We start from the raw sequence: 115,343 nt of genomic DNA, 5'->3' as shown, positions 1-115,343 counted from the left end.
GAGCCTCGTTGAGGACCAGGTCATACTTCTCCTGCTTCTCGATACCGACCTTCTTGCCGCCTGCGAAGATCTCGTGACGGCCGTGCTCCTCGTACCACTTGGTGAGGGTGGCGGTCATATGCATCTTCTCGATGATGTTCCTCCAGCCCACGCCGGTGTTGTATGCGCAGAAGCTGATCTCGCCTTCCTGCGTGGCGTAGGGGATGATGCACTGCTCGGTGCGGCGGAAGTCGTAGTTGAACAGGTCCTGGAACCACATGCCGGCGATGAAGAGGAAGTTCCAACGGTCAGCGCGGCGCTTCTCGATATCGGCCATGGTGCGGTCGCCAGTCACCTTGCCGTAGTTGCGGCCGGTGGCGCCGAAGCACTTGTCGAACTTCTGCAGCAGGTCGACGATCTTGAAGTGCGTAGGAGCGTTCGAGGGGTTGTAGTTGCGAAGAAGTGCAAGCGACACACCGACGATGGAGAGGAACTTGCCGCGGGCGGCGTCGTTGATGCGGGCGACGTCCTTGGCCAGCTGCACAGCGTCGAGGAACGCGGTGACGGGAACGGCTTCCTTGGTCTCCTTGTCGATCATCAGAGCCATGCCGATACCGCAGTTCGGGTGGCAGCCGCAGGAGAGCTGGCCCCAGTCGTGATCCGGTCCGTGAACCAGGTCGGCCCAGTCGGAGAAGGTGGACATGAAGGAGATCGGGAACCAGTCGCGGGTGCTCTCGCCAAGACCGGTCTGGTTGCGGACGTCGTGGGCGAGGTGCGACAGGGTATAACGCTGCGCCATGCGGCGCTCGTCCGAAACCTCTTCGTCACGGCCCGTGAAGCTGACTGGCTGGAACGAAAGGAAGTTGATCTTCTTCGGGTTGTCGAGAGCGAACTCGATGATGCGGCCAACCTGCTCGTTGTTGATGCCGTTGATGATGCAGGTTACGGGAACGATGTCCACGCCGGCTGCGTGCAGGTTATGGATGGCCTGGAGCTTCACGTCGAACGAGTTGCCGACCTTGCGGTGCGAGTTGGCAGCGTTGCCGATGCCGTCGAACTGGAGGTAAGCGTAGCGAAGGCCGGCTTCAGCTGCAGCCTTGGCGAACTCCTTGGACTTCGCGAACTCGATACCGTTGGTCGCGGCCTGCACAGAGTTGTAACCAACCTTGCGGGCATAGGCGACGGCGTCGAGGAAGTAGGGGCTCAACGTGGGCTCACCACCCGAGAACTGGACCGACATCTGACGACGCGGCTTGATGGTGATCGCGTTGTCGAGCATGGTCTTGATCTCGTCCCAAGTGAGCTCGTGCACGAAGCCAACCTGGTTGGCGTCCATAAAGCAGGGGTCGCACATCATGTTGCAGCGGTTGGTCAGGTCGATGGTCAGAACCGAGCCGCGGCCGTGCGTGACGGTCGAGGTGCCGTGGTTGTGGAGCTTTTCGTCATTGTGGGCGCGGATGTCGCGGCCGGGGAAGACGTCCTCGAGGTGCTTCATCATCGGCGGGTCGATGGACATGACGTCCTCGAAGTGGCCGTGGATGGGGCAGTCCTTAACCATAAGGATCTGGCCGTCGCGCTCGATGATCTGGGCCTTGATCTCGCCGACCTTCTCGTTCAGAAGGATCTCGTGAGGCAGCTTGCCGTCAACGATCTGCTGGCGGATCTCAGGGACGCACCTGGGGCAGAGGGAGTCGGTGGTGCGGGGCCAGCCTAGCGGGGGCTTTTCTTTCTGGTAGGACTTCAGGAGGGGCTTGTCGCTCCATTTGGGGGTGAAGCTTGCGTTGGGCGAGATCGAGTTCAGTTTGTCGAACACGGCCCAAGCTGCCTTTGCTCCATACGTGAGGGCCTTCTCGGCCAACTTCGCGGACTTTGCCATATGCGTTTCTTTTCTCCTGATAATTCCTAAAAATCTGGTGACGCCTGAACAGCTACTCATGAAGCTTATCCGGCTAAGGTGCTTGTCGGAAGTGAGCACCCTGATTCAACCTCTCTTGATCCTCCACCTATAAGTGGAAGAAGAACAAGGGACTTGAACCTCGTTAAGACTACTCAGGCGAGGGGGTGGATCGAAGCCTATGGAATCGAACGGCGAGATTCTGCATTGAATGGTGTGGAAAACGGGATGAGCGGAAAGACGGGAAAGGGTGCAAAATTTGGTTCCGCCCGGACTCCGCCGTCACATCGAGCCACTTCCTGTAAGGGCAATATTGTTAAAAATCTGCTGGACGAAGATGATGCGGACGTGAACACGCTTCGCGACGTCGGGTAGAAATTCATTCACCAGGTTGTTGACGGGATCGAGAGCCAGGCCGGTCAAGACACGTTTTGCGGTGGAGGGGCCATCGGTCTCGAGGCCGGGAACGTAGAGGTTGCTGAGCTCGCCTATGATCGGGTATGCGGCAAGGACGCCATAGTTCGGGATGGTCTTGCCTTCGTCGCTCCGGGAGATATAGCTGCGGCTAATGGAGTAGAGGATGCGCTTTTTAAATGGCTTGTTCGGCATCCGGTAGTAGCGCGGGTCCTGATGCATGAGAGCCGGGACGGCGAAGGTACCAAAGAACTCGGCGGTGGCGTTCTGCAGCACGCTGATTCCGGCGAGTTCTCCAAAGCCCTTTAGCCCCGGTCCGTAAGCCGTGTGCGGATCGAGGGCGATACTGATGGCGGAGATTCCGACGATCGTGCCGAGGCTGGCGGGGTCCGTGGTGAAGTGAGCTGCGAGGTAGCCCTTCTGTTTCCAATTGAGGGGAACCGGTATGTTTGTGCCCAGAAAGCGCTGGTAGGGATAGACCAGTTCGCTGCAGCGGGGGCGGGGCTGATCGACCTTGTTGGGGTCTAAATAGATCGGCCCGATGGAGCGAAGGAAGGTGCAAGGTTCCTGCGCCTTTCCCTGGGCGCGCAGAGATCGCTCTCCCGCAGAGACGACATCCTCCTGCTGGGCCTGAACCGCACTGGGGGCGTCGGGAAGATCGTCGGAAGTGGTCGTCGCGAGCAATGAGTTTTGATCGACATCAGACAAAGACGGCCCTTTTGAGGACGAGGAAGGCTCCAGGAGACCAGGCGACTCGACAGGGGAGGGAGCGGTCGTTTGAGCTACGACCGTCCCCACAGAAAGTAAAACTCCTAAAATTACACCCCTGTACATTTTCACCAGACTCATCCCTGCCTGAGCGGTCAAACCCCGGATGCGGGAGGATTATTCTTGCTTGCTAAGGTGGAGCTTTTGGATGACGTCACCACCGAACTCGCTAACGAGATAACCAAGGGCCGAACCACCGAGCGATGTAGCCCAGGTTCGAGCGAACTGGGCGCCGTTCACGTTGCGATCAGGATAATAGACCTGCGTTAGCGCGGCAGCACCGCCCGTTCCCAGAATGAAAGCATAGTTGGGAATAGTCCTTCCGCTATCGGTTTTTCCGATGACAGGGCGGGTTCCCGCGTAGATAGCGCGATTGATTAGCCCGTAGCTGTGGCCGCGCTGGTAGTACCGTGGATCCTGGTGGAACGCGGTGGCCAGGATGGAGTCGCTGAAGATCTCCTTGCTGCCATTCAGGGCGGCAGCAGCTCCAAGACGCTGGGCAAAGGCCTCGCCATTGACTCCATAGTTGGGACTGCCGTTGATAAGGTGCGACCAGCCGGCAGAGAGTGGCCAACCAAGCATGGCATAAGGGGTAACAGTTTCGCGCAGACCCAGAAGTACCTTGTCGCGAGCCTTCTGAGGAAGCGCCTGTTGGCCTGCAGTGATGAATTTGACGCGTGGAAGGGGTGTCCGCTGATTTCCGGCGCTTGCCTGTCCGCCAAATCCGGGCAGCCCCGGAATCTCCGAAGTCTCCGGATTGTCTGCCGAACTGCTGAAACCGCTCGCGGCAAAGAGCAGGGCTCCTGGTGAGTCGGGAAGGGAAGTGTCTGCTTCCGTTATTGACGGCTCTGCAGAACGAGCTAGTGCGGAGTGCGCCGCGAGCATGGGCGAGAGAAAGACAAGCAGCAGGGGAAGAAGATGGGATGAAACCAATGGGCGGGAAGCAGATGGTATCAAAAAGTAACCTCGTAAAAAGACTTCCGGTCTCGCATCTCGGAAAAAGCAGCGAACACCTGGCCAGACGCTCTCTTGAATGGCGTCCCTTCTTGAAAAGACGCATGTCTGCAGTGGCACGTTGTATAAGCCGCTGCCGTTTATGCGCGGTCCTTGGACGACGTTACCACCTCGACACCGCATAGGGAATAGAGAGTCGAAGCGATTGACCCACGGATTTCCTCATTTTGATAATGAATAGTGGAGAAGTGTGCTTATGGCGAATGAGAATCCGAAGCGTCCATGGGAGGAGCGTCTGCACGAAGCTGGCGCTCGTATGGAAGAGGATATGCGTGACTTTGTTCGCTATTTCAACGACGAGGTCGTTCCCGATCTGCGGAAGAATGGGTCGGACGCCCTGCGAGCCGCCGCTCGCGAGTTGAACCGGATGGCGCAGCGGATGGATGAACGCGCCGGGCGCACGCCGCCCTCGGGCACTGGGGGCGCGCCTAAACCGTGACTCGCGCCCGTCTCGCGTTCGCCGTACTGATGCCGGCGCTGACGCTGGCAGTGACGGGCTGCCATAAAAAGCCTGTGCGAGCGCACCAGCAGCCGCCACCCCCTTCCACAGGCTCCAGTACAGGAACATATGCCGGGAGGGATACTCGATCCCCAAAGCAGGGAAATCCCTCTGCGGGAACCGTGCAGCCGTTACCTCCAGTTCCTCCGGATGTTCATGGCAAGCCGGCTTTAGTTGAAACCGGAGTGGCAAGCTGGTACGGACCACCTTATGCCGGTCGCAAGGGAGCGGACGGCAAGGTCTACGATCAGAACGCGATGACCGCAGCGCATCGGACACTTCCCATGGGTTCAATCGTGCGCGTCACCAATCTCACAACGAACCAGGCAGCAGTCGTAAAGATTACAGATCGCGGTCCTTTCGTACGCGGTCGCATCATCGATCTTTCCCTGGCAGCGGCCAAGGCGACGGGACTCTATCGTATGGGAGTAGCGAAGGTGCGTGTCGAGGCCTGGACGCCGGGACCAAGCAGGGATCCGAACGCGATTCCCGGAGGTCGTTGGTGTGTTCAGGTTGGAGCGTTCGAGCGCGAGAAGGATGCGGTAAAACTGAAGAACGACCTGATGCGGCGGTATACGACCGCAAAGGTGATCGAATTTCCCGGGCCGACCGGCCATTGGGTCCGGATCAATCCCGCCCGCCCGGACAAGGCTCACGCTGACGAAGTCGCCGAGAGCATTCATGCATCCGGCGGAGCTGAGCCTTACCTGATTCGGACCGACTGAGCCGTTAACGAAGAACGCGCTTTCCGGTGCGTCGCTCGAGCTCCTTGCGGAACTGCTCCGAGCCGCTGTGGTTCCAGGTATGGGTAATGGCGACGCGGTTATCGCCCAGTACACGCGTCATGCGTCCCGCGCCGATAATCTGGGCGTTCATCACTTCGTCGTAGCGCATGGACTTTTCTCCACGCAGCCAAAAGCGCTGCACCAGGCCGGTCGGCGTAAACACGATAGTTCCCGGCAGCTGGTAGACCACAAGCACGATTAGCGCGAGAAACATCAAAGGCAGCCAGAACGGAATGTGCAGGTGATTCTTCCACAGCGGCCATACCAGCAGCGCAAAGTAGATCGGGAGCACGAGGCCCCTGCTCCACAAGACTAGTGGCTTTAAGGGGAAGGCCAGACCTTCTGCGGTCTCCTTTGGCGAGCCCTTGGACAGACGGCCTGCATAGATGAGGGCGAACAGCGCGGCCAGCGTCAGAAGCTGCAGGGTTTTTGGATCAAACGACATCGGTTCACTTCCTTGTAGATTCAAGGTTACTTCGTCGTCGGCGGAGGGGGATAGTAAGGAAGCTTCTGCTGCTCTTCGGCAGCGCGTTTCACCACAATGTCGCCGAACAGCAGGCTGGGCACGATGGTTGTCTGGGGCAACGTACCCAACGAGTCGTTGACGAAAGGATCGTCGCCTACGGCTCGAATCTCTGAACGAAGGCTGCGGTTATCCAGCTCGTCGAAGGTCGCGCCGCGAACCAATTGACGGCTGCCGTCGGGGTGAACGAGATACAGCAGGCGCGGAGCTTCGCCACCCATGGTTTCGACGGCATAGACGTCCTTCTTCTGCTCCCTGGCCATGGTGAGCAGCTGCTTGTTCAAATCGGCTGCAGGGACGGGATGGCTCGACTTGAAGATCATTACGCCGCTGCGCGAATGCGCCGGAGCTCCCGGAGCTGCGCGGCCGTGACCGTTGGACGAAGGGAAGTCCTTGATGGGTTCGCGGCTGATGAGGTAGTTGTCGAGCTTGCCGTTGGTGACGATATCGACCGCCTGAGCCGGAACACCTTCATCGTCGACCTGGTAGGCGCCCAGCACGGAACGGCCCTGGAACTTGGACTCGAGCGGGTTGTCGGTGACGCTCATGAACTCCGGCAGAACTCGCGCTTTGTAGCTGGACGCGTACACGCCACGAGTCCGTGCGCTGGTGCCGAGTTCGGGACGATCTGCTTCAACATTGCCGACGAAGAGCTGGTTCATTACGTCGGAGGCTGCGTCGCCAGAAAAGAGAACCGGGCCGTGGTAGTCCTCGGAGTCAACGATAGGAGCTTTGCTGAGGGCTTCAAGGCTCTTGAGGTCATCGATGACCCGTGTTCGGAAGGAAGGCCAGCTCTCAAGCTCATTGGCCGTGACGGCGACGGACCCATTGTCGCGCGCCAGACGCATGCCATCCGGCGCCTGACCGCCTACGCTGATGGCATTGTTATATCCGCTGAGGCCGTAACGCAGGACCGTACCCTCGGTATTGACGAGATAGCGGTTGAGCGTCATCGCACGGATATTCGCAGTTGAATATTGCACCTGGTCGGCAAAGGAACGGACTTCAGGCGCAGTTGCGTAAAGGCCGCTGGCGTCGACGATGCGCTTTTCCCATAGCTTGCGATCGATCTCGAGCTTGCGAAGAGGTTCGATGTGGACGACGGGTTTTTCCGGGGCGAGATCCTTTTCTGTACGCGTTGACTGGAACTGCTGCAGAGCCGCAAGCTTAGCGGAGTAGGCGCGAAGAGCGTTCTTGTAGGCCTCGTCGGTTGCGGTCCAGAGCGCGTAACGCAGCGCGTCAGGGTCGTTATCTTCTGGAGCGAGCTGTACGGACCCGTCTCCGCGGCCAGTGCTCGAGTCGAGCCCGTAATCGCCCACACGCACGGTGACACGCACAACGCGCTGGCCGCCCTCTTCTTCACGGGTCAACGCTCCGTAATTCGCGACTGCTTCGAAGCTTGAGAAATCGTCGAGCCGATACTCGATGAAGTAGGGACGTTGCATGCCAGGAAGCACAAGCTGTGCTTTTTCGCGATCGAGCTCGGCTTGCATCGCCTTGAGCATGGGGTCATCCGTCTGAGACGGCGTCTGGGCTGCGCAGAAACTGGACGTGAATGTCATGGCCAGAAACGCGACTGAGTAGAGAGACGTAATCGTCATTCTTCTAAATGAAGTCTTCATCGTTTACCCTCCTTTCCGGTGTCCGTGATTGGGGGAGGGGGAAGGATCGGTGGGCGTGCCGTGCCCTGGGCCTGCCTTTGGGTTTCAATCTCGCTGACCAGCATGGCTGGAGCCACGGCACTGACTGGAATGCTGCCTGACTCGGCGCCGCAGATTCCGTTGAAGATATCCTGCTTGTTCCCGGTGGCGACAATGCGATTGAGCGCGGCCTGGGGGGTTCCCACGATCGAAACGCCGCGGACAAGTTCATCAGGGCGGCCATCGACGAAGACGCGATAGACTACCAGAGGAATCACCTGAAAGGCCTGCGGAGAACGGCGCGTGGTGACGGCGAAGCCCGAGGAGATGTCTTCGAAGTAGAGGCCATAAGGCTTGCCCTGGCGTTTCGCTTCGTCGATCAACATCTGGCGAAGCTCCTTGTCGCTGACCGTCTTGGTGGAGCTGACGATGAGGTTGCCCTGCCGTCCCGTGGGCATGCGTCCCACTTCGGCGCGACCATGGCCGTTGGAGTTGGCGAAACTCGCGATGGGAAGCCGAGACATCAGAAAGGTCTCGAGCACGCCATCCTTGATCAGGTCGACGCGGCGTGCGGGCTGGCCTTCGTCGTCATAGTTATAGTGACCACTCAGAGAGGTTCCATCAAAGTTCTTGAGTGTAGGGTCGTCGGTAACGCTGATAAAGCTCGGCAGGATTTGCTTCCCCAACAGTTTGGTGAAGGTCTGTCCTTCATTGTCGCCGCGCTGGCGCTGCCCTTCCAGCCTGTGGCCCAATACTTCGTGAAAGAAGACTGCGGAGGCGCGGCCGCTAAGAATTGCCGGACCGTTGTAGGGCTCGGTAACAGGTGCTGTGCGTAGCGCGACGAGATTCTTTGCCATGGCCGTCGTCTTCTCGACGAGGGTCTTCTGGTCAGGAAGGTGGGCGAGCGAATCGGCCTCGAAGGTCTCGGCGCGAAACAGGTCCATGCCGTCGGCAGCGCGAGTGCGCGCAACGATGACGAGCCGGGCAACCTGATTAGGGGTTGCAACCCTGGTGCCTTCCGAGGAGACGAAGTACGAGGTTTCGCTGGTCGCCTGCACCGCGACGTTATCGAAGAAGATCTCCGGGTAGTCGCGGAACACTCCGGAGAGGTTGCGGAGGCGTTTCTCCCACGCTGAGTTGTCAATCGAGAGGGGAGCGGAGGCTGGAAGCACTGCGGTTGCCGGCTTTTCGGTGGAGAAGTCGGCGGAATTGTCTTCTTCCTTCGCGCGTACCTGCTGTTCGGTCTGCACTTTCAGGTAGCTATCGAGTGCTCTGGCATAGCCGCGATTGGTCGCGAACCAGAGGCTGCGTTCGATGGCGTTGCGATCGTCGGTAAGGGGCAAGGGAATCATGGTGAGTGCGCTGGCGCGATGATCCCCATGGGTGCTGTCCTGCTCGGGAGTTCCGATGCGAAGTTGAACGTCGGCGGTGCGGCGGCGACTTTCCCGCGAGAGCGCGATAGCCCCGAACTGTGCCGCCATGTTGAAGCTCTCGGAGTCGCTGACGGCATAGCTGGCGAAGTAGGGTTTAGGCTGCTTCGCTGCATCTGCGCCCGAGCCGCCAAGAGAGCTCATGGCGCGATGAAGCTCTGAGGTCATGGAATCCAGCAGAAGAGTGTTCGCCTGCTTCGACGCAGCAGCATCGGCTGCATGGAGCGAAGGCGCGAAGAGAACCAGAGAGAGAGCGGCCAGGCCGCTGGGAAACGCTGCTTGCAATTTCATCATCGGGACGGACTCGTTTTTGATCATCGGGAAAACCGACTGAAGCCGAGTGTATCGGAAGTTCATAGGCTAGCGTTTGGCTGCCGAGGGGGGACAGGGTTTCGGAAAGTGGATTCCCCGATTCTCAATGCCGGGGCGATCCCGGCAATATTCAATACGATCCACCCGAGCAGGTGGTCGCGTTTCGACGAAGTCTGCACCCGGAGCCTGACGTATCCCCCGCGAGATGCAACGAGGACATGGAATAAACCAGGACGTGCTATGCTGACAGCCAGATTTCGGAGTTGCAAAAAGATCGTTGGGGGCAGCGTTATGGCCAGCGTTATGCGGCGATTTGTATCCGAGTACGCAGCACTTGGGCGTGTTCTTGAACCCTCGGATATGTTTGCGCTGGGAATTGCAACAGTCGCGAATGCACCGACAATTCTGCGAACCAAAAAGCTTACAGATCTGGATGCTGCGATGCGGCGTAATATGACCGTCAAATTTGACGGTTCCTGTATCGCCCTTCCTATCAAAGATATCGACAAGCTACTGGAAGGGAGGGGAGATAATCCAACCTTCGGGAACGTGCGCGAGATCTATGCCCGAAACTGTTATTTGGACCGCCTTAAGATAGAGCGCCCTGTTCGTGCAGTGCTGGATGGCGGGGCGAATCGCGGGATGTTCTCCATTCTGGCGCTCACCCATCTGGGGGCTGAGATCGCGGTTGGAGTCGAGCCGATTCCGAACTATCTGCCGGTATTCAATCTTCTTCTGAATGCGAATGGGGTTGCACAGGAACGTGCGCCGCGATATCAACGCTTTCTTGTAAATCCGTCGACCGAGAGAACAGATCCGGATAAAAACATCTCGATCCAGACGATTCTGCGGGAGCAAAAGGTCGATCGCTTTCAGCTGGTTAAGATCGACATTGAGGGATTTGAGAAGGCGCTCTTCAGTGAGCCGGATTGGCTGGCCCGCGTCGATACGATCTGCATGGAGCTCCATCCACACTTCGTTGGCGACCTCTCCGTCGTGCCGGAGACGCTAAAGCAGTATGGTTTTGAATATCGGCTGATGAATCAGGAAGGTGAGCCAACCGATATCCGCGACGCGATGTTTCTCCAGGCCTCCTGCACGGGTGCGCTCGCCTAACGATCGGATATTGCTGTATCTGATTGCAGGAATAGCCGCGACCATGCAAACTGGCTCAGTTCAGGAGCAGTGACGCTGTATGCACCTTCGGGTACCCTTCTTGTCGTTGATTTTGTTTTGCGTTGCTGTTCTGGCGATTACTCCTGTTTTTGCGCAATCGCGCGACCAGCCCGAATCCCAGCAGACTCAGGCCCAGGGGTCTTCTAGCGCACAACGCCCGGCTTATTCGTTGCCCCCGGAGAAACTGGAGCGTGCGATCGCCTACTCGCGCATCCGCGTGATCCTGGGCTTCATGGAAAGCGGCTGGGGCATTCTGCAGCTTCTCCTCCTGCTGGCGCTGGGCGTTGTCGCAAAAATGCGGAATGTTGCTGTGAATCTGAGCAGGAACCGCTGGTTTCAAGGCTTCGCCTTTACCTTCCTTCTACTGGCTGTGACGACGTTGCTCGATCTCCCGCTTGATCTCTACGGACAGCATGCCGCGCGGCTGTACGGTCAGTCGGTGCAGGGCTGGGGAAGCTGGGCCTGGGATGCGGCGAAAGGCTTCCTGCTGACCTTCGTCTTTGGGGGCCTGTTGGTGATGCTGCTCTTCTGGGTGATCCGCAAGTCACCAGGCCGCTGGTGGTTCTGGTTTTGGATTCCGGCGATGATTGCCGTACTGATTGCGGTTTTCGTCGCGCCCGTGCTCATCGATCCCCTATTCAACAAATTCGAGCCGCTGGGGAAAACCAATCCCTCTCTGGTCGACAGATTGGAACAGGTTGTCGCGCGTGGGGGAATCGTGATTCCCCCGAACCGTATGTTTCTGATGAAGGCGAGCGAGAAGGTCGCGACATTGAACGCCTACGTCACCGGATATGGAGCTTCGAAGCGGGTTGTGGTCTGGGACAACTCGATTACAAGGGCCACTCCCGATGAGATCAGCTTCATCTTTGGCCACGAGATGGGGCATTATGTCCTGAACCACATTCCGGCAACGCTACTCTTTCTAGGGGTGCTTCTGCTGATCGAGTTTTATGTCGGTTACCGCGGTGTGCGCTGGATGATTGCCCGCTATGGGATGAGATGGAAGATACCTTCGCAGAACGACTGGGGTGCGCTTGTCGTGTTGTTGCTGGTGCTCTCCGTGCTGTCGTTTCTCAGCGAGCCTGTCGTGAACGGCTACAGCCGAATGCACGAACATGATGCCGATGTTTATGGGCAGGAAGCCATTCACGGGATCGTCGCAAATCCGCAGGAAGTTGCACAGCAGTCATTTCAACTGCTTGGGGAGATGTCGCTTACAGACCCTAATCCCAACCCTTTTGCGGAGTTCTGGACGTTTAGTCACCCCTCGGTGGCTAGTCGTGCCGCCTTCGCCGCGAAGTACAACCCCTGGATTGCAGGCCAGCATCCGAAATATTTCGATAAGTAAAATAAAGGCTGTTGATGTCATCCAAATAGAAACCAGAGATGAATGATGAATACAGACTGCTTATTCTGCAAGATTCTCGCCGGGGTAATTCCTGCGAACCGCGTCTATGAGGACGAGTTCTGCATCGCGTTTCCCGACATCAATCCCCAGGCTCCGACTCATCTGCTAGTTATTCCCAAAGAACACATCTCATCGCAGTCAAAGGTGGTGGCTGAACACAAGCCGCTCCTCGGACATCTGATGATGGCTGCTGCCGATCTGGCGCGAACCAGTAAGCTCGATAAAGGGTACCGCGTGGTGATCAATACCGGCGATGAGGGAGGGCAGACCGTGCATCATCTTCATCTGCATCTACTGGGCGGACGCCATATGGGCTGGCCTCCGGGCTAAACAACCGCACCTGTTTCGGAGATACCGCAAACCAGTATCCGCAAAAATGAAAGACGCCCAGGAGTGGCAGAAGAAGGCTTCTTCTCGGTCGCTCCTGAGCGTCTTGTATGAGGATGGATAGCGCGTTCGCGCTTACTGGTTATAGTTGTTTTCGTCCTCTTCGATCGTGCCATAGCGGCGCAGCAGATTCGGAAGATTCTGTGAGAAGGCTGCGCGCGGCATCACAGTGTCGCAACCGGCTTCTGTCGCCTTGGCCTTTAGATCGCCCTGTAGATGCGAGAGGAAACCGATGATCGAAGTTCCTCGCTTGAGCTTCGCCTTCAGCTTGGGAATGAGGGTCAGGGGTTTTGCGTTTGTATTATTCAGGTCGAAGACGATCAGGCCGGGACGATCCTCTTCGCTGCTGGTCGTAAGCTGCGCGAAGACTTCTTTGTCATTCTTGACGAAGGCGACCTTCACGCCAAGTTTGCGTGAGGTCTCCTGGATCTTGGCGAGGAAGAACAGGTCCTCGATGAAGAAGAAGATCTTCGTCGGTGCGTCTTCGGGGATGGGGATAGCTCTTCCCTGGGAATAGTCGATCGGTTGGGAGTCGCCGACATAGGAGCGACCATTGCCGTTCGAACGCCGGAAGTTTCCCGTCTCGATGGTCGAAGGCGGCGCATCGGCGAAGTTCCCATTCACCTCACGGTAGCTGTGATCCATGGGGCCTACAAAGCTGCGCGGGCCGCGCTGCTGTTTTCCACCCTTCCGCTTGAAATTATTGCCAGGCTGATGGGTATCTCGATAGGCACCGCCGTTGCTGTTGAAGTCGGCGCCATTGCCCGCATTCTGTGAGGGTCGCTGCCGATCGCGATCGCGAAACTTCTTCTTCCAGCGCTTGGCGCCGCCAGGGCTCTGCTGCTGGCCTCCATTCTGGAATGGCTGGCTCGAAGGTTGCTGGGGCTGCGCCGAAGCCTGCACTGCCGGAATCTGGCCACCCTGTTCCCCTGGAGCCTGCACGGCGTCCATCTTGGTCTTGCGCTTGCGTCGTCTGCGCCGGCTGCTCTTGGACTGCCCCATGCCGTGGGCAATCTGCCCGGTATACTGCGGATCCCCATCCTGAACGGATGGCGCCGTGGAACCCTGGTGCGACTGCACCTCGGGTACATTCTGCTCTGAAGTCATGCTTCCACTTCCTGTTGCGCCTTTTAGGTGCAATTAGCGATTCACTCCCACGACCACGGAGCTTTCCAGCTTCGTCCATAGAACGAAGTAAGAACCAAACCCGTATTGAAGCGTCGGAGGAAACGGTCTCAATTTGTAACTCAAAAACGGACGTCTATAAATGCCGCTACTTGCCGCCGGCCAGCAAACTCGCCAACTCAGACGGAACGGAACGCCCGATTCGGCCGTTCCTTTCACCCTTTCATCCTTGAAGCATTGCCCGGCAGTGCCGATGCATTGGTCGAATGCCTCCAAATTACTTCAGAACTGCTTCGTCGGTACACAGGTTCGGAACCCACGGCCAGTTCACTGAGGCAGACACAGAGTACGCGCAAAACCTCATGCTTTGCAAGCACCCTCTGCGGATACACGGTTATTTTATACCGGAAGGCGCTTCAGCGTCCATTTCCCGAGGTGGGGAGGGAAAGCGAAGAAGCCGCCTCCAGGAAGCGGCTTCTTTTCAGATGGCCAGTCACTGGCCTCCAGGAAAGGGACTCCTTTATAGAGAGTCCAGCCGTTTGGTCGCCGGCCCTATCAGCTTGGGATAGGGCATCTGTCTCGAACCATGGCTGTGTATGCGGCCTCAGCTCCTGAAAGGAACAGGATGCGAACACGGAATTGTTCATTGCAATTGCGATTCCAAAAGAAAAATCCATATTTCATTGTGGTTTTCCTTTACTTCACGGGAAATGGCGTCCCAAAAACAGTGAATTTCTCCGCCGCGCTCCAAATTTCTGGATTCCAAGATTTATCTGGTGTTTCGTTTGACCGGCCAGAAGGGCGGTCCTATAATCGACCTGTTCTGGCAGCCCTCTCGCTCCCGCCGGCACTGTACGCCGGATGGTCGAGGTACCAGGTGGTGCCGCGCATAGCGCGCATCATCGAGCGGATGCAGTGCCATTGGTCCGGAAGGTCGCGATTCTGCCCCTACGGCCGGATGATTTCTTGAGGGTCCCCGAAGGAGTATCAAACACCGCATGAATCGTAACGTTGCTTTTGCCTCCGCCCTTGCTGCGGTCTTTACGGCTGCCTCCAGCCCGGCGCAGGTTCCCGGTACCCCAGCTCCTGCGGCCTCCGCGCCTGCAGCAGCTGCAGCTCCGGCTCCGCCCCAGGCTATTCCGGCAAAGATCGCAATTATCGAGTATGAGCAGGTCGCCGCCGCGACAAATGAAGGCCAGCGCAGCCTGCAGGAACTCCAGGCGAAGTATCAGCCGAGGAAGACTCAGCTCGATGCCCTCGCCGCTGAGATCGACACTCTGCAGAAGCAGCTTCAGGCTGCTCCCGCCACCATGTCTGAGGACGAGCGCGCGACCCGTGCGCGTGCCATTGACGTGAAGCAGAAGCAGTATCAACGCGATGGCGAAGATGCCACCAACGCCTACAACGCGGACGTGCAGGAGGCGATCGGTAAGGTCGCGCAGAAGCTCGGTCCTGTCGTGATGAAGTATGTGCAACAGAATGGCTATACCATGCTGTTGGATAACAACGGACAGCAGCAGGGGGGCTTGACCCTGATGTGGGCACCCGGTACCGATATCTCCAAGGAAGTTGTAGATGCGTACAACGCGACATCCGGAGTAGCTGCGCCCGCTCCCTCCGCGCCATCCGCGACCCGCCCTCAACCGGCGGCTCCCGCAACCAGGCCGCGGACGTCCAAGTAGCCATACCCTCATTCTTTGCAGGATCCCGCGAAGTCAGTCTCCTCGCAAACAAACAGTCGGACCATTTTTGAACGAAATCGAAGGAGCATTAAACACCGCATGAATCGCAACCTCGTTCTCGTCTCCGCCCTCAGTGCGGGACTTTTGACCTCCGCTGCAATGGCGCAGACGGCTGCACCTACCGCACCGGCCCCCAGCTCTCCCAATGCGGCTGCTCCTTCTGTATCGCGCACGCCCCCAGCTCCTCCGCAGGCTATTCCTGCAAAGATTGCGCTGATCGCATTCGAGCAGGCAGTATTCGCCACCAACGAGGGCCAGAAGGCTGTCCAGGACGTGCAGAAGAAGTATGAGCCCAAGAAGGCCCAAATCGACACGTTGGGCAAGGAAGTCGATTCGCTCAAGAAGCAGCTCCAGTCTGCTCCAGCTACCCTCAGCGATCAGGAACGCGCGACCCGCCTGAAGAACATCGACACGAAGGAAAAAGAGCTCAACCGCGACGCCGAAGACGCCAATAATGCCTACCAGGCCGATCTGCAGGAAGCGTATGGCAAAGTGGCTCGCAAGGTCTCCGCGACCGTACAGAACTACGTCGCCCAGAATGGCTACACCTTGCTGTTGGATGTGAGCAATCAACAGAACAGCAATGTAATGTGGGCCAGCCAGAATCCGAACATCGACGTCACGATGGCGGTCGTTGAAGCTTACAACACAGCTTCGGGTGTAGCGGCCCCGCCCCCATCAGCGCCTTCCGCCGGGGCTCCCGGTGCGCCCGCAACCCGTCCCCGTACGGCACCTACGACTCCGCGTCCCTCAACGACCAGGTAAAATAACCTAGATTCCGCGTTACCCGGGAGACCCGATTCGGGTCTCCCGTAACTTTTAAAAGCGTCCTTCCTCAAATTGATGTGTTTCTGTGGAAAAGCTGTGCATTCTCTAAAGGCGAGATAGTCGTGAGATACCAGTTTCCAAGAACATAGGCAGGGGCCACTTTAGGGGAATAAAATTCCGCAACTTCTGTGTCTAGGATCACTTACACCGGAACCTGCAAAGTGCAACAGAACCGGGGCAGTGACATAAGTCGCAAAAAGAACGGGATCAGTAGTTTCCACAGACGAAAGTTACTAGATTGTTACTGATGCTTGAGCGCTACGAATAAAAAGCGGCGATGTATGGAATATTTTGCATGATTCCATCAATCTTCCCCCACTTTGAGAACCGCTAAAAATGCTTCCTGCGGAATATCCACTTTGCCGATTCGCTTCATGCGTTTCTTGCCTTCTTTCTGCTTATCGAGCAGCTTGCGCTTGCGGCTGATATCCCCGCCATAGCATTTGGCGATGACGTTTTTACGAATGGCGGTGACGGTGGAGCGGGCGATAATCTTGGAGCCGATGGCGGCCTGGATGGCGACCTCAAACATCTGGCGCGGAATGAGTTCGCGCATCTTTTCCACGAGTACCTTGCCGCGGTCATAGGCGGAGTCGCGGTGGACGATGAGCGAGAGCGCGTCGACCGGGTCTCCGCCTATGAGAATGTCCATTTTGACCATGGGAGAGGTCCAGGTTCCTGCCAAGTGGTAGTCCAGCGAGGCGTAGCCGCGGCTGACGGTTTTGAGGCGGTCGTAGAAATCGAGCACAATCTCGTTGAGGGGAAGCTCGTAAGTGAGCATGACGCGGGTCTCGGAGACGTACTCGAAGTTCTGTTGACGGCCGCGTTTGTCTTCGACGAGTTTGAGGATTCCGCCAACATACTCTTCGTTGGTGAGAATCTTGGCGGTGATGACGGGCTCTTCAATCTGCTCGATCTCGGACGGGTCTGGCCAGCGGGAGGGATTGTCGACCTCGACGACGGAGCCGTCGGTAAGGGTGATTTTGTAACGCACGCCAGGGGCAGTGGTGATGAGGTCGAGGTCGTATTCGCGCTCGAGCCGTTCCTGAATAATTTCGAGATGGAGCAGGCCGAGGAAGCCGCAGCGGAAGCCGAAGCCGAGAGCGACGGAGGACTCGGGTTCAAAGGAGAAGCTGGCGTCGTTGAGGCGGAGTTTTTCGAGGGCGTCGCGGAGCAGAGCGTGCTCGTGCGAATCGACGGTGTAGAGACCGGCGAAGACCATGCTCTTGATGTCTTCGAAACCGGGGAGAGCCTCCGCGCAGGGGTGGTCGAACTCGGTGATCGTGTCACCGACCTTGGTGTCGGCAACGTTTTTAATCGTGGCAACGAAGAAGCCGACTTCTCCGGCGGACAACTCTTCGAGGGGAACGGGCTTCGGCGTCATGACGCCCATGGAGTCGACGTCGAAGGTCTTTCCGTTGGACATGACCTTGATCTTCATGTCCTTCCGCAGCTTGCCGTTGATGATGCGAGCGAGAACGATGACGCCTCTGTAGGGATCGAACCAGCTATCGAAGATGAGGGCCTGGAGCCGGGCTTCGGGATCTCCCTGCGGAGGAGGGAGCAGAGTCACGACGGCCTCGAGGATGTCGGCAACGTTGAGGCCGGTTTTGGCGGAGACAGCGATGGCGTCGGAAGCTGGTAAGCCGACGGATTTTTCGATCATCTGCTTGGTGCGCTCGATATCGGCGGAGGGCAGATCGATCTTGTTGATGATGGGAATAATTTCGAGGCCACCGGCGATAGCGAGGTAGGCGTTGGCGAGAGTCTGAGCCTCGACACCCTGTGACGCATCCACAACCAGAAGCGCGCCTTCGCAGGAGGCCAGCGAACGCGAAACCTCATAGCTGAAATCTACGTGGCCAGGCGTGTCGATCAGATTCAATTGATAGGTTTCGCCATCCTTCGCCTTGTACATCATGCGGACGGTGTGAGCCTTGATGGTGATGCCGCGTTCGCGCTCCAGGTCCATCGCGTCCAGCACCTGCGCATGCATCTCGCGCGAGGTGAGCGAGCCGGTCAGTTCAAGCAGCCGGTCCGACAGGGTGGATTTGCCATGGTCGATGTGAGCGATGATCGCGAAATTTCGGATGTGACTGGGATCCATACGGTGGGTCGCAACGCCTCAATCTATCGATGATATCAGCGTGTCGGGCCGTCGCGATGCGAGCGCTGGAGCGCAAATGCAAAGTCTGCTCGGGTTTCCTGCTCCGCGACGTCATACAATGAGCAGGAACGATGCATCGGTTGAAGAGAAACAATCTGACAGGGCGATGTGCGCTGATGGTGGCGTGTATGCCATTGCTTCTGCTCGCTGGATGTCCACAGGACAATGCGAGCCAGGCGGCGGGCGCGCCGGGCAAGGTTCCCGCTCAGGCGACGGCTCCTGCCGTGACGGGAGCCCCGGCGGCCAGTGGAACTCAACCCACGCCGAACACGACGGCGCAGACCGTGGAAGATTCCGCCAAGGCATACAAAGCACAGCAGCTCATCGCACGCGTGGAGCAGACCTATCACAGCGGAGTGAACAACTACCGCGCCGGCCATCTTGAAGCTGCGCGGGCCGACTTCGATTCCGCAGTCGACCAAATGCTGACCAGCGGGTTGGACCTGAAGGGCGATCCACAGCTGAACGACGAGTTTGAACATCTGCTGGATGCAGTCAACTCGCTGGAGATCGCCGCGCTCAAGCAAGGCAACGGCTTCTCGCCCGCAATCGAAGCGGCTCCTCTGGACGCGGCCAACGAGGTAACCTTTCCCGCCAACGCCGCACTGACCGCACAGCTTTCGGCAGAGCTCAAGACCACCCAGTCCGATTTTCCTCTTGTGGTGAATGACTACGTCGCCGGTTTCATCAGTTATTTTGCGAATTCACCAGCTGGCCATGCTCATCTCCTGCGCTCTTTGGAGCGTGCGGGCAAGTACAAGGACAGGATCTCGCAGATCCTGCGTGAAGAAGGGGTTCCACAGGATCTCATCTATCTTGCTGTTGCGGAGTCAGGCTTTCAGCCGCAGGCGCTCAATGCGCGCTCAGGAGCCGGAGGCATGTGGCAGTTCATGCCGTTTGCCGGAGCCTATGGCCTCGCGCGCAATGGATGGGTCGACGAGCGTTTCGATCCGGAGAAGTCTTCGCGTGCCTACGCGCGCTATATCAAGTCGCTCTACAACCAGTTTGGAGATTGGTACCTGGCGATGGCAGCCTACGACTGGGGTCCGGGCTACGTGCAACGTGCCGTAATGAAGACAGGCTATGCGGACTTCTGGGAGTTGTATCGCCGAGGCGTGTTGCCTGGGGAGACGAAGAACTACGTTCCCGGCATCATCGCGGCCATCATTATGGCGAAGAATCCTTCCCAATATGGGCTGGACAAACTGGTTCCAGAGTCGCCTGTTATCTCCGACACGGCGACTGTCGATTACGCGATCGATCTTCATCTGGTGGCCGATCTCACCGATGCGTCGCTGCAGGAGATCGTCGCATTGAATCCGAGCCTGCTGCGTATGAGCACTCCTCAGGAGATGCCCTTCGATCTGCATATTCCCCCCGGAACGCTCGATGCGTTTCAGGCTCGCGTGAAGGAGATTCCCGTGGATAAGCGATCAAGCTGGCGCTTCCATGTCGTAAAGGCAAACGAATCGCTGGACACGATTGCAACGCTCCTGCATGCCCGTGCAACCGACATCGCCGAGACGAATAGCCTTGCGAAAGGAGAGAGCCTAGACGAGGGCGATGAGCTGGTCGTGCCCGTGACGGTGGCGGCAACCACGCACGCGCAGCACTACAAACTTCGAAGTGGCGACACGCTCATTACCGTTGCCGATCGTTTTGGTGTCTCGGTGGAAGCTCTCCGTCGTTGGAACCATCTCTCTTCGAACGTAGTCAAGACCGGCCGTACTTTGACGGTGGCTGAACCGGTAAAGCTGGCTCCTCATACGAGGGTGCGTGGTAAGAGTTCACGCAGCAAAACCGCACATCATTCCACTTCCACCTCTTCACAAAAATCGACTCATGCCTCCTCGAAGACATCGAATGCGAAGCCGAAATCTTCTTCCAAATCGAAATCGAAAGCTGCACGATAAGCTTCCCTGCGAAAAAGAGTGCTTGCCATTGCTGGCGCTGAGAGGCATCCTGTTGCTAGAATCACGTGCCAGGATCAAAGGCGGGATTAGGTTTGCATTGAACGGGATGAAGAGATTTAAGACAGTGCATGCGATTGAAGTAGAGAAGTCAAAGCAGCCAGGGGATAAGCGATCATGATGTTTGAAGACGAGACGATCAAGTTCCACGCAGCGGCCGCGGACGATAACGATTTTGAAGATGACGATGATCTCGGCCGCCAGTTCCTCGAAGATGAAGAAGAAGAAGAAGTGCTCATCTCCTCCGATGACGATGACGATGACACTCTCGACCGGGAAGAGAGCAACGAGATTTTTGGCAGGGAAGAGACCGAGGGGGACGACCGTGCTGAGGATGCCAAGATCTTTGCCCCGGCCCCGACCAGCTCGCAGCCTTATACGCCGGCTACGCGAGAGTCGGTGGTTCCTTATAGCGAACCGGTCGCACCAGCGGTGAAGCGAACCCCCGCGAAGAAAGCGTCCGCGAAAAAGGCACCTGCGAAGAAGGTTGCACCTGCGAAAAAGGCCACGGCGAAGAAGGTCGCAGCCAAGAAAGCTCCCCTGAAGAAGGCATCGAAAAAGATTGTCGCTAAGAAGAGTTCAGCGAAGAAGGTGGCTGCTAAAAAGGCAGTCAAAAAAGGCGTGAAAACGTCCGTTCCTTCGAAAACGAGATCTGCCGCGAAGAAAGCCGGGACTCAGCGCGGCGGCAAGGTCGCCTCAAAAAAGGCGGCCCGTAACACGGTTCCGGCAAGAAGTAAAAAATCTATGAAGAGAGGTACTAATAACTTGGCAACGAAGAAAGCAGCAAAAAAGGCAACGAAGAAGGCAGTGAAGAAGGCTCCTGCAAAGAAGGCAGCCAAGAAGGCTCCTGCAAAGAAGGCAGCCAAGAAGACCACTGCAAAGAAGGCAGCTAAGAAGACCGCTGCAAAGAAGACAGCTGCAAAGAAGTAAACACGATCTACTAAGGCAAGCAAAAAGGCCCGGTCTGCTCCACGTGAGCGCCCGGGCCTTTTTGCGTCTACAGGAATCCTGCTACTTCTTGTTCGCTGCGATCTCCGCCAGTACCTCTTCGCTGTGCTTCTGTACGTCTACCTTCGGCCACACCTTGACGACCTTGCCCGCTGGCGAGATCAGGAAAGTCTGGCGGCTGGCAAACTTCATATCGCCATGGGCCATCACGGGAACGCCATAGGCATCGACGACCTTATGGTCAGGATCGGCGAGCAGCTTGAAGCTGAAGGTATCCTTTGCGCACCATGCCTTATGGCCTTCGACCGTGTCGAGGCTTACGCCCAGCACGACTGCATTTGCGGCATCGTACTTCGCCATATCGCGCTGAAAGTTATGTGCTTCGATTGTGCAACCCGTCGTCTGGTCCTTTGGGTAGAAATACAGCACAACCCACTTTCCCTTGTAATCCGTCAGGCTTACCGGCTTGTCTTCCTGCGACGGCAGGGTGAAATTCGGAGCGGCCGAGCCCGCCTGTACCTCATCTGCGGCAGCATGAGCCTTCATCCCAAACCCGCACGCTGCAACAACACCAAGAACCACTGCGATCCACATTCCTTTGCGCATCATCGCTCCCCTTTTGTAAAGCATTCTTTAAAGACGGATTTTGACCCGGTAAGACGCGCGTGGGCACCCGCGCATCGCAATTTTACGCCGTAGAGACAATTCAACGCGCGTAACGGGGTGCTGGATCATTTTTTCGTGCGGTACATCCGGTCATTCTGAGCGTAGGTGGGAGATCGCCTTGAACGAAGTCGAAAGGGGAATCCCTCAATCTCCCGATTCATCCTATTCGGCTACGATAGCGATCCCGGCTCCATCGGCTGCAGTGACGATCGCGGCGGGATCGAACATCAGCGTCCTCCCAGCCTCCAGAGCCAGGCAGGTCGCGCCGGCTTGCTGCATGGTGCGTATTGTCGGAACTCCGACCACCGGAACGTCGAAGCGCATGTCCTGGTTAGGTTTGGCTACCTTTACAACCGTCAGCGAGCGCCGCAGCGTCGAATCCACACGGCCATTTTCACGAACTGCGTCTTCGGCATCGAGTGTACGGAAGAGCGCGCCTGCGCGCTCAATCGTGGCGTCGGTTCCTTCCATGGCCTCGACAGCTACGCAGGCCTGCGCGGCCACCACAACTGTCTGGCCCAGATCGTAGCTCGCTATCGCACGTGCCACAGTGCGGCCATAGGCGATATCCTTCTGCTCCTGCTCATCGGGAGCGCGGCGGGTGAGCACGCCGGGTTTGGCAAGCAGAGGCTCAAGAAACTGCGTTGACGAGATCAGCTCGATGCCTTCGTCGCCAAGTACCTTGGCTACGGCGCCAAGCAACACATCCGTGGATCGCGTGCGCAGGTTCAGCAGCAACTTCGCAAGGCGCCAATCCGGTCGGATGCTCGAGAAGATCTGCTTATGCTTCACCTGCCCTGCCATGACGGCTCGGCTGACGCCCTCGGCGTGGAAGGTCTCGATCAGCCGCGACAGCTCGCCCAGCGACATCCAGTGCACACGAACACTGGGATCGGCTGCTGCTCGCATATTGATCGCCGGATCGGTCTCCTCCTTGATAGCAGCGACGACGACCACCAGGCCGTGTGCGCGGGCTGCGTCGAGAAGGAGGAAAGGGAAGTGCCCATTGCCTGCGATCAGACCGAGCTTAGAGGGAGTCGTCATTGCTGTCGCATCACCGTATGCCAGAGAGTGGAGTCCTACTTGATCACGCCGCGCTGGCTCTTCGCGATGAAGTCGGCGAGATAGGCGACCTTATCTCCGAACTCACCTAGGGCGATCTTCTCGCGGATGGCTGCGACTGCCTCAGTCGTGTTGAGCTTCGAGGCCTGCAACAGCTTGTAGGCGGCGCGGAGCTGCTTGATCTCTTCGGGCGTGAAGCCCTTGCGCTCAAGACCGATCCGGTTGATCCCGTACGCGTGATTGTTGCGCTCGATGCTGGTCAGGGAGTAGGGAAGCACGTCCTGCGTGATGGTCGTGCCTCCGCCGATATACGCATGCGTGCCGATGGTGCAAAACTGGTGTACGGGATTCAGCGCTCCTACGACAGCATGGTCCTCCACCGTAACGTGTCCTGCAAGCGTGGCGCCATTGGCCAGGATGCAGCCATCGCCGATCACCGAGTCGTGTCCGATATGGGTGTAGGCCATGATCAGGCAGCCCGAACCAACGCGCGTCAAGCCACCGCCGCCTGTGGTGCCGCGCGAGATCGTCACATATTCGCGGAAGTCGTTCTTGTCGCCGATCACCAGCTGCGTCGGCTCGCCTTTGTACTTCAGGTCCTGCGGCGCAATCCCCAAGCATGCAAAGGAAAACACGCGGTTGTCCGAGCCCATCGTCAGGTGCCCATCCAACACTACGTGGGAGACCAGCTCGCATCGCTCCCCCAGCACAACGCTTTCGCCGACGGTGCAGAAGGGGCCGATCGTGCAGCTGTCGGGAATCTCCGCTCCTTTCGCGATGATCGCTGTGGGGTGGATGCTCACTCGGGCTTCGCCTCGGCTTTTTGGGCGGCTCGGGGAACCAGCGCGCACATCACCGTGGCCTCGCAGACCACCTTGCCTTCCACGGTTGCTATGCCCTGCATTCTCACTGCCGTTGAGCGCCAGTTCAGCACCTTCACCTCGATGCGAACCTGATCTCCCGGAACTACAGGCTTGCGGAACTTTGCCGAGTCGATTCCGGTGAAGACCATCAGCTTATTTCCGCGGTCGGGAATTTCCGTCAGCAGGAGAGCCCCACCAGCTTGCGCGATCGCTTCGACCATCAGGACGCCCGGCATGATGGGATAGTCTGGGAAATGTCCTTGGAACTGTGGCTCATTGAGAGATACGTTCTTGATCGCGACAATGCGCTTCCTGGGTTCGATCTCGATTACGCGGTCGATCAGAAGAAAGGGATAGCGATGGGGCAGGATGGACATGATCTGGAGAATGTCCATGGTCTGGTTTGCCGCCGGCATCTCGGTCGCCGAGGGCGGAACTGCTGGTTTTTCAGTCGATTCACTCATGGCAGACCTGAGTATAAACCGCTGGGGCGAAGAGCTTCCCCAGGGTAACCCCTAAAATGTCGAAAGCTGATTACTTCTTCTTCAGCAGGTTATCGGGGTTGAACAGATCCGGAGAGAGCGCCTGGTCGTAGGCCACCTTGGTCAGGAAGCGTTGGTTGACCATATCGCCGTTGTGGTAGCGAGTGATGTTGTAGGGCGTGGGAAGGCCTTGCACAGTGTGGTAGTCGTCGTAGGTCTCGGCCTCTTCGTCGAAGTCCTTGAAGGTCTCATTCCTCCACTTGAAGGTTCGGCGCAGCGGAAGGTGGGTGGTGGCGTCGAGCTCGATGGTAACGGCGTCATTATTAGCACTCAGCACGGTCACTTTATCCGCCATGCGGCGCTCGACCATGGTTGAACGTTCAGCGATGACCATCACGCCCGGGGCTTTCATCCAGTCTCGTACTACGCTTTCAACGGAATGGTTCTGGCGCCGATAGTAGTCCGCAACCTGATCTTTGGGTAGGGTCGTCCGGCCTTTGTAGGTCACTTCATAGCCATTGCCGTCCTTCCAGATCTGAACAACGTCGATCTTCTTGCCGGGCAGAATCATGCTTTTATCGCTCAGGAAACCGATGCGCTCAGCTTCGCCCTCGGGAGCGGCCCGAAACCGTCGCCAACCCGTGTACTCGATGACGCTACCGTTCGGAGCGTTGTGAAAGAACGCGGCCGTGCGCCCCGAGACCAGCATATCTTTCCGGTTGAACCATGCTTCGCCTCCCAGCGCCTCAACCATCTGATCCAGCAGCTTCTTTCCCAGCTGCTCCTGGGTCATGCCTGAGTGGCCAGTGGGGTCCGCGCTCGGAATAGCGCTCGCCTGTGCCAACATCGGCACGCTCATCGTCACCATCAATTCAATTCCAAGAAACAAGGCAAGGAAGAACTTCATCCACGCTCCAGTCAACCAGCAAGTACGGCACCGCCGTTAACATTGAATATCTCACCCGAGACAAACCCCGCCAAAGGCGTGCAAAGAAACAGGATTGGTCCGGCGATCTCTTCAACCCGCGCCGGGCGTCCTAGCGGAATCGTCGCCAGCACCTTCTTGGACGTCTCCGGATGCGCGAGGGCAGCGGCAGACATTTCGGTATCGACCCATCCCGGCGCCACGCAGTTGCAGTAGATGCCGTCGCCTGCCAGCTCGCTGGAGAGACTTTTTGTCATGCTGACCAGCGCGCCTTTGCTCGCCGCATAATCGGCATGGAAGGCCTCTCCGCGCTGAGCCGCTGTCGAAGCGACCAGTACGATGTGGCCGCGAACACCCATCTGCGGCTCCTGCTTCTGCATCTGGGCTACAGCCCCACGCACCAGCCCGAAGGTGCTGTCGAGGTTGATTCCGAGGGTTGAGCGCCACTGCTCATCGGTCATGGAGCCGATCGGAGCGTCATGGGGTGGCCAGACGCCATGGTTTACCACCAGGCAATCCAACCTGCCGAATGCCTCGATCGCGGCGCGTACCAGGGCTGTGCCGTCCGAGGGGGTTTCCAGCTCCTGTTTCCGGCTTCGGCAAAACTCCGGTCCGCCCCAAGCAGTTTCCAGCTCCTGTGCCTGCGCTTCCGCCGTCCGGAAGTTGAAGAAAACCCTCGCTCCGGCCTGGCGAAACATTCGCACCGACGCTGCTCCAATCCCGCGTGAACCTCCTGTGATCAGCGCGGTCTTACCCGTGAGCGAGAGCGGAACGCCCTTTTCCATTACATTTTCCATACGCTGACGCTAACCAATCCACTATGATGGTGCAACTTCAACGGAGCGCCGCACGCAGTCCAGTTCACCCTCAAGGAGAATTGCTCGTGAAGATCGCCGTTCTCATCGCCCGCATCCTTCTCGGTCTCGTGTTCACCATCTTCGGAGTGAACACCTTCCTCCACTTCATCCCCATGACGCCCCCACCGGGAGATCCAGGCGTCTTCTTCGGACTCCTTTTCAAATACGGCTGGTTCGTATTTATCGGAATCCTTTACATCGTTGCAGGCGTGCTTCTCCTGATCGGTCGTTACGTGGGAGTCGCGCTCACCATCCTGGGCCCGATCATCGTGGTCATCCTGCTCTTTCACATCACGATGAACCCACAAGGCATCGGGCCCCCACTTTTTCTCGCGCTTTTGGAAATCTTTCTTATCTACGCGCACTGGCACCACTTCGGCCCGGTTCTGAATGGGAATCACAACCATAACAACCAGAATCCCCGCTGAAATGTGCGGTGTTGGCTTATGAGATTTCAGCGCTTTTTGGTTGCGGGCGTCTTTTTGCGTTCTGCGATCAGCTGTCTTTGTTCGCTCTTTGGCATCGCGAGCACATTGCGAACGCGTTTCGGTAGCTTCTCGGTCACGACTGCATGCGCGGCCGCCAATTCACTCTTCCATTCGGCTGTCCGGAAAGCGTCCCATCGTTCCAACGCCACCCAGTACGCTCTCGCGAGGTAGGGAGCGGGGAGAACGCCTTCGAGCTCCAGTAGCTCTGCATAGCGTTCCGGTCCGGCGCAATACGAGATCACGGCCCGGCCATCTCCATCCAGGTTGATGAGGGCAAACATCTTTCCGCCGATTGCCTTGTCGCCCACCCAGAAGACCAGATTCGCGCCCCATTGCATCGTCTCGACCACGTGGGGCATCTGCAGCAGCATTTTACGGATCTGTTCGGCGTCCATGCGTCAGAGTATAGAGCCGGGGCCGGGAGTCAGGCGGCCTTCGGATTAGGTTTACCCTGCTTCTCGAGCCTGGAGGCTGCCGCAGTCTTCTGAGTCGCCCTCCGCGTTGTCTTACTGTGCGGGCCGGGTTCGGGTTTGCAGCTTCCCTTCGTCCCGGGACGCTTCCCGGGTGTGGGCTCAAATCCCGGCCAGCAGCGGTTGCTCTCTTTCGCGTTAGCCCGTTTTGCACTCTTCTTTGCGCTGGTTCGTTTCGCTGTGCGTTTCTTTGCAGTAGCCATCCTTATGAGAAGTCGTTCGTGGCCGTGAGGAGGCCTATCCCCGGCAGGTTTTATCGAAATCGAAGACGGATCGGGCCGCGGACCTGTGCGGGATCGATCAACTTGTTCTTCTGGGTCATGACGATTCTTCCGGCCTTCGCCAATCTCCGCGCAGCCTCCCGGGATGGCTCCATCAGGGCTTCCCAATCGCGCCGTGTCGCAGTTCCGCCGACCAGCTTCGCGGCCTCTGAAGGGCAGATCGATTTCCCCTCTCCGCGCTCGCGCAACAGCTCAAGAATGGCCGCTTCAAGCTCTTCGGCTTTGTCGTCCTCTGCATAACCGCTGCATTGCGGACTGCAATACTTCGCGATATCCCAGTCCTTGGCGCGCTTTTCGGTCCACGAGAAGGCCCGCCTGCAGGTCTTGCAGATCTTGTCCTTCGGGGGTGTCGGGCGTTCGGGTTTACGTCTTCGATCCGGCATTGTGTCGGGGAGAGCCGCTCTTTAGCCCTCGGCTTCTTTATTCTTTGCTCCCCGGTCTCTTTATACTGAAAAACGACCATGTCGACATTTCCATCCGTAGAAGACCAGCTCGACCTCATCACCAAAGGTGCGGCAGAGATCATTCCCGTTGAGGCACTCAAAGAGCGCATCCAGCAATCCATCGCGTCCGGCAAGCCTATGCGCATCAAGGCCGGCTTTGATCCGACGGCTCCAGACCTCCACCTCGGCCACACCGTGCTGATCCGCAAGCTTCGCCACTTCCAGCAGTTGGGCCACACGGTCATCTTTCTTATCGGGGACTCGACCGCTCTCATCGGTGATCCCACCGGCCGCAACGTCACGCGCAAGCCCCTGACGCCTGAGCAGATCGCCGCCAACGCTGAGACGTACAAGGAGCAGGTCTTCAAAATTCTCGATCCCGAGAAGACCGAGATCCGCTACAACTCCGAGTGGTTGGACAAGCTCAGCTACTACGACATGGTCAAGCTGATGGCGCAGTTCACGGTCTCGCAGATGCTCGAGCGCGAGGACTTCCACAAGCGTTTCCAGTCCGAGCAGCCCATCTCCCTCCATGAGATCATCTACCCCATTGCCCAGGGCTACGACTCGGTCGCCCTCCACAACGACGTCGAGCTCGGGGGGACCGACCAGAAGTTCAACCTCATGCGTGGCCGCGACCTGCAGCGGCATTTCTCTCAGCCACAGCAGATCATCCTGATGACCCCGATCCTCGAGGGACTGGACGGCGTGCAAAAGATGTCGAAGTCGCTGAACAACGCCATCGGCATCCACGAGCTCCCGTTCGAGATGTATGGCAAGCTGATGTCGATCTCCGATGACCTGATGTGGAAGTACTGGACGCTGCTGACCGACCTGCGAGGCTCCGAGATTGCCGCCATGCAGGAGGAGGTCGCTGCCGGTACGCTGCATCCCATGCAGGCCAAGAAGAACCTGGCGCATGCCATCACACGCGACTTCCACTCCCAGGGTGAGGCCGATGCCGCCGCCGAGAACTGGGCCACGCAATTCCAACAGCGTGCCGTCAGCGAGGACGTTCCCGTGGTTCAGGTCGCCCGCGATGCGGAAGGACTTGTCGCTGCGGAGAGCAACGCTCTGCGCGTTCCAAAGTTACTACAGTTGACCGGCCTTGCCGCGTCCGCCGGGGAGGCGACACGCAAGCTCAGCGAAAATGCGGTCAGCATCAACGGCGCAAAGTACATCGATCGAACCATTCCGATGGATGAGCTTGGCCCGAGTCCGGTGCTCCGTCTAGGGAAACGGGCTGTTCGCGTGCAGTGGGCGTAGAGGCTCTTTGATCGGTATCTCCAAGGCTGTTATGGAGGTAGCGAGAGATTGAGGAGTTAAATTTGAAACTCCCTTCGTTCTCGCGCGTCAAAACCTCAACCTATGAATGCCCCCTGGAAGGCAGAGCACATCCCAAACCTGTCAGGTCGGCGTTTCCTGATTACTGGCGCCAATAGCGGTATCGGCTATAGCGCCGCTTTGAAGCTGGCCCGCAAGGATGCCGAACTGATTCTCGCCTGCCGTGACCTCAGCAAGGGACAGGCCGCAGTGGCGCGTCTTAGGGAAGAGGCGCCCGGTGCGCGGGTAGAAGTAGCTTCGCTCGATCTTGCCTCGCTGGCCTCGGTCCGCGACTTCGCGGAAAAAGAACTGGCACGTCAACGCCCGCTGCACGTTCTCATTAACAATGCAGGCGTGATGGCGGTTCCACGCCGTACCTTGACCTCCGATGGATTCGAGATGCAGTTCGGAACCAATGTGCTGGGCCACTTTGCTCTGACCGGTTTGCTATGGCCCGCGCTCGAACAGGCTGCCGCAGGGGCGACCGAGCCTGCTCGCGTCGTGACGATCGCCTCGATCGCTCATAAGCGGACCCATCTGGAACTGGAAGACCTGCAGTCCGCTAGAGCTTACTCTCCGATGCGCGCCTATCAACAGTCCAAGCTGGCGAACCTGATGCTCGCGCTGGAGCTCAGCCGTCGCGTGCGCGCAAAAGGATCTCATGTGCTGAGCATTGCAGCGCATCCCGGCGTCGCCTCGACGGCGCTCTTCCGCACTGACGAGCGTTCGGGGGTGGCCAAAATGCTTCGTACTGCGATTGGGCACGGCATCAGCATCTTCCTTAACGATGAGGCGGAGGGCGCTCTCCCCACCCTCTATGCTGCGACCTCACCGGATGCGGAAAACGGCGGGTACTACGGCCCTCAGCAGATCGGAGAGATGAAAGGCGAGGTCGTCGGCCCCGCGAAGATAGCGCCGCATGCGCGCGACGAAGCGCTGGCGGCGAAGCTATGGGAGAGATGCAGCGATCTGACCGGAGTCGACTTTGCCTGACGCTTCATGTGTGGGCAAACCGACTCCTCCCTCGTTTTATCGAGTGGCCGTCGACAAACACCCTCGCACATCGGCGTCGCTCAGGGAAGGCGGTGGCGTTACCGTTCCCCACTTTGAGGGCGAAGATCCCATCGTCAACACGAGAGTAGCGCCGTCTTTAATCTGCGCATGACGAAACCAGCTCGTCGGCAGATCCTGTCCATTGAGTGTGGCGGACTGGACATAGCGATTCAGCCCTGATGGATCGAAGCCCTTCGCCACAATACGCAGATGCTTCCCATTGCCTAGGCTCAGAGAGGCGTCCGGCACGGAAGGCGAGCTGATGAGATACACATCCTGGCCGGCAACCGGGAAGATACCTATGGTCTGGAACAGGAGCCAGCTGGACATCGCGCCCGAATCATCGTTGCCCGGGATGCCAGCACGCGTGTCGGTGAAGGCCTTTTCCAGCAGCAGGTGCGCGATGTCGGCACTCTTGTCCGGGCGTCCGCTGTAGTTATAGAGCACCGGCATCAGAAATCCCGGTTCGTTGGATACATCGAAGTGCCCGCGGAAAAAGATGAAATCCATCCGAGCATTAAACTGCTTCACTCCGCCTGCCATCTCGATCAGGCGGCGCATGTCCTGTGGCGCATAGAGGGAGTACGTCCAGATATCGCCCTCGTACATGAAGTCCGGCCATGTGCCCCGGACAACCAGGTACGGGTCGGCCCAGGTGCCATCAGGATTGCGTGGCCGCAGGAAACCCTTGAAGCCGAGCCTCGTCATGTTCGGGTCCCAGAGATGCTCGAAGTTGTGCGTGCGTGCCAGGGCGCGAGCTGCCTCCTTCGTCTGCCCCAGGCCGCAGGCGACCTCCGCAATCGCAAAGTCGTCGTAGGCGTACTCCACGGTGCGTGAGCCTGCGCGTTCGTCAGCGGTCGTGATGTACCCCAGCTTGTTGTAGTCCTTAAGTCCGCCGCGGCCTTCCTTCTGCGCGTTCTGCGGAGGCACCTCGGCGTCATGCAGCATCGCCTGGAAAGCTGTGGCGTAGTCGATGCCGGTTAGCCCCTTCACATAGGCATCGGCTACGACCACGTTCGCATTGGAACCGCCCTGTGTGCGGCCATTGTCGTTGCCGCTGCGAGCGTCGGGCATATAGCCGGTGTGGCGGTAAATATCGACCAGCGAGCGGATGATATCGCGCTGGCGATCCGGCGAAATGAGCGTGAGCAGGGGACTGGAGCTGCGGAACGTGTCCCAGATTGCGTAGTAGTCGTCGTAATACGGCTCGGTGGACGACCAGCCCGGGTTCTCGCCCGTACGATCAACCGGCATCATCATCACGTGGTACATCGCCGTGTAGAGCTTTCGCCGCTGCGCGTCTGTTTCGCCGACCAACTGCAGCTTGCCCAGCTCCTTATTCCACTGCGCCGTGTTCGCGCGATGAACCGCATCGAAGCTCCATCCAGGAATCTCCGTCTGGATGTTCTGCCGGGCCTGGTCGGCACTGATGAAGGAGATGCCGACCTTCGCCTGTACGGTTTGATGAGCATGCGCGTGGAAGTCAAACGTGACGCCGATCGGCTTGTCTTCTGTGACGATAGCGTCACGATCCGCGGTCAGAGCCGGTCCCGTCCAGATCTGGACCTTCGTCGCGGGTGTGTCCAGCAGCATGTCATAGAACACGCGGTACTCCCCGCCCTTGTTCCATCCACCGCGAAAGCGTGCCACGCCCTGCACCTCGCGATCGGAGAGCACATGGACCTCTGCGCCCAGGAAGTTCTGCGACTCCGATCCTGGGCCAAGCCCCAGCGCCGCCGCCACGTTTACGGTCAGGTGCGCATCGGCATTGTTCATGAAGGTATAGCGGTGGAATCCGACACGACGGCTGCTCGTCAGCTCTGCACGCACGTTGTAGCGCGTCAGCGTTGCCGCATAGTAGCCAACCTGAGCAACCTCATCCGTGCGCGGGGACTTGATGTCGCCGATATCCAATGGACCCGTCACCGGAGCTACAAGGACGTTGCCGTACTTGCCTTGCGCACCGCTCAGATGCAGATGCGAGAAGCCGAGGATCACTCCGTTGCTCCAATATCCGAAGCCGGAACGGCGCCCGTCGAAGGTCTCTATGTCCGGACCCACCTTCAGCATGCCGAACGGCACTGTCGAGCCCACGAAGGTGTTGCCGCCCCAATCCACGCCAATGAAAGGATCTACGTTGCGCGTGAAGTCCGTTCCGGTGGGCTTGCCTCCGGCTGGCTTCTGTGCGGCCGAAGATCCTGATGTACCCATCGCGAGTGCAAGCAGCATGGGAAACGTACGAAGAATGGCACGATGTCGATAGGTCATGGATTAGTTGCCTTTTTTGGATACTGGCGGTGCCCTCCGGATGTGGAGCGTGCCAGGCTAGTCTTTATCTTTTTCCTTCACGTCGCTTGCATCGATGAGCGGGCGAAAGCGATGAACAGGAGCCGGTACCGGTGCGTCCGCGCCTTTGATGGAGCGCCAGAGAACGCGATTCAGCGCATGCATCGGCGCGCGGTCTACATCGGAGAAATCCATCCTACTGCTTTCTTCCGCTCCGTAGGACTTCGCATTGTTCTTTACATTCACGTCGATTTGCGGCTCGATGGCTTTGAAGGGAGTGATCAGGGGCTGTGTATCAAAGCTCGCGTAGAGCGGCATTGCTGCCGCGTCATACTGACTCATAGGTGGCAGACCAAGCAACAGCTCAATGCTGCGTACAAAGGAACTTGTCGAATAGAGTGTGCTGTCCACGACACCCCGCTTTACATAGGGACTTAGCACCAGTCCTACGGTGCGCCGCGCATCGACGTGATCGGGGCCGTCCTGTGCATCGTCTTCAATGATGAAGATCGCGGTATTCGGCCAGTAGTGGCTATGCGTTACCGCGTCTACCAGCTGCCCGATGGCGAAGTCGTTGTTTGCTACCATCGCCTGGGGAGTATATGCGCCCGGCGCGGTGCCCTTGGTATGGTCCTCCGGCATGCTCATAATGACGAAGTTTGGAAAGCGCTTGCTGGGATCGGGATTGTCGTAGTTCTTTTCATACTCATGGAACTCGCGCAGGAAGACCGTGACGTTGGCGGTATCGCGCTGTCTCGATCCCAGGTAATCGGAGGCTACGTGTCCTACCAGGCCGCCCGAGCCGGGAGCCGCGTCCATCGTGGTGCCCGTGCTGGCGCGCGCTGCATATTCGCCATAGGAGCGATAGGTGAGACCCTTCCGCGCAGCCAGATCCCACAGGTGCCCTGCGGAGGGCACATACGCCCGCGCGCGCGCAGCATCGCTACGGCCGGCATAGGTTGGCGGCCAGTAGCGCTCGTTGAAGTCCGTCGCGTACGCCGAGTCTGACCACGAGTGACCGTCGACGGAGACCTCGCCGTCGCAATACAGGTTGTCCAGCACGACATATTGCCGCGCCAGCGCATGTTGATTCGGCGTAATCTTCTCGCCAAAGATCGTCAGCTCCGGATCGCCATTGGCGCCCTTCAGATCGCCGAACTCCTGATCGTAGGTGCGGTTCTCTTTGATGATGTAAATCACGTGCTGAATGGGCGTGGGCACGCCAACGCCCTGCGGCAGAATCGTAGGTGCATGCGGCGGCCGCGCTTCGGAGAGAAGGCTGTCGTTGTACGGTGTGTTCTCCACGACCTGGTGTGTCCAGCGTGGCAGCTCCTTTTGCAGCTGCATCAGCGGAAGCACTTCAATACTGCTCTTCTGTACCGTCTTTACGGTCTCGTCGCCATTGAAGTTGGAAGCTAGCGGACTTCCCGGCCCCTTGCGATCCGGATGTCCCTCTTCACCCTTGCTGTTGCCGATGTAGAGCGTATTGCCGTGATCGGCAAGCGTCATCGCAGAAGGGTACCAACCGGTAGGGATGAAGCCGCGAACGCTGCTGTGTTCACGGTTCGAGATCCGAATCACGGCGATGGAGTTATTGTCGGCATTTGCAGCAAACAGGAGCTGCCGCCGCTCATCGATCAGCAATGAGTCCGGCGTGGAACCCTCGGGAGCCAGCGGAGTTAGTGTCGTGGAAAGTCGCTCCAGCAACTGCAACGACCTGGTATCGATGACATGGATGGTGTTGTCGTTCGAACATGCCACGAAGAGTCGGCCATCCTTGGCCAGTTTCATGTCATTCGGATTCATTCCGACATGCAGCGTGCGGACGACCTTATTGGTCGCCGTGTCGATGACACTGACCGATTCACTGGACCAGTTGGAGACGAAAAGACGCTTGCTGTCCGGCGTCAGCACGGTCTCATAGGGGTTGATCTCGACCGGAATGCGGGTGACGATCGCGTGCGTTTTCAGGTCAAAGACCACCACATTGCTGGGTCCAAGCCCCGTACCTCGGTTTGCCGCATACAGCAGATGCTTGCCCGGTAGAACGGCGACGCCTGACCACCAGACCTGCCGCGGGTCGATCGTCTCAACATATTCATTGACCGGTTTATCGCTCAGTCGCCCATTGTCGTAGTGAAATTCATAGATGGGGGCAGCGCTCTGGGCAATTCTCTTGGCTCCGGTGGCATTCCCGCCGGAGACGAAGAGGCTGTGCCCATCCGGGGACCAGGTCATGCCCAGCCAGGTAGTCTTCAGTTCAATGTGCTGGATCTCACGCTGCGATTTGGTATCGAGCACTACGATGCCATGCGGCTGATAGCCGGAGTGGCTCGCCACAACAATACGGCCGTCGGGCGAGGTCACCATCTTAAGCGTCATGTCTTCCAGAGTGTCGATAGGCTTTCCTGCAGGCGTAATACGCCATCCATTCGGCAGGTCGAATCCGCTGGGGATTGCGTGCGGTCGTTCTTTCGTTGCTTCGCCCATCGTTCGCGGCTGCTTTGACTTGACGCCATTTTCCTGTGCTAATGCTCCGAGACAGGTCAAAGCGAGAAGCGATGCGCAAAGGGTTCGTACGATAGGCAGAGACATTTGTTCGTGCTTTCAGAAGCTCGGGTGAGATTTTGCGCTTTAGGTTTTTATGCTGTGTTCAGTCTCAGGAGCCAGAGGCGGACAGAAAGCTTCTGCCCGCCTCTGCAGGGTGCGAGGAATATTTAGAAGGTGTAGCGAAGGCTGGCCTGCATCGAGCGCTGGCCGGTCTTGCTGGTCACTCGTCCGAAAGTCGATTTCGCTAAGTTGGAGGGATTGTAGTCAGCGGGGTTCACGTCCGGAGGCGACAGGTTCGGGTGGTTCGGAAAGTCGAAGGCTTCGAAGCGGAAGGTGAAGTACTGATTCTCGAAAGTATTGAAGCGCTTCTGCAAGCCGGCGTTGAAGTTCATCACGCCAGGAGCGCGAAGGATGTTGCGGTTGTGCTGTGTAGTGAAGGTGTTAGGGGCGGGCGCCGTGAACGCCGCAGGATTGAACCAGAAGTTCTGATCGGATCCTGTCGAGAACTTTCCTTGGGCTCCCAGGCTGGCACCATCGGCGACGGAGTAAAATTGCGCACCGCCACCGGTTCCGACACCAGCGATATCCGATCCCGTCGTAACCGAGAGGGGAGTACCGGTCTGGAAGTTATAGATCTGCGAGAGCTGCCATCCGCCGAGGACTTCATTTGCCAGACGGCTGTTGCTGTGGAATGGAATCTCGGCGATGGCATTCATCGTGAGAGCCTGGCGGATGTCATAGTCCGCAGGACCGCACAGGTACTTCGTATCGTAGAAGTTGGGAAGGAAGTTCTTCTGGAACGACCCGCAGTCATCTGCGTGAGCGAAGGTGTAGGCAACACCGAAGCTCAGGCCCCTCTGGAAGCGATGGTTGACGTCGATCTGCAGACCGTTATATGCAGAGCCAGAGCCCTGAGAGACGATGGTGATTGGACCATAGCCAGCATAAGGACGGTATGAGTTGATGTTGAGTCCGGCATTCTTCGCTGCTGCTGTCGAGCCCGTCGGAGCCTGGTTCATATTCGCCTGAAATTGGCCGTGAATTCCGCGACGACCTACATAAGCCACGCCAACTACGGTGTTGAAGGGAAGCTCACGCTCAACCGAGAGGTTCCAGACATAGGCCTCAGGTTGCGGTGAGCTGCGATCCACGCGTCCGGAGATCGTCGGGAACGACCCTTGCGAGCTGCCGCCGGGGTTGTCGACGCTTCCACCGCTGATACCAGCGTAGGACTGTAGAGGTGGCGCGCCTCCTTCGAATACGCCGTCGGAGACACCCTGGCGGCTCATGTAGCGGCCGAAACCAGAACGCAGAACGGTCTTTGAATTGATGGCATACGACAGTCCCAGGCGCGGCTGGAAGCTCGTGTAATGAACGTCGATGTAGCCACGCGGCAAGTTGTGGAAGAGATGGTCGGCCGTGGCGGTATTTGCCAGAGGAACGTGTGCCTTGGCGCTATCGGTAAAGCCGTTGCCGAACAGAACCGTTCCGTTCAGAGGATCGCCGGAACCGGGGATTGGGTTGCCGTTGTTGTCGAGCTTTACAGCATTGGCTGGATTGTAGAAGGCCGGATCGAAGGTACCGATGTTATTCCAAAGACTGTAGAAAGGACGGATGATCGAGTAGCGTAGGCCGTAATCCAGATGCAGCTTGGAAGAGACTTTCCATGAATCCTGCGCAAAGAAGTCGAACATATTTGCGCGATAAGGAGTCTCGGCACGCGCACCGACCTCAGCATAGCTCTGGAAGACTCCCAGCGCGGCATCAGCCACATCGAGTCCCGTACCGGCTGGATTCAGCTTGGAAAACTCGAATTTTCCGTTCTGGTTGTTTGTCTGTCCGGGCACGGTGTTCTGGCCGGAGATCTGGTCGTCGTCGTTGTACTGGGCGCGCTCATACAACACGCCGGCGCGCAGGGTATGGTTGCCGAAGATGTGGGTAAAGGTGTCGGCATAGTCGAAGACAGCTCCCTGAGAGTGCGAGGGATAGGCGCTGCCGTCCATTGTGGTTACGGGGCTGTCGTCGAACTGAACGGTTGGGATTTTATTAGGAAGGTCCTTGCCGTCGGGGAAGAGGAAGGGATAGTTGATGCCATAGCGAGTGCGGTCATAGAGGCCGCTGCTCGTGTCGATGAAGAGGCGGTCTGCGTTGTGCGCCACGGTGACCATCACTTCGTTCATGGTGTTAGGGCTGAAGGTACGGACCCAGTCGAGCGAAGACGTTTGGGCAGGGCGATTGAAGATACGCGGCACGACACTATAGGCTGCGGAGAACGGATTGTCCTCGTAGTAGTAGAAGTGGGTCAGACGGAAGCGGATGTAATCCTTGTCTGTCGGGATGATGTCGAGGTTTCCGGTATCGATCTGTTGGTTCTGCGGATGCTTGGCGACCTGCAGCAGGTTTTGCGTTCCAACCAGAAAGCCCGGAGTCGGGGTGGGGAAGGATGTCAACAGGCCGACTCCGTTGGCGCTCAGACGATCTTTCGGAATAATGTTCCCTGGGAAGCACGCCGGTCCGCCGCTCTGCGGATCGCATGTACCCGCTGCCTTAGGATCGCGGATATGCGTAGCGATGGAAGAGAAGTCACCGTCGCGGAAGGCGGGATTCGGCACCGTAGCGGGCTTGGTATCCGTTGCAGGGTAGTGAACGAATGCTTCCGAGTAGAGGAAGAAGACCTTGCCCTTGGGCAGTACGTGTGGGACGTACAGCGGACCGTTTACGCTGAAGCCGAACTGGTTATAGGTGAAGGGAGCCACGTAGTTCGACTTCACGCTCCTGGGCACTGTCGGGTCGTTGTTATTCGTGGCATGGTTGCGAACCCAGGTATTGGCATTGAGAAGGGGGTTCTGCATGTACTCATAGAGCGAACCGTGGAACTTATTGGTACCCGCCTTGGTAATAATGCGAACCTGTCCACCGATCGAACGGCCATATTCGGCTGGGTAGTTTGTTGCCAGGACCTGGACCTCCTGCACATTTTCGAGGTCCACCACGCCGGTGGAGTCGCCGTTGGCGCGGACGCGCACGGCTACGGCTCCGTCATAGGTCACCAGGTTGTCGCGCTCGCGCGCGCCGTTGATGTTCAGTCCGCCGAGGCCTGTGCTGAACTGAAAACTCGAGACGTTACCGGTGGTGCTGGTGACACCGGCTTTCAGCAGAGCCAGCGAAATGGGATTGCGTCCGCTGAGAGGGAGCATCTCCGCCTGCTTGCTGGTAATCACGCGGCCAAGGACGGTGCTGTCCGTCTGGATGCTGGTCTCCTGTGCGTCTACTTGAACGGTCTCGGTGACGCTTCCCGAGTGCAGCTGGAGATTCGCCGTTGTGGACACCGCCGGATCCAGGATGTTCCCTTTGCTGGTCAACAGCTGGAAGGTCGGAGCCTGTACCACGATGGTGTAGCGCCCGGGTGACAGGCTGGGAATCGTGTAGTATCCCGAATCGTTCGTTACCGCCTTGTGTCCCGCTCCGGTCGCCTCGTCGGTTACGGTCACGGAGGCGCCGTGCACCAGCGCTCCAGATTGGTCGGTAATCGTTCCTGAGACGCCGGAAAGATCGGACTGCGCGAACATGGGCAAAGCGAAGCATGCGAGTGCGCATGCCATGAGCACCGCGATAGGTCGCCGGAGCTTCCGCTGCGAAGAGACAAGGGTGTGCCAGAACTTGATCACTGCATTGACCTCAAAGGGAGAAAATTTTGCTCACGAGCCGGCGCAACGCCTGCCTGAAACGGTCCTACAACTCAGCTCATGGATTGCCTTGATCATCCCGAAGCGAGCGCGGCGTCACAAGGGGTTTGGCCCCCGGGAACGAGGCCCGGCCACGGCTGCGGAGATGCAAGCAAAGAACTTATCGCATCGTGTTCACGGAATATTCATTGACGGGCAGCACTCCGTACCCGTGTAAATCCACGGGGTGCAAACCATCTGCACCCCGTGGATTTGCACGCATCTCCCGCCAGTCACGCCGGCCCTGTTCACAGCACATTCATGAAATGCACCTAGCTTAATAGTTGAGACGATCATCGATGATGCAAACCCCGGAGCCGCCATCAGAGATCCCGGATGAACCTGCAATGCAGTTGCTGCTCGACACGGGCAAAGTAAAGATCGACTCGCACCCCGACGACCCTCGATGGCAGCTTGCATGGCGCATTGCCACCAGCGGTACCCTTGGTAGGTCCCGCCTGCTGGCGAGATTTCTGCTCTTCACCGTCGACCGGCATATTCGTGGCCGCACCGACGAGATTACAGAGCAGCAGATCGGCATCCTGATCTTCGACAGGGCCGAAGGCTATGACTCAAACGAAGACAATATTGTTCGCAGCTATGCCCGGAAGCTCCGCCGCCGAATCGACGATTATTACGCGAGCGAAGGCAAGGATGAGGCGATGTACCTTGAGATCCCGCGGGGAGGATATGCTCCGGCTTTCACCTCCCGGGACTTCGCCGGAGATGCTCCTGCTACGGGCGATGCTCTGTTTAGCGGAACGCACGACGCTGGGCAGGATCATGATTCGCCTGTTCCGCAGGACAGTTCGCAACCCGATCTGGAACCCCGTTCGGCAACGCAAAGTCTACTCGTGTCACGCCGGTTTCTCCGGCGGCACGGTGTTTTCCTCGCCCTGTGTATCAGCGTACTGGCTACGCTTTCATTGATTGCGATCCGGTTCCCGCGCCTCCTCAGACCAGATGCTGGGTTCTCGGCAGACGCCGCATCCAAAGGCCTTTGGCGGCAGATTTTTATGGCAAACCGCGATACCTTTGTCGTGCCGTCCGATGACGGCCTGGTCATCATGCAGCGGCTCACGGAGCGGCCAGTGCCGCTCGCAAGCTATATCAACGGCAGCTATCGCAACAGCAACAGCCAGGGTAACCAGAGCGATGCGGAGATCCTGAAACTTGGATCCCGGCGCTACACCAGTATCGTGGACCTTGACTTCGCCGTACATCTCGCGCAAATCAGTGGAGTCGATCCAACGCGCTTGATCGTCCGCTACGCGCGGGACCTGCGCATGGACGATCTTCGGACAGGAAATGCTGTGTTAATTGGATCCATTGAATCCAACCCATGGATTCAGATCTTTGAACCGCAGATGAACTTCCATCAGAGAGTCAGCACAAATCCAGAGATTCCCTCTGGTTATCTCAATCCACATCCCCGGCCGGGCGAAAGCGACATCTACCGCGCGCCCGGGAAGGGCCACACCTACGGTCTGATCGCTTACCTGCCTAATCTCTCATCCACGGGCCATATCCTCATCGTAGGGGGCCTCAATACTGCGGGCACGCAGGCCGCCACCAACTTCCTGCTTACTCCCTCTCTGATGGAGCCGACCTTGCGGCGTGCCGGAGGTGCCCACGGCCAGATCCGATCCTTCGAGCTCCTGGTCAGCGCCAGCGACTTTTCATCCAATGCATCCGCACCGCAAATCATTGCGGAACGCATCGACGGGCACTGAGTATAGCCTCTGCTCCGAAGTGAGATTCCCCACGCCGCGGATGCTTACGGTTTCGCGGCAACAGCGTCCTTGAAATCGCCAGTAGAATTATTTTGTGAGGGTTCGCAACCGCGGCCTAAACGTAGGAGTTTATATGCTCAGCTTACGCAATGTTTTGGCACAGGCTCAAAAAGATGGCGTGGCGGTCGGCCATTTCAATATCTCCGATTTCGTGACCTTGAAAGCGGTCTTTGCATCCGCGCAGGAGTTGAAGGTTCCCGTCGTCGTCGGTGCATCCGAAGGCGAGCGCAAATTTCTCGGAGTGCGCCAGATCGCAGCCCAGGTGCTAAGCCTGCGCGAAGAATTCGATTTTCCAATCTTCCTGAATGCGGACCACACACACTCCCTCGAGGGCGCGATCGAAGCGGCTAAAGCTGGCTTCGACTCCATCGTCTTCGACCTCTCCGCTCTGCCGTTTGAAGAGAACGTGCGTCAGACCAAAGCAGCGGTCGAGGCCCTGAAAGCAATCAATCCCGCCATCCTGATCGAGGGAGAGATTGGCGATATCGGGACTGGTTCGGAGATTCATGACGTGGCTCCCGACCTGTCGAAGGGGTTGACCTCTCCTGAAGAGGCAAAACAGTATGTTGACGCCACGGGAATCGACATACTGGCCCCGGCGGTGGGCAATATGCATGGAATGCTTCATAGCATGGTGCAGGGCAAGACCAAGAAGCGACTGGACCTCGCAAGAATTGCACAAATCAAGAGTGCTACGAATGTTCTGATTACCTTGCATGGCGGATCGGGAACAGACGATGAGGACTTTCGAAAGGCGATCGTCGCGGGAATCAACATCGTCCACATCAACACCGAATTACGAGTTGCGTGGAGGCGGGGCCTGGAGGAAGGCCTGGCGAAACAGCCCCAGGAGGTCGTCCCTTACAAGATTTTGCCTGCCGCCGTCGAAGCTGTGAAGCAGGTGGCCACTTCACGTTTGAAACTCTTCAACAACTTGTAGCCGTAGGTGCTTTTTGTCTGGACGGAGCATGTGGGCAGAAGTGCACTGCCACCTTGAAAGCTGATTCGCAGTATTATTACCGCCATGATTGACAGTCTTCCGAGGATGTTTGAATTAAGGCAGAACTACCCGTCTTCATCGCGTCTGGAATTTAACTCTCTTCTAAGAGAGCAGTTCACCAAGGCCGGCATTCTTTCGAAAATTACCCCAGGAATGCGGATTGCCGTGGGAGTAGGGAGCCGCGGGATTACAAATCTTGCGGAGATCACGAAACCTGTGCTCGCCCTTTTGAAAGAAGCGGGGGCGGAGCCATTCATCATCCCCGCGATGGGAAGCCATGGTGGAGGAACTCCAGAGGGCCAGCAGGCGGTCCTTGCGGAATATGGCATCACGCCCGCTGCAATGGGTGTTCCCTTCGAGGCGGGAATGGAGGTCCGTGAAATCGGCAAGACTCCGGATGGCCTGCCCGTGGTCTTCAGCGCAGCTGCGTTGCAGTCCGATGGAATTGTCGTGATCAATCGTGTGAAGCCTCATACGGATTTTTACGGGGCCCTTGGAAGTGGTCTGCAGAAGATGCTGACCATAGGTTTCGGCAAACATGTGGGGGCTGCGAATGCTCATAGTGCTGCGAGCCGGTTCGGGCACGAGACAGTCATACGCGAGACAGCCAAGGTCATTCTGGATTTGGTGCCGGTTCTATGTGGCGTGGCCATTCTGGAAGATCAGCATCATCAAACGGCGGATATATGTGTGGTCAAAGCCTCGGACATCGTCAAACAGGAAGACCAGCTGCTGGAGAGAGCACGGTCACTGATGCCGGTGTTGCCGTTCGACGAAATCGATCTGCTGATTGTGGATCAAATAGGAAAAGAGATCAGCGGCACGGGCATGGACACCAATGTGATCGGTCGAGGCGTCTTCGGCTATATCTCATCTCTTCAACCAGCGAATTCAACCAGACCGCACATTGGCCGCATCTTCGTTCGCGGCCTTACGACTGCTACCAATGGCAATGGCATAGGGATTGGCCTGGCCGACTTTACGACCACTCGCGCGGTGAAGTCCCTTAATCTGCAGTATGTCTATACAAATGCTCTTACCTCGCTCGGGCTGCCCACCGCAAAGATTCCCATGTATTTTGAAACGGATTGTGAGGTGCTTGAGAAAGCAATCCACTCCCTTGGGCCTCTTTCTCTGGAGAAACTGCGCATGGTTCGAATTACAGACACGCTGAGCCTCGACCGAATTCTCGTCTCGGAGTCGTTCGCGGAAGTGGCGCAGCGCAGGCCAGATCTCACAATCGCAGGGTCCCCCCAGAAGATCGAGTTCGATAACATGGGCAACCTCCTGCCGTTTTGATCGGCATACCGCTACCATCGGCGCAACGGTGAACTGTGTGAATTCCAGGATCGCAGGTGGCGACGCTGCCCGGCTCCTGTGCTGCCCCAAAGCTTTCTATGGAATGTTCCGTAGATCCGATATTATTTGGGGCAAGATTATCTTTTTAAACGTTTAGGAAAAGTGCGGAATGAAGAAGAAATCCCCCACAATGCGAGATGTCGCTCGTTTAGCCGAGGTCTCCATTGCCACGGTTTCCGCGGTCGTGAACGAGACCTCCGTTGTTAGTCCAAAGCGCGCGGAACGGGTCAAAAAGGCGATGGAAGCCCTTGATTACCATGCCGATCAGATAGCGCGAAGCCTGAAAACAGGACGAACCCAGACCGTAGGGATCATTCTGCCGGATGTCACGAATCCGTTTTATCCGGAGGTCATCATTGGCGCCGAAGAAGTGGCCCGCGCAAGCCAGTATTCGGTTATTTTGTGCAATACGAATGAGGATCCGGCGCAGGAACAACAGCAGCTCAACACGCTGTTCAGCCATCGCGTCGATGGCGTCTTGATCGCCTGCTCTGATCCTGCCATCTCGTTTGACAGGCTGATGCGCCGCCGTTTTCCGATCGTATGCTTCGACCGGATTCCCTTTGGCTTTCGCGGTGACACCGTATCCACGGATAACTTCCAGGGCGCCTACGAGGCGACAAGCTTCCTCATCCAACTTGGCCATAAGCGGATTGCGATGCTGGCCGGCCGGACTGAGCTTTCAACCCATCTCGCTCGCCTGGAAGGTCACCGCAAAGCCATGCTCGCAGCTCGTCTGCCCGTACTGGATGAGCAGTTCTTTACAGGGGGGATGCAGGCGGGGGCAGGCTATGACTTTGGACGCCATCTCTTCGATCTGCCCGATCCCCCGACCGCGGTGTTCTGCACCAATAACAAGCTGCTTCTCGGCTTTGTGACGGCAATGCGCGAGGCCGGCGTCCCCTGCCCGAAGGCCATCAGTGTCGTCGGATACGACGATTTCGCATGGACGGAAAACTTCTACCCCCGCCTCACCGTGGTGGCGCAACCGGCGCGCGAGTTGGGCCGGCAAGCGATGAAGCTGCTTCTCGAGAGAATCCAGGGCAGCATGGATGCGCCTCCCTGCAACATCACACTCAAGCCGGAACTTCGAATCAGAGAATCTGCAGCTTCGCTCTGAAGCCAATTGCATCCTCCTGCTGGAGTCTGAGAATTTCTTTAATTTCGAAACGTTTCATTTTTATTGACACAGAAGAATTCGTTCTTGTAGATTGGCCAGCTGTCAGTGAACCGCATGGCCTTTCTAAGCCCTAATATGCTTCCGGAGGACGTGTGGAGGTGGAAAAACAAAACGATTAGTTTTTAGAAGGTGATCTATGCGCTATTGCTCTCGAGGCACAACCGCAGCAATCTTTTTCTTTCTCTTCTTTCACATGCCCGTCCTCTCCCACGCCCAGGCAACCGCAGTCGATCAGATCTCGGGAACTGTGTTGGACTCCACGGGTGCGGCAATTCCGGGCGCCCAAATCAAGGCGCTTCAGACGGATACGGGATTCACACGGTCGGCGGTAAGCGGTTCAGACGGAGGATATATCCTTAGCAGCCTTCCGATCGGCCCATACGAGATCGAGGTGAGCTCCCCCGGCTTCAAGACCTACAAGCAGACAGGCGTAGTCCTTCAGGTCAACACCAATCCCTCGCTGAACCTGGTGTTGGAGGCCGGTCTCGTAACGCAACAGATTGAAGTTCAGGCTAACGTCCAGATGGCGGAGACGCAGACAACGGGCATCTCCCAGGTGATCGACCAAAGGCGCGTCGTCGACCTTCCACTCAATGGCCGACAAGCGACGCAGCTCGTGCTTCTGTCCGGTGCCGCCGTTACGGCTCCCCCAAGCGATCTGGCCAGCACGAAAAACTATCCCTCTTCGACAACGATTGCTATCGCCGGCGGACAGGCAAATGGCACCTATTACCTGCTGGATGGAGGCGATCACAATGATGCCTTCGGCTCCATCAATCTTCCTCTTCCGTTTCCCGATCTACTGCACGAGTTCAGTGTTCAAACCAACGCCATACCGGCCAGCTATGGTGGCAGGGCAGGCGGTGTGGTCAATATCGTGACGAACTCTGGCTCCAATGCATTTCATGGCAGTGTCTTCGAGTTTCTAAGGAATGGCGCCGTGAATGCGAAGAACTACTTTGCGAGCACCGTGGATCAGCTGAAACGCAATCAGTTTGGCGGCACGATCGGTGGTCCAATCCTGCGGGACAAGCTCTTCTTCTTCGGCGGCTATCAGGGAACCATCACGCACACGGCGCCACCAACGTCTACCTCGTTTGTGCCGACCGCGCAGATCCTTCAGGGTGATTTCAGCACGCTGACCTCTTCGGCGTGCGGAGCACCGCAGAATTTACGTGATCCACTCACCGGACAGCCTTTTCCCAGTAAGCAGATTCCTGTATCGCGATTCAGCCCGCAGGCGCTGAACGTTTTGAAACTGATTCCAACCAGTACAGATCCTTGCGGCAAGCTGCTCTACAGCATCCCAAATAACTCAAGCGAGAATCAGTATCTCGGAAGAGTAGACGCGACGTTGTCTCAGCGGCATTCGATCTTCGGGCGCTACTACTACGCCGGCTACTCCAACCCTGGGGTCTATGACAACAATTTGTTGCTTACGACCCGTACGGGAGTAGTCGACAGCGTTCAATCTTTGACGCTGGGCGATTCGTACATCCTGAGTGCGACGGCGATCAATGCAGTTCACTTCACCTGGACACGGGAGCGGATCGATCGCGGCCCAGCTCCCAATCTTCCTTCCGCCACCGATTTTGGACTCAATGTCGCGCCGTCTGCCGGCAACTCTCCGCAGATCAGCATAAGCAGCTACTTCAGCAGCTCCTGCGGAACCTGCTCGCTCGCGCAGATCTACTCCGGGAGCAAGCAGATCGCAGACGATGTCAATCTGACGATGGGCCGTCATCAGCTAGCCATCGGAGGCGAGTGGATCGGGCGTTACGTTGACTACAAAACGACGACGCAGGAAAACATCGCATACAACTTCAACGGGCAAATTACTGGGAATGCCCTGGCAGACTTCATGCTTGGCGCGCCGAACTCGGTGATTCAGGGAAATCCAACCCTGCTGAACTACGATCAGAATTATTTCGCGCTTTACGCCTCTGACAAGATCCGTTTCGGACCCAGATTGAGCGTCAATGCAGGCCTGCGATGGGAGCCTTATCTTCCGGAGATCGAAACACAAAAGCGTGCAACGCACTTTGATATGGCTGCGTTTGTTGCTGGCAGCAAAAGTCAGGTCTACGATAACGCTCCCGCCGGCCTTACCTTTCCCGGCGACCCAGGATTTCCTCGCGCTGGCACCAATGGCCGATGGGCAAATCTTGGTCCTCGCGTTGGCCTGGTATGGGATGTGGATGGAAACGCGGGAACAGTCGTACGCGCCGGTTATGGCGTGCTCTACGATCTTCCGGCGATGCAGTACTTCGATCGTTTCGGTTTTGGCCCCCCGTGGGCAAGCGCGCTTACCTTGAATAATCCAGGCGGCGGCTTCGCGAATCCATATCGTGACTATTCTGGAGGCAATCCATTTCCGCTTCCATCGCCCCCGCCTAAAAATGCTTTGTTTGTTTCGGCAGGGCAGTACATCAATCTTCCTCTCCACCTGAAGCCGACTTACTTTCAGCAGTGGAACCTGAGCATCCAGCAGCAGTTTGGCCCCAACTGGCTCTTCTCATTGAACTACATTGGGAATAAGGGGACGCACCTGTGGCTCAGCTATCAACTGGACCCTGGCGTCTACGTTCCGGGACAGTGTGGAAGCTCTGCATGCTCGACCGTGGCAAACACAAACAGCCGCCGCGTTCTCACACGAATGAACCCGCAGGCAGGATCGGCCTTCAGTTCTATTATTCAGGCGGACGACGGTGCTACTTCGTCCTACAACGGCATGCTCGCAACCTTGAATCGCCGCTTGCAGCACAACGTCAGCTTGCTTCTTAATTACACATGGTCACGCTGCATCAACCAGGGCGATATTACCTCTGAATTAACGAATACCTACCAGAATCCCTACAATCGCGCAGGCGATCTCGGCAATTGCAATACGGACGTGCGGCAGATCTTGAATGCGTCTCTGGTGGCGGGAACCCCACACAATACGCGAAACATCGGATGGCGTCTTCTCTCGGATTGGGAGTTGTCCACCATCTTCAGCGCTCGCTCAGGTCTCTGGTTCAGTCCAGTCACAGGCACGGATGCATCCCTGACCGGTGTGGGTGCGGACAGACCCAACCAGATCGGAGATCCACAGAATGTCCATTCCACTCTGAATAAGTGGTTCAATACCGGCGCCTACAGTATTAACGCACCCGGGACCTACGGAAACGCAGGCCGCAGTTCACTTCAGGGGCCGGGGCGTTACAGCGTCGACCTCGCTCTCTTTCGCAACTTCCCCTTTGAATTCGCGCAGAAGTCTCAGTACATCGGATTCCGCATCGAGGCTTTCAACGCGACGAATCATCCAACCTTCGCCAATCCCAATGCGACATTCACATCTGCGAATTTCGGAAGAATCCTTACGGCGAACGATCCACGAATCATGCAGGTGGCATTGAAATATGTCTTTTGAAAAATATTTTTGAGCTCGCAGATGTATTTTTCTTCGACACAAGGGAATGAGAAACCAAAGATGAAAACTTCGTGGAGTTTGCTGATGCCGGATCGGTCCTTGGGCTCGGTCATTCGTTGGTCGTCGCTATGCATTGCAATATTTTCTGCCGGGCTAGCCGGAGTAGCCCAGAATCCGCCTCCAATCCCCATAGGCCTGGATGCTTATCGGTCCTGGGATCGATGGCCGGAACAACGGATTGGAATGCGCACCTATATGCGCAGCACCTATGAGCGGCGCGGTGCAAATGAAGGAGCTGATGCCTCCCACTTTCTTTACCAGGAATCGGACAACTTTAACGTGACGCTTGACCTTGAAGGCCCCGGCCTTCTCGTTTTCAGCCGCTATAACCACTGGCATGGAAGCCCATGGCATTACATCGTCGATGGTAAGGACCACGTGATCCAGGAGAGCAGCACAGCAGATCCGCTGCATCCTGCGCCTGATTCCACCTTCATACCCAGCGCTCCATTTCCTTCGCCCTTGAATGAAACATGGGCAACAACCAAAGGCGCCGATCTTATCTGGACCCCCATTCCCTTTGAGCGCAGTTTCCGCATGGCCTATACAAGAACCCGCTATGGAACCGGGTATTACATCTATAACCGATTTGTTCCCGGGATCCCTCTTTCCCATCCGCTGAAGAGCTGGGATGAGAGCATGGTGCCCGATCGGGATGTGCTCGATCTTTTGTCGCGAGCCGGAAGTGATATCGCGCCCGATGCCGGTGCAAAAAAAGCTGAAGGAAAGATGGACATTCCCGCAAGCGGCGGGGTCACGGTGACGAATCTGAAAGGGAAGGCCGCACTTCGCGCCCTAAAGTTTTCGATCCCGCGCGACCAGGCAGATGCTTTCACAAACGTTCATCTGCGTATTACATGGGATGGAAGGAGCCAGCCTTCCGTGGATGCCCCGATTGCTCTCTTTTATGGCGCGGGTACACTCTACAACCGCGATAATCGTGAGTTCCTGGTGAAAGCTTTGCCGGTCAATATACGGTTTGCCGACGACAGGATCTATTTCGCATGCTACTTTCCAATGCCGTTCTTCAAGTCGGCTCAAGTTGAGCTCGTCGGAGGCGGCGAGCCAGTGAAGGATGTCCGGTGGGACCTCCGTTCTATGCCGCTGACCGAACCAGCAAGCCAGCTCACTTACTTCCACGCCACTTACAAGGATTTCCCGCAGCCGGTGCGAGGGGAAGATCTCGACCTGCTTGATACTCGCAAGGCAGAAGGGAACGAGGTTTGGTCCGGGAATTTTGTCGGGACGTCGTTCATCTTTTCGCACAACGCCGAGCTTCGCACACTTGAGGGCGACCCTCGCTTCTTCTTCGACGACAGTCTAACGCCTCAGGCTCAGGGCACGGGAACAGAAGAGTGGGGTGGCGGCGGTGACTACTGGGGAGGATTGAACATGACCCTCGCTCTCGCGGGACACCCGGTTGGAGCGAAGAACCTTAGGAGTGCTGTCAACGAGAAAGATAAGATCGAGTCTGCATATCGCTTTCTGCTCGCCGATCTGATGCCGTTTGGAAAAAACGCGGTGATTCGTCTTGAGCATGGCGGCACAAACGAATACGCAGAACACTACGAGACGATTGCATACTGGTACGGAGCACCTTCCTCCACGCTGGAGGAAACAGACCAGCTGCAGATCGGCGATGCCGCAGCCGAGAAGTCGCACGGATACTCCTCGCCAGAAGCCTCCGAACCCTATACCCTGACCTCTCGTTACGAATGGGGTGTCGATACGCTGGACGGCAAAGAGATCTATCCCGCAACGACGGATCGTGGACGCACAACCAAGGGAACCTCCGAGTTCAAACTCCGCCTGCGCGCCGACAATCTTGGCGTCCTTCTTCGCCGTAAGCTGGACTACTCCTTCGCCGATCAGCGTGCTGAGGTCTTCATCGCAGATGAAAAGAAGTCCGACTGGAAACCTGCTGGAGTATGGTATCTGGCGGGATCCAATACAGTCGTCTATTCCAATCCGCGTGAAGAGCTGGGCGCCACGGCGCACATCGTAGAGACCTCCAACCGGCGTTTTCGTGATGACGAATTTCTCATGCCTCGCGAACTCACGCAGGGTCGAAAGTCCATCTGGGTCAGGGTGAAGTTCACGCCTGTGGATAGACCGCTCTTTCCTGGATATCCTCTCGGCGATCGAGCCTGGAGCGAAATGAAATACACGGCCTACTGTTTTGTGACACCCAAGCCAAAGAAATGAATACCTGGAGAAGCAAAAAGCCTCTTGCGCAACTCCCATGATTAGAAGTTGAGGTCAGGAGATTCTGGTGAAACTTTACCGAACCACAGAAGGAGTTTTCGTCGAAGAGGCAGGAAGCACGGAGACATCATTCGAATCGAGATTGCAGGGATCGGGGTGTTGGAAAATGTAGTCGATCCGTAAGAAATACGAGAAGCCTAAGTTGTTAACGAGCTAAAAGTACCAATTATTCAATTGCTTTAATACTGGAGTTTGAGAGTCTTCCATGCGAACTTTTTCATCGGATCATGTCACCTTAGTTACGGGAGCAGGCACAGGGATTGGTGCTGCTGTAGCCAAAACCCTCGCCGAACGGGGGTCATACGTCGCTGTGCACTACCGTGCGAGCGAAGCTGAAGCCAATAAGGTCGTCGAACAAATTGTCGGACTTGGCGGTCGAGCCTTTGCTGTCCAGGCCGATCTCGCTAGAGCGGATGCAGCACAGAGCCTGATCGACTCGGTACTCAGCCGCACGAATCACATTGATGTTCTGGTGAACAATGCCGGGTCGATGCTCAGCAGGCGCAAACTTCTCGAGATTACAGACGACTTCTGGAATGAGGTGATGGAGACAAACCTGGGAAGCGTTCTCCGAATCAGTCGCGCTATCGCTCCTTCCATGATCGAACGCCGCTCTGGGGCAATCATCAATGTTGCTTCCGTGGCTGCTCGCAATGGAGGAAGTGTGGGAATCATTCCCTACGCATCCGCGAAGGCTGCCGTGCTGTGCATGACCAAAGGGCTGGCAAAAGAGCTTATCCAGTATGGAATCCGAGTCAACGCCGTCAATCCGGGAGTCATCGATACCCCGTTTCACGAACGGTTTACGTCGCCGGAACAGATGAAGACTCTGGTCGCAAACATTCCGCAGGGACGAGCCGGAAGGCCGAGCGAGATTGCTTCGGTGATTGCCTTCCTCGCCAGCGAAGATGCTTCTCATGTCATCGGCGAAACGATCGAAGTAAACGGCGGCATATGGATGGATTAGTCGCCAATCTCTAACGCTCCACTAAGATCGCTCCCGGGAAACATCATTTCTCAGGTGCGATGCTGAACTCTTCGCAGGCATTATGATTCGAATTCGTAATCTTCGATGGTGGATTGCAGGTTTTCTTGCTTGCGCGACAGCGTTGAGTTATCTCGACCGGCAGAGTTTTCCCGTGGCCGTGACGGAGATACAGAAGAGCATTCCGCTCTCCGACCAACAGTACTCCGAACTGCAGATGCTGTTTCTCTTCACCTATGCGGTGATGTATGCCGGGGGAGGAAAAGCGGCGGACTGGCTGGGAACCCGTCTCGGCTATTCCGTGATGATTCTTTGGTGGTCCATCGCAACCATCCTCAGCGGCCTGGTAGGTACAGTATTCGGTTTGGGAGTGGCTCGCTTTCTCCTCGGATTGGGAGAAGGCGGTGGCTTTCCCTGTTCGGCGAAGGCCATCTCGGAGTGGTTTCGACCCGAGGAGCGGTCGCTTGCATTCGGAATTTTTAACACCGGCTCAAGTATCGGTGCTGTCATCGCGCCTCCCCTCATCGCACTCATTGCTGTCACCCTAGATTGGCGATGGGTTTTCTTTCTTACGGGAGCCTTGGGGATCGCATGGGCAGCGGCGTGGTGGTGGTTCTACGATCTGCCGAGCCAACATCGATTCATCACTGTAGAGGAGAAGAAGTACCTGGAAGGAACTGACCTGGTCGCCGGGAATAGCCGAAACACGGCAACGCAGAGGATGTCGTGGATTAAGCTCTTCCACTTTCCGCAGGTCTGGGCCCTGATCTCAGCTAAGTTTCTTACCGACTCGACATGGTTCTTCTTTATCTTTTGGCTGCCTAAATATCTTGCGGACGTGCGACACCTCAACATCAAGCAGATCGGATACTACGCTTGGATTCCCTATGTCTTCGCAGGCATAGGAAGCTCCATCGGCGGTTTCTTGAGCAGCTATTTAATCCGCCGTCACGTTAAGATTGGCATCTCCCGTAAGGCTTGCCTCTGCCTGAGTGCGGCGATCATGCCTGTCTCCCTCCTGATCACCAGGGCGCCGCTGCCATGGGCGATTGCCTTCTTCAGCATGGCGCTGTTCGGACACCAGTTCTGGTCGACCATCCTTCAGACCCTGCCGACCGACCTCTTTCCATCCTGGGTCATAGGTTCAGTGGCGGGCCTGATGGGAGCCGTAGGCTCAGTCGGAGCCATGCTCTTTAATCTCGTAGTCGGCCATATCCTGACTCGATATCACACCTATTCCCCAACGTTCCTCATAGCCGGGCTTGTCTATCCATTCGCATTGCTTCTTATCTTCCTGCTCATCCCAAAAGTAGAGCCGATAATCAGCCCACAGCTTGACCCTTATTCCGTTTGATCTTTAAAGTGGGCAACCTGCTGTACTGTCCATATCATTTTGGCGAGCAATATTAGAGATGAATATCGGAGGTCGTTGTTCCATGAAGTCAGTCAAGATGCTTGCGCTATCCGTCGTTCTCGCGTCCTGCTTTACGAGAGGTCAGGGCATTGAGGGATTTCCTGATCCCACCGTGCAGCAGACCTACACGATGCATCGGTCTTCAAGCCGGGAAGCCACTGGAGCCAACGCGGATTACCGTACCGTTACGCCTGGCCAGACGCTGACGCTTCTTGATGTTGATGGCCCGGGAAGGATCTCGCATATATGGTTCACCTTGAACTCACCGGAGAGCTACCATCTCAAGCGCATCGTCCTGCGAATGTACTGGGACGGAGAGAGCACGCCCAGCGTAGAGACCCCCATCGGCGACTTCTTCGGTCTGGGTACGGGAGACTATTATCTCTGGTCTTCGCCTGTTCTATCGGTTGGAAACGATCGCTCCCTCAACAGCTATTTTCAAATGCCGTATGCAAAACATGCGCGCATTACCGTGACGAACGAAGGAAAGCAGCCGCTCAGCAATCTGTACTGGAATATCGATTATCGGCAGGATACGAAGCCGCTTCCCCCTGGAACTTTATATTTCCACGCGCAGTACCGGCAGGCGCAGCCGAATCATGGCTGGACCTCGGACTGGTACAGCAATGGTGATCCTCAGGTGAACTACCGCCGTAATTTAGATGGTAAGGACAACTACATCTGGCTTGAGGCGAAAGGCCATGGCCAGTTCATCGGCGTAACCATGTCGGTACTGCAGAATCAGGATGGATGGTGGGGCGAGGGGAATGACAGGTTTGAAGTGGACGAAGGCGCGGTTCCCACCATCGTCGGCACCGGATCGGAAGACTACTTCCTCGGTGCGTGGGATTTCGGATCTTCCCAGACCTTCCCGCTGCATGGCTCGCCGGTAGTGGGACATGAACTTGCCGGATCGCGGTCCAGTGTCTATCGTTTCCATCTCGATTCGCCCATCCCGTTTACAAAGTCCATGAAGGCAAGTATTGAGCACGGTCATGCCAATGCACGCTCGGATAACTTCTACTCCGTTGCGTACTGGTATCAATCGGAGCCTCATATGCCGTTCTCTCCTCTTCCGGAGATGAGTGAACGCATTCCCGCACTCCAGGCTGTGGGCGGACCTGGAAATGCAAAGCAGCCTCAGCAGCCGGATAACCCTCAGCCACGCTAAGCGCAGTCGGGGTTCGCTCAAGAGCTCTGCCGATGGGAATTGGAGCAGCAACGCGGAATTTGTTTTTGATGTCACGGGTCGTCAGCTTGCGCCTTGCAGCCGCGGCTTCTGCACCGGTTCTCATCCCGCAGCGCCCGCGTTTTGCGGGAACTCGGGAAGTTCGAGGGCGGTGCGGACGTCAGAATTGCGAAGTTTCCCGAAACCCCGTCCAAGAAGTTCGCATTCGTTCAGGCAGACGGTGTTGATCCCCTACGTTTAGCACCGCTCCTAAAGTAAGATTTGTTCCACCTAGATCTCTGTTGATCACTGAAACGTAGAGGTTCATCTTGAGGCGTACCCATCAGTTACTAGCACTCTTGTTGCTCTATCCCTTGCAGGGTGTAGCGCAAAGTAACGCTCCATCTGCAGACCAATCGGTTCCGGTTGCAACGGATCCTCCCACGGCAAAGTCGCCCGAAGAAGTGGACAGCCTGCTAGGGGCAGCGTATCGCACAAACATGCTGTCATCGTCTTCCGGCCCTTACCATTTCGTGGCGTCATTTCAGACCTTCAATCCTGACGGGATCTCGGAAGGAGACGGCACAATCGAGCGTTGGGTCTCTTCTGATGGCCACTCAAAGACCATCACCCGTTTTGGTGGACATACGATGACGGTCTTCAAGGACCAAGGCAAAAGCCTTTACACCGATGACGGGTACGTCGGGTCCATCATGTCCTATTACGCAGGAGTGTTTCTCGACTACCCAGCTATGCCATGGTTCGGCAGAAACCTGAAAAATCTACAGGTCAGTTCAATTCCCCTCCCGGGGGAGTTGCTGGATTGCGGCTCAGTTCAGGATTGGATTGAGCCACCAGGATACCCCGCGATGCCGATGGATAGATTTTGTATTTCACGTGCCACGGGAAACCTGGCTCTGCGGCAAATGGAACGCTTCAGCATACGGTACCAGGACTACGCTCCCTTTCTCAAACAGTCGATTGCTCGAAGGATTACTGCCTCCAAAGGCACACATGTTCGTTGCCGAATTAAGATTGACCAACTCGATGAAGTGATTCTTGATGAGGCGGAGATGACCGCGCCCTCTAATGCGTCACACACTTCTCCGGCGCCTAATATCTGGGCCACCAAACCCAGCGAGACAACACCCAAGGCAACCGGTGAAATTCCCGTACCAAACAACCTCAAGACGTCGCACGCTAAGGGTTTGGTGGAGATTTTCGTCCTTATCTCCCGCACGGGATCAGTCATCGACGTGGAGCCCTTCTTCTCGTCCTCACCCGACCTGGATGATATGGCTACGCAAATGGTAAAGGCCCGGAGCTACAAACCCATCCTGCGAGATGGTCAACCTCTCCAAGTGATTACACTCGTCCGTTTACCGCTACGATTCTGATCAATTCTTCACAGAGACGCCGCTGTGCCCCTCAGAAAGAGCGTGAATAAATTTCGAAGATTTTGAAGCGCAAAAAATCAATTCCTCAAAACCCCGTTTTCTGGGAGGATCTCAACGTCATGAAGCTGCTTATCGTATGCGTTTGGGGTTTTTACACTTGCAGGGATTAGACCCGCAGCCAATACATACTCCAGCCTCACGACGCTGCTGAGTTTTCGCATAGGCAGATGAGGTGTTTTTAGTGAACAGCTTCCAATGGTCAAAGCTTCTGCGAGGCGCAACATCTTGTTTGGTTGCGCTGGATACCGTGAGGAGCTTTAGAGATGAGACGGTTGCATCACGTATCTTTGCTGGAAGAAGGGGCGCTCCCTGCTCGTCAGTCAGCCCCATTCTGTTCACCTCGATCTCGCGAAGATACGCTGCCAGTTCTTTGTCGCTTGCCTTACGGGCCAACAGATCACAAATCGAACCGATATAGCCGTCGCACTCATCTGCCGCTTCAGGGGTATCACTTACGCCTATCGGGTCTCATTGGGACATGAGGATGTGCGGAACGGCATTTCGTACGCGTGACAGCTCATCTTCGCTCACACCAATCATTCTCTCAATGTGGATCAGGTCCCGCAAAGTCAGATTTTCGGCAAGTTCGGGCAAACTTCAGCCAATGGCGAGGCAAAACAAGACTCGCGACCAAAGCTCAGAAAAAAACAGCCACCCGCTACAGTATTCGCTACAGAGCATTTTCGAGGGGATGCGCGAACGCGCTAAGTGAATGAATCAATGGTCGGGGCGGAGGGATTCGAACCCCCGACCCTCTGCTCCCAAAGCAGATGCGCTACCAGACTGCGCTACGCCCCGACTGTCTCTTAGTTTATCGTATCGTTGCTTCAAAAGCCGCGATCAAAACCATTTTGGAAAATGAACCTCGACCCCGAACAGGCTGTGCATCAGCCCATTTGCCATCCAGGCCAGCAACAGCATCGGCAACAGCATCAGGCCCATCAAGCCTGTACACAGCGCGATGAGAAAGATCCAGCTCTGGATCGTATGTTTCCGCGGTTGATAAAGACTTCCCGTCAGCAGAGCATAGTTACGGCGATTGGCCCGCCATGCAATATCGAAAGCATCTCCAAAGAAAGGAATCGTGCCGACAAGAACCTCGATCACTACATTTGCCGCCATCCGGGTAAGAATCACATAGGGAACGCCGCGAATCCAGGCTGCCACGATGATGATGCACGATGCTATGCCGCCCAGAATATCGCCGATGCCCGGAATTAGGCCCACGATGCCGTCCAGTCCAAAACGAATCGAAGTTCCCGGAATCTTGATGAAGTCGTCCAGCACATGCGACAGGATGTCGAGATTTTCGTCGTCGAAGACGCCACCGCCCTTGCGTGTGCGCGGAGAAAGAATCTCGGGCTGGGAGGGAGGCTGCATGGAAGCTCTTCCCGCCGGAGAAGAATTCCCCGGCGTCTGCATCTGAATGCTACAATTGAAAGCGGTACGGCGGCTATAGTTCAGTGGCAGAACGCCGCTCTGTGGCAGCGGATGTCGTGGGTTCGAAACCCACTAGCCGCCCCAAATCTTCCCCTTGAATCTGGGTGGTTTTGAGGGTATCACCGTATCGCATCTTCCTATACGCCGTGGCCCGACCTCCACAAGCCCCGCCGCCCTCGAGTGAAACCGCCATGGCTGCGGCTGCCGCGCGCATCTTTGCCGGAACCTCCGGTTGGGCCTATCCCACTTGGAAGCCTGCGTTTTATCCGGATCGCACTCCTGCGAAACGCTTTCTTGAGTTCTATTCCAGGCAGCTCAGCTCCGTAGAGGTCAACTACACCTTTCGCGCCTTTCCTACTGTTGCCACACTCGAAGGCTGGCTGGCCTCTACGCCTGACTTTTTCCGCTTCAGCTTCAAGGCTCCCCAACGAATCACCCACATCAAGCGCCTCGCGAACTGCGAGTCTGATGTCGCCTACTTCGTCTCCGTCCTGGAAGTCGTACGGCAGGCGGGCAAGCTCGGTCTTCTCCTCTTCCAGCTTCCCCCAAACCTCAAGGCCGATCCCGAACGACTCAGCAGCTTCCTCGCTGCCCCAGCCCTCAACGGCCCTGGAGCTCCCTCCATCGCCTTTGAGTTTCGTCACGAATCCTGGTTCACCGACGAAATCTACGCGATTCTCCGCTCTCATAACGCAGCGCTCTGCATCGCCGAAAGCGACGATCTCGCGACTCCCGAAGTCCATACCGCGTCGGCATTCACCAGCTTCCGCCTTCGCCGGACCGGCGCCTACACCCCCGAAGAGCTCGCAGCCTTCGTCGAACGCTTCGCCGCGCTCTCGGCCGATCGCGATGTTTACATCTACTTCAAGCATGAGGACGAGCCCACCGGTGCTCTGAATGCAGTTGCCTTCCTCGAAGGCATCGCCTCCCGAAAGGCTCGGCTCTAGTGGCGACGGCGATCGAATCCGTCGCACAGCACGTCGCGCACGCAGCCGAGTTCTCCCCGCGCCGCTTCCTGGCGAACGGCCACCTGCAAACCATCGTCGGAAACTTCCTGCGCCGTGTCGACTCTCTGCCTCCCGCTGAGTCAGTCCTCGTCGAAGTTGCTCCAGCACTCGACAACCAGATTGCCAGTCGAGTCCGCTGCGATTGTCACTGGCAGCCCGTTGAGGTTCGTGCCTCGCGGCCTACCGCCATCATCGTGCACGGCCTTGAAGGCTCTTCCAACTCGCAATACGTTATCGGCAATGCGAACAAACTGTGGCGGGTGGGCGCAAACATCATCCGGATGAACATGCGCAACTGTGGGGGGACCGAGGCGCTCAGCTCGACGCTCTACCATTCAGGGCTCTCCGGCGATGTGGGCGCCGTCATGCGGCACTTCACCCATCTCTACGGCTTGAGCTCGATCTCCCTCATCGGCTACTCCATGGGAGGCAATCTCGTCCTCAAGCTCGCAGGCGATCTTGGCAGCTCGGCTCCGCGCACGCTGCGTTCGGTCATAGGCATCTCCCCCGCCATCGACCTCGGCCCCTCCGCCGATTCACTCCACGAACCACAAAACCGCATCTACGAGATGAAGTTTCTTCGCGCCCTTCTCGCACGCTACCGTCGCAAGGTCGCGCTCTTTCCCCGCGCCTACGACCCCGCCAGGGCCGACAATATCCGCTCCATCCGCGCCTTCGACGAGCGCATCACAGCCTTCTACTCCGGCTTCACCGGCGCCGACGACTACTACTACCGCGCCGCCAGCGCGCGTGTGCTCGATCGCATCGCCGTGCCTGCACTCCTCCTCAACTCCGCCGACGATCCCTTCATTCGTCTACTGCCCGACACACGAGAGAAGATCGCCGCAAATCTCAACATCACTTTTGTGGAAAGTTCGCACGGTGGCCACTGCGCCTTCCTCGCCTCCCCAGATCCATCCACCCGCTATGACGGTTATTGGGCCGAGCACACGCTGATGCGTTTTCTGCTGGAACATGCCTGATCTGCTCCGTACTGCCCTAAGATAGAAAGATGCTCTCTGAGTGGTCCGTCGAATGCGGCGTCGACGATCCGGTCCTCGTAGTTCCCTGGACCGATCCTGACGATCCTTCGCGTCATTTCATCGACCTTCGTGAGAATCCATACGATCTCGACTGGCTCGAAGAAGCAGCACAGCATCCTCCGCTTCTGCACGCCCTGCGCGCTCTCAACGCAAACCGATCCCCCGTCTTCACCGCCAAATGCGATGTCTGGCGCCTCGCGGCCGGCGAGCTTGAACCCCTGCGCCACGAGTTAGATCTCATCCCCGAAGACGCACCCGTGGGGATTGCCAGCTACATCGATCTCCTCTGGCGCGAGCGCTCCGTCTTCGTCTCCTTCCATCAGCACGAGCAGCTTTTGCACCGCATCACCCGCCTCGCCACTCCGCTCGAACACCCTTACGCAGCCCTCGAGTGCACATTACGTCCCGCTCTCATCGACCTCGCCGGTCCCCAGGAAGGTTTCACCGTTAGCCTCTACCTCAAGGGGCTTGGTCATGATGAGCAGGCCGCCGACGAGCACTGGGGAGCCGCGCTCGCCGATGTCTCCGCTCTTCTGCGCGGACGCGCCTTCGGCGCAGGCTCGCCCGGTTATCTCACCGGTCAGAATCGTTCCAACTCCCTTTGATCCTCCTCCGCGTTAGGCGAGGCGCTCTCGGGTCATTGCTCTTGTTGATCTTCTTTTGACAATTGAGTTTGTTACTTTCTCCAACCTGCACCACTCCCAAGGATGCGCGTTTCGATCGCTGTCGAAGTGTTAGGCCGACAGCAGAGAACTCGCCAATCTCCCCAAGGAGCACAATATGCATCGCCTCACTCGTCCTCTGTTCTTCTCCATGGCAGCCCTGGGAATCAGTGCGTTCTCCCTCGCTGCACAATCGGCTGACCTCTCCGCGCTCTCGCGGCAGGGCAATGGCCGCGGAGCCGTCTTCGTCATGACCAACGACGCGAAGAAGAACGAAGTCATCGCCTTCGATCGCGCGGCCAACGGCTATCTCACAGAGGCGGGCCACTACGACACAGAAGGACGCGGCAGCGGCGGCGTCACCGATCCTCTTGAGTCTCAGGGCTCTCTCACCCTCAGCCAGGACCACTCCATTCTCTTTGTCGCGAATGCAGGCAGCGGAAATATCTCCCTGTTCAGCGTTCGCCGTTCGAATCTTTTGTTCCTTGGCAAGGTCGCGTCCGGCGGCAGCCAGCCTGTGGCGACAGCCCAATTCCAGAACCTCGTCTATGTTCTCAACTCCGGTGGCGCAGGCAGCGTTGTAGGGTTTCACCTCGAGTTCGGCGGACAGATGCGTCCACTTAAAAACGCCACCTCTTTCCTTACCGGAAACACCACCGCAGGAGCTTCTCTGGCATTTAGCCCGGATGGCCAGTTCCTTCTCGTCACCGAGAGGCTTGCCAATACCATCGATGTCTTCCGGGTTAAGCCGGATGGCACCCTCGCACCGATCGTCGTCAATCCAAATCCTGCCCCCGGAACCTTCTCTGTCGCCTTTGCTCCAAATGGCAAAGCGATCGTCTCGGAGACGGGCGCCCCCGACGCATCCAATGGCTCTGCGATCTCCTCGTACACCGTCGGACAGAACGGCAAACTCACCGCCGTGAGCCAAAGTGTTGCCGCCCTCGCCGCGGGAAATTGCTGGAATGCCATTACGCCTGACGGAAAATATGTCTACACCTCAAACTCCGGCAGCGACTCCATCTCAGGATTTGCAATCGCAAAAGATGGCACGCTCACACCCGTTGGATCGACGATCGTAGGCAACAATCCCTCGGGAAGCCACAACGTCGATATCACGGTCAGCGCCGATGGCCAGTACGTCTACACCATCAACTCCGACTCCGGAAACATCGGCATGTTTCGCATCGAGCAGAACGGCAGCCTCACCAATCTAGGACAGGCCGGCGAGCTCGCAAAGATGACCGGTTTCAACGGAATAGCCGCACTCTAAAACTTCATCCCGACAGACGCCCATCCATCTGCTGCGAATCTTCGCCGCGCATGGATGGGCGCGTTTTCTTCATCAAGGAGCATGCAAGAGGTTTGCCCGCGCCGTTTACAATAAGGATGAAGCGGATTTCTCCTTAAGACAGGCTTCACGCGTGCGGGCGAGTAGCTCAATCGGATAGAGCACGAGCCTTCTAAGCTCGGGGTTGCAGGTTCGATCCCTGCCTCGCTCACCATACCTCACGCGCTGAAGAACTTACGAGAAACTTACAGTGGTTTCCTCCGCATTCTGACCGAAACTGGCGCGCCGATACCTCGAAACATCTCGCCGAACAAGAGCCAAAAATACTCGAAAAGAAACCTTACGACGTCAGGGATACGGGGAGTAAGATGTCGCCGGTAGCGAGCAAGCGGGCCAAAAGCGGTTTTGCTTTCTCACCTCATTCTGCAGACACTCCCCAAGACTGAGGTCTACCTGCCCGATGCGCGCCGCGCAAGTCTGGAGTGGACCATGTTTCCATGCGAAGAACTTCGCATTCTCGGTCATCGTCTTCTCGAAGTTTCGCGGGGGCAGAATGTTCCGGCTAAATTCAATATCGACGAAAGAGAACTGAGTCGCGTTCAGAACCGAATTACGGAACACAGACTCAACTGTCCGATATGCGCCGAGTTCAATAAGCGGCAAGAGCTGCTCCAGCAGAGGAATGAGAACTGATTTTTCTTGTGTGATGAAGTGCCCATCGCAAGGGGAGTCTTCTAAGCTCGGGGTTGCAGGTTCGATCCCTGCCTCGCCTACCACACACCTTTCCAGGATCATTCCTATCATCCACCCAGCCTCACGAGATCGACGAGACACTGAAGCTTGCGAGAGATAACCCTTACGCTTTAGAGCAGTTTCGAGGAGGGGGATAGGACTTACCCCCCTCTGTATGTTGGATCGGCAAAATCGTTTACAACCAGGCCACTGTAAGCGTCTGGCCGCTGATTAATCGCACATCCCTCATTTAATTGGATCTGTTACGCGAACAGTTCCCCCGGTAATGGGCCCCCCGATCTCCGTCCCGGTGCATGAGGTTGCACCATTAAGACTCAGGAAGGAGCTGACGTAGTAATCTCCTGCGGCAGGAGGGACCCAAACAAACCCAATGGTATTCATCGGGTACGAACCTATAAATGCACCCTGTGTATTCGGGGTTGGAGACGCATAAAAGCTCATGACGGCTCTATTGGCGTCAGAACCCGAGCATCCGACACCACTGCCCACGAGAGCCATACTTTGACCTGTAACCAGGAACGTACTTCCCTGTGGAGAGGTCGTCACAAAACCATTCTGTGTAAGAGCCTGCCCGAAGGATGTTGGCACATAGCAGAAAGCAATCGCTAGCATGCATAGCGAAATTTTCCTAATGACGGAGAGAATCACGGTCGAACTCCTTTGATTGAAATTGCTTCGATTGGGAAATCAGTTCGCAACACAAAATCAGAAGGGCAATCGGCCTAAAATCCAGTTAAATCTATGTATATCAATAGTTATGAAGGATGGATGAGTCTGGCAAAGACTATACCAGATAGACATTTCTCCGTGTCAACGGAAGAAGGAAAGTAATTTGAGATCTGACCTAAATACGAAATTTCTCAAATCACCTTGCTTGGCGCATGACTCTTTCATACCGTCTGCAACATGGCAGGCGGAGTCCTTCGCAAAATACCAATGAGGCTCTGAATGGGACAACGAATCGGGATCAGCCTGCAAGACCCTCAGGCCTCCAACAGCTCATCTTCCCGCGTCGGATGGCAGTGATCCTCATCCGGCGAACGCCGCCCCAACGCATGGCGCAGCGCCGCCAGCCCGATCAGGCCTACTGCCAGTCCGCAGACACCGTTCCAGTGCCAGTAGGCCCACGCCTTCGTCGCAAGTGCCGAACCGGCTGCGGCACCTGTGAAGTACATCGTCATATACACCGTGTTCAGGCGGCTACGAGCGGAAGGCACCAGGCCGAAGATTCGTGTCTGGTTGGCCACCTGGCACATCTGCGCCCCCACATCCAGCACGATCACGCCAAACGCCAGCGCGATCATGTGCACGATCGTCGAGACGTGCGCCAGCTCCTGTGCCCACAACACGACATACGAGAAAGCCAGCAGTGCCATTCCTACTGCAATTACCCACCGCGACCCGTGTCTGTCCGCAAGCCTTCCGGCGAAAGGAGCGACCAAAGCTCCCGCGGCTCCCACCAGCCCAAAGGTGCCCGCGACTCCCGCACCCAGGTGATAATGGCTCTCCAGAAGAAAAACCAGCGTCGTCCAGAAGCAGCTGAAGGACGCAAACACCAGAGCCCCCACCTCACCCGATTCTCGAAGCAGCGGCTGCGTGCGATACAACGTCCACAGCGAGCGCATAGCCTCGCCGTAACCAAGCTCCTGCTTCGCCGGAAGCTTCGGCATCACCCGCCACAGCAGCGGAACGAAAGCGGCATTCACCACAGCGGCCACCACGAACACCGAGCGCCAGCCGGCGAGATGGCTCACCCATCCGGCAAAGGTTCGCGCCAGTAGAATTCCCAGCAGCAGCCCGGTCATCACCGTTCCAATCGCGCGTCCGCGCTGCTCATGGCTCACAAGGTCCGGCGCAATCGGAAGAACGACATGCGTCACAGAGGCCAGAATCCCGATCGCAATCGATCCCACCAGCAGCCACGCCAGCGTTGGAGCTGCCGCCACCACCACCAGCCCTACCGCTACCGCCGCGTACATCTTCATCATCAGGCTGCGCCGTTCCAGCACATCTCCCATCGGAACAAAGCACAGCAGACCTATCGCATAGCCAACCTGGGTCGCTACGGCGACAAACCCCATCGTCCCAGCCCCGGTTCCGTAGGTGCGGCCCATCTCCTCCAGCAGCGGCTGGTTGTAGTACATGGTCGAGACCCCAACCGCGCAGGCCACCCCCAGGAAGGGAAGCGGAGTTCGCGGCGTCGGGTTCAGTTTCTTCGTCATCTCAAAAAGACCTGAATAACCAGTCTAAAACTTTTCGACCGACCACTGCCGAACTCGGTCGAATACCGCCTATAGGCGGCCGGATCCAGAACCTGTTCAACAACTCAAAAACCTCGTCATCTAACTCAAAAATAACGTCATCTCCGCCTCACACCACGTCATCTCGACCGGAGGCGCGCAGCTTCATCGCCCGTCGGAGTGGAGAGATCCCTGTATTCGCATTTGTTCCTGCTGTTGCCTGTCTTCTCTCATTTCGAATCCATAGGCTTTCAGGAAGTTTTTAGACAGATTCTTTGAGCCTGAACAGGCATTCGCGCAAAGCGCGAACCCTCGGCCCTTCACCACCGGTTCACACGATTTCCCCGTTCCCACGGAAATGTTTAAACTTCTACTCTTCGAGGTGTCTCTCATGGCTCAGTCCCAAGCCGCCGTCGTCCCCTCCACTCATCCGGCGGCACTCACTCAACTCGGCCAGGACGAGCGCCTCTTTCGCGACACCGTCCGAAAGTTCTCCGCCGCAGAGATCGCTCCTCTCGTCCGCTCCATGGACGAGTCCCAGCAGATGGAAGCGAAACTCCTGCGCCAGCTCTTCCAGCTCGGCCTCATGGGCATCGAGATCCCCGAGCAGTATGGAGGCTCCGCCGGCACCTTCTTCGAAGCCATCCTCGCCGTCGAGGAGATCTCCGCCGTCGATCCCGCCGTCGGCGTCCTCGTCGATGTGCAGAACACGCTCTGCATCAACGCTCTTGTCCGCTGGGCCACCGAAGACCAGAAGCAGCGTTACCTTACCCGTCTCGCCACCGACACCATCGGAGCCTATGCTCTCAGCGAGGCATCCTCCGGCTCCGACGCCTTCGCGCTCGAAACCCGCGCCGCACGCCAGGGCGACAACTACGTGCTCAACGGGCAGAAGCTTTGGATCACCAATGCGAAGGAAGCAGGCCTGTTCATCGTCTTCGCCACCATCGACCGCGCCGCTGGCTACAAAGGCATCACTGCCTTCCTCGTCGAAAAGGACACGCCCGGCTTCACCCTCGGCAAAAAAGAAGACAAGCTAGGCATCCGGGCCTCCAGCACCTGCGAGCTCGTCTTCAGAGACTGTGTGATTCCCGCCTCGCAGGTTCTCGGCGAGCCCGGCAAGGGCTACAAGATCGCCATCGAAACTCTCAACGAAGGGCGCATCGGCATTGGAGGCCAGATGCTCGGTCTAGCCCAGGGAGCATGGCAGCATGCCGCCCGCTGGGCCAAAGAACGCAAGCAGTTCGGCAAGCCCATCGTCGAGTTTCAGGCCATGCAGTTTCAACTGGCCGAGATGGCCACCGACATCGAGGCCGCGCGCCTGCTCGTCTATAACGCCGCCCGCCTGAAGGATGCCGGCCACGAGTTCCTGAAGGAGGCAGCCATGGCCAAGTACTTCGCCTCCCAGGTCGCCGAACGTGTGGCCTCGCTCGCGGTCGAAGTCTACGGCGGCTCCGGCTTCGTCAAGGACTATCCGGTTGAAAAGCTCTACCGCGACGCCAAGATCGGCAAAATCTACGAAGGAACCTCCTTCATGCAGCTAGCGACCATCGCCAAACTGACCCTGTAACTCCAAGAGTTTGCAGACACCCAGCTCCAGGTACAACCCAAAAAAGCGCGTCCTCTCGACCGAAGGTGTGTACAAACCCAAACACCACGTCATCTCGACCGGAGACGCGCGGCTTTATCGCGCGTCGGAGTGGAGAGATCCCTGTATTTAGCTTTTGCTCTTGCCGTTGTCTGTTTTCGCAGAATCAAAGAAGTCGCCAAGCCAAAAAACATGTCAAGCCCCGAAATCGCTCAAGTACCACAAACCAAAAGACATATACCTGCCGATTTACCCTGCTCGATCCACTATCCTTAAATCAGCGGAATCAACCGAAACGGAGTTACCGCAGGGACGGCTATAAAGCAGGAGGTCCGGACCTAAGTCAAATGAATGGAAGACTTTGCGCAAAAAGTACGGGGAGGGGTCAGCCCGCCCGAACCAGCCGTCCCCGTCGGCTGACAATGGAGAGCTTCTCGGACTTCAGGATCTTTCGAGCCTGATCGCGGGCATGGCTCGCCCAGGGGCCCACTGGATCCAGCCGGACATAAGTGAGCCAATGACGCAGGGCGCGGCGCTTCTGGCCCTGCCGCTCATAGGCAAGCGCCAGGTTGTAGTGCGCATCGGCATATTGCGGAACCAATGCGACCGCCTTCTGGTAAGCGACCGTAGCTTCGTCCAGAAGCTGCATCTCATCCAGCACGTTGCCTAGGTCGAAGAACGCCAGCGCATACTCCGGGTCGGCAATGGTAGCGCGGCGATAGAGGCCCTCGGCCTGCTCGAACTGGCGCATGTTGTACAAGATCGTTCCCAGGTTGATCAGTGCCGGGGCGTGGGTGGGCTGGACTGCAAGGATCGCCTCGTAGATCTCGGTGGCCTGGTGAATCGTGGCTGTGCTTTCTTCCAGCTGGACTGCGCGCAGGAACATCTCCTGCAACTCGGCGGCCCTCAAGGCCGGATTGCGCGATCGCAGCTCGCTGCCGGTCACAACCCCGAGCCTTGATCCCACAAAGGCATCGAAGTCGAAGGCAAGCTGATGGGTCAGCGGATCCACCAGCGTCCCATCCACGCGAAAGGCCAGCCGCGATCCGCGACGAACCGCTGTGCTTTCGAGCAGGGGATTCCGCATCCCCGCTACGTGCTGCATCGCATCGACCGAGGCGCGGATGCTGCGAGCCGAGATGCGCGTCTTGGGCTTCGCGGCATGCGCCTGCAGATCGCGCAATGCGCGAAACTGACTGAGATCTTCGAAGGAATATTGCTCTCTGGGGGAGATCAATCCCGCCCGCTCCCACGACATCATCTGCCGTGTGTTCAGGTGCAGGATCCGAAGGACATCTTGACGACTATATCGGGTCACGATCAGTGGTCTCTGGTGGGCAACCGTCTTGCTAAGCCAAGGCTTCTAGTTGGAGTATGCTTTGAAACCCTGCGCCCAGCAAGCGTTTTGAGCTCCATCATGTTAAATTTCCGTGGATAACGTGTACCAAATCGGATTCGCGGCGATCCGCTGTCAGACAGCACGGGCCATGTTGAGGTGGCGGAGAGCGGAATCGCTGGATACGAAAAAATATCCGGAGAGAGGATTTATTGCGTCGCTGCCGCCCGCGCTGCCGCGCGCGCATCGCGGACCAGGTCCGGCAGGCCTACCCCGCGATAGCCGTTGCCAAGGAGCCAGAGCTCTTTGAGCGCGCGAACCCGTTCTTCAAGCTCGGCCATACGCTCCAGGTGTCCGACTCCATATTGGGGAAGGGAGAGCGGCCAACGGCGTACGACCACGACGCGCGGCTCCGGTAAAGGCCCCAGAACTCTTGCTAGCTCCATCCTGGCCACAGTTGCAATCTCGTCGTTGCCGCAACGCAGAACACGCTCCGCCGAGCGCGCGCCGAAGAAGGCGCGCAGCAGGCGGCCCCCGGGAGGAACACGCTCTTTGAACTTCTGGTCCATGAAGGTGCAGGCGAGAAGGAGGCTGTTGGAATCCGGCGGAACCAGAAAGCCGAATCCCGGCGGTACGGGAGCCTCGACGGCGTCGTCGAAGCCGAATCCCACGACCACGGCAGAGCTGGCGTCCATCCGCATGAGTTCGGCGGCCTGCGGATCGAGAGGAGTTAAAAGAGCGCGTGCAATGTGAAGCGGGGTCGCGATCATGACCGCATCGAACCTCTCCCGGCCTGCGGTAGTGGTCACCAGCCAGTCCGCGTCCTCGCGTTTCACGGCGGTGGTCTCCACGCCCAGGTGAATCCACTCCTGGGGAATCGCGGCCACCATCCGGTCGATCATCGTTCCCAGACCGCTCCGCAGGGTCGTGAAGATGGGGGTCTTTCTCGCCGCGGACGTTTCACGCGCCTTGAGTCCGGCGATCAGGCTGCCATGCTCGCGCTCCATCGCGACAAAGGGAGCCATGACGGCCCGAACGCTCAGCTGCGTGACGTCGCCGCCGAAGACTCCACTGAGCAGGGGCGCCCCGATCTTTTCGAGGACTTCCTTGCCAAAGTGGCGACCTACAAACTCGGCGACACTCTCATCATGCGCAGGCGCGGCATGCTTCAGCTCCTCGGCTCGCGCCGGCTCCTGGTGGAACGCCTGCTTGGCCTCGGCGCTGAAGAGATCCGAGGCATTCAGAGCGTCGAGGTCTGCGGGAACCATCATGCGCATCCCGCTGGGCATCGCTTTGAGAACGCCGTCGATCAGGACGTAGGTCCGGCGCTCGTCGTCGTTGGAATAGATCAAATCGTCGCCTAAGCCCAGCTCCACCGCGAGCTCTCGCGCCCACGGCTTCTCGCTGATCCAGCCGTCCGGGCCGCCCTCGATGACGAAGCCGCCCTCGCGCACCGTCTCGACGATGCCGCCGAGCCGAGGGGATGCCTCATAGAGACTCACATGGGGAGACTCATCCTTTGAGAGCTTCGCCAGCTCATAGGCTGCGGTCAGGCCGGCTATTCCGCCGCCGAGGATCGCGATGCGGCGAGGCTGGCTCATCCACCGACCTTCGCCGCAATTATGCTGTTCGTCTCAACCTGATCTTCCATATTTACGATCTGGACCAGAGCTTCGGTCAGAGTAGGAGAATCGTTGAGGCTTTCGGCTCTCCACAGCTTCAGGCCCAGGCTGGTGGCTGTCTCTTTAAAGGCGATGTCGATGTCGTAGAGAACTTCGACGTGATCGCAGACAAAGCCGATGGGCTGCATCACGACCCCGGTGTGCCCCTCTTCTTTAAGTGCTCTGAGGGTGTCTTCGACTGTGGGGCCGATCCATGGCCCTCCGCTGACTCCCTGGCTCTGAAAGGCGAAATACCAGTCATGTTCGGTCAGTCCTGCTTTCGCAAGCCGCCCGGCAACAAGCGCTGCGGTCCGCTTCGCCTCCACCGGATAGGGATCGGGAGAATCCTGCATGGGCGTGCCGGGCCTTGCCCCTGCGATGGAGGCTTCGCCGGTCATGATCGTGCGGCAGGGAACGCTGTGCGCTGTAAACAGAACGGGTATCTGCCTGCCGAGTTCTACACAGGCCTGCGACCAGACGGGCTCAAGCTTCTCGGCGAAGGCCTGCACGAGCAGAGGATTCTCCGCCCATCCCGCGACGAACTCCACCTCGATTCCTGTGGCAGCGGCCATCAGGGCGCGGCGATAGAGGCCGACGCTCGTCCGCGAATTCTGGGGAGCAAGGCAGATGGCACGGATCTTGGTCACGCCGTCGGACCGCATCTGTTCCACGACATCGGCGATGTAAGGCGACCAGTTCCGCATCGCGATATACACGCGAGTCCCGTCGAGGGCATGCTCCAAAGCGTGGCCCTGCGCGAGGGTCCATTTCGTCAGGGGCGGCGGCTCATCGCCAGGAGTCTCCTTGAGGCCGATCTGCGCGTAACGATGCTTCAGCTCCTCTACGACCTCATCGGGTAAAGCGCGTCCGCCAGTTACCTTGCTGAGGTACTCGGCCATCTCTCCCAATACGTTGGGAGTTCCGTGGGCGAGCAGCAGTACGGCATGGCTCATCGTGCCCCGAACTCCTTCACCCACGCCACGGTCTGGATCACGTTGTCTACCGGAGTTCCCGGCACGATGCCGTGCCCAAGATTGAAGATATGGCCGGGCCGTCCGGCTGCAGCGTCGAGAACCTCGCGTACACGGGAGCGCAATACGTCCTGTGGAGCGAAGAGCGCAATGGGATCGAGGTTGCCCTGCACGGCGCATCCTTCGCCCAACGCCTGCCATCCCTCCGCAAGCGGAATTCGCCAGTCGAGGCCGATGACATCGGCTCCGGTCTCGCGCATCGTGGGCAGCAGCGAAGCGGTGTCGACTCCGAAGTAGATGACCGGTACGCCTAAAGCCTGAACACGCCGCACAAGTTCGGTGGTGGGGGCACGGCAGTACTCGCGATAGTCGGTCACTCCCAGCGCGCCGGCCCAGCTGTCGAAGATCTGGATGACATCGGCTCCGGCCTCGACCTGCTGCGCGGCGTAGGCGACGAGCACCTCGACCAGCTTTTCCATCAGTAGCGGCCACGCAACGCGATCGCCATACATCATGCGCTTCGTCTCGATGTAATTGCGCGACGATCCGCCTTCGATCATGTAGCTGGCCAGCGTGAACGGAGCTCCGCAGAACCCGATGATGCCCAGCTGGTCGCCGTCAGGGCGAGGGGAGGAGAAGTGTCGTGCGACCCGCTCGATGGCCTCGGCGACATAGCCCAGTTCTTCCACTCGATCGGTACGGAGTGCACGAACCTGCTCGAGCGTTCGCACGGGAGTGTGGACGACCGGGCCTTCGCCTGCGAGGAACTCGAAATCAACGCCCATCGGCGTGAAGGGAAGCAGGAGATCGGCAAAGATAATGGCCGCGTCCACGCCTAATCTTTCAGCGGCTGTAATGGTGACCTCGGCGGCGATCTCTGGAGTTCTGCAGATCTCCAGCAGCGAGTGGTGCTTACGGACGGCCATGTACTCCGGCATATACCGGCCAGCCTGTCGCAACAGCCATACCGGCGTGCGATCAACCGGCTGTCGTAGGCATGCTCTTACAAATCGGCTGGTTCCTTGCGCTTGAGGCGTTTCCACGGTGGCCGCGCTCTTTTCCTTCAATGATGCATCACTCAACGCCTGGTCTCCTTAGATTGAGCGTAGCACTGGCCGGGAAGAGGCTTCCAGCGAGCGATGTGATTGTGCGCGATCTATGCGCTCTTCATCGAGAGCAAGATGCGACCTGGCTTCGGAGACGAGCTCTCAAAAATGGAGATTCAGAGCGGCTAAACTGTTACGCGGGGAGCAGAAGACTTTTGTCTTCAGTCCTCTAGCCGGAAGCTGCACTCTTCGATCACCGGGTTGATAAGAACTTCGCGGGCGATCCGGTCGACCTCGGCTTCGGCTTCGGCGCGTTCCAATCCGTCATCGAGCGTCAGCACAAAATACTTTCCCTGCCGAACATCGGCCACTCCGCGATACTGCATCCGGCGCAGCGCATCCGAGACTGTCTGCCCCTGGGCATCCAGCACGGTTCGTTTCAACGTGACATAGACATGAGCCTTCATCTTGTTTGATTATAGACATGGTGCGGTTTTTGGTACCGCATTCCGCAGCGGGAACGGCACCACATCAATCTACTGGCCATTTCGGCCCCGGCTGACTCTACCCATTTCGCACCATTTTCGCAAAGTAACGAGAAGAGAAATCAATCCTATGCCGAACTACCTTGAGCTTCCTGTGGGCCCCGATTCGCCTGAGGTAATTAATGCTGTTATTGAGATTCCGCTAGAGGGAATCAACAAGTACGAGTACGACAAGGAGCTTCATGTCTTTCGTCTCGACCGCAATCTCTACTCCCCTGTGCATTATCCCGGCGACTACGGATTTATCCCTTCGACGCTCGGGGACGATGGCGATCCGCTCGACGTACTGGTTCTGGTCGACGCGCCGAGCTTTCCTGGCTGCGTGATGGAGGTTCGTCCGATTGGCCTGCTCGAGATGCGCGATCAAGGTCTGGGAGACGAGAAGGTCCTGGCGGTAGGCAAGGGAAACCCGCGCTACAAGGACGTCTGGAACTTTTCAGAGATCTACCCGCACATGCTGAAGGAGATTACCCACTTCTTCTCCATCTATAAAGATCTTGAGGGCAAGCGGGTCGAGGTCAAAGGCTGGCGTGATGCTTCCTTTGCCCGGGCGAAGGTTCTCGAAGCGCAGCAGCGCTTCCTCGACGATAAGGCCGGGGTAGAGACTAAAGCCGGAACTGCCAAGTAAATTCAGATTTTTTTAGTTTGATCCGGTCTTCTTGAGAGACAAAACAGCGGCCCTTCGAGAGGAGGGCCGTTGCTCTTGGGGTTGATGCTCGTTATTGAGATCTAAGAATCCCGTGAAATCCTGGTTTTCGATCGGGAGAACCAATTCACCGGGTGGTGATGAGATTAGCCCACAGACTTCGCAGGTCCACGGTATAATCACCAGAAGCCCGAGCAAATCAAGGTTCGGAGAGTTGGCCGAGTGGCTGAAGGCGGCGGTTTGCTAAACCGTTATAGGGTCAAAAGCTCTATCGGGGGTTCGAATCCCCCACTCTCCGCCAGATAATCTTGACCGGTTCCTTATCCGGCTTTGACATCGTGTGTCGCAATACCGCACATCATGTCGAGAGCATCGTAAGCCCGGTTGTAGTCGACCGGCGGAAATGAAGCCGCCCCCGTCGGCTGCCTTCCGGAGCTCCCACTCCACGTGGCTGTTTGCCAGAGAACCTATGTCGGCTTACCGAAGGGCGACCGGTCCCTGCCAAAAGGCCGCACGATTCCCGGACGGGTCGAGTACCGTCACTTGGCATTGATACTCTCCGGGACTCAGTTTTGCGATCCCAACCTTAAGATCAATCGGCACCATCCCTAAACGGCTTTCTGTCAAAACTGATGCCTGGATCGGTTCGCTATCCATGACTTTGATACCGTCGCGATACAAACTGGCAAAAGCAATGACCTGCGGATCAGCTGTCAACTTTGCCTTCGACGCAGAGGAACCATCGCTTGCAGGGGCACTACCCAAATATGCCTGAAGGAAAACTTCTATATTGCGATCGATCCGGAATGTCCGGGTAACGCTGGGAATCAGCTTCCCATCACTATTCACCAACGGATTTGCAGCATCATTCTTTGCCTGCTCCTTGCCCTTCATCGTGTTGAAGAGCGCCTGTCGCGTGTCCACGCGCTGATTGCTCAGCACCACCGAGCTGATCGGCAGCTGCTTCGTCGCCTTGCTGAGGTTGGGAATCACGAAGACCCCTTGATACGTCCCCATACGTCCCGTCTCGTCATCGCGTGCCAGGAACTTGATCGTGTAGTGGCCCGGCAGCAGCGTGAAACCCGTGCTGTACTCGATCGGCCGCTTCGCCAGCTCTGTCGCCGAGGCATCGCTCAGCTTCACATCGACGTTGTCGCGAAGGTTGGAGACGGTCAGCCCCATCTCATCCTTGATCTCGCACACAAAGTCGATCACCGTATGCTCATTGCCAAACTTCTTGGCCAGCGCCAGCTCGCGTCCCGGTATCTTCACCGTCACCGGCACAAAATATTCCGCGCGATTCAGCTGGAAGTAGTTCACTTCCATTGCTACCGTCAGGTCCGTGATCGGATCGCCCAACATCAACGCGTCTTCCAGCTGCCGCTCTTTCTCTGCACCGTTGAACTTGCCGAACTGCTTGTTCGCGTAGTAACCCTGCCGATAGTCCAGACTCGCATTCAGGTTTTCCGGGAGCGTGATCTTGATCTTCCGGAAACGCCCGTTTTGCGCCGTATTCGTCGTGTAGTAGCCGATCAGGTAGTAGTCCGAAATAGCACGCTGGGCCCGTACAATTCCGCCCGCAAGATCGTTGTTGTCGAAGAACGCCTTGCCGCCCGTATCCGCCGCAAGCGAGTATAGCGTGTCCTGCGACTGCTGCAGGCGATCGTTGGTCGCCTGCGCCGCGTTGCCGTTGTACATTCCTGAATTGCCCGACGATCCCTGCGTCGCATCGCCTAGCGGAGCCTGCGCCACCAGCCCCCGCGCATCGATCGGCCAGAACGATAGCCCCGCCTTCACCGCCGCGTCCACAGTAGCATGCAGCTGCGCCTGGTTGTCGTTCCCGTTCAGCCGCAACCCGCTCGAGAAATACAACAGGCTCTTCTTCTCGTTGATCTGGTCCAGCATGTGCGCTGTCGTCTGCAACGCCGAGAGCTGCCGGTCGGTATTGAAGATGTTGAATTCGCTCGTGTCCTGTCCAAAGGCTGCGCCAGCGTCCGCGCTGCTGCTATCGTCCACACCCTCGGCCGAGCCCTGCCCCTCGCCCACCACCATCGTCTCAAGGATGCTGAGAATCTTGGTGCGGTCCGGCGTAAAGTCCAGCAATGCATCCACCGCCCCGCCCTGGTAGCGCAGTACCGACACAAGATCCACCTCGGTCATCTGCGTGCGCACAAACTTCTCTGCCGCCTGCAGCGCATGCAGCTGGTCATCCGGAGGCATCGCCGTCATGTCGAAGTAGAACGCCATCAGCCGGCGGTCCCTGTAGCTCCTCGCTTTGTCCTCCGGACCATACGTCGTGCGGCCCAGCTTTTTGTATATGTGGATGCTCTCTTCATCCTCTGGTGTCACCGGCAGTGGCGTCGCGTCCACCGGCAACGATTCGCGTTCGAAGACGCGGATCGTCTGTGCCGTTCCATCCTCCGTCACGGCGAAGTCCTTCGCCGTCAGACCCGAGACAAACTTCCCCTGCTTATCTTTGACGACCACGCTCTCTGTTACCAGCTGCGACTTCACGCTGAGGGTATACGTCGTGTCCTTGCCCTGTGTCTCGTTCGATCCAATCTGCTGCGCGCCAACAAACGACGCACTCACCGCAGCCAACACAACCGCACATGTCGTTGAAAGCCGCATCGTCATCAGAATCGCAGCCTCCCGCTGATCTGCAGGCTGCGCATCCCCTGCGTGTTGGTCGGCAGGCCGAAGGTTGTGCTATTGGTAATGGAGTTCCACCCCGTGTACACCACATGATTCAGAACGTTCGTCGCATCCACCCGCACATCGAGCGTGAACGGATCGCGCATCCGGAAGTTTCTCGCGACAGAAGAGTCCAGCGTGATCAATTCCGGTCCGTCAAGCGAGTAGCGCCCCGCGGTGCCCCACTGTCCTGCAGTCGATGCAGCAAACGCGGCTGAGTTCAGGTGATAGCCCGGGCTTCCCGCATAGATATCGGCCCCTGTAAGATTCGGGCGAATCGTCCCTGTCACGCCTGTTCCCGGCACCGTCGCAAAATAGATCGGTGTCTGCGGCAATCCCGTCCCCGCTGTCAGCACCGAAGAGACTGTCCACTGCTTCAACAGGGCACCGCCCCTGCCGTTGAAGAAGTTGCCGCCATGCAGCCCCATCCCCGTCGTGTACTGAAAGGTGAACTTCACCAGGTGCCGCTGATCGAAGCTCGAACGGCTGCGCTCGGCCCGCAGATCGAGCCAGTTCTGCGCAACCATATCTGCGGCTGGAGTACTCGCCGAGGCAGTCAATATCCCTGAAGAGCCTGACGATCCCGACGGGCCTGACGATCCCGAAGAAGACGTGGACGCCGTCGTATATCCCGCCCCACCCAGGGACGAATCGTTATCGATCGACTTCGCATACTCGTAGTTGAGCGTCGCCGTAAGGCCACCGCGCAGCCTGCGCCGCAACTGAAGATCGAACGCATGGCGAATCGAGTTTCCATTCGACGTACGATACGTAAATCCTCGCGGGCACGTCGCACAGTATGTCGTCGCGCCCGGAGCATACGTATTCGGCAGAAACTCCTGCGGTCCGCGCGTACCTTTCGTGCCCAGATACGACGCCGTCATCACAATCGATCCCGGTAGGTCCCGCTGTGCCGAGAGTCGCCACACCTGCGCATACCCAACGCGAAAGTTCGGGTCCATGGCAAAGGTGTTTGAGGTCGTCCCCGTGCAGTTGTGAAAACCATCGCCTAGCGTCAGCGCGCAGCCCGGCCCGTTCGACACGGTCAAACTCGTCGAGAGCGGCGACTGTTGTGACATCGTCTGCACGCTCGAAAGATAGACCGACGTATCCACGTAGACACCATAGCCCGCCCGCACCACCAACGGTGTCGTCGGCAATGGTCGCCACGCCAGCCCCACCCTCGGCTCGAAGTTGCGCCTATCCGGCCGCACCAGCGACGACGGATACTGCGTGCCCGTCAGCGATCCCGTCGGGTCGCTTCCCAGCACCGGTGCCACCGCCGCAAAGCCGCTCGCGATGTCCAGGTTCACCAGCCTGGCCTTCAGCTCCGTCATTGGAGAGCCATAGTCATAGCGCAGTCCAGTGCTGAGCGTCAGCTCCGGCCTAATCCTCCAGTCATCGTTGACGAACAGGTCATAGACTCTTTGCCGGAAGTATTTATCTGCGTTGCCGTAAGCGATCTGGCTTGTATCCGGCACGCCGATTAGAAAATCCGCGAGGTCCGACCCCGTACTGCCGCTACCCTGTGTTGCCGCCCCAGTAAAGGTAAAGATGCCGCGAGCGTTCTGCTGCCCAAACTGGTTGAACTGCTGCCAGCGCAGATCGCCACCAAAGCTCACCGTGTGCCGTCGATGCACCCACGTCGCCTCCACTGAGAGCGCATCCGTGCGATTGCGATTGAACGCGCTCTTCGCCTCTGACAGACCTGCAATACCGCTTGAGAATGAGAGATTGGGCGCGCCCCAATTCTCCGGACTCTGCTCATTGCCCGTGATGCCGGCATCGCCTGAGATATTCTCGCGATTGGAAAAGAACGGTCGCACTTGCGTCCGCAGCCGCGTAAAGCGATATCCCGTATCCAGCAGAAGCTGATGCGGGAAGTGATGCGACCAATGCACATTGCTGTCGATACCCAGCGTGTTCGTCACATCGACAAAGTGAAAGAGGTTCTCGTTGCTCGAGCGCATGCTGCGAAAGGCAAACCCACCATACACCTGGTCGCGACGGCCAAGGCTCTTATCCATCCGCGACTGCAGCGCATCGGCATGCATGTTCGTCAGCACCTGCGTCTGGTAGTTGTACCGTGTATTTCCTGCAAGATTCGGCAGTGGATACAACTCCAGCAGCGCCTGCGCCTGCGCGCTCAGCGGCACCGGTCCGGTGATAGGCAAGCCTGTCGCTGGATCGACCACGCTCACCGGCGTTCCCTGAGCCGTCAGCGTATTCGAAAGATCACCGCTCCGCTGCGCCTCGGTCGGTACCAGGCCGGATTGCGTACTGGCCGTGGTGGTTCTCATCCACTGATAACCCACAAAGAACGTCGGTCCATCGCGCAGCAAATGCGGAATCTTCAGAGGTCCACCCAGCGTCACCACACCATTGATCGTGTTGTACGACGCCTTCGGTACCTCCAGACCCGTCACAGAATAAGGCCGCGCATCGAACGGCGAAGCGCTTACCTGCGCGCCGATGCTACCCGTATACAGCCCCTTCGCTCCCGGTCTGCGCGAACCGAATGCCTGCGAAATGGAGTACTTCGACGTCGCCGCATTATTCTCGCTGCCGTTGATCAGCAGGCCGTCCGCGCTCTTGTCCACATCACTGCCTGCCGCAGCGGGAGCAGGTGCGTCGACCACCTCCGCCTTCTTCTCCTTTGGTCTCGCCACCAGCGGAGGAGGAATCGGCGGCGGCATCAACATCGTCGCCAACGCCAACACATCGGCCGCCGAAAGCATCTTCAGCTCGAAGCTGCTCGCTGGCGCGCTCTTGTCCAGCTTGATGGTCTGTTCCTGCATCGCAAAGCCCCGCATCGCGATGCGGATTGTCCACTCGCCATCCGCGAGGCTAAGAAACTGAAAGATCCCCTGCCCATCCGTCACCGTCTGCAGCTGCTGTGTCCCATGCGTCGCGGTTACGACCGCACCGGGGACGGGCGCTCCATTGAAGAGGACCCGTCCATGATGCTCCGCCGCGAACGCAGACGCATGCAGCGCCAGCAACAAGAGCGCCGGGCGCAGCCATGCTCTCACTCCACCGCGCTTTCCGGGCATCGACTCAGTTCTCGCTTGGCTTTTCCACGTGGTCCAGAACCATCACGTCCACCATCGTCTTCGCCGCATCCAGCTTCAGGCCAACCTGCTCCTGGATTGCGGTAAAGATCGGCGGAGGCGCGTCGGGCGACTCATCCGGGACGATCTTCATATTGAAGACTTGGAACTGCGTCTCGTCCGGCGTCCACTTCAACGAAAAATCCCAATGCCCCTCGATGCCTGTGCGGTTCACCACCGGGCGATCGAAGACCGCGCCCTGGAAGCCCTGCACCACGTCGTCCATCGTCCCGTTGCGTACCGTCAGGTGACCCAATTTGGTGAAGAAAAAGGCAGGCGGCGAATGCGGATCCCCTGTGCTCTTGGTCATTTTGGGGCCGTCCTTCGCTACGCCTAGGACGTAGGCCGCCATCTCCTTCTGGTCCTTGTGATACTTCAAACCGAAGCGCGTCTCCAGCAGCTTGCGCATCATCAACTTATCCTGCTTCTGGCTAGGCGCGCCCGGCACATCCGGCTGCCCGGTCGTGATGTCGAAGCGGTCCGTCTCCGCCCAGGCTGGCGCGCCGACAACCTGCTTGGGATTCACTCCATAGACAAACGACATGATGTCGAGGAGCGTAGTGCCCCGCGTGCCGAAGCGGCGCGGTGGCCCGCCGAAGCCCTTGCCCTTGAAATCCGGAGCCGTCGGCTTGATCGTCGCCACCTCGAAGCTCGGATCGGCATCAGCTGCCATCGGAGGAAGCTTCGGAGGCGGTTCCGGGATCGCCCACGCCGTATCTGCCGTCGCCCTCACCAGAATCAGCGGAAGGGGCCGGTCGCCCTGCTTCCACTCACCCGTGATCGTCGTTCCATCCGGGGACATCTTGCCGGTGTACACGCCGTCGATCGCCTCGACGTTCAGCTTCAGCTCGCCGTTCTGAAACGTCGTCTCCTTCACCGGCATCGTTTGACCGCCCTGGTCGATGCTGTAGAAGCTCGTAGTCAACTTTCCATCCGGGGCTTTCGTGATCTTCAGCACCAACCGCAGATCCTTCTGCGGCACATGCAGCGTCCCCTGCCATGTATCGTCAGCGTTCGTCTTCGCGGGAGCCTGCGCATAGCTGCGCGACGCATGCAGCACGCCGAATGCAACCGGCATACCGATCGAAAGAACACCGGCCGCGCTCAGCACCAGCTTGCGCGCTATCGAGAGCCTCTCAGCCGTACTGCCCGAGAGAATATGCGTGATCCGATTCTTCAGATCCGCGCCGGTAACACCAGAGACACATGCCACAGGAACCTCCAGGTAAAATTTGCAGACATTCAGAATGCCCTCGGCGTACTCCATTGCTGAGTGCGATTGCTCTAGAACTGCCTCGTCGCACGCAGCCTCACGCTCGACAATCAACTGTCGACCGATCCACCAGACCGCGGGATGGAACCAGAAGATCGCCGAGATGGCCATATGTAACGCCGCCGTCAGATTGTCCTGTCGACGCACGTGGCAAACCTCATGCGCAACGATCGCATTCATCTGCATAGAAGTTAGTTTGTAGGTCACTCCGCTAGGGAGCATCAGCACAGGCCGGAAGATGCCGAAGACGCCAGGCTCAGTGTCGCTCGCAACGATCACCGCCCGTAAGCCCGCCATACTACCCATCGACGTGCCTCCCCGCACCAACGTCCGAAGATGTAACCAGCGTCGAAGCCAAAGGCCCGAGATCGTCACTACGCCCGTTCCCCACAGTAGAGCCAAGGCCAATGGCACAGCACTTTTTTTCGATCTCGTCGCCGTCAACACGTGAGCAGTATTTTTCGCCGGTGCCTCAGAGTGTAGCTTCGCAACCGTCTGCTCCGCAGGACCTTCGATCACGAAGGAAAGAAGGGGTTCTATGTTGGGCGTTTGGGTGATGCTCTTGGAGAAACCCCCTCCCGCTGCGATAAGCAAACTGAACGGGAGTAGAAATTTCACAGATGCAAGAACCCATAGTCGAAAGCGGATCCGCGCCGCATTTCGTCGTAGCATCAGACTCAAAATCCATAAGGCGGCACATACCAGAGTCGATTGCCAAAGATGCGGTATCAACGCTGCTAATACCGCATTTCCGAGTGAAAAGTTCATTGAGACTTCCTCCGCTTAACGGACGACTTCAATAGATCTTCCGCTTCACGCACATCTTCAAGAGTGAGTTCGCCTTTCTCAATGAGATGTGACACTACCAACCTCCCACTGCCCCCAAAAAATCCTAATAGGTCATCTAACAAACGTTTTTGCGCTTTATCCCGTGTAATTACGGCGGCGAAGACATGAAAGTTCTCGACCTTCCCCACACGGCGGACGAAGCCCTTTTCTTCCAGCCGATAAACGATTGTTTGGATCGTCGTGTAGGCATGAGAACGCTTTGTAGAATCCTTCTTCGCAAGAGCTTCCTGAATCTGCCGAATCGAAGCTTCTTTGCTGGCCCATAACATTTCCATTACCTGGAATTCGAGTTTTGATAGTTTCGCTGGAGGCATATTCTGCTCTTTATCTACTACAAACGTAGTTTTTTAGGCAAGAAAAAATTTACAGCACCTGGTAATTTGGCCGGCTCATCGCCCGACGAATCTCATACCTTCCTCATTCCAGGGGGTACACAGTCAGCTTTATCGTCGGAAACCGACTATATCGGTATCCGACTATTGAGTCAATTGAGAACTCTACCCGACAGAGCATTCGTGACTATTTTGGCGCTAGAGGATTCCTGTCTGGAGGTTCAGTTCGGAAGAACCTTCTTTCAGCGAAGTACCGGTTTGCCGCATTCGACGCGCAACCTGGAGATACCAAAAGAGGCGATCCGCAGCAGCCTCCTGTGAGAGACCACCGCTCCGGATATTGGAAAGGCAATTGCGATCCGCATCTGTACGGTCCGGGTGCGGAGACCATGTCAGATATGCGCCCATGCTGTCGGGAGAAGACAGTCCCGGCCGCTCGCCGATCAGGATCAGGCTACAACTTGCTGCGAGACGAGAACCGATCGAATCGGCGATGCCGACTCTTCCCTGTTGAACAAGCGTGACGGGAGCGATGGTCCAGGCATCCTCGAGCAGTTTCGGGAGCAGATGGGCGAGCACCGGAATGGCATTGCGCTCAATGGCCAAAGCAGAGAGCCCGTCGGCGATGACAATGGCCAGATCGCAGGAGGCTGGGTGAAGAAGCGCGACGGATTCAGGGTGGAGCGTACGGCCAAGATTGGGGTGACGAAGATACGTGGTGCGATCGGATGCGTTACTTTGCAGCTGGAGAACTGCAGTTGAGGCTTGACCAAGAATGGGTAGCTCGGTGACAAGACGCTGTGTAAACGACGGCAGATGAAGCAAGGCATGGACAGCGTCCCGTGCCTGCGCATGGGCAAGCTCGAAGTTGAGCACCTCCTCCGTGGCAATACTGTTGCCTGTCGTGGGCAGTGAGACGCGGGCGGGAGTCAGGTCGCGCAAACCCAGGCATGAGGTTTTGATGAGGTGAGACATTGCGTTCGTCATTGTCCGACGAGTAGGTGCGGTTGAAGTGGCTGGGAGAGTTTGTGGGGCATATCGCCGGCAAGCCACTCTTCAAACTCGGGCGATGGGCGAAGACCGAGCGTTGCGCGAAGGTAAAGCGCATCGTGGAAGGAGGTGCTTTGATATTGAAGCATGATGTCGTCAGAACCGGGAACGCCCATGATGTAGTTGACGCCAGCCGCCCCAAGAAGGGTCAACAGGGAATCCATATCGTCCTGGTCGGCTTCTGCATGGTTGGTGTAACAGACATCGCAGCCCATCGGCAGGCCAAGGAGCTTGCCACAGAAATGGTCCTCGAGCCCCGCTCGAAGGATCTGCTTGCCGTCGTAAAGATACTCCGGACCGATAAAGCCGACGACCGTGTTGACGAGCATCGGGGCGAAGTGACGTGCAACGGCATAGGCGCGAGCCTCGCAGGTCTGCTGATCGACTCCGTGATGAGCATTCGCGGAAAGCGCGCTGCCCTGACCGGTTTCGAAGTACATGACATTTTGACCAACTTCACCGCGACGAAGTTCGGACGCAGCTTGGTTCGCCTCAGTAAGGAGAGCCAGGTTAATGCCAAATGAGGTGTTGGCTCGCTCCGTTCCGGCGATGGACTGAAACACAAGATCTACTGGCGCACCTTGTTCAAGTGCCGCAAGCTGAGTGGTGAGGTGAGCAAGCACACAACTTTGAGTCGGAATAAGATAGCGTTGTCGAATGGAGTCGATCAGTCGAAGGAGCTTCACTGTGCTGACGACATTATCGGCGGCAGGATTGACTCCTATCACGGCGTCGCCCGACCCCAGAAGTACACCATCCACGATCGCGGCAGCGATACCAACAAGATCGTCAGTCGGGTGATTAGGCTGCAGTCGTGTTGAAAGGCGACCTGGCATGCCTACCGTTGTACGAAAGCGTGTGACGACAGAAATCTTGCGAGACACGGCAATAAGATCCTGCACACGCATGAGCTTACAGACGGCTGCTGCCATCTCGGGTATCAGCCCCGCAGAGAGAGATCTCAGGAATTCCGGGGTGACCTCGTTGGAGAGTAACAAGTTGCGGAATTCACCTACGGTCAGACTCGCCACGGGCGCCAGGGCGGATGCATCATGCGTGTCGAAGATAAGACGAGTTACCTCGTCGATCTCATAGGGAATGACAGGGTCTTTCAAAAAAGTCGCTAACGGCAAATTCGCAAGCGTCATCCGAGCAGCAATGCGTTCTACGGACGTGCGTGCAGCAATGCCGGCGAGCTCGTCTCCTGAACGAGGAGCGGTGGCCTTCGCGAGCAAGTCTTTAAGATTGTCGAAGTTATAGGTGACACCATCGATGCTATGGCGGAGGAGCATGGAGATTCTCTCGGAAGACTTGCTGAAAGGAGTCTATCAACGATGTTCCCTCACTAGTCAGCGATCTCCCCTTCAAATAGAGCCATGTGTCCCCGACTTTACCTCGGCGCGAAAACTTTGAGACGCGGTTTACGTCGGCTTCCGTCGAAGTAAACCCCCGCTCGAAGTACTCTTGAAACCTGGATCTCAATCTCTACATATATTCCCGAAGAAGTCCTCACAGGTTGGCGCTCCGCCATTGGCCGACCAAATCCTGTGCGGCCTGAGGCCATGTTGGATACTTGAATTGAAAGCCGGCACCGAGCAGGCGGCCGGGAACGACCCGGCGGCTCTTGAGTACGAGCTCCGATTCGGTACGCAGCAGGAAAGTACCAAGCTCCAGGATCCATCTTGTGGTCGGCAGGCCGAAGCGCGTACCCCATGCTTTTCGAAGAACGCCAAGGAACTCGTGATTCGGCAGAGGGTTGGGGGATGCCAGGTTTACGGCACCAGTGATCTCTTCCCTGTTGATGATGAACTCAACTGAGCGAATAAAGTCGACCTCGTGAATCCACGAGACAAATTGAGTGCCAGGCAGTGTCGTTCCGCCGAGACCATGGCGAACAAGATTCAGAAACACATCGAAGACGCCTCCTCGATCAGCGCTGAAGGTCATGGCGCTCCGGAGGGCAACCTTTCTAATTCCAGGGGTCGGAGTGGAGAAGAAAGCCTCTTCCCAGGCCTTCGCAACCTGAATCGAAAAGTTCCAGGTGTCGGGGGCTCCTGCCTCGTCACCGCCAAACTCCCCGGTCTCTTCATCCATTGGCCGGTCAAGAGCGTGGCGGTAGATGGTTGCTGTACTAGCATTGAGCCAAACTGGAGGTGGGTGTTCGATCTCGGCAATCCCTTGATGGAGGACCTGCGTAGACAGCACACGTGAGTCAAGAATTTCCCGGCGATTCTTTTGGGTGTAGCGGCAATTTACGCTTCTACCTGCAAGATTGATCAAAACGTCGCTGCAATCGAGTTCGTCGAGCCACGGACCCAATGTGGAGCCATCCCAATGAACCACACGCCAGGGTGCCTTTTGCAAGCTACGGCTGAGAACAACCACACCGTGCCCGTTCCGGTGAAAGTGCCGAGCGAGGATGGTTCCAACCTGCCCGGTTCCTCCAGCAAGGATGACCTTCATAGCGCAGTGTCCTCGCTCCGCTGTGAAGTGTCGGGTAGGTATTGCTCCCACTCTGAAGACTCCGCGACGCGCTTGATCACAACATTGCGTTCACGCAGCAAAGCCAGCATATAGCGTCGCAGGAAAAGAGCCTCGGCAATCGGACCGAGCAGCGGAAGAGGAGCGGCAATCGAGAAAACGTCTTTCATCTCAGTCCCGCCGGATTCCAGACTCTTAAACAGGTGATCCGCCTGCATAAAACGGAAAATTCCGTGAACCATCGTGACCTGGAAATAGCAGGGCGGCTCCATCGCGGTGATCTCACTGGTCAGGTTCTGCCAGACGCCGAAGTGTTTGGCACGCCAGGTAACCTCTTCAGACAGGCCGACGAGGCCAGCCGTAACGCCTCCGACCGCTAGCCCTTGTTTTCCAGAATGAACGTTCTCGAGCAGATGCACTTCGACACTACGGGATAGGTCGAAGCAACGTTCGATTGGAGCTTCAATGATTGTGGTCTCTTCGAGTCGAATCATCGGTTGTTTTCACTCCCAGGCAGAAGGTCTACCTGTCGCAAAAGCAGAAGAATCTTGGTTGTATTGGCTTCAAACCGCCAGCTTCGTAAGTTCTAGCAACTTCAGAGTAAGTTCAAGTCCGCCATCTGCCATGTAGATCCCCAAAATAATCCTTTTATTTTCAATCAGAACGCCATCTTGCTGCACCAAATCTGCAGCAGCAGCCGTTGACAGGTTGAATGGGTAAGGCGAACATAAGGCGAATATAGTTCTTATGTCTACCGCAGCCACAATCCGTCTTCAAGTTGAATCGACACTCGCGCGAAAGTTCCCATCCGCGCTAACACCTCCGGCAAAGATGATCCGTCCCGTGGAAGCGACCGGAATTCCAGTGCTGGACGAGCTTGTCCGTGGCGGCCTTCCTATCGGAGCTCTCAGCGAGTTGGTGGGGCCGGAGTCTTCTGGTCGAACCTCGATTGCGCTCTCTTTTGTTGCTCGCCTCACACAAGCGAATAAAGTCTGTGCCTGGATTGATGTCTGCGACAACCTCGATCCTGCATCCGCCGCAGCCTGTGGAGTAGACCTGGCAAGACTTCTTTGGGTGCGTTGCGGTGTGACGGAACAGAACCATCACGGTACACACAACTTTCGATTGCCAGAGAAGTATCTCGTTTCCCCCGCCATAAAGAAAGGACTGCATGGTGGAGGCTTCGGTACACATCCGAGGAATGAAGTTCGAGGATTGTCGAACGCCATCGATGGTCTCATGCAGTCAGAAATCATCGCTCCCCGATGTGCGGAGCCGCAACGACGGGTCAGGCAAGATCAAAAAGAGAGCCTCACGCCGGCTTATCAAGCCGCGACGAAGCCTGCGTTTCATACGACACGGAAGAAGTCGTGGTCGCGCATAGAGCAGGCGCTTAAAAGCACGGACCTGCTTCTGCAAGGCGGCGGCTTCAGTGCCATCGTGCTCGATATGGGAGGGCTCGCACCAGAGTTCGTTTCGCGTGTGCCTTCCGCTCACTGGTTTCGCTATCGCGCCTCAGCAGAACGCTCACAATCGAGCATCCTCCTGCTTACGCAATACCCGTCCGCAAAGAGCAGCGTAGAACTCTTGCTCCGTCTACACCAGGCAGAAGCGCTTTCTGAGGAGGCGACCGTCTTTACCGGCATCAAGCCACATGCCGAGGTCGACCGCCATCGCTTCGCACAAGCTGAAAGTAAGGTGGTCACGCTTCGTAAGCCGGTGCAGAACGCAACTACAGCGTCATGGTTCAGCCATACCGCATGGGCAGGTCGACGATGAAGGCTGATGAACTCTACGCTTGCCTCTATGCCAGAGAGTTTCCAGCACAATCCCTTCTGCGTCTGCGTTCGGACCTGCATGAGAAGCCCTGTGTTGTGATGGAGGGTGATGCTCCGCTGGAGCGAGTCTGTTCTCTCAACACGAAGGCGCGCCTGCTCGGCCTGAACTACGGAATGAGTCGCGTTGAAATAGAGACGTTTTCCGAATCAGTCATCCTGTCCCGTTCCGTTCAGACGGAAAGGATCGCGAAGAGCATACTGTTCGAATGCGCCGGAGCCTTTTCGCCACGCATCGAGGATCGTAGTGAAGACACAGCTTTTCTTTGTTGTATCGACATTGCGGGAACCACAGGACTTTTCGGTCCTCCTGAGTTATTGGCACGAAGCCTGCTTCAACGTGTAAGAGCATTAGGCATCTCTGCTCGCATTACAGTCAGCACTAATTTTTATGTCGCTGTTTGTCTTGCGAAAGGAATGTCGCGGGGAACGCCTATACGTGTGATTGCGCCCGGACACGAGGCGGCTGTACTATCCCCCCTTCCGTTGACCGTTCTCGATCTTACGGATGAGCAGGCGCAGACCTTTACTCTTTGGGGCATTCATACGCTGGGAAAGCTCTCTGCATTACCAGAAAAGCAGCTCGTCTCCCGCATGGGGCAAACAAGCAAACAGCTCCTGCAACTGGCGCGTGGAGAGCATCCACACTTATTTCAACCCGTCGAGCCTCCGTTCACTTTAGAGGAAAGGATCGAACTGGACCATCCGGTCGAACTGCTGGAGTCGCTGCTATTCGGTGTTGCCGTCATGCTCGATCAGTTGATCCTGCGTGCGAGGGCCCGAATCGTCGCCCTGGCTACGGTGACCATCACACTTTCGCTTGATGGGGGCGGAACACACACGCGCACTGTTCGGCCAGCGCTGCCAAGCAATGAGAAACAACTGTGGCTTAAGCTGCTCCATCTCGATCTTGAAGCTCATCCACCACAGGCAGCTATTCTTGCCGTCGAACTGTATGCCGAGCCAGGCAACACGAGCAAGGTGCAGCTTGGACTCTTCTCCCCTCAACTCCCCGAGGCTACGCGGCTCGATGTGACTCTCGCGCGCATTCGCGCCGTCGTGGGAGAGGGATGTGTTGGCCACGCCGTACTTCAGGACACCCACGCCCCCGAAAACTTCCGGATGGAACCATTCATTGTCCCAACCAAGGATTCAACGATGAGGACGTCGACGGAAACCCGAGTGGTCATGCGACAGTTGCGTCCACCGGAACGTGCTTCCGTTACCCTCCAAAACTTGCGACCGACGCTCTTCTATTTCCGAGAGCGCCGATACGCCGTCGAGCGTGCCTATGGTCCCTGGCAATTAAGCGGGGATTGGTGGAACCGAACACTGTGGGGTATGGAGCAATGGGATCTTGTCGCACGTGCTCAGGATGGATCGCTTCTCTGCTGTTGCATGGTGCGCGATGTCATGCAAAATCAATGGCAGATGGCAGGGCTCTATGACTGACTCCTACATCGAGCTGCATGCCGCAAGCGCCTTCAGTTTTCTTGAAGGCGGATCGCTGCCAGAAAAGCTGGTAGAGCGTGCTCACGAACTAGAGATGCCCTCAATGGCACTGCTTGATCGCAACGGCGTCTATGGCTCTGCTCGCTTTCATACAAGTGCAGAGCGGAAGGGCGTCCGTGCTCATGTTGGGGCGGAGGTTTCAGTCTCGAGCCTTGGATCAAGGCTGACACCTCCCGATTGGCTCCCGCACCAGCACGCCCCAGAACCGGCTAGGTTGCCGCTACTTTGCGAATCCCGCGAAGGCTATCAGAATCTTTGCCAGCTCATCACGCAATTCAAAATGCGAGAAATAACGAAGAGAGAAGGTTCCGCAAATTGGGCAGATATCCAACAATTTGCCCCAGGCCTGGTGTGTCTCACTGGAGGGGACGAAGGGCCGCTGGCTGCTGCTTTGATGCATGGCGGTGAAGATGCAGGCAGAGAGGTCGTCGAGAAGCTTGTCCGCGTCTTCGGTGCGAAGAACGTGTATGTGGAGTTGCAACGCCATCAGGAGCGCGAACAGGAGTGGCGTAATCAGGCGGCTATTCGCATCGCAAGATCGCTCAAACTGCCCATCGTCGCAACGAATGGTGTTCGTTATGCCACGACCTGCGACCGAGAAATTCTCGACCTCTTCACGGCGATTCGTCATCACGTCGAACTCAATCGTGCCGGTCGTCTTCTCTCAATGAATAACCAACGTCATCTGCGTCTAGCACGTGAGATGGTCGCATTGTTCCGTGACGTGCGCGGTGCAGTAGAGAACACGGTAGAACTGTCCTCCAGACTTGGGTTTGAATTGGGAAATCTCGGGTACGAGTTTCCGCACTATCCGGTGCCGGATGGCGAAACAATGGACAGCTTTCTACGCAAACGAGTGGAGGAGGGAGTAGCGACGCGGTATGGGCATAAACGCGATGTAGGTCTGCTTGCACGCGCAAAAAAACAAGTAGAGCACGAATTAGCTCTGATTGCACGGCTGGGATTCGCAGGCTATTTCCTCATCGTGTGGGACATCGTTCAGTTTTGCAAGCGCAATGACATCCTGATCCAGGGACGCGGCAGCGCTGCAAACTCCGCTGTCTGTTATGCGTTAGAGATTACAGCTATCGATCCGGTGGGAATGGAACTCTTATTTGAGCGCTTCCTGAGTGAGAGCCGAGGCGAGTGGCCGGATATTGACCTCGACCTGCCCTCGGAAGACAAACGAGAACAGGCGATCCAGTACGTCTATCGGCGGTACGGAGAGTTGGGTGCGGCAATGACTGCCAACGTCATCACTTACCGCGGAAAGTCGGCGGCGCGGGAGGTAGGAAAGGCGATGGGCTTTCCGCCTCATTCCCTCAATGCGATTTCAGGACTGGTCGGACACTTCGAGTGGAAAGGGCCAACCGATACGATGGCTCACTCCTTCAATAACGCTGGGTACGACATCAAGCATCCGCGCATCGCAAAATGGCTTGAGCTCTGTATGCGGATTCAGGACTACCCGCGCCATCTGGGGCAACACTCGGGCGGTATAGTGATCTGCCAAGGGCAACTAAATAAGGTTGTGCCGTTAGAGCGGGCCTCGATGCCTGGACGGACTGTCGTGCAATGGGACAAGGAAGATTGTGCTGATCTCGGCATCATCAAGGTCGATCTTCTCGGCCTTGGCATGATGGCTGTTCTCAAGGATTGCATTGAACTGATCCCTACGCATTATGGAGAGGAAATTGATCTCGCGCATCTACCGGAAGATGGTGAGGTGTATCGCACTCTTCAGCGCGCCGATACTATCGGCATGTTTCAAGTCGAAAGCGGCGCACAGATGTCCTCACTGCCACGGAACCACCCAGAGAAGTTTTATGACCTGGTTGTTCAGGTCGCGATTATTCGCCCTGGCCCCATCGTCGGCAAGATGATGCACCCATATATGCGGCGGCGACAGAAGAAGGAAGAAGTGACATATCCGCATCCATCGTTGGTACCGGTGTTGCAACGGACTCTCGGAGTGCCTCTCTTTCAGGAACAACTGCTCCGCATGGCGATGGTAGTCGCGAATTTTACCGGGGCCGAGGCTGAGGAACTTCGCCGTGCTGTGGGCATGCGACGCTCCTGGGAGCGCATGAGAAATCTGGAGATCAAGCTCCGCGCAGGCATGACTGAGAACGGCATCGACGAATCGACCCAGGACACGATCGTCCAGAACATCAGTTCTTTCGCCCTTTATGGATTTCCTGAGTCCCATGCTGCGAGCTTCGCGCTGATTGCTTATGCCTCTGCCTATTTCAAGGTGAAATATCTGGCCGCCTTTACCTGCGCCATCCTTAACAACCAGCCAATGGGTTTTTATATGCCAGATGTTCTGGTCAAAGATGCACAGAGTCATGGCCTGCACGTAAAACCAATCGACGTTCAGATTTCCCAGTGGCCTTGCACCATCGAGCATGAACATGACGGCAGCCTGTCTCTCAGAATCGGCCTCGGATATGTGAAGGGTATTCGAAATCAATCCTCGGAGGCGATCGCCGAGAGTGTTCGGATCTCAGGCCCATTCCGATCGATCGAAGATCTGGTACTGCGGATTCCTTCGCTCAACAAGAAGGAGCTGACCTTACTGGCTGGTATTGGTGCATTGAATAATCTCGGTGGAGTCGAGCATCGCCGCGATGCGCTCTGGCAGGTCGAACGGGCTGGCAAACTCGAAGGTCCATTACTGCGCGAAAAAACCGAAACATTGCAGGAGGAGTTCGCAGAGACCCCGCTTCAGCTGATGAGCACACACGAGCGGCTCGTTACGGACTATGCCGGCACGGGCATAAACATTGGTAAGCACATCATGGCTCATCGAAGAGATGCTCTGCGGAAGCAGCGAGTTCTCACGGCTGCGGAATTGGAGAATCGACGGGACGGAGACTTTGTCAGGGTCGCTGGACTGGTGATTCGAAGACAGAGGCCCGGTACTGCCAAGGGTTTCATCTTCTTGTCGATGACAGATGAGACAGGAATGTCGAATGTGATCGTAACTCCCGACCTGTATGAGCGGTGTCGCACAGTTGTCGTGCGGAGCAAGTTCATTCTTGCCGAAGGGCCAGTGCAGAATCAAGATGGCCAGATCCACATCAAAGCGAAGCGTCTCCAGGCACTGGACGATCAAGGATTGGAGGTCCGCTCACATGACTTCCACTAACAGAGATAAGACAATTGGAGGTCATCGGAGAGATGTTGACCAACAAAAGCTTGGTCCCGCGCTGCTCATCGCATCCAGCCTTATCCTTGCTATTCGGACTGCGCGGTGGGATGCGACGGCCAGCGATGCTGTCTCGACTGTTGAATGGGATAGGGAGGTCAATCATAGCGTGAGAATTGGGCGAATTGTTCTCTCACATCTGATTTCGCGCTATCCCGGGATGTTTAAAGCCAAAGACGTTCCCTGGTATGTCCCTACTGACGATGATGTGCCAAGTTAACAGCCGTTATACGTCCGGTCACTTATGATAAGCAATATGCAGGCAAAATATTGCTGCGTGTATACGTCGCGCTTGAATGCGTACACTGGTCGAACGAATATTGAGACAACCTATCCGCTTCCCGAACGCCATATAGCGTAGTGAACAAAACCAAACCCAGCCCAAAGGAATTTTAGTGATGCGAATGAGATCAGTAGCGTGCGCTGCAATGGCCGTAATATGCCTATCGGCCACTGCACAACAACACCGGGCGCCTGCGGTGCCGCTTGCGACGAACGATCCGTTTTTCAGCTTGTGGTCGATGGGCGACAAGCTGACGGATGTGCCTGTGAAGCACTGGACCGAGGTCGCCCAGCCGATGCTCGGACTCATTCGGATTGATGGCAAGACCTATCGCTGGATGGGGACGATGCCGCGAGGTTACTTTGGCATGCCCGCCGTCGATGCGATGGAGCAGACGTCGGTCGAAGTGACTCCTTTGCATTCCAAGTATCGATTTACTGCTGCAGGGCTCGAACTGGACGTTGTCTTCTTTACCCCGCTGTTTCCGAAAGACCTGGATGTGATGTCGCGACCGGTCACCTACTTGAGCTGGAGTGCAAGGTCTATCGATGGAAAGGAACACCAGACGGATCTGATGCTGGATGTTGATCCGCTGATCGCGGTAGACCAGCCGGCACAGCAGGTGATCTGGTCGCGAACGCGTGCTGCGGGGTTGACGCTTTTGAACGTAGGCACACGCGATCAGCAGACGCTTCATCAATCCGGGGACCGTGTTCGCATCGATTGGGGATACTTTCGTCTGGGCATACCGGATTCGGCGGCAGCCACAACCTCGATGGCAAACAATGGCATTCCGGTCTTTGTCCAGTCGGGCAATCTGCCCGAGGCGGACGACTCCTCGATGCCGGCTCCGGCGGCAAGACGCGGCCAGGCGGCTCATCTGACGACAAAGTTGTCGCTGGGTGCGGTAGGCTCGGCAAAGGTCGAGCGACATGTAGAGCTCGCGTATACCGAGGGATATGCGATCGAATATCTAGGGCGCAAGCTCCGCCCTTATTGGCAACGCAACGGCATGACCGAGGCCGCGATGCTCAGCACCGCCGAGAAAGAGTATCCGCAGCTTGAGCAGCGCGGAGTACAGTTTGACACCGAGACGATGGCTGAGATGAAGAAGGCCGGTGGAACGGATTACGAAGCGCTGACCTCGCTGCTGTTTCGCCAGACGATTGCGGCGCATAAGCTCGTGGCCGATATCGATGGCACACCGATGTTCTTTTCAAAGGAGAACGATAGCAACGGCTGTATTGATACGGTAGATGTCACGTATCCGTCGTCGCCGTTCTTTCTGCTCTTCAACCCGAAGCTGCTGGAGGCGCAGCTTGAGCCGTTGATGCGCTATGCGGCGCTTCCGCGTTGGAAGTTCCCGTTCGCGCCGCATGACCTGGGCACATATCCTCTTGCGAACGGCCAGGTGTATGGAGGCGGCGAAGAGAATGAGGAAGACCAGATGCCGGTTGAAGAGAGCGGTAACCTGATCATCATGATCGCGGCCCTTGAGCGGAGCGAAGGCAATTGGGATTTTGCGAAGCGCTACATGCCTCAGCTGACGCAATGGGCGGATTATCTGGAGAAGAAGGGAATGGATCCGGAAAATCAGTTGAGCACTGACGACTTCGCCGGTCATCTTGCGCACAACACCAATCTATCCATCAAGGCGATTGAAGCTCTTGGAGCATTCGTTCAGATTGCGCGAGGAGTTGGCGACACGAAGCTTGCCGAACACTACGAGGGAATCGTACGCAAGATGCCGGCCGAGTGGGAGAAGATGGCGATCGATGGCGATCACTACAAGCTCGCCTTCGACCAGCCGGGCAGCTGGAGCCAGAAGTACAACCTGGTGTGGGATGATCTGCTGGATATTCATCTCTTCCCGAAGAGAGTGATGGACACCGAGTGGAAGTTCTACAGCAAACAACTTCAGCGATACGGCCTTCCGCTGGATAACCGGAAGACCATCACGAAGCTGGACTGGGAGATCTGGACGGCGAGCCTGGCCAGTAACCCGGCACAGTTCCAGGACCTGGTCCACAGGTTGATCGTCTGGGCAGACGAGACGCCATCGCGGGTCCCTACGACGGACTTCTATGACACCGTCAGCGGAAAGCAGATAGGCTTTCAGGCTCGCTCGGTTGTCGGCGGAGTATTTATCAAGGCGCTGATGATGCGAGGGCCGGTCCATAAGAACTGAGTTCAGGTACGGGGATTTTCGCGCCAACGATGGTGGCCCTCTGAAGCCCATAGTTGGCGCGAAAGTCCGGTGGGAGATGAACTGCTCTGCATAATGTGAGCGGCAGGCAGCGTCGAATCCTGTTTTATTCGCTGTTTATTCGCTTTAGAATCAGAGCTGTTGCTGAGCGATCCTCAATCTCGCAAGATCGTCCACATCGATATGGACGCGTTCTATGCGTCGGTGGAACAGCGTGACGACGCCTCGCTTCGCGGCAGGCCGGTGGTTGTCGCGTGGCGTGGGAACAGGTCTGTTGTCTGCGCAGCTTCTTACGAGGCGCGCAGGTTCGGAGTGCGCTCAGCGATGGCTGCGGTTCATGCAGAGCGCCTGTGTCCGGATGCGATCTTCATTCCCCCGGACTTTACGCGGTACAAGGCTGTCTCCCATGCGGTTCGGGAGATCTTCAGGCGGCACACCGAACTGATTGAGCCGCTCTCGCTCGACGAGGCATACCTGGATGTGACGGTCAATAAAACCGGTCTTCCGACAGCGACGCAGGTTGCGAAGACGATTCGCCGGCTGATCCGCGAGGAGCTTGAGCTGACGGCATCTGCGGGAGTGGCACCGAACAAGTTTCTGGCCAAGATCGCATCGGACTGGCGCAAGCCCGATGGCCTGTTCGTGATCCAGCCGCACGATGTCGATTCCTTTCTTTTTCCCCTGGCCGTAGGGAGGATCCCCGGCGTGGGCAAGGTGATGGAGACGCGTTTGAGGCAGCTTGGGGTTACGACAGTGGGCGACCTGCGAGGAATCGGCCAGTCGGCTCTCCACGGGCATTTCGGACGTTATGGTTTGCGATTGTACGAGCTGGCTCACGGGATCGATCACAATCCGGTGGTTGCTGACCGGCCGACAAAGTCGATCTCTGCCGAAGACACGTTCGAGCGCGACCTTCCACTTGATGCGACAGAGGAGATGATTCGCCGACTGGCGGAGAAGGTCTGGTCAGCATCGCGCAAGGAGTCCAGGGTGGCTCGGACGGTGGTCTTGAAGTTGAAGACGAGCGAATTCGAGATCATTACTCGTAGCCACACTCCCGCAATTCCTCCAGAATCTGGCGAGGACCTTATTGCGATTGCGCTGTCGCTGCGAGAGCGTGTCAGCGTCAACCCCGGTCAGCGGTTTCGGCTGGTCGGAGTTGGGTTGAGCAACTTTCAGGAGCTGGATTCGGGCAGGTCTTCTCTTTTTCGATGGGATCTACCTCTCCCTTAATGCATTGAGAGCAGATTCCAGGCAATTTCTTCGAGAAGATAACGCGAAGTGCGTCAAAGAGGGTGAGGGGTGGCAGAAACGTTTCACCTTCGAGAGCGGATAGTTTATTTTCGAGGTTGTTTGGAAAACAGCGAACCTCGGGTTGAATATTCTGAGGAAAGGAATTTTGTTCAGCTTTTCTGTAATGTTTTTCACTGCTATTGCAGGTCACTATGATTTGAGACGTCTCATAAATCCCGAAATCATGTCTATCCTTCCTCAAAGCTGCGAATCATCCGCGTTACAGCACGTCCGCCCTCTCGATCGGGCGCTTTCGCTCGAGGATGAGGTTCTCCATCTCCACGATCTGTTTCGCCCTCGCCTGTTTCGATACGCGACGTCGCTGGGCTTGAAGGCGCACGATGCGGAGGACGTGGTTCAGGAGGTCTTTATGGCCCTGTTCCGGCATCTGCGGGCCGGCAAATCGCGAAGCAACTTACCGGGATGGATCTACCGCGTGACGCATAATCTTGCTCTCAAGCGCAGAACGCGCTACCGGGTAGACGATAGGGCGAATGAGAGTGGGATGGATCATTTGGCGGCGGAATCGACTTCAAATCCCGAAGAGGAAATGATCTTCAGTGAGAGGCAGTTGAAGTTGCGCCGGACCTTTGAATCGCTTCCGGAGGCGGACCGGCTGTGCCTTCAGTTGCGTGCAGAAGGACTGAAGTATCGCGAGATCTCAGACGTGTTAGGAATCTCGCTCGGAAGCGTAGCGAATTACTTGGGTCGATCTCTTGGGCGACTGCGACGGAGCGAGGGAGGTGGAGCATGAGATCCAGCATCGATCATCTTTCCGAAGTAGACCTCATCCGTTTTCAAGACGGCGAGATGAGTCCTGAAGAGATCGCCTTGGCCAGCTCTCATCTCGCGGAGTGCGAGGGATGCTATGCGCGCCTGGAGGAGACTCTTCAGATTGGAGAAGAGCTGAAGGCTGCTGTTGCAAGCGATCGTCCCACTTGGGACGCGAACAAGGCGCGGGTTCTGCTACAGGCGAAATTGGCTGAGGAAAGCGGGGAACAGGATTCGCCCTGGGCTCGCCTGATGGGCTTCATAGCAACCTGGTTGACAAAGAGCTATGTCTGCGGAGGCGTCGCCTTCGCAGGCATAGTCGCTGTCCTTTTCGGCGTGCCCAATCTTCATCGTTCTGTCGCTGAACTCGCAGCATCTTTGCCGAATCGCGCTTTGACGCCGGGGATGACCCGTCCGGTCAGCGTGGAGGAGGTCTGTGCCGCAGGCGATGATGACCTCGATCCCAAAGTGTCGTATTCCAGGCAACAGGCGGTCTTTAGCGAATATGGAATCTCGATCGACCATTCAGCGAAGGATTTTCAGGTAGATTACCTGATCAGCCCTCAACTGGGTGGCACGGATGATGTCCGCAACCTTTGGCCACAGTCGTACAAAGAAACCACCTGGAACGCCGAAGCGAAAGATGCCCTGGAACGGCATCTCTATCGTCTCGTGTGCGACAAGAAGATCAATCTCGCCGAAGCGCAGCGCGAGATCGCGACGAACTGGATTACGGCGTATCAGAAGTACTTTCGAACCGGAAGGCCCGGCTGACCGGCTACTTCAGCACGATGATTCCCCAGGGACCTTCTCCTGCCTTGAACTTCTTGGTCACAGTATTGGTCGCAACATCGACCGCGGTGACATCGTTCGAGGGACCGTTGGCGGAGTAGAGAGTCTTTCCATCCGGCGACAAGGCGATGCCCCAGGGCCGCCTGCCTACTTCGACCGAGCCCAATACCTTGTTGGTATCCGTATCCACCGTAAAGACCATCCGTCCCCGGCCCGTACTCACGTAGAGTCTTTTGCCGTCATCCGAGAGCAGGACTGACATGGGTTTGATCATCCCGGGTTTTCCAAGCTGGATTGTTTTGACGACCTTGTGCAGCTTCGTGTCGACCATCACGACGGTTCCGTCGTTTTCAGCATTGATGTAGGCGTGTTTGCCGTCAGGCATGAAGGCGACGGAGCGAGGCCGGTGGCCCACCTTGAAGGTGGCGACGATCTTTCCGGCTTCAGGGTCGAGCACGGCGATCTCGCTGGTCTCTTCGGAGGTAACGTAGACTTGCTTCCCGTCAGGCGTGATCTTTACGCCCTCCGGTTGTGCACCGATCTTAAGCGTTTTAACGACAGAGCCGGAAGCGATGTCGATGATGCTGACGGCGGAGATATCTTCATTGGAGATATAGAGCTGTTTGCCATCCTTGCTGACGTCGAAGTTCTCAGGGTCGGAGCCACCGGGGATAATTTTTACTAGCTTGCGCTGGGCGACGTCGAAGATTCCGATGCCGTCTGCGCTCTTATCCGGCGGAGGAAGGGTGCTCTCGTCCACGTCGGGCCCGGCGATCGGGGTTCCGCTAAGGGCGACGTAAAGGGTTTTTGCGTCAGGGCTGGCGTGGATTCCACGCGGCCGCTTTCCTAACGGTACGGTAGCAAGGACGTTCGAATTGCCGCTGTCGATGATGCTGAGGTCGCCGGAGACCTCGTTGGTTGTATAGATCTTCGGCGCTCCCGACTCGGCTGGAGCTGCGGCTGCTGCAGGCGTGGCCTTCTCGGCAGTGTTTTGCGATTTGCAGGCAATCAGCGAGAGCGAGCCAAGTGTGCAGCCCAGAACCAACGCAAAGCTCAGTTTATTGCGCATTCGTTACTTCCCCTTGAAGGTAAGATCGACAACCGCGTGCTGCTGCGGGCTAATGGTGACCTGTTGCTCCTGCGTGCCTAACTTCTCCTGCCAAACGGTCAGGGTATAGGTTCCGGGAGGGAGATTCTCGATGGTGAAGGTGCCGTCCTCTTTGGAAACCGAGAAGTAAGGATGTTCCAGAACTCCGATGTATGCGTGCATCCAACCATGGATATTGCACTTTACCGGGATCATCACCTCGGGCTTCACAAACTTGCGGTTGAGCGGTGCGTCTCCAGGACCCTGGCTATGATTCCAGGCGCGATTGATCTCGGCCATCGGGTGAATGTTGTGGGTCACCGGGTCGGAGTTGATGACCTGGAGTGGCTGATTCACCTGAATCCCCACGATGTGAGGATGAAACCAGCACCCCTTTTGATCAATCACGACCGGATCGGACGGAGTCGCGAAATCCTTTCCTTCGAGTCCTTTGCTGATGTAGACGAAGGCATTCGCAAGCCGGCCTCCGTGGCCAACCATCAGGGATTCGTCATAGGCCTTGGCATGGTGAGCGGCGACGCAGGCCGGATCTTCACTCATGTCGATAAGCTTGCGAGGCGGAAGCTTGCCGGTGTAGTGCACGGTTCCGCTGATGGAGCCCGCGGTCGCTGAATCGACTTTGAACAATGGCGCAGCGGGCTTTTGTGCAACAGGCGCTGGCGAGGCTTGCTCCGTCTTCCGCGAGCATCCAGTTGCCATGAGAGCCGAGGCTGCAAAGAAAACCATGAGCCTTCGAGGGATAGAAGTCATAACTCGAATCTACTCCTTGCCGGGAGGTCCGACATTGGGCGAGATATCTCCAGTGAGTGAGTTGAGGAACTCCACCAGGTCCTCGCGGTCCTGGCCGGAGAGATGGATGGTTTTGATCTCTTTATCGAGATAAGGGTTGGAGTTGCCGCCCCCTGCGTAGAAATCGACGACCTGACGCAATGTTTTGAGGCTTCCATCGTGCATATACGGGGCAGTCTTGGCCACGTTTCGGAGCGTCGGTGTTTTAAAGGCTCCCTGGTCGGTTTCTATTCGAGTCTGATGATAACGTCCTGGATCTTTGAAAGAGACACCGTCGTCTGCCACTCCTTCGCCGAGGTTATGGAACTTGCCATCTGTGAACAGAGCATATTGCGGGTTGATGGCGTGGCAGGCGACACAGTTGCCTTTGGCGGGGTTGATGAAGATGGCCAGCCCGCGAACCTGCTGCGGTGTAAGGGCACTCTTATCCCCTCCGTATTGAAAGCGATCAAAGGCGGAGTTGCCGGTGAGGATGGTTCGTTCGAAGCTTGCAAGCGCCTTTTCGATTCTGTCGAGCGTGACGGTATCGCTGCCGAATGCCTGGCGGAACATGGTGCGGTAGACGGGGTCTCGTTTGAGCTTCGATACTGAGACCTCATGCGACTGATTCATCTCGATGGGGTCTGCGATCGGTCTGGCTGCCTGCTCCTCGAGGTTCAACGCGCGTCCGTCCCAGAACTGAAACGGCTGGTAGGCGACGTTGAGGATGGTCGGGGCGTTCCGGATTCCGACCTCGCCTCCGGCGCCTTTGGAGAACTTGAGGCCATCGGTAAAATCGAACTTCGGATTGTGGCAGCTCGCGCACGCAAGGACATTATTTTTGGATAATCGTTGGTCGTAGAACAGTCGACGTCCCAGTGCGATGGTCTCCGCGGTGGGAGGATTATCCGCCGGAACAGGAACGGGGGGAAGGCCCAGGGGAGGCTGAATGCGAACGGGAACCCCGATGGGTTTCGCCGGAAGGACAGATTTACAACCTCCGCAAAACAGCAGTGGAGCGAGAGACAGAATCAGAAGGATGCGCTGTTCCATCTGCCTTGCATGGGAGAATCGCGTCGGCCTAACCCTGGTTTTGATTCTGAGAGACGCTGCACGCCGGATCATAGACATCATCAGCCTAAACGGTGCAGAACGAATTTGCAGGGAAACAGAATCAACCATGGGTTGCGGAAGCTCAGTTGAGGTACTGTGCAGACCTCCTTAATATATGGACTCGGTGCGAGGAGAGATGTGAGGCCACTCGGTAAGATTCGGCGAGAAACGGAATAAAGGTTGACAGTTTTGACGCCGGATGGGTAGGATGCTCACGAAATGAGACGTCTCATAATTGCTTCTTTCGCCGAATCCCGACGACTCTCCGGATTCCAGCACGACCGTTCTCTCGGTACTACGAAGCCCGGTTCCACAAGGATGAATTTCATGAAGGTACGCAGGCTGTCTGGCTCTTCTGTCCTGACGCGCACGGCTGTGCTGTTTTGTGCAGGCGCTTTCGGCTGCGGGGTGCTGACAACAGGGTCTGCCCTGGCCCAGTCCAAGGCTCCGGCGGAGTGGACGACGAGCAGCTACAATCCGCAGCGCGATGCCTGGCAAAGGAATGAGACGAAGATCTCGACTCGGAATGCCGAAAAAATCCAGCTGCTCTGGAAGTTGAAGACCGACAACAAGACCATGGGAATGCAGTCGTTCCGCGAGCCGCTTGTCGTCTCCGGAGTGAAGACCGAAAAAGGCCCGAAGACGGTCGCGATCTTCGCGGGAAGCTCGAATGATGTCTATGTCGTCGATGTCGCTACCGGCACGATGGTGTGGCAGAAGAAGCTGAAGTGGGCATCGAGCCAGCCCCAGGAGCCGGGCGAAGGTCGTGGATTCATCTGCACGAACGCGCTGAGTGCAACTCCCGTGATTACACCGGCGGGTGCGAAGGAGCGGGTTCTCTATGTCATGACCACCGACGGATACCTGCACCTGATCGATCCCGGCAGCGGTGACGAAAAAGATCCGCCTGTGCAGATGCTGCCTGGCGTGTACGGCAAGCCTTATGGTCTCAATCTTGTCGACGGTGTCGTCTACACGATCACAGGTCAGGGTTGCGGTGGTGTGCCGAATGTTCTGTATGCCTACAACACGGTGACAAAGAAGGTAACCTTGTCCGCACCTCCGCAAGGAGGGTTATGGGGTACGGCAGGTCCAGCGATTGGTACTGAGGGGACGATCTACTTCGAATCCGGCGATCATCCTTACGACGCTAAGGCCGGCCTGCTTTCGACGAGCTTTCAGTCCTATACTTTTTCCAATGACACTTTGAAGTTGAAGGACTACTTCACTCCTTCGAACTATGAATGGCTGTCCAAGCGCGATCTTGACATGAACACGACTCCAGTGGTCTTCCCCTACAAGGGACGGGATCTGCTTGTCGGAGGAGGCAAAGAGGGACGGTTTTACATCCTCGACAGCAAATCGATCGGTGGGGAGAACCATCAGACGCCGCTCTTCCGATCTGAGTTGATCGCGAATGCGAACGTGAACTTCCAGACCGAAGGAACCTGGGGAAGCTTCGCGGCATGGAAGAGCAAGGATGGCACCCAGTGGGTCCTGGCGCCGAACGGCGGACCGACCACAGTCAAGTTCCCGACCAACTACGGAGATACCCCGAACGGCGGAATTCTCGCCTTCAAGATCGAAGACAAGGACGGGAAGACCGTGATGACCAACACCTGGGAATCGCGGGATATGATGACCGCCGAGCCCCCCGTCGTCGCGAATGGTCTGGTATTCGTGCTTGCGGGCGGAGAGTACACGGGTCAGACCAACGAGGTCGAGGGTGGACTTTATTCGGCAGAAGAGAGAATCAAGCGCTCGATTCCCGCAAAGCTCTATGTCCTGGATGCGTTGACAGGAAAAGAGCTCTACTCGAGCGGAGATCAGATTGCGTCGTTTCTTCATCAGGCCGGCCTTTCCGTTGCTGGAGGCCGCATTCTGTTCGGGACGTTCGACGGAACGGTTTACTGCTTCGGCATTAAATAATGCTGCATGGGAATCACATTCGAGGAAGTCTTCAGATGAAGAAATGGTTCGGTCTCACAATCGGTCTTTCGTTTACGGCGGCTTTTGTCTGTCTTACTCCGGCAGGAGCCCAAGCGATCGGAAACTGGAGCTCGCCTCGAAATAATGTGGGGCATAGCGGCTGGCAAAAGGCCGAGACCATTATGAAGAAGGAAAATCGTTCCGGAGATTTCAAGTTCCTGTGGAAGATCAAGCTCGGGAACGCGCCCGCAAAGGATTCGATGTCCTATAATGAGCCACTCCTCGTTCCTCGGCTGATTAATGCCCACGGCTTCAAGGACTTTGCAATCTGGGCCGGGTCGGAAGATCTCTTTGCGGTGGACTCAGAGCTGGGAACGATGTTGTGGACCAAGCATTACGATGTCCCTCCCTCGCCCTGTGGCCCTTCAAATCTGGCCAGTGTTGCTGAAACGCCGATCGTTATTAATTTCAGGGCGCGGCGAGCCGCTGGCGCTCCTCCTCCGCGTCCTCAACCGCCGATGAAGGCTTCGGAGCGGCGCATAGGGGTTGCGCCCGGTGGCGGAGGCTTCGGGATCAGAGGTATCTACGTCCTTACCGGCGATGGCTATCTTCACGAGCAAGTGATTGCAACGGGAGCTGACTTTGCTCCTCCGGTTAAATTCTTGCCCGGCGCAACCGGAATCTCTGGCGGCCTTAGCATTGATGGAAAGATGATGTATACCGCAACGCGCGCAGGATGCGCTGACGTAGAGAATGCGCTGTGGACCCTGAACATGAATGGGGCCGACTACCCCGTGGCGAGCTACAAGACGGGATCGATCGCTCCTTTGGTTGCGATGGGGCCGACCCTTGAAGCAGGCATTGCTTACGCTGTGACCGGTGATGGCAAGTCCGATGCAGGCGGGGACGTGCACGCCAACAGCATTGTGGCGCTCAGCCCGGATGCGAAGGTGAAGGACTGGTATACGCCAACAGAACCGAGCAGCCTTCAGAATGTGACTCCGGTTGCATTTACCTATAACGAGAAGAAGCTCCTGGTTGCTCCGGGAGCGAACGGCAGCTATGTTCTGCTCGATTCAGCATTGCTGGGCGGTGCGGATCACCACACGGCTCTCGCTTCGACATCGCCAGTATCGAAGGCTAAAGAGGACGCAATCGCTGCTTTGGCTACATGGCAGGATGCTGGAACGACTTGGGTGCTTGCCTCTGTGCCCGGACCGCTGAATGACGCGGCGAAGTTCGACGGCAGCAATGGAGAAGCGACGCACGGAAGCATCGTTGCCTTCAAGCTGGAAGAGAGTGCGGGAAAGACTACGATGGAGCCGGCGTGGGTTTCACGCGACCTCGTGAATCCAGCTCCTCCGGTAATTGCGAATGGCCTGGTCATAGCGCTCTCTCAGGGAGATCCGTCCACCCATGCAACGCTCTATGTTCTCGATGCGACGACGGGCAAAGAGTTGTACTCAAGCGGAGACGCAATAAACACATACGCCAATAGGGCAGGAGTTGCGGTGGGAGATGGCCATGCCTTCTTCGTCACCCACGACAATACGATGTATTCCTTCGGGATTGGGATGGAGCATTGATCCTGGAATACCGTGACCGTACCGATTTGCCGCCGCACCCAAGTGTTTTACAGAGAGTATTGCGGCGCTGACAATAGCAGAAGCTAACAACAAGGAAGTGCTTGAATGATTAATCGATCCCGCGTAGAAGAAATAGTTGGTTCAACTGGTGGAGTTCTGAGACTGGCGCCGTGCTGGGTTCCTCGCTCCTTTATGGTTCCCGGAAGGCGCTTGAAGCTTCACCCCGATGATCTCTACGCCTTTGGCGGCGATCGAGGAGGCATCAACGAGCGATGGTTCTCATCGACGACCAAAGCTTCCAACGGGCCTGCAACCCTTCCCGACGAAGGGTTGAGCTATGTCAATCCGGAAAAAGGCGAAAAGTTTCTCCTGAAGGAGGCAGTCGAAGCTGCCGGAGATCTGTTGCTGGGCGCGGATGTCATGAAGCGTGAAAACGGGTGGAACCTGCTGTGCAAGTTCTTCGACAACATGGGGCCCATACCGCACCACATGCACCAGACGGAGGAGTTTGCAAAGCTGGTCGGCCAGAAAGGCAAACCCGAGGCTTATTACTTTCCTCCTCAGTACAACCAGATCCAAAATAACTTTCCCCACACCTATATGGGGTTGGAGCCCGGAACGACGAAGGACGACATTCGTCGCTGCCTGGAGAAGTGGAATCAGGGCGACAACGGAATCCTGGCCTATGCACGGGCTTACCGTCTGGTTCCCGGTGAAGGTTGGCAGATCAATCCAGGAATTCTTCATGCCCCTGGATCGCTGGTTACATACGAGCCGCAGGTAAACAGTGACGTCTTCGCCATGTTCCAGTCCGAGGTAGAAGGCCGCATCGTTGGATGGGAGCTGCTGACCAAGGATGTGAAGCCCGAGTTCAGCAAAGATATCGACTACCTGATCAGCATGCTCGATTGGGATGCCAATATCAATCCTGAGTTCGCCAAGACCAACAAGACCTTCCCGCGTGCTGTGAAATGTGAAGAAGAGATGAAGGATCAGGGCTATCGTGAGGTCTGGATTACTTACGGCACACCGTATTACTCGGCCAAGGAGCTGACTGTGCAGCCGAAGCGCAGTGTGACGATCAAAGACGGCGAGGCGTATGGTGTGATCGTGACCCAGGGAAATGGCCGGTTAGGTGGTCAGACGATTTCTACGCCCTCGATGATCCGATTTGGCGAGATGACCGAAGACGAAGTCTTCGTGACCGCGGCGACAGCGCAAGCAGGCATCGTCGTTGAGAACCTGAGCTCGACCGATCCCCTGGTTATGCTCAAACACTTCGGTCCGGGAAATCCGGACGCAGCACCTCTAGTAAAGAAATAAGGAAATTTTTATGGTTGCAAAAGCCCAGCACGCGAAGCCGGCGATTCACAATGCAATGTGGCCGGGATTAGTCGGTAAAGGTCCTGACTCCGAGCCGCCCATTGACCTAGAGACAATGCTGGACCTGACAGCATCTGCCGAAGTCGATGGAGTGAAGTTCGACGGAGTCGATCTCTTCGCCTCTCTCCCGCATATCGATATCGATTCGACAAAAGACGATCTGGCACGGATTGGGGAAGGAATCTCGCGGCGCAATCTGGTTGTCGGCTCTCTGGTTGCTCCGGTGTGGCCGCCGACAGGGGGTGGTTCTGCCATGGGTTCGGAGGAAGAGCGTGGGAGATTCCTCACGCAGGTCAAAAAAGCCTGCTCGATGGCAAAGACCTTCCGCGACTTGGGCCTCCGGCACTATGGAGTGATTCGAATCGACTCTGCCGCGAGCCCCTCGGAGTGGGCCAAAGATCCCGTTGGCAACACGAAGAAGATCGCCGATACCTTCCGCGAAGCGGCGACCATCGCTGAAGGATACGGCGAACGGCTCGCAGCAGAGGGAGAGATCTGCTGGGGTGGCATGCACGGCTGGAAGCACATGCTCGAGCTGCTCGAGCTGGTAGATCGGCCGCAGACGGTTGGTTTCCAGGCGGACATGGCGCACTCCCTCCTGTACACCCTGGGCTACAACGCTCCCGAAGATCGCCTGCTGCCCGAAGGCTTCGACTGGTCGGATGAGGATGTTTTGATGGAGGCGCTCACGAAGCTTACGGATGCGCTCCGTCCATGGACGTTCGACTTCCACGTCGCCCAGAATGATGGCACAGTGCACGGGACGGGCTCTCACGACAAGACGGGGCGTCATTGTCCGGCAAAGGATCCCAATGGCAAGATGGACATCGTCAAGGTCGCAGGATTGTGGATGCGAGGCAAAGACGGGGAGCCGACGCGCGCCTTCCAGCATATTTGCTGGGACGGTTGCATGTTCCCGAACCAGACCATGACCTCGCCCGATACCTGGCGCGATGTCCTGGGAACACTTATCGCTGTTCGGAATGCACACGGGTGGGATTAGGCAGATGGCAAAGAAGACGCTCAATATCGGTTTAGTCGGATACGGCTTCATGGGCCGAACGCACTCGAATGCCTTTCTCCAGGCGCCACGTTTCTTCGATCTTCCCTATCAGCCTGTCCTCAAAGCGGTGTGCGCTCGCAATGCGGACCGCGTAAAAGGTTTTGCGGAGAACTGGGGATATCAATCGATCGAGACCGACTGGCGCGCGCTTGTACAGCGAAACGATATCGACCTCATCGATATCGCCAGTCCCAACGACACCCACGCCGAGATTGCAGTTGCCGCCGCGAAGGCCGGAAAGATGGTGCTCTGTGAGAAGCCGCTTGGTCGTACCGCAGCCGAGGGCAAGACCATGGTCGATGCCGTCGAGTCGGCAAAGAGTCCGAACATGGTCTGGTACAACTACCGCCGTGTTCCCGCACTTGTGCTGTTAAAGGATCTTCTTGAGGAAGGGCGGTTTGGCCGCATCTTCCACTACCGGTCGCAATTTCTTCAGGATTGGACGATCTCGCAGGATCTCCCCCAGGGTGGCGAAGGATTGTGGCGTCTCGATTCTTCCGTCGCCGGAAGCGGTGTGACCGGCGACCTGTTGGCTCACAATATCGATATGGCTCTGTGGCTGAACGGCTCCCTTACCGAGGTCGCAGCGATGACCGAGACCTTTATCAAAGAGCGGAAACATAGCCTGACTAACAAAATGGAACCGGTCAGCATCGACGATGCGAGCTCCTTCATCGGAAAATTTGAAAACGGCTCGATGGCCATGTTTGAGGCGACTCGTTATGCTCGCGGGCACAAGGCGCTGTTTACGCTGGAGATCAATGGAGAGCAAGCCTCTGCCAGGTGGGACCTGCACGATCTTCATCGCCTCGAGTTCTTCGATCATCGCGACGAGAGCAGGCTGCGGGGATGGAAGAGCATTCACATCACCGATAGCGATCATCCCTATATGAAGCAGTGGTGGGTGCCCGGTCTGCAGATCGGGTACGAGCACACGTTTATTCACCAGGTTGCGGATTTTCTTCAGGCTGTCGGAGAGAAGCGTGAAGTGGCTCCCACTTTCAAGGATGGCCTCGCCGTGGATTATGTAACCGATGCCGTTCTGAAATCAGCGAAGACGAAGCAGTGGGAGTCAATTCCGCTCGTCTGATCAATTCAAGTTCCGTCCTCAAGGAGAACATTTATGTCGAGCAATACCGGATCGAAGTTGTTCACGCCAGCGATGCTTGCTCTTACCTGCCTTGGAGCTCTTTGTGTCTCTCCAGCCCTAGCTCAACAGCCTGCTCCGCCACCGGCTGGAGGCAGCCGCTTTGTGCAGCCCGAACCGATCGACTTCAACGACCACGAGGGCTGGACGCAGATCTTCGACGGCAAGAGCCTGGCCGGATGGGATGGTCCCTCCGAGGTGTGGCACGTAGAGGACGGCGCTCTTGTCGGTGTTTCCAGCGACGAGCATCCCTCCGGAACCACGAACATCATCTGGCGGGGTGGAGAGGTTGGCAACTTCAGGCTCAGGGTCGAGATGAAACTGGAAGGGAAGGGAGCGAATGGCGGTATTCAATATCGCAGCGAGAGTATTGCTCCTCATCCGCACCAGCCGCCTCCGGAGCGTCTGGCCCAGATGACCGAAGAGCAGAAGCAGCGAATGAAGAAAAATGAAGATACCCTGATGCGGCATGCGAAGTGGAACCTGACGGGATACCAAGGGGACTTCGACTACGGTAACCGCTATACGGGTCAGCTTTACGAGCAGGACAGCTCTCGAGGCATCATCGCCTGGCGCGGTCAAGTAGTGGCCACGGAACCCGGCCAAAAGCCTCGCCTGCTTGGGACTCTGGGCAGCTCGGACGAACTGAAGTCTTTCATCAAGCCGGGCGAATGGAACCAGGTCGAGATTATTGCGGATGGTCACACCCTCACTCACATCGTGAATGGGCATGTGATGGCTATCCTCGTGGATACGGATCCCAAGTTCTACAAGGCGAAGGGCCTGCTCGCATTTGAGATTGAGGGCGGCGGCGATGTAAAGATCTCTCACCGGAACGTCTGGTTGAAAAAACTTCCCTGAGCGCCTGCGCAAGAGACCGGTATTGAGTTGTAATAGTCTCGCTGCTGTTTTCGTGTGCGTGATGCACATCTCTCAAATGGAGCAACAGGAGAATAAGGCATGCCGTCATGGAGTTCCCGCGAAGAACTGTTGCATCAAATTGGACGGCTCTCACAGGTTGGAGGGATCTCTCCTTTTACGCATGCGGATGGCAAGGCGAAGGGAACCAGCACTTTGCGGGTTCGTACGGCGCGGGGCCTCGAGTTCTGGGTTGTACCGGATAAGGGGATGGACATTTATGAGGCCAGTTTCAAGGGCGAGTCTTTGTGCTGGCACTCCCCAACTGGAATGGTCCATCCGGCCTATTATTCCAGTCGGGACTTAGAGTGGCTGGAGAGCTTCGGCGGCGGCCTGCTTACAACATGTGGATTGACGACAGTGGGCGCTCCTTCTCAGGACGAGGGCGAAAGTCTTGGTCTGCACGGTCCGATCTCGAATACGCCAGCCGAAAATGTCTGCTGGTCGGAGACATGGAAGGATGACGATTGCATCCTGACCGTTTCGGGCTCCGTTCGAGAGACCTCAGTGCATGGTCCGAACCTGCTCCTGCGGCGGACAATTACGAGCTCACTCAAGGGCACGTCGCTGGCAATCCATGATGTGGTCGAGAACCAGGGAACTCGTCCCACTCCCCTGATGATTCTTTATCACTTCAACTTCGGTTTCCCGCTACTTACACCCAGATCGAAGATTTATGCGCCTTCAGCCGGGATCGAATCGGTCAGTACCTTGGCCGCGGCGAGCGTGGGGGAGTGGGACCTCTTCGACCCTCCGCAGATGGGGCACCAGGAGAGAGTCTATTTTCACGAGATGAATCAAGGCGCCTCGGACAAGATCACGGTGGTCCTCGTGAGCGACCGGGAAGATCTGAGTCTGGGAGTGGCTCTTCGTTATGATCCGAGCACCCTGCCAAGATTCAATCAATGGAAGATGACCGGCGCAAATCACTTTGTGCTGGGACTCGAGCCGGCGAATTGCAACACCCTTGGCAGAGAGCGCGAGCGCGACCAGGAAACACTTCAAATTCTTGCTCCCGGCGACCGGAAGGAATTCAGCACGGAGATAAGTGTTCTCGAAGGCAGGGAAAAGGTAGAAGAAGCAATACACGCGACCAAAGCTCGCTAAAAGTTGAGGCGATCGATATTTTTCTTGTCGATAATCATGGGGCTTCCAAGAATGATCTCGCTTCCATGGACTTCGAGGTTGCCGAGTCTGCCGGCCGAGACGGAGGTAGCGTTCGCTGCTATTTTCTTCTGAGATGCGAGCCACCCGGCATATACGGTGAGATATCCCAGGTCCCGCGTGTTCCAGAGGACGATCGTCTGAACGACTCCGCTATGAATATAAGGCCGGCAGATTGTGGGGAGGGAGAGTCCGATCACATCCACGCCGCGCCCTGACTGCTGCACCGCCTCCGCCGAGCCGGGCACCGCCGGAGCCGAGATCGCGAGAACGAGTTTTACCTCGGGATAAACCTTCAGGATGTTCTGGGTCTGTGAGAACGCCTTGTCGCGATCGTCGTCGCTGGGCAAAACCGTGACCAGCTTTAGCTGCGGATACTTTTCCGCGGCCCTCGCTTTGATGAAGGCGATCCACTGGTTCTGATTCTCTGCGCTAAGCGCGCCGGTGATAATCGCAAACTGCCCCTTGCCCGACAAAAGGCGCGCAGCCTCGTCAGTAAGTGTGTTCGCGATCGCCTCGGGAGTCGCCTGGTTGAGAAAGTAATCTCGAGCGTCAGGTTCTGCGTCAGCATCCCACGTCAGCACAGCGATATTGTGCTGCCTCGCCTTTCGCAGGACGGTTGAGATGCTGCCTTTGTTCTCCACGGCTACGACGATTGCATCGACTCCACGGGTAATCCAGCTTTCGACAAGCTCATTCTGAAGTGAAGCATCGAGACTTGTAGGCCCATCCCAGATCAGGTCAACCCCAAGCTCGCGAGCTGCCTGTTCTGCTCCCGCTCGTGCGCTGATGAAATAGGGATCCCCCTTGGCCTTGGGCATCACGGCAATAACGGGCCGATGATGTGCATTAGGAGAACCTGCATCGTCGTGCCTGCCGGAACGGAGATGACTCCCAAGGAGGACCACGACAACCAGCAGGCACACGCTCGCCCCGAGCAGGGCCGGACGCTTCCACTGAGCCCATTGGCTGCGAAATCTTTCAAGCTTGCCATGAAGCAGGTCAGTGGCTACAACAGACACCAATAGCAGGCCGGTGAGAACGCCGGTGGCCTCGGATGGAATCGCCAGCAGGTGCAGGCCATTCTGCAGCACGCACAGAAAAAGAAGTCCTAGCACGCTTCCAAAGATGCTGCCGCGTCCGCCGAAGACGGAAGTTCCACCAATAACGATTGCTGTGATCGCCTGAAGTTCAAAACCGGTGCCCAGGTCGGATTTGGCCAGTCCGAGATGCGAGACGTAGATGATAGCCGCGACACCGGCGACCACCCCAGACAGGAGATAGACCAGGGCAAGGTAGCGTCGAACGGGGATTCCAGCATATCGAGCTCCTTCAGAATTCAAGCCAATCGCATAGAGTCCGCGTCCGATCGTCGATCGATGAAGAAGAATGCCAAAAAAGAGAATAAAGAAAAGAAAGACGAAGACCTGCACCGGAATGTTCCAGAGATAGCCTTGTCCAAGCGTCAGAAAAGCTCGTGGAAATCCTGTAAAACTCTCTGCGGCGCGCGTAGCCCCTTCCGCGATTCCTCGATAGAGAGAGTAGGTTCCCAGCGTAATGATGAGCGCGGGAAGTCCAAGATAGGCGATCAGAAACGCATTGACCGCGCCGCACAAACAGCTCACCGCCAGAGCGAGTGCTACTGCAACGAGAATCGGAAGATGGAAATTATGCCATGCGATTCCAAAGGTCACCGCAACCAGGCCGATAGTTGAACCCACCGAAAGATCGATGCCGCCTGTGATGAGAATCGGCGTGAGAGCGACCGCGAGAAGGCCCAGCTCGACACTGAAGCGGAGAATCTCCAGCAGGTTTGTCCACGTCAGAAATGCCGGAGACGTAAAGCTGAAGATGACTCCTTCAATCAGGAGCGCAGCAAGCAGGATCCATTGAATGCCTGAGAGGGCGAGCTTAGGCCGAAAGTGTATATGCATTGTCTCTGCGGTGGAGATGAAGTGTGTCGACGGTGACGGCGATCAGAATGATCCCTCCCTGAATCGCCTTTTCCCAATAGGCATTGATCCCGAAAAAAGTGAGCGCTGAACCGATACAGCCTAACAGGACGACCCCAAGTACCGTTCCGGTCATGGTAGCGGATCCTCCTGTGATCGCCGCCCCTCCCACGGCAACAGCGGCAATCACCTTCAGCTCCAGTCCCAGGCCCGAGTTGCTGGGAACCTGGTTGAAGCGGACCGAGTTCAGAACGGCTGCTAGGCCTGCAAGAACGCCGCTCAAAGCGAAGACGCCGAAGATAACCCGTTGCGTATCGATTCCCACCCTATGGGCTGCGGCCTTGTTCGAGCCGGTCGCGATCACCGCTCTGCCTACGCGAAGTTGATTCAGTGCCCAGGCTGTTATCCCCACTACGAACACGACAACAACAACACATAGAGTGGTGAAGACCTTTTGCGATTGCCCCAGCCATTGAAACTGAGGGGGCAGCCCCTGGATCCACGATCCCTGCGTATACCATCGAAGTCCATCGCGAAGCGCAACCATCGTTGCCAGTGTCGCCACGATCGAAGGAATACGCACATAAGCAATAAGAACTCCATTCAGGGCGCCGCAGACTGCGCCTGCGATGCAGGCAATCAACGCGCTGATAGGGATCGGCATGCCTCGGCTCGCGCACAGGCCCATGACCACGCTGCAGATCGCGAAGATGGAGCCGACCGAGATATCGATCTCGCCGGTCAGAATAATCATCGTCATGCCAACAGCGATGATCATCACCGGCATATTCGCGAGAAAGAGGTCAGTCAGATTTGCAGGGCTGAAATAGCCGGTTGTATGCCACGCCAGCAGCAGCATCAGCGCGACGATGGTGAGAAAGACCCCAATCTCCCTTATGCGCGTGCTCATCCTTGCCCGATCTCCTGATAGGTCGTGTCGGAGTGCCCAAACGCTAGCGCCATAATCTTCGATTGTGTTGCCTCTGCGCGCGAGAGCGTGGCAACAATTGTCCTTTCGCGAAAGACGGCGACACGGTCGCACATTCCCAGAACCTCGGGAAGCTCGGAAGAGATAAGGATAATGGCAACGCCTCGTTCAGCCATCTGCACGATCAGGTCATGGATCTCTGACTTCGATCCGACGTCGACTCCCTGCGTGGGCTCGTCCAGAATCATGATCTGCGGATGAATCGCGAGCCATCGCGCGAGAGCCACCTTCTGCTGATTTCCACCCGAGAGCATGCGCGTCTCTACTGAAGCTGTCGCTGCCTTGATGCGCAGATTGCGGATATAACCTTCGCCTTGGCCGGTTTCCCTGTTTCTTTGGATCAAACCGCGGCGGGACACCTCTTTTAGGCTTGCCATGCTGATGTTCTCCGCGATCCCCATCTCCAGGACGAGGCCATGCTGACGACGATCTTCCGGAAGATATCCAAGTCCAAGTTTTATCGCCTGCATCGGCGACGCAATCCGTACAGGCTTGCCGTTCAATTCCACTGCGCACGACGTCGGCGACAGTCCGAAAAGAGTCTTGGCAAGCTCGGTTCGCCCCGACCCCACAAGGCCGGCGAAGCCCAGGATCTCGCCTCGCTTTACCTCAAAGGAGATGTCTCGCAATCCCAGCGCGTCATTCGACAGGTTGTTAACTGCTAACGCGGTCTCTCGAATTGGCACCTCACGCTTAGGATAGACAGAAGCCAGCGAGCGCCCCACCATCAGTTCAATAAGGCTTCCCCGGTCTACCTCTCGGGCGTCTTTACAGGCGATGGTATTGCCATCCCGCAGCACCGTTATCCTGTCCGCGATCGCCTGAATCTCTTCCAGCCGGTGTGAGATATAGACGATCCCGACTCCTTCTTTGCGAAGTTGCCGAACCAGTCGAAACAGGTTGTCGACCTCATGGTCGGTAAGGAGCGCCGTAGGCTCATCCATGAACAGGATCTTTGCTTCCGATCCGATTGCTTTGGCGATCTCGACGATCTGCTGCTCCGCCATGCTCAGGGAACCGGCCAGCCGGCGAGGATTGAGATTCGCACCCAGACGAAGAAGAAGTTCGCTAGCCTGCGAATAACGATTCTTCCAATCCACTCTCCATCGCGAGGTTCCGCTCTCCAGGGAAAGGGCGATATTCTCCGCAACTGTTAGATGAGGAAAGAGAAGAGGCTGCTGATAGATGGCCTCTATTCCCAGCGATCGAGCGTATTGCGGAGTGTGGTCGAGGACCAGATTCCCGCGGACAAGCAGTTCTCCTGAATCCGGTTTCAGAGCACCGGTAACGATCTTCGTGAACGTCGATTTTCCTGCGCCATTCTCCCCGATCAGCGCATGGACCTCACCCTCCGCCAGATCGAAGGAGACGCCTCGCAACGCGTGAACTCCAGCAAAGCTCTTTGTAATCGAGGTTGCGCTAAGAAGGGGGTTGGTTGTCATCAGCGCGCCAGAAAGGCGACAAAGGTCGCCCATGTGTGAGACGTCTCACAGTAACGCTCGAACATGACCACTGTCAACGGCTTCGAGCGCTTCGAAGTTGCGTGGTCTTCCGCACGGAGCTTCCTCCATTTGCGGAGAGTTTGACCGGAGTATTCGAAGACTCCCGGACCGTGAGAGTAGCTGGCAATCGAACTCGCTCGCGCCGGCCACCTTCTTTTCCCTTTTCTATCCGGTCCAGCAGAACTTCAACGGCACGGTATCCCATGTCGAAGGTCGGCTGCACCACGGACGTGATGCCAGGTCGAAAGAAATCCTCGGCGGTGATCTCGTCAAAGGTGATAAAAGCAAAATCTTTGGGAGTGCTGAGGCCGACGCTGTAGAGGCTTCTGAGGGCCGCTAGGCCAGTAACTCCATTGGTCGCGAAGAGAGCCGAAGGTCTACCTACGGGACGAAGCATTCCATTCTGGCACAGCCGCGCGACCTCGTCCTGCTCAAAGCTGCCATTCCAGATCAGAGATCGCTGAATGGAAATCCCCCCTTTTTGGAGAGCCTGTCGATATCCACGCACGCGCTCCTGCTCGTTGCGCAGCGTGAGCGGTCCCGTAATGATGGCAATCTCTTTGTGCCCGCAGCCCATTAGGTGAGAGATCGCCATCTCGGCCGCACCGCAGTCATCCACGCAAACTGAATCCACATCGAGATCCACGGGAAGCCGATCGAGACACACTACGGGGAAAGCTGAGCTGAGCGTGCTCCACTTTTCCGGCGTAAGATCTTCTCCGCTGGCGGTCACCAGCAACAGACCTTCGATTCGTTGAGCGCGAAGCAGGGAAAACATCTCGGACTCCCGCTCCGGGCTGCCTTCAGAATCGAGCACGATGAGGAAGTAGCCGTGTTCGCGCGCAGCGCATTCGGCGCCGCGAATGATCATCGGGAAAAAGGGAATCGTAATATCTGGAACCACAATTCCGAGGGTGCGGGTCCGATTCGTCTTCAGGCTGCGTGCAATCAGGTTCGGCTGATAGTTCAGCACTCGAATCGCTTCCAGAACCTTTTGCTTCGATCGTTCGCTTACCTTCGTGGATCCACTGATGACATTGGAGACTGTGCCGGAAGAAACACCAGCTAGCTTGGCAAGTTCCTTTTGTGTTGACGGCATAATGACAAAATCCTACATGAAGGTAAGAGAATTCCAGGCCTTTTATAAAACGGTGGCCCCTGCAATTTCGCGGGCTGCTCTTCCAGGCACAGGACCCGAAGACACGATCCCAAGGAGAATTGAAAAATCTTGACAGTGCTCAAGCCGAATACGTAGCATCTCTCATAAATTGAGACGTCTCAATTCGTCAGAAAGATGCCTCGCTTAATAAGACGGCAATGTTTCACCGCTTCCGGCCCGATCGGCATCGAAACACAGGAGAGATCGTGCAACCCAGGAGCCAGCATCAGGCTGGCTGAAACGATTAGAATAGGGCATCGATCAGCTCGGCAAATCCACTACAGGTGTAATTCGAATCAGTATGGCGAAATTCAATCAATCCACCGGCCGCCCCCTACGCGCAATATGGATGGGAACACTTGTATTGGGAGGCGGACTCCTCATCGCATCTTCTGCTGCGTTCGCATCCACAGCCTTCCAGCAGGGATCTCAAGCCCCGGCAGCCCCAGCAAAGGCGGGATCCCAGTATCCTCAGTTGCCCGAAGCGCCCGGCAAGCAGACCTTGGTCAAGGTCTGCAGTAAATGTCATTCACCGACCAACGTGATCGCGAACGGGCAGAGTCGTGAGGGCTGGGAAGATACCATCACCAAGATGGTTGGCCTTGGTGCCTCTGGGTCCGACGAGGACTATACCGAGATCCTCGACTATCTCACCAAAAACTTCCCCCCGGCCACGTCGAAGGTCAATATGAACAAGGCGACGGCAGCCGATATTGAGAAGGAACTCGGCTTCTCAGCCAAGCAGGCCGAAGATATCGTGGCCTATCGGCAGAAGAATGGTAACTTCAAATCGATCGACGATCTCCAAAAGGTGCCTCAGATGAACGTGATGGATGTCACTGCACGAAAAAATCGGATGACCTTCGAGTAGACCGGAAGCCAAAATGCAATAAAAAGGCGTGACTCTTATTAGAAGGAGTCACGCCTTTTTCACTCTCAACCGCATAATCCGAGGTTTCACAGATCAGAACCGGATAAACGCTCCGAATTGATAAACCCTGGGTTGATTCGCCTGAGTGGTGATCTGGCCGAAGGAACTGCTCGTCCAGTCGGTGTTGGGCGCCGTGTAAACCGGGTGATTGAGAGCATTGATGGCCTCTACGCGAATCTGCAGCTGGCTCTCTCTCCACAGCGGAAAGTTCCTCTGCACTCCCAGATCGAACTGATTGAGGAAGTCCGCCCGCAAGCCCGTAAAGCGAATCGGGAAGGTTCGAATCTGATACTGGTTTGGCAACACATTGGTGCAGACGCCACTTGCGCAGCCTGACGTGGTCTGCAGCCAGTTCGTTCGGTCGAACCAGAATCCGGCGACCCCGGGCTTCGCTATGGACTTCTTATATCCGGATCTTCCCCAGGCGGAATCAACAGGATTAGCCCCGTTATAGATTGGGCTCGTGCTTCCGGGGTTGAAGTTCAAAGGCTGGCCGCTCTGAACCTGGTAGACGCCCTGCACCTGCCATCCCCCGGCGATCGCCGACACAATCGGAGAATCGTTTGCAAACCTTCTGCCCCGTCCGAATGGAAGTTCGTACAGGAACGAAGTGGCAAAACGGAACGTGCGGTCCAGTTGGGAGATGCCGTACCAGAGATGCGTGTCTGAAGTGTTCAGATACTGAGAAGCGTCAAGCGTTCTGGACCAGGTGAAGGAGGTCGTCAGTGAAAGGCCGCTCTGGAAACGCCGGTTCAGCTGGGCCTGCAATCCGTGATAGATCGACATGCCATTGTTGAGGTAAGCCGTCACATTCGTAAATTCAGGATAGGGGCGCAGAAGCTGCGCCACCGTGGTCTTGCTGCTGCCCAGCGTCGCGGTGCTGGGAATAATTCCGCTGAACGGATTGTTCACGTTACCATTCAGCCGGTCGAAGGTCGGCTTGTCGTAGCCATTGTTTACCGAAGAGAGGTATTGCAGGGGCACAGCGTTGAAGTCGCGCTGCACAGGAACATGAACCCCATGGTTCCCCACGTAGTCGATCGCCGCCAGCCACGACCCGAACTGGTGCTGCATGCCGAAGCTCCATCGCATGTTGTATGGAATCTGCGGATTGCGCGGCTGGAAGGTGATCGACTGGCCGAGAAAGGTCTGCAATCCCAGGCTGCTGCCGGTCGGTTGAGTGAATCCAGTCGGGAAGGGATTCTCCAGCGTGCTGGCGAAGGTCAGCCCGTTGTCGCCGCTTCCATTGATGCTCGTGGTCGCGCTGTAGCCCTGCTGCGGAGTAAGTGTCGCGTTGTTCGTGGATCCACTGTTTCCTCCGGAGAGGATAAAGAGCTGCACCGAATCTGCGAAGAGCCCGAAGCCGCCGCGAACCACCGTGTTCTGCTCCGGTTGGTAGGCGAAGCCAATCCTTGGCAGAAACAGAAGCTTCTGCGAGGTATATAGATTTCTTCCGCTGCCGTCTTCATCCGCAAAACGTAAACCGCCGTTGACGGAGAACTGACTCGCCGGCGGAAGCGCTGGATTACTAGACGCGATCTTGGCATAGTTCGCCTTGGCCGCCGTCGCAATCGGGTTTGCCACATCAAAGTCGAAGTAGGTATTTGCCTTGTTGTGGCGCTCGCTGTTCGGGCCTTCGTACTCGTATCGCAGACCGGCGTTAATCGTCAGCTTCGAAGTCGCCTTCCAGTCATCCATAAAGAATCCGGCCAGGTAGTTAGAGCGCAGGGCATAGTCCGCGTTGGTGGTCAGCTTTGCGGTGCTCAGGATCCCCCGCTCCAGCTGTGCCAGCCCGAACCCGGCTCTGCTCGGAACCTGAGTATTGCTGTTCGCGGTGACGTAGTTTCCGGTAGAAGCATAAGCTCCGTTATTTCCTGCACCCGAACCGCCGTTGGTGTTGTACATCCTGTACTCCACGCCCATGCGGAAATAGTGCGTGTTGACCAGCTTGCTTATCTGCGCAGCTCCCATAGTGATGTCGTCGTGGGAAGCGATATTGCTCTTGTCTGCAAGTGCCTGGAAGCCGGTAGGCGCGATATTAGGAAACGAGTCAGCCGCTTCCGGCATTCCGTCGACAAGATAACTCGGCATTCCGATCGCGGTTGCATCCAGCAGACCCTGCGAGTTCACGA

At 57.0% G+C, this 115,343-nt stretch carries 87 protein-coding genes and 4 tRNA genes (2 of these 91 running past the window's edge); 46 read left to right on the top strand and 45 right to left on the bottom strand.

Annotated features, from left to right (window positions below; translation table 11 throughout):
• From AC5S26_RS01045 to AC5S26_RS01035, 3 genes are all read right to left on the bottom strand, one after another.
• Positions 1–1,855: the 5' portion of a radical SAM protein gene (locus tag AC5S26_RS01045; protein WP_494182988.1), read on the bottom strand. The gene continues 239 nt to the left of window position 1, outside the view; the window shows 1,855 of its 2,094 coding nt (coding positions 1–1,855); it begins with the start codon at positions 1,853–1,855; its stop codon lies beyond the left edge, outside the window.
• Positions 1,856–2,155: 300 nt separating this feature from the next.
• Complete coding sequence (locus AC5S26_RS01040) at positions 2,156–3,085, bottom strand: hypothetical protein (RefSeq protein WP_494182987.1); 930 nt, start codon at positions 3,083–3,085, stop codon at positions 2,156–2,158.
• Positions 3,086–3,172: 87 nt separating this feature from the next.
• Entirely contained in the window at positions 3,173–4,012 is an 840-nt protein-coding gene (locus AC5S26_RS01035; protein WP_494182986.1) for a hypothetical protein, read from the bottom strand.
• Between the two features lie 253 nt (positions 4,013–4,265).
• Here AC5S26_RS01035 and AC5S26_RS01030 point away from each other — a divergent pair, with 253 nt between their 5' ends.
• Both AC5S26_RS01030 and AC5S26_RS01025 read left to right on the top strand, forming a co-directional pair.
• Positions 4,266–4,508, top strand: a complete 243-nt coding sequence (locus AC5S26_RS01030) for a hypothetical protein (protein ID WP_494182985.1) — start codon at positions 4,266–4,268, stop codon at positions 4,506–4,508.
• A complete protein-coding gene (locus AC5S26_RS01025; RefSeq protein WP_494182984.1) occupies positions 4,505–5,293 on the top strand; it encodes a septal ring lytic transglycosylase RlpA family protein in 789 nt (262 codons plus the stop codon). Before AC5S26_RS01030 ends, AC5S26_RS01025 begins: the two co-directional genes overlap by 4 nt.
• A gap of 4 nt (positions 5,294–5,297) precedes the next feature.
• On the opposite strand, the gene AC5S26_RS01020 is transcribed toward AC5S26_RS01025, so the two are convergent.
• Genes AC5S26_RS01020 through AC5S26_RS01010 form a run of 3 tightly spaced genes read right to left on the bottom strand, consistent with a single transcriptional unit; the run spans position 5,298 to position 9,240 of the window.
• Positions 5,298–5,798, bottom strand: coding sequence for a hypothetical protein (locus tag AC5S26_RS01020; RefSeq protein WP_494182983.1), 501 nt, complete (start codon positions 5,796–5,798; stop codon positions 5,298–5,300).
• A 26-nt stretch (positions 5,799–5,824) separates the two neighbouring features.
• Positions 5,825–7,498 carry a metallopeptidase TldD-related protein gene (locus tag AC5S26_RS01015; protein WP_494182982.1) on the bottom strand — a complete coding sequence of 558 codons (1,674 nt, stop codon included), beginning with the start codon at positions 7,496–7,498 and terminating at the stop codon, positions 5,825–5,827.
• Complete coding sequence (locus AC5S26_RS01010) at positions 7,495–9,240, bottom strand: TldD/PmbA family protein (protein ID WP_494182981.1); 1,746 nt, start codon at positions 9,238–9,240, stop codon at positions 7,495–7,497. Before AC5S26_RS01010 ends, AC5S26_RS01015 begins: the two co-directional genes overlap by 4 nt.
• A 258-nt stretch (positions 9,241–9,498) precedes the next feature.
• Here AC5S26_RS01010 and AC5S26_RS01005 point away from each other — a divergent pair, with 258 nt between their 5' ends.
• The 3 genes from AC5S26_RS01005 to AC5S26_RS00995 all read left to right on the top strand — a co-directional run bounded on the left by AC5S26_RS01005 (position 9,499) and on the right by AC5S26_RS00995 (position 12,175).
• Positions 9,499–10,374, top strand: a complete 876-nt coding sequence (locus tag AC5S26_RS01005) for an FkbM family methyltransferase (RefSeq protein WP_494182980.1) — start codon at positions 9,499–9,501, stop codon at positions 10,372–10,374.
• Between the two features lie 79 nt (positions 10,375–10,453).
• Complete coding sequence (locus AC5S26_RS01000; RefSeq protein WP_494182979.1) at positions 10,454–11,785, top strand: M48 family metalloprotease; 1,332 nt, start codon at positions 10,454–10,456, stop codon at positions 11,783–11,785.
• A gap of 42 nt (positions 11,786–11,827) precedes the next feature.
• Complete coding sequence (locus AC5S26_RS00995) at positions 11,828–12,175, top strand: histidine triad nucleotide-binding protein (RefSeq protein WP_494182978.1); 348 nt, start codon at positions 11,828–11,830, stop codon at positions 12,173–12,175.
• A 132-nt stretch (positions 12,176–12,307) separates the two neighbouring features.
• Here the strand turns inward: AC5S26_RS00995 and AC5S26_RS00990 are convergent, their stop codons facing one another.
• Complete coding sequence (locus AC5S26_RS00990; RefSeq protein ID WP_494182977.1) at positions 12,308–13,339, bottom strand: response regulator; 1,032 nt, start codon at positions 13,337–13,339, stop codon at positions 12,308–12,310.
• 1,016 nt (positions 13,340–14,355) lie between these two features.
• Between AC5S26_RS00990 and AC5S26_RS00985 the strand changes: the two genes are divergently transcribed.
• Entirely contained in the window at positions 14,356–15,039 is a 684-nt protein-coding gene (locus tag AC5S26_RS00985) for an OmpH/Skp family outer membrane protein (protein ID WP_494182976.1), read from the top strand.
• A gap of 99 nt (positions 15,040–15,138) precedes the next feature.
• Positions 15,139–15,864, top strand: coding sequence for an OmpH/Skp family outer membrane protein (locus AC5S26_RS00980; RefSeq protein ID WP_494182975.1), 726 nt, complete (start codon positions 15,139–15,141; stop codon positions 15,862–15,864).
• Positions 15,865–16,231: 367 nt separating this feature from the next.
• On the opposite strand, the gene lepA is transcribed toward AC5S26_RS00980, so the two are convergent.
• Positions 16,232–18,034 (bottom strand): translation elongation factor 4, encoded by a 1,803-nt coding sequence (gene lepA, locus AC5S26_RS00975; RefSeq protein WP_494182974.1) that lies wholly within the window; start codon positions 18,032–18,034, stop codon positions 16,232–16,234.
• A 188-nt stretch (positions 18,035–18,222) separates the two neighbouring features.
• Between lepA and AC5S26_RS00970 the strand changes: the two genes are divergently transcribed.
• Together AC5S26_RS00970 and AC5S26_RS00965 are read left to right on the top strand one after the other, a co-directional pair.
• Complete coding sequence (locus tag AC5S26_RS00970) at positions 18,223–20,007, top strand: LysM peptidoglycan-binding domain-containing protein (RefSeq protein ID WP_494182973.1); 1,785 nt, start codon at positions 18,223–18,225, stop codon at positions 20,005–20,007.
• 174 nt (positions 20,008–20,181) lie between these two features.
• The gene (locus AC5S26_RS00965) at positions 20,182–20,994 is read left to right on the top strand and encodes a hypothetical protein (RefSeq protein WP_494182972.1); all 813 of its coding nucleotides are present in this window, start codon (positions 20,182–20,184) and stop codon (positions 20,992–20,994) included.
• A gap of 81 nt (positions 20,995–21,075) precedes the next feature.
• Here the strand turns inward: AC5S26_RS00965 and AC5S26_RS00960 are convergent, their stop codons facing one another.
• The 6 genes from AC5S26_RS00960 to AC5S26_RS00935 all read right to left on the bottom strand — a co-directional run bounded on the left by AC5S26_RS00960 (position 21,076) and on the right by AC5S26_RS00935 (position 25,795).
• Positions 21,076–21,618, bottom strand: a complete 543-nt coding sequence (locus AC5S26_RS00960; RefSeq protein ID WP_494184588.1) for a peroxiredoxin — start codon at positions 21,616–21,618, stop codon at positions 21,076–21,078.
• Between the two features lie 222 nt (positions 21,619–21,840).
• Entirely contained in the window at positions 21,841–22,722 is an 882-nt protein-coding gene (locus AC5S26_RS00955; protein ID WP_494182971.1) for an LpxI family protein, read from the bottom strand.
• Between the two features lie 35 nt (positions 22,723–22,757).
• The gene (gene lpxA, locus AC5S26_RS00950; RefSeq protein WP_494182970.1) at positions 22,758–23,543 is read right to left on the bottom strand and encodes an acyl-ACP--UDP-N-acetylglucosamine O-acyltransferase; all 786 of its coding nucleotides are present in this window, start codon (positions 23,541–23,543) and stop codon (positions 22,758–22,760) included.
• Positions 23,540–24,067 (bottom strand): 3-hydroxyacyl-ACP dehydratase FabZ, encoded by a 528-nt coding sequence (gene fabZ, locus AC5S26_RS00945; RefSeq protein ID WP_494182969.1) that lies wholly within the window; start codon positions 24,065–24,067, stop codon positions 23,540–23,542. Before fabZ ends, lpxA begins: the two co-directional genes overlap by 4 nt.
• A gap of 70 nt (positions 24,068–24,137) precedes the next feature.
• A complete protein-coding gene (locus AC5S26_RS00940; protein ID WP_494182968.1) occupies positions 24,138–24,992 on the bottom strand; it encodes a hypothetical protein in 855 nt (284 codons plus the stop codon).
• An 11-nt stretch (positions 24,993–25,003) separates the two neighbouring features.
• Positions 25,004–25,795 carry an SDR family NAD(P)-dependent oxidoreductase gene (locus tag AC5S26_RS00935; protein WP_494182967.1) on the bottom strand — a complete coding sequence of 264 codons (792 nt, stop codon included), beginning with the start codon at positions 25,793–25,795 and terminating at the stop codon, positions 25,004–25,006.
• Positions 25,796–25,893: 98 nt separating this feature from the next.
• Between AC5S26_RS00935 and AC5S26_RS00930 the strand changes: the two genes are divergently transcribed.
• On the top strand, positions 25,894–26,295 hold the full coding sequence (locus AC5S26_RS00930; protein ID WP_494182966.1) for a DoxX family protein: 402 nt from the start codon (positions 25,894–25,896) through the stop codon (positions 26,293–26,295).
• A 26-nt stretch (positions 26,296–26,321) separates the two neighbouring features.
• Here AC5S26_RS00930 and AC5S26_RS00925 read toward each other — a convergent pair whose 3' ends face one another.
• Together AC5S26_RS00925 and AC5S26_RS00920 are read right to left on the bottom strand one after the other, a co-directional pair.
• The gene (locus tag AC5S26_RS00925; RefSeq protein ID WP_494182965.1) at positions 26,322–26,726 is read right to left on the bottom strand and encodes an MmcQ/YjbR family DNA-binding protein; all 405 of its coding nucleotides are present in this window, start codon (positions 26,724–26,726) and stop codon (positions 26,322–26,324) included.
• A gap of 352 nt (positions 26,727–27,078) precedes the next feature.
• Positions 27,079–27,489 (bottom strand): DUF3253 domain-containing protein, encoded by a 411-nt coding sequence (locus AC5S26_RS00920; protein WP_494182964.1) that lies wholly within the window; start codon positions 27,487–27,489, stop codon positions 27,079–27,081.
• 78 nt (positions 27,490–27,567) lie between these two features.
• Between AC5S26_RS00920 and tyrS the strand changes: the two genes are divergently transcribed.
• Positions 27,568–28,815: a tyrosine--tRNA ligase gene (gene tyrS, locus AC5S26_RS00915; RefSeq protein WP_494182963.1), complete on the top strand. Its 1,248-nt coding sequence runs from the start codon at positions 27,568–27,570 to the stop codon at positions 28,813–28,815.
• A gap of 102 nt (positions 28,816–28,917) precedes the next feature.
• On the top strand, positions 28,918–29,865 hold the full coding sequence (locus tag AC5S26_RS00910; protein WP_494182962.1) for an oxidoreductase: 948 nt from the start codon (positions 28,918–28,920) through the stop codon (positions 29,863–29,865).
• 36 nt (positions 29,866–29,901) lie between these two features.
• Here the strand turns inward: AC5S26_RS00910 and AC5S26_RS00905 are convergent, their stop codons facing one another.
• The 3 genes from AC5S26_RS00905 to AC5S26_RS00895 form a co-directional block, all read right to left on the bottom strand.
• Complete coding sequence (locus tag AC5S26_RS00905; RefSeq protein ID WP_494182961.1) at positions 29,902–32,193, bottom strand: GH92 family glycosyl hydrolase; 2,292 nt, start codon at positions 32,191–32,193, stop codon at positions 29,902–29,904.
• Between the two features lie 57 nt (positions 32,194–32,250).
• Positions 32,251–34,701: a YVTN family beta-propeller repeat protein gene (locus AC5S26_RS00900; protein WP_494182960.1), complete on the bottom strand. Its 2,451-nt coding sequence runs from the start codon at positions 34,699–34,701 to the stop codon at positions 32,251–32,253.
• A 227-nt stretch (positions 34,702–34,928) separates the two neighbouring features.
• Positions 34,929–38,429 (bottom strand): carboxypeptidase-like regulatory domain-containing protein, encoded by a 3,501-nt coding sequence (locus AC5S26_RS00895; RefSeq protein ID WP_494182959.1) that lies wholly within the window; start codon positions 38,427–38,429, stop codon positions 34,929–34,931.
• Between the two features lie 356 nt (positions 38,430–38,785).
• On the opposite strand from AC5S26_RS00895, the gene AC5S26_RS00890 reads away from it, so the two are divergent.
• From AC5S26_RS00890 to AC5S26_RS00845, 10 genes are all read left to right on the top strand, one after another.
• A complete protein-coding gene (locus AC5S26_RS00890; RefSeq protein ID WP_494182958.1) occupies positions 38,786–40,219 on the top strand; it encodes a hypothetical protein in 1,434 nt (477 codons plus the stop codon).
• A 133-nt stretch (positions 40,220–40,352) separates the two neighbouring features.
• Positions 40,353–41,219, top strand: a complete 867-nt coding sequence (locus tag AC5S26_RS00885; RefSeq protein WP_494182957.1) for a class II fructose-bisphosphate aldolase — start codon at positions 40,353–40,355, stop codon at positions 41,217–41,219.
• Positions 41,220–41,303: 84 nt separating this feature from the next.
• Complete coding sequence (locus tag AC5S26_RS00880) at positions 41,304–42,578, top strand: nickel pincer cofactor-dependent isomerase, group 22 (protein WP_494182956.1); 1,275 nt, start codon at positions 41,304–41,306, stop codon at positions 42,576–42,578.
• 169 nt (positions 42,579–42,747) lie between these two features.
• Positions 42,748–43,758, top strand: a complete 1,011-nt coding sequence (locus tag AC5S26_RS00875; protein WP_494182955.1) for a LacI family DNA-binding transcriptional regulator — start codon at positions 42,748–42,750, stop codon at positions 43,756–43,758.
• Positions 43,759–43,954: 196 nt separating this feature from the next.
• Positions 43,955–47,230 (top strand): outer membrane beta-barrel protein, encoded by a 3,276-nt coding sequence (locus tag AC5S26_RS00870; RefSeq protein ID WP_494182954.1) that lies wholly within the window; start codon positions 43,955–43,957, stop codon positions 47,228–47,230.
• Positions 47,231–47,314: 84 nt separating this feature from the next.
• Positions 47,315–49,495 (top strand): DUF2961 domain-containing protein, encoded by a 2,181-nt coding sequence (locus tag AC5S26_RS00865; protein ID WP_494182953.1) that lies wholly within the window; start codon positions 47,315–47,317, stop codon positions 49,493–49,495.
• Between the two features lie 265 nt (positions 49,496–49,760).
• Complete coding sequence (locus AC5S26_RS00860) at positions 49,761–50,522, top strand: SDR family NAD(P)-dependent oxidoreductase (protein WP_494182952.1); 762 nt, start codon at positions 49,761–49,763, stop codon at positions 50,520–50,522.
• A gap of 82 nt (positions 50,523–50,604) precedes the next feature.
• Positions 50,605–51,894 (top strand): MFS transporter, encoded by a 1,290-nt coding sequence (locus AC5S26_RS00855; protein WP_494182951.1) that lies wholly within the window; start codon positions 50,605–50,607, stop codon positions 51,892–51,894.
• An 82-nt stretch (positions 51,895–51,976) separates the two neighbouring features.
• Entirely contained in the window at positions 51,977–53,125 is a 1,149-nt protein-coding gene (locus tag AC5S26_RS00850) for a glycoside hydrolase family 172 protein (protein WP_494182950.1), read from the top strand.
• Positions 53,126–53,451: 326 nt separating this feature from the next.
• Positions 53,452–54,519 (top strand): energy transducer TonB, encoded by a 1,068-nt coding sequence (locus AC5S26_RS00845; protein ID WP_494182949.1) that lies wholly within the window; start codon positions 53,452–53,454, stop codon positions 54,517–54,519.
• 781 nt (positions 54,520–55,300) lie between these two features.
• Here AC5S26_RS00845 and AC5S26_RS00840 read toward each other — a convergent pair.
• Positions 55,301–55,377, bottom strand: a tRNA-Pro gene (locus tag AC5S26_RS00840).
• Positions 55,378–55,419: 42 nt separating this feature from the next.
• Complete coding sequence (locus tag AC5S26_RS00835; protein WP_494182948.1) at positions 55,420–55,959, bottom strand: DUF4112 domain-containing protein; 540 nt, start codon at positions 55,957–55,959, stop codon at positions 55,420–55,422.
• Between the two features lie 69 nt (positions 55,960–56,028).
• Between AC5S26_RS00835 and AC5S26_RS00830 the strand changes: the two genes are divergently transcribed.
• The 6 genes from AC5S26_RS00830 (at position 56,029) to AC5S26_RS00805 (ending at position 60,236) form a co-directional block, all read left to right on the top strand.
• Positions 56,029–56,103 (top strand) — tRNA-His (locus tag AC5S26_RS00830).
• A 107-nt stretch (positions 56,104–56,210) separates the two neighbouring features.
• Positions 56,211–56,966, top strand: a complete 756-nt coding sequence (locus AC5S26_RS00825; protein ID WP_494182947.1) for a DUF72 domain-containing protein — start codon at positions 56,211–56,213, stop codon at positions 56,964–56,966.
• Positions 56,966–58,009 carry a YheT family hydrolase gene (locus AC5S26_RS00820; protein ID WP_494182946.1) on the top strand — a complete coding sequence of 348 codons (1,044 nt, stop codon included), beginning with the start codon at positions 56,966–56,968 and terminating at the stop codon, positions 58,007–58,009. Before AC5S26_RS00825 ends, AC5S26_RS00820 begins: the two co-directional genes overlap by 1 nt.
• A gap of 29 nt (positions 58,010–58,038) precedes the next feature.
• On the top strand, positions 58,039–58,674 hold the full coding sequence (locus AC5S26_RS00815; protein ID WP_494182945.1) for a hypothetical protein: 636 nt from the start codon (positions 58,039–58,041) through the stop codon (positions 58,672–58,674).
• Between the two features lie 175 nt (positions 58,675–58,849).
• A complete protein-coding gene (locus AC5S26_RS00810) occupies positions 58,850–60,004 on the top strand; it encodes a lactonase family protein (RefSeq protein WP_494182944.1) in 1,155 nt (384 codons plus the stop codon).
• A 155-nt stretch (positions 60,005–60,159) separates the two neighbouring features.
• Positions 60,160–60,236 (top strand) — tRNA-Arg (locus tag AC5S26_RS00805).
• Between the two features lie 764 nt (positions 60,237–61,000).
• On the opposite strand, the gene AC5S26_RS00800 is transcribed toward AC5S26_RS00805, so the two are convergent.
• On the bottom strand, positions 61,001–61,387 hold the full coding sequence (locus AC5S26_RS00800; protein ID WP_494182943.1) for a hypothetical protein: 387 nt from the start codon (positions 61,385–61,387) through the stop codon (positions 61,001–61,003).
• A gap of 371 nt (positions 61,388–61,758) precedes the next feature.
• Positions 61,759–62,997 (bottom strand): MFS transporter, encoded by a 1,239-nt coding sequence (locus tag AC5S26_RS00795; RefSeq protein ID WP_494182942.1) that lies wholly within the window; start codon positions 62,995–62,997, stop codon positions 61,759–61,761.
• A 409-nt stretch (positions 62,998–63,406) separates the two neighbouring features.
• Between AC5S26_RS00795 and AC5S26_RS00790 the strand changes: the two genes are divergently transcribed.
• On the top strand, positions 63,407–64,585 hold the full coding sequence (locus tag AC5S26_RS00790; protein ID WP_494182941.1) for an acyl-CoA dehydrogenase: 1,179 nt from the start codon (positions 63,407–63,409) through the stop codon (positions 64,583–64,585).
• Between the two features lie 403 nt (positions 64,586–64,988).
• On the opposite strand, the gene AC5S26_RS00785 is transcribed toward AC5S26_RS00790, so the two are convergent.
• From AC5S26_RS00785 to purS, 5 genes are all read right to left on the bottom strand, one after another.
• Entirely contained in the window at positions 64,989–65,921 is a 933-nt protein-coding gene (locus tag AC5S26_RS00785; RefSeq protein ID WP_494182940.1) for a tetratricopeptide repeat protein, read from the bottom strand.
• Between the two features lie 227 nt (positions 65,922–66,148).
• Positions 66,149–67,540: a protoporphyrinogen oxidase gene (gene hemG, locus AC5S26_RS00780; protein WP_494182939.1), complete on the bottom strand. Its 1,392-nt coding sequence runs from the start codon at positions 67,538–67,540 to the stop codon at positions 66,149–66,151.
• The gene (locus tag AC5S26_RS00775) at positions 67,537–68,553 is read right to left on the bottom strand and encodes a ferrochelatase (RefSeq protein WP_494182938.1); all 1,017 of its coding nucleotides are present in this window, start codon (positions 68,551–68,553) and stop codon (positions 67,537–67,539) included. Before AC5S26_RS00775 ends, hemG begins: the two co-directional genes overlap by 4 nt.
• The gene (hemE, locus tag AC5S26_RS00770) at positions 68,550–69,653 is read right to left on the bottom strand and encodes a uroporphyrinogen decarboxylase (RefSeq protein WP_494182937.1); all 1,104 of its coding nucleotides are present in this window, start codon (positions 69,651–69,653) and stop codon (positions 68,550–68,552) included. Before hemE ends, AC5S26_RS00775 begins: the two co-directional genes overlap by 4 nt.
• Positions 69,654–69,838: 185 nt before the next feature.
• A complete protein-coding gene (gene purS, locus AC5S26_RS00765) occupies positions 69,839–70,084 on the bottom strand; it encodes a phosphoribosylformylglycinamidine synthase subunit PurS (protein WP_494182936.1) in 246 nt (81 codons plus the stop codon).
• A gap of 148 nt (positions 70,085–70,232) precedes the next feature.
• Between purS and AC5S26_RS00760 the strand changes: the two genes are divergently transcribed.
• Both AC5S26_RS00760 and AC5S26_RS00755 read left to right on the top strand, forming a co-directional pair.
• Positions 70,233–70,790: an inorganic diphosphatase gene (locus AC5S26_RS00760; protein WP_494182935.1), complete on the top strand. Its 558-nt coding sequence runs from the start codon at positions 70,233–70,235 to the stop codon at positions 70,788–70,790.
• Between the two features lie 226 nt (positions 70,791–71,016).
• Positions 71,017–71,109: transfer RNA gene (locus AC5S26_RS00755), tRNA-Ser, on the top strand.
• A gap of 176 nt (positions 71,110–71,285) precedes the next feature.
• Here AC5S26_RS00755 and AC5S26_RS00750 read toward each other — a convergent pair.
• The 9 genes from AC5S26_RS00750 to AC5S26_RS00710 all read right to left on the bottom strand — a co-directional run bounded on the left by AC5S26_RS00750 (position 71,286) and on the right by AC5S26_RS00710 (position 83,361).
• Positions 71,286–73,445: a VWA domain-containing protein gene (locus AC5S26_RS00750; protein ID WP_494182934.1), complete on the bottom strand. Its 2,160-nt coding sequence runs from the start codon at positions 73,443–73,445 to the stop codon at positions 71,286–71,288.
• Positions 73,445–76,555, bottom strand: coding sequence for a TonB-dependent receptor (locus AC5S26_RS00745; protein WP_494182933.1), 3,111 nt, complete (start codon positions 76,553–76,555; stop codon positions 73,445–73,447). The genes AC5S26_RS00750 and AC5S26_RS00745 overlap by 1 nt, the downstream gene beginning before the upstream one ends.
• Before the next feature lie 4 nt (positions 76,556–76,559).
• Positions 76,560–78,653: a TIGR03435 family protein gene (locus AC5S26_RS00740; RefSeq protein WP_494182932.1), complete on the bottom strand. Its 2,094-nt coding sequence runs from the start codon at positions 78,651–78,653 to the stop codon at positions 76,560–76,562.
• A complete protein-coding gene (locus tag AC5S26_RS00735) occupies positions 78,650–79,048 on the bottom strand; it encodes a BlaI/MecI/CopY family transcriptional regulator (protein ID WP_494182931.1) in 399 nt (132 codons plus the stop codon). The genes AC5S26_RS00740 and AC5S26_RS00735 overlap by 4 nt, the downstream gene beginning before the upstream one ends.
• A 216-nt stretch (positions 79,049–79,264) precedes the next feature.
• Positions 79,265–80,041, bottom strand: coding sequence for an ethanolamine ammonia-lyase subunit EutC (eutC, locus tag AC5S26_RS00730; protein ID WP_494182930.1), 777 nt, complete (start codon positions 80,039–80,041; stop codon positions 79,265–79,267).
• Positions 80,042–80,049: 8 nt separating this feature from the next.
• Entirely contained in the window at positions 80,050–81,408 is a 1,359-nt protein-coding gene (locus AC5S26_RS00725) for an ethanolamine ammonia-lyase subunit EutB (protein ID WP_494182929.1), read from the bottom strand.
• A gap of 217 nt (positions 81,409–81,625) precedes the next feature.
• Complete coding sequence (locus tag AC5S26_RS00720; RefSeq protein WP_494182928.1) at positions 81,626–82,579, bottom strand: TIGR01777 family oxidoreductase; 954 nt, start codon at positions 82,577–82,579, stop codon at positions 81,626–81,628.
• Positions 82,576–83,091, bottom strand: coding sequence for an SRPBCC family protein (locus tag AC5S26_RS00715; protein ID WP_494182927.1), 516 nt, complete (start codon positions 83,089–83,091; stop codon positions 82,576–82,578). The genes AC5S26_RS00720 and AC5S26_RS00715 overlap by 4 nt, the downstream gene beginning before the upstream one ends.
• Positions 83,092–83,160: 69 nt before the next feature.
• Complete coding sequence (locus AC5S26_RS00710; protein ID WP_494182926.1) at positions 83,161–83,361, bottom strand: hypothetical protein; 201 nt, start codon at positions 83,359–83,361, stop codon at positions 83,161–83,163.
• On the opposite strand from AC5S26_RS00710, the gene AC5S26_RS00705 reads away from it, so the two are divergent.
• The 7 genes from AC5S26_RS00705 to AC5S26_RS00675 all read left to right on the top strand — a co-directional run bounded on the left by AC5S26_RS00705 (position 83,345) and on the right by AC5S26_RS00675 (position 94,482).
• Positions 83,345–84,376: a recombinase RecA gene (locus tag AC5S26_RS00705; protein ID WP_494182925.1), complete on the top strand. Its 1,032-nt coding sequence runs from the start codon at positions 83,345–83,347 to the stop codon at positions 84,374–84,376. The genes AC5S26_RS00710 and AC5S26_RS00705 overlap by 17 nt on opposite strands.
• Positions 84,373–85,884, top strand: coding sequence for a DNA polymerase Y family protein (locus tag AC5S26_RS00700; RefSeq protein ID WP_494182924.1), 1,512 nt, complete (start codon positions 84,373–84,375; stop codon positions 85,882–85,884). The genes AC5S26_RS00705 and AC5S26_RS00700 overlap by 4 nt, the downstream gene beginning before the upstream one ends.
• Entirely contained in the window at positions 85,877–89,095 is a 3,219-nt protein-coding gene (locus tag AC5S26_RS00695) for a DNA polymerase III subunit alpha (RefSeq protein ID WP_494182923.1), read from the top strand. Before AC5S26_RS00700 ends, AC5S26_RS00695 begins: the two co-directional genes overlap by 8 nt.
• A 464-nt stretch (positions 89,096–89,559) precedes the next feature.
• On the top strand, positions 89,560–91,626 hold the full coding sequence (locus AC5S26_RS00690) for a glutaminase family protein (RefSeq protein ID WP_494182922.1): 2,067 nt from the start codon (positions 89,560–89,562) through the stop codon (positions 91,624–91,626).
• A 159-nt stretch (positions 91,627–91,785) separates the two neighbouring features.
• The gene (dinB, locus tag AC5S26_RS00685; RefSeq protein WP_494182921.1) at positions 91,786–92,877 is read left to right on the top strand and encodes a DNA polymerase IV; all 1,092 of its coding nucleotides are present in this window, start codon (positions 91,786–91,788) and stop codon (positions 92,875–92,877) included.
• A 244-nt stretch (positions 92,878–93,121) separates the two neighbouring features.
• Positions 93,122–93,691 (top strand): RNA polymerase sigma factor, encoded by a 570-nt coding sequence (locus AC5S26_RS00680; RefSeq protein WP_494182920.1) that lies wholly within the window; start codon positions 93,122–93,124, stop codon positions 93,689–93,691.
• Positions 93,688–94,482: an anti-sigma factor family protein gene (locus tag AC5S26_RS00675; protein WP_494182919.1), complete on the top strand. Its 795-nt coding sequence runs from the start codon at positions 93,688–93,690 to the stop codon at positions 94,480–94,482. The genes AC5S26_RS00680 and AC5S26_RS00675 overlap by 4 nt, the downstream gene beginning before the upstream one ends.
• A 4-nt stretch (positions 94,483–94,486) precedes the next feature.
• On the opposite strand, the gene AC5S26_RS00670 is transcribed toward AC5S26_RS00675, so the two are convergent.
• From AC5S26_RS00670 to AC5S26_RS00660, 3 genes are read right to left on the bottom strand one after another with little or no spacing between them, the layout of a single operon-like run.
• On the bottom strand, positions 94,487–95,569 hold the full coding sequence (locus AC5S26_RS00670) for a beta-propeller fold lactonase family protein (protein WP_494182918.1): 1,083 nt from the start codon (positions 95,567–95,569) through the stop codon (positions 94,487–94,489).
• Positions 95,570–95,572: 3 nt separating this feature from the next.
• Entirely contained in the window at positions 95,573–96,358 is a 786-nt protein-coding gene (locus AC5S26_RS00665) for a carboxypeptidase regulatory-like domain-containing protein (RefSeq protein ID WP_494182917.1), read from the bottom strand.
• 9 nt (positions 96,359–96,367) lie between these two features.
• Entirely contained in the window at positions 96,368–97,429 is a 1,062-nt protein-coding gene (locus tag AC5S26_RS00660) for a cytochrome-c peroxidase (RefSeq protein ID WP_494182916.1), read from the bottom strand.
• 387 nt (positions 97,430–97,816) lie between these two features.
• Here AC5S26_RS00660 and AC5S26_RS00655 point away from each other — a divergent pair, with 387 nt between their 5' ends.
• The 7 genes from AC5S26_RS00655 (at position 97,817) to AC5S26_RS00625 (ending at position 106,622) form a co-directional block, all read left to right on the top strand.
• Positions 97,817–99,418, top strand: a complete 1,602-nt coding sequence (locus AC5S26_RS00655) for a PQQ-binding-like beta-propeller repeat protein (protein WP_494182915.1) — start codon at positions 97,817–97,819, stop codon at positions 99,416–99,418.
• Positions 99,419–99,453: 35 nt separating this feature from the next.
• Positions 99,454–101,004, top strand: a complete 1,551-nt coding sequence (locus tag AC5S26_RS00650) for a hypothetical protein (protein WP_494182914.1) — start codon at positions 99,454–99,456, stop codon at positions 101,002–101,004.
• Positions 101,005–101,109: 105 nt separating this feature from the next.
• Positions 101,110–102,327 (top strand): hypothetical protein, encoded by a 1,218-nt coding sequence (locus AC5S26_RS00645; RefSeq protein ID WP_494182913.1) that lies wholly within the window; start codon positions 101,110–101,112, stop codon positions 102,325–102,327.
• A gap of 10 nt (positions 102,328–102,337) precedes the next feature.
• Complete coding sequence (locus AC5S26_RS00640; protein WP_494182912.1) at positions 102,338–103,390, top strand: sugar phosphate isomerase/epimerase family protein; 1,053 nt, start codon at positions 102,338–102,340, stop codon at positions 103,388–103,390.
• 4 nt (positions 103,391–103,394) lie between these two features.
• Positions 103,395–104,540: a Gfo/Idh/MocA family protein gene (locus AC5S26_RS00635; protein WP_494182911.1), complete on the top strand. Its 1,146-nt coding sequence runs from the start codon at positions 103,395–103,397 to the stop codon at positions 104,538–104,540.
• Between the two features lie 33 nt (positions 104,541–104,573).
• On the top strand, positions 104,574–105,458 hold the full coding sequence (locus AC5S26_RS00630) for a 3-keto-disaccharide hydrolase (RefSeq protein WP_494182910.1): 885 nt from the start codon (positions 104,574–104,576) through the stop codon (positions 105,456–105,458).
• Between the two features lie 99 nt (positions 105,459–105,557).
• Complete coding sequence (locus tag AC5S26_RS00625) at positions 105,558–106,622, top strand: aldose 1-epimerase family protein (RefSeq protein WP_494182909.1); 1,065 nt, start codon at positions 105,558–105,560, stop codon at positions 106,620–106,622.
• Here AC5S26_RS00625 and AC5S26_RS00620 read toward each other — a convergent pair.
• The 4 genes from AC5S26_RS00620 to AC5S26_RS00605 form a co-directional block, all read right to left on the bottom strand.
• Positions 106,619–108,613, bottom strand: coding sequence for a substrate-binding domain-containing protein (locus AC5S26_RS00620; RefSeq protein WP_494182908.1), 1,995 nt, complete (start codon positions 108,611–108,613; stop codon positions 106,619–106,621). The genes AC5S26_RS00625 and AC5S26_RS00620 overlap by 4 nt on opposite strands.
• Positions 108,591–109,541 (bottom strand): ABC transporter permease, encoded by a 951-nt coding sequence (locus AC5S26_RS00615; RefSeq protein ID WP_494182907.1) that lies wholly within the window; start codon positions 109,539–109,541, stop codon positions 108,591–108,593. The genes AC5S26_RS00620 and AC5S26_RS00615 overlap by 23 nt, the downstream gene beginning before the upstream one ends.
• Positions 109,538–111,061: a sugar ABC transporter ATP-binding protein gene (locus AC5S26_RS00610; RefSeq protein WP_494182906.1), complete on the bottom strand. Its 1,524-nt coding sequence runs from the start codon at positions 111,059–111,061 to the stop codon at positions 109,538–109,540. Before AC5S26_RS00610 ends, AC5S26_RS00615 begins: the two co-directional genes overlap by 4 nt.
• A gap of 73 nt (positions 111,062–111,134) precedes the next feature.
• Positions 111,135–112,220 carry a LacI family DNA-binding transcriptional regulator gene (locus AC5S26_RS00605; protein WP_494182905.1) on the bottom strand — a complete coding sequence of 362 codons (1,086 nt, stop codon included), beginning with the start codon at positions 112,218–112,220 and terminating at the stop codon, positions 111,135–111,137.
• 361 nt (positions 112,221–112,581) lie between these two features.
• Between AC5S26_RS00605 and AC5S26_RS00600 the strand changes: the two genes are divergently transcribed.
• A complete protein-coding gene (locus tag AC5S26_RS00600) occupies positions 112,582–113,151 on the top strand; it encodes a helix-hairpin-helix domain-containing protein (protein ID WP_494182904.1) in 570 nt (189 codons plus the stop codon).
• Between the two features lie 93 nt (positions 113,152–113,244).
• Here AC5S26_RS00600 and AC5S26_RS00595 read toward each other — a convergent pair whose 3' ends face one another.
• Positions 113,245–115,343: the 3' portion of a carboxypeptidase-like regulatory domain-containing protein gene (locus tag AC5S26_RS00595; protein WP_494182903.1), read on the bottom strand. 1,495 nt of this gene lie beyond the right edge of the window; only the last 2,099 of its 3,594 coding nucleotides appear in the window; its start codon lies off the right edge, out of view; its stop codon occupies positions 113,245–113,247.

Source organism: Edaphobacter sp. FHG110511_03, assembly GCF_059115365.1.
This window is presented reverse-complemented; position numbering and strand designations above follow the sequence as displayed.

Bases quoted from the DNA above. Each gene is read 5' to 3' on its own strand.
- AC5S26_RS01030 (WP_494182985.1), top strand. From the start codon at position 4,266: ATGGCGAATGAGAATCCGAAGCGTCCATGGGAGGAGCGTCTGCACGAA.
- AC5S26_RS01020 (WP_494182983.1), bottom strand. From the start codon at position 5,798: ATGTCGTTTGATCCAAAAACCCTGCAGCTTCTGACGCTGGCCGCGCTG.
- AC5S26_RS01015 (WP_494182982.1), bottom strand. From the start codon at position 7,498: ATGAAGACTTCATTTAGAAGAATGACGATTACGTCTCTCTACTCAGTC.
- AC5S26_RS01010 (WP_494182981.1), bottom strand. From the start codon at position 9,240: ATGATGAAATTGCAAGCAGCGTTTCCCAGCGGCCTGGCCGCTCTCTCT.
- AC5S26_RS01005 (WP_494182980.1), top strand. From the start codon at position 9,499: ATGCTGACAGCCAGATTTCGGAGTTGCAAAAAGATCGTTGGGGGCAGC.
- AC5S26_RS01000 (WP_494182979.1), top strand. From the start codon at position 10,454: ATGCACCTTCGGGTACCCTTCTTGTCGTTGATTTTGTTTTGCGTTGCT.
- AC5S26_RS00995 (WP_494182978.1), top strand. From the start codon at position 11,828: ATGATGAATACAGACTGCTTATTCTGCAAGATTCTCGCCGGGGTAATT.
- AC5S26_RS00990 (WP_494182977.1), bottom strand. From the start codon at position 13,339: ATGACTTCAGAGCAGAATGTACCCGAGGTGCAGTCGCACCAGGGTTCC.
- AC5S26_RS00985 (WP_494182976.1), top strand. From the start codon at position 14,356: ATGAATCGTAACGTTGCTTTTGCCTCCGCCCTTGCTGCGGTCTTTACG.
- AC5S26_RS00980 (WP_494182975.1), top strand. From the start codon at position 15,139: ATGAATCGCAACCTCGTTCTCGTCTCCGCCCTCAGTGCGGGACTTTTG.
- lepA (WP_494182974.1), bottom strand. From the start codon at position 18,034: ATGGATCCCAGTCACATCCGAAATTTCGCGATCATCGCTCACATCGAC.
- AC5S26_RS00970 (WP_494182973.1), top strand. From the start codon at position 18,223: ATGCCATTGCTTCTGCTCGCTGGATGTCCACAGGACAATGCGAGCCAG.
- AC5S26_RS00965 (WP_494182972.1), top strand. From the start codon at position 20,182: ATGATGTTTGAAGACGAGACGATCAAGTTCCACGCAGCGGCCGCGGAC.
- AC5S26_RS00960 (WP_494184588.1), bottom strand. From the start codon at position 21,618: ATGCGCAAAGGAATGTGGATCGCAGTGGTTCTTGGTGTTGTTGCAGCG.
- AC5S26_RS00955 (WP_494182971.1), bottom strand. From the start codon at position 22,722: ATGACGACTCCCTCTAAGCTCGGTCTGATCGCAGGCAATGGGCACTTC.
- fabZ (WP_494182969.1), bottom strand. From the start codon at position 24,067: ATGAGTGAATCGACTGAAAAACCAGCAGTTCCGCCCTCGGCGACCGAG.
- AC5S26_RS00940 (WP_494182968.1), bottom strand. From the start codon at position 24,992: ATGAAGTTCTTCCTTGCCTTGTTTCTTGGAATTGAATTGATGGTGACG.
- AC5S26_RS00935 (WP_494182967.1), bottom strand. From the start codon at position 25,795: ATGGAAAAGGGCGTTCCGCTCTCGCTCACGGGTAAGACCGCGCTGATC.
- AC5S26_RS00925 (WP_494182965.1), bottom strand. From the start codon at position 26,726: ATGCTGCTGCAGATGCCCCACGTGGTCGAGACGATGCAATGGGGCGCG.
- AC5S26_RS00920 (WP_494182964.1), bottom strand. From the start codon at position 27,489: ATGCCGGATCGAAGACGTAAACCCGAACGCCCGACACCCCCGAAGGAC.
- tyrS (WP_494182963.1), top strand. From the start codon at position 27,568: ATGTCGACATTTCCATCCGTAGAAGACCAGCTCGACCTCATCACCAAA.
- AC5S26_RS00910 (WP_494182962.1), top strand. From the start codon at position 28,918: ATGAATGCCCCCTGGAAGGCAGAGCACATCCCAAACCTGTCAGGTCGG.
- AC5S26_RS00905 (WP_494182961.1), bottom strand. From the start codon at position 32,193: ATGACCTATCGACATCGTGCCATTCTTCGTACGTTTCCCATGCTGCTT.
- AC5S26_RS00900 (WP_494182960.1), bottom strand. From the start codon at position 34,701: ATGGGCGAAGCAACGAAAGAACGACCGCACGCAATCCCCAGCGGATTC.
- AC5S26_RS00890 (WP_494182958.1), top strand. From the start codon at position 38,786: ATGATGCAAACCCCGGAGCCGCCATCAGAGATCCCGGATGAACCTGCA.
- AC5S26_RS00885 (WP_494182957.1), top strand. From the start codon at position 40,353: ATGCTCAGCTTACGCAATGTTTTGGCACAGGCTCAAAAAGATGGCGTG.
- AC5S26_RS00880 (WP_494182956.1), top strand. From the start codon at position 41,304: ATGATTGACAGTCTTCCGAGGATGTTTGAATTAAGGCAGAACTACCCG.
- AC5S26_RS00875 (WP_494182955.1), top strand. From the start codon at position 42,748: ATGAAGAAGAAATCCCCCACAATGCGAGATGTCGCTCGTTTAGCCGAG.
- AC5S26_RS00870 (WP_494182954.1), top strand. From the start codon at position 43,955: ATGCGCTATTGCTCTCGAGGCACAACCGCAGCAATCTTTTTCTTTCTC.
- AC5S26_RS00865 (WP_494182953.1), top strand. From the start codon at position 47,315: ATGCCGGATCGGTCCTTGGGCTCGGTCATTCGTTGGTCGTCGCTATGC.
- AC5S26_RS00860 (WP_494182952.1), top strand. From the start codon at position 49,761: ATGCGAACTTTTTCATCGGATCATGTCACCTTAGTTACGGGAGCAGGC.
- AC5S26_RS00855 (WP_494182951.1), top strand. From the start codon at position 50,605: ATGATTCGAATTCGTAATCTTCGATGGTGGATTGCAGGTTTTCTTGCT.
- AC5S26_RS00850 (WP_494182950.1), top strand. From the start codon at position 51,977: ATGAAGTCAGTCAAGATGCTTGCGCTATCCGTCGTTCTCGCGTCCTGC.
- AC5S26_RS00835 (WP_494182948.1), bottom strand. From the start codon at position 55,959: ATGCAGCCTCCCTCCCAGCCCGAGATTCTTTCTCCGCGCACACGCAAG.
- AC5S26_RS00825 (WP_494182947.1), top strand. From the start codon at position 56,211: ATGGCTGCGGCTGCCGCGCGCATCTTTGCCGGAACCTCCGGTTGGGCC.
- AC5S26_RS00815 (WP_494182945.1), top strand. From the start codon at position 58,039: ATGCTCTCTGAGTGGTCCGTCGAATGCGGCGTCGACGATCCGGTCCTC.
- AC5S26_RS00810 (WP_494182944.1), top strand. From the start codon at position 58,850: ATGCATCGCCTCACTCGTCCTCTGTTCTTCTCCATGGCAGCCCTGGGA.
- AC5S26_RS00800 (WP_494182943.1), bottom strand. From the start codon at position 61,387: ATGCTAGCGATTGCTTTCTGCTATGTGCCAACATCCTTCGGGCAGGCT.
- AC5S26_RS00795 (WP_494182942.1), bottom strand. From the start codon at position 62,997: ATGACGAAGAAACTGAACCCGACGCCGCGAACTCCGCTTCCCTTCCTG.
- AC5S26_RS00790 (WP_494182941.1), top strand. From the start codon at position 63,407: ATGGCTCAGTCCCAAGCCGCCGTCGTCCCCTCCACTCATCCGGCGGCA.
- hemG (WP_494182939.1), bottom strand. From the start codon at position 67,540: ATGAGCCAGCCTCGCCGCATCGCGATCCTCGGCGGCGGAATAGCCGGC.
- AC5S26_RS00775 (WP_494182938.1), bottom strand. From the start codon at position 68,553: ATGAGCCATGCCGTACTGCTGCTCGCCCACGGAACTCCCAACGTATTG.
- purS (WP_494182936.1), bottom strand. From the start codon at position 70,084: ATGAAGGCTCATGTCTATGTCACGTTGAAACGAACCGTGCTGGATGCC.
- AC5S26_RS00760 (WP_494182935.1), top strand. From the start codon at position 70,233: ATGCCGAACTACCTTGAGCTTCCTGTGGGCCCCGATTCGCCTGAGGTA.
- AC5S26_RS00750 (WP_494182934.1), bottom strand. From the start codon at position 73,445: ATGACGATGCGGCTTTCAACGACATGTGCGGTTGTGTTGGCTGCGGTG.
- AC5S26_RS00745 (WP_494182933.1), bottom strand. From the start codon at position 76,555: ATGCCCGGAAAGCGCGGTGGAGTGAGAGCATGGCTGCGCCCGGCGCTC.
- AC5S26_RS00740 (WP_494182932.1), bottom strand. From the start codon at position 78,653: ATGAACTTTTCACTCGGAAATGCGGTATTAGCAGCGTTGATACCGCAT.
- AC5S26_RS00735 (WP_494182931.1), bottom strand. From the start codon at position 79,048: ATGCCTCCAGCGAAACTATCAAAACTCGAATTCCAGGTAATGGAAATG.
- eutC (WP_494182930.1), bottom strand. From the start codon at position 80,041: ATGTCTCACCTCATCAAAACCTCATGCCTGGGTTTGCGCGACCTGACT.
- AC5S26_RS00725 (WP_494182929.1), bottom strand. From the start codon at position 81,408: ATGCTCCTCCGCCATAGCATCGATGGTGTCACCTATAACTTCGACAAT.
- AC5S26_RS00720 (WP_494182928.1), bottom strand. From the start codon at position 82,579: ATGAAGGTCATCCTTGCTGGAGGAACCGGGCAGGTTGGAACCATCCTC.
- AC5S26_RS00715 (WP_494182927.1), bottom strand. From the start codon at position 83,091: ATGATTCGACTCGAAGAGACCACAATCATTGAAGCTCCAATCGAACGT.
- AC5S26_RS00705 (WP_494182925.1), top strand. From the start codon at position 83,345: ATGTCTACCGCAGCCACAATCCGTCTTCAAGTTGAATCGACACTCGCG.
- AC5S26_RS00700 (WP_494182924.1), top strand. From the start codon at position 84,373: ATGAAGGCTGATGAACTCTACGCTTGCCTCTATGCCAGAGAGTTTCCA.
- AC5S26_RS00695 (WP_494182923.1), top strand. From the start codon at position 85,877: ATGACTGACTCCTACATCGAGCTGCATGCCGCAAGCGCCTTCAGTTTT.
- AC5S26_RS00690 (WP_494182922.1), top strand. From the start codon at position 89,560: ATGAGATCAGTAGCGTGCGCTGCAATGGCCGTAATATGCCTATCGGCC.
- AC5S26_RS00680 (WP_494182920.1), top strand. From the start codon at position 93,122: ATGTCTATCCTTCCTCAAAGCTGCGAATCATCCGCGTTACAGCACGTC.
- AC5S26_RS00675 (WP_494182919.1), top strand. From the start codon at position 93,688: ATGAGATCCAGCATCGATCATCTTTCCGAAGTAGACCTCATCCGTTTT.
- AC5S26_RS00670 (WP_494182918.1), bottom strand. From the start codon at position 95,569: ATGCGCAATAAACTGAGCTTTGCGTTGGTTCTGGGCTGCACACTTGGC.
- AC5S26_RS00665 (WP_494182917.1), bottom strand. From the start codon at position 96,358: ATGACTTCTATCCCTCGAAGGCTCATGGTTTTCTTTGCAGCCTCGGCT.
- AC5S26_RS00660 (WP_494182916.1), bottom strand. From the start codon at position 97,429: ATGGAACAGCGCATCCTTCTGATTCTGTCTCTCGCTCCACTGCTGTTT.
- AC5S26_RS00655 (WP_494182915.1), top strand. From the start codon at position 97,817: ATGAAGGTACGCAGGCTGTCTGGCTCTTCTGTCCTGACGCGCACGGCT.
- AC5S26_RS00650 (WP_494182914.1), top strand. From the start codon at position 99,454: ATGAAGAAATGGTTCGGTCTCACAATCGGTCTTTCGTTTACGGCGGCT.
- AC5S26_RS00645 (WP_494182913.1), top strand. From the start codon at position 101,110: ATGATTAATCGATCCCGCGTAGAAGAAATAGTTGGTTCAACTGGTGGA.
- AC5S26_RS00640 (WP_494182912.1), top strand. From the start codon at position 102,338: ATGGTTGCAAAAGCCCAGCACGCGAAGCCGGCGATTCACAATGCAATG.
- AC5S26_RS00635 (WP_494182911.1), top strand. From the start codon at position 103,395: ATGGCAAAGAAGACGCTCAATATCGGTTTAGTCGGATACGGCTTCATG.
- AC5S26_RS00630 (WP_494182910.1), top strand. From the start codon at position 104,574: ATGTCGAGCAATACCGGATCGAAGTTGTTCACGCCAGCGATGCTTGCT.
- AC5S26_RS00625 (WP_494182909.1), top strand. From the start codon at position 105,558: ATGCCGTCATGGAGTTCCCGCGAAGAACTGTTGCATCAAATTGGACGG.
- AC5S26_RS00620 (WP_494182908.1), bottom strand. From the start codon at position 108,613: ATGCATATACACTTTCGGCCTAAGCTCGCCCTCTCAGGCATTCAATGG.
- AC5S26_RS00615 (WP_494182907.1), bottom strand. From the start codon at position 109,541: ATGAGCACGCGCATAAGGGAGATTGGGGTCTTTCTCACCATCGTCGCG.
- AC5S26_RS00610 (WP_494182906.1), bottom strand. From the start codon at position 111,061: ATGACAACCAACCCCCTTCTTAGCGCAACCTCGATTACAAAGAGCTTT.
- AC5S26_RS00605 (WP_494182905.1), bottom strand. From the start codon at position 112,220: ATGCCGTCAACACAAAAGGAACTTGCCAAGCTAGCTGGTGTTTCTTCC.
- AC5S26_RS00600 (WP_494182904.1), top strand. From the start codon at position 112,582: ATGGCGAAATTCAATCAATCCACCGGCCGCCCCCTACGCGCAATATGG.